The sequence below is a fragment of the Roseococcus sp. genome (genome assembly GCF_965227005.1).
GTDB lineage: Bacteria > Pseudomonadota > Alphaproteobacteria > Acetobacterales > Acetobacteraceae > Roseococcus.
In genome coordinates, this window is sequence record NZ_CBDDFJ010000018.1 from 1 (window position 1) to 110494 (window position 110494).

Annotated in this window: 112 protein-coding genes, 4 pseudogenes and 2 riboswitches (1 of these 118 cut by a window edge); of the genes and pseudogenes, 42 read left to right on the forward strand and 74 right to left on the reverse strand. The window is 70.0% G+C overall.

The annotated features are described in order from the left end of the window. Positions 1–55: 55 nt before the first annotated feature. Positions 56–625, reverse strand: a complete 570-nt coding sequence (locus tag ACO057_RS08570; protein ID WP_421990632.1) for a Crp/Fnr family transcriptional regulator — start codon at positions 623–625, stop codon at positions 56–58. A gap of 65 nt (positions 626–690) precedes the next feature. On the opposite strand from ACO057_RS08570, the gene ACO057_RS08575 reads away from it, so the two are divergent. After that, entirely contained in the window at positions 691–1245 is a 555-nt protein-coding gene (locus tag ACO057_RS08575) for a hypothetical protein (RefSeq protein ID WP_421990634.1), read from the forward strand. A gap of 49 nt (positions 1246–1294) precedes the next feature. Here ACO057_RS08575 and ACO057_RS08580 read toward each other — a convergent pair whose 3' ends face one another. Further along, the gene (locus ACO057_RS08580) at positions 1295–1687 is read right to left on the reverse strand and encodes a hypothetical protein (RefSeq protein WP_421990636.1); all 393 of its coding nucleotides are present in this window, start codon (positions 1685–1687) and stop codon (positions 1295–1297) included. 61 nt (positions 1688–1748) lie between these two features. Continuing rightward, the gene (locus ACO057_RS08585) at positions 1749–2702 is read right to left on the reverse strand and encodes a Bug family tripartite tricarboxylate transporter substrate binding protein (RefSeq protein WP_421990638.1); all 954 of its coding nucleotides are present in this window, start codon (positions 2700–2702) and stop codon (positions 1749–1751) included. 55 nt (positions 2703–2757) lie between these two features. Between ACO057_RS08585 and ACO057_RS08590 the strand changes: the two genes are divergently transcribed. Together ACO057_RS08590 and ACO057_RS08595 are read left to right on the forward strand one after the other, a co-directional pair. Further along, positions 2758–4377, forward strand: coding sequence for a gamma-glutamyltransferase family protein (locus ACO057_RS08590; RefSeq protein ID WP_421990640.1), 1620 nt, complete (start codon positions 2758–2760; stop codon positions 4375–4377). A 68-nt stretch (positions 4378–4445) separates the two neighbouring features. After that, positions 4446–4559: riboswitch (TPP riboswitch) on the forward strand. A gap of 41 nt (positions 4560–4600) precedes the next feature. Beyond that, a complete protein-coding gene (locus tag ACO057_RS08595; protein ID WP_421990642.1) occupies positions 4601–6166 on the forward strand; it encodes an ABC transporter substrate-binding protein in 1566 nt (521 codons plus the stop codon). 43 nt (positions 6167–6209) lie between these two features. On the opposite strand, the gene ACO057_RS08600 is transcribed toward ACO057_RS08595, so the two are convergent. Next, the gene (locus ACO057_RS08600) at positions 6210–6632 is read right to left on the reverse strand and encodes a phasin family protein (protein WP_421990644.1); all 423 of its coding nucleotides are present in this window, start codon (positions 6630–6632) and stop codon (positions 6210–6212) included. Between the two features lie 120 nt (positions 6633–6752). Then, positions 6753–7382 carry a TetR family transcriptional regulator gene (locus ACO057_RS08605; RefSeq protein ID WP_421990646.1) on the reverse strand — a complete coding sequence of 210 codons (630 nt, stop codon included), beginning with the start codon at positions 7380–7382 and terminating at the stop codon, positions 6753–6755. Between the two features lie 77 nt (positions 7383–7459). On the opposite strand from ACO057_RS08605, the gene ACO057_RS08610 reads away from it, so the two are divergent. Beyond that, complete coding sequence (locus tag ACO057_RS08610) at positions 7460–8278, forward strand: aminoglycoside phosphotransferase family protein (RefSeq protein ID WP_421990648.1); 819 nt, start codon at positions 7460–7462, stop codon at positions 8276–8278. Here ACO057_RS08610 and ACO057_RS08615 read toward each other — a convergent pair. Next, positions 8275–9267 carry a Bug family tripartite tricarboxylate transporter substrate binding protein gene (locus ACO057_RS08615; RefSeq protein WP_421990650.1) on the reverse strand — a complete coding sequence of 331 codons (993 nt, stop codon included), beginning with the start codon at positions 9265–9267 and terminating at the stop codon, positions 8275–8277. The genes ACO057_RS08610 and ACO057_RS08615 overlap by 4 nt on opposite strands. Positions 9268–9345: 78 nt before the next feature. Between ACO057_RS08615 and ACO057_RS08620 the strand changes: the two genes are divergently transcribed. Next, on the forward strand, positions 9346–10587 hold the full coding sequence (locus ACO057_RS08620; protein WP_421990652.1) for an amidohydrolase family protein: 1242 nt from the start codon (positions 9346–9348) through the stop codon (positions 10585–10587). Between the two features lie 31 nt (positions 10588–10618). Here ACO057_RS08620 and ACO057_RS08625 read toward each other — a convergent pair whose 3' ends face one another. The 9 genes and pseudogenes from ACO057_RS08625 to ACO057_RS08665 all read right to left on the reverse strand — a co-directional run. Continuing rightward, positions 10619–11893, reverse strand: coding sequence for an aspartate aminotransferase family protein (locus tag ACO057_RS08625; protein ID WP_421990654.1), 1275 nt, complete (start codon positions 11891–11893; stop codon positions 10619–10621). A 14-nt stretch (positions 11894–11907) separates the two neighbouring features. Further along, positions 11908–12927 carry a phosphotransferase gene (locus tag ACO057_RS08630; protein ID WP_421990656.1) on the reverse strand — a complete coding sequence of 340 codons (1020 nt, stop codon included), beginning with the start codon at positions 12925–12927 and terminating at the stop codon, positions 11908–11910. Between the two features lie 79 nt (positions 12928–13006). Then, positions 13007–14401, reverse strand: a complete 1395-nt coding sequence (locus ACO057_RS08635) for a capsule biosynthesis protein (protein WP_421990658.1) — start codon at positions 14399–14401, stop codon at positions 13007–13009. Beyond that, a complete protein-coding gene (locus ACO057_RS08640; protein WP_421990660.1) occupies positions 14389–14982 on the reverse strand; it encodes a GNAT family N-acetyltransferase in 594 nt (197 codons plus the stop codon). The genes ACO057_RS08635 and ACO057_RS08640 overlap by 13 nt, the downstream gene beginning before the upstream one ends. Positions 14983–15102: 120 nt before the next feature. Continuing rightward, positions 15103–16404, reverse strand: a complete 1302-nt coding sequence (locus tag ACO057_RS08645; protein ID WP_421991158.1) for an aminotransferase class I/II-fold pyridoxal phosphate-dependent enzyme — start codon at positions 16402–16404, stop codon at positions 15103–15105. Next, positions 16401–17468 (reverse strand): SDR family NAD(P)-dependent oxidoreductase, encoded by a 1068-nt coding sequence (locus tag ACO057_RS08650; RefSeq protein ID WP_421991160.1) that lies wholly within the window; start codon positions 17466–17468, stop codon positions 16401–16403. The genes ACO057_RS08645 and ACO057_RS08650 overlap by 4 nt, the downstream gene beginning before the upstream one ends. Positions 17469–17538: 70 nt before the next feature. Further along, positions 17539–22800, reverse strand: a pseudogene (locus ACO057_RS08655) (acyltransferase domain-containing protein); the annotation flags it as partial. After that, entirely contained in the window at positions 22719–23540 is an 822-nt protein-coding gene (locus ACO057_RS08660; protein ID WP_421990662.1) for a polyketide synthase, read from the reverse strand. The gene ACO057_RS08660 and the pseudogene ACO057_RS08655, both read right to left, overlap by 82 nt. A 263-nt stretch (positions 23541–23803) precedes the next feature. Beyond that, positions 23804–24388: pseudogene (locus ACO057_RS08665) on the reverse strand (glycosyltransferase); the annotation flags it as partial. Between the two features lie 82 nt (positions 24389–24470). On the opposite strand from ACO057_RS08665, the gene ACO057_RS08670 reads away from it, so the two are divergent. The 3 genes from ACO057_RS08670 to ACO057_RS08680 all read left to right on the forward strand — a co-directional run bounded on the left by ACO057_RS08670 (position 24471) and on the right by ACO057_RS08680 (position 26716). Further along, positions 24471–25091, forward strand: coding sequence for a hypothetical protein (locus tag ACO057_RS08670; protein ID WP_421990664.1), 621 nt, complete (start codon positions 24471–24473; stop codon positions 25089–25091). A gap of 177 nt (positions 25092–25268) precedes the next feature. Continuing rightward, entirely contained in the window at positions 25269–25703 is a 435-nt protein-coding gene (locus tag ACO057_RS08675) for a PaaI family thioesterase (RefSeq protein WP_421990666.1), read from the forward strand. Further along, positions 25700–26716 (forward strand): asparaginase, encoded by a 1017-nt coding sequence (locus ACO057_RS08680; protein ID WP_421990668.1) that lies wholly within the window; start codon positions 25700–25702, stop codon positions 26714–26716. The genes ACO057_RS08675 and ACO057_RS08680 overlap by 4 nt, the downstream gene beginning before the upstream one ends. A gap of 109 nt (positions 26717–26825) precedes the next feature. Here the strand turns inward: ACO057_RS08680 and ACO057_RS08685 are convergent, their stop codons facing one another. From ACO057_RS08685 to ACO057_RS08780, 20 genes are all read right to left on the reverse strand, one after another. Further along, positions 26826–26987, reverse strand: a complete 162-nt coding sequence (locus ACO057_RS08685) for a hypothetical protein (protein ID WP_421990670.1) — start codon at positions 26985–26987, stop codon at positions 26826–26828. Between the two features lie 64 nt (positions 26988–27051). Beyond that, positions 27052–27462 (reverse strand): acyl-CoA thioesterase, encoded by a 411-nt coding sequence (locus ACO057_RS08690; RefSeq protein WP_421990672.1) that lies wholly within the window; start codon positions 27460–27462, stop codon positions 27052–27054. A 10-nt stretch (positions 27463–27472) separates the two neighbouring features. Continuing rightward, positions 27473–27853, reverse strand: a complete 381-nt coding sequence (locus ACO057_RS08695; RefSeq protein ID WP_421990674.1) for a hypothetical protein — start codon at positions 27851–27853, stop codon at positions 27473–27475. Between the two features lie 75 nt (positions 27854–27928). Then, the gene (locus ACO057_RS08700) at positions 27929–28321 is read right to left on the reverse strand and encodes a hypothetical protein (protein ID WP_421990676.1); all 393 of its coding nucleotides are present in this window, start codon (positions 28319–28321) and stop codon (positions 27929–27931) included. 130 nt (positions 28322–28451) lie between these two features. After that, positions 28452–29168: a ribonuclease activity regulator RraA gene (locus ACO057_RS08705; RefSeq protein ID WP_421990678.1), complete on the reverse strand. Its 717-nt coding sequence runs from the start codon at positions 29166–29168 to the stop codon at positions 28452–28454. Positions 29169–29230: 62 nt separating this feature from the next. Then, on the reverse strand, positions 29231–29722 hold the full coding sequence (locus ACO057_RS08710; RefSeq protein ID WP_421990680.1) for a gluconokinase: 492 nt from the start codon (positions 29720–29722) through the stop codon (positions 29231–29233). Further along, on the reverse strand, positions 29719–30672 hold the full coding sequence (gene gnd, locus ACO057_RS08715; protein WP_421990682.1) for a phosphogluconate dehydrogenase (NAD(+)-dependent, decarboxylating): 954 nt from the start codon (positions 30670–30672) through the stop codon (positions 29719–29721). The genes ACO057_RS08710 and gnd overlap by 4 nt, the downstream gene beginning before the upstream one ends. Positions 30673–30750: 78 nt before the next feature. After that, positions 30751–32235, reverse strand: a complete 1485-nt coding sequence (locus ACO057_RS08720) for a carboxypeptidase M32 (RefSeq protein WP_421990684.1) — start codon at positions 32233–32235, stop codon at positions 30751–30753. Continuing rightward, complete coding sequence (locus tag ACO057_RS08725; protein WP_421990686.1) at positions 32232–32975, reverse strand: SURF1 family protein; 744 nt, start codon at positions 32973–32975, stop codon at positions 32232–32234. The genes ACO057_RS08720 and ACO057_RS08725 overlap by 4 nt, the downstream gene beginning before the upstream one ends. A 91-nt stretch (positions 32976–33066) precedes the next feature. Further along, on the reverse strand, positions 33067–33903 hold the full coding sequence (locus ACO057_RS08730; protein ID WP_421990688.1) for a cytochrome c oxidase subunit 3: 837 nt from the start codon (positions 33901–33903) through the stop codon (positions 33067–33069). A 156-nt stretch (positions 33904–34059) separates the two neighbouring features. After that, positions 34060–34686, reverse strand: coding sequence for a cytochrome c oxidase assembly protein (locus ACO057_RS08735; RefSeq protein WP_421990690.1), 627 nt, complete (start codon positions 34684–34686; stop codon positions 34060–34062). Then, positions 34683–34808, reverse strand: coding sequence for a hypothetical protein (locus ACO057_RS08740; protein ID WP_421990692.1), 126 nt, complete (start codon positions 34806–34808; stop codon positions 34683–34685). The genes ACO057_RS08735 and ACO057_RS08740 overlap by 4 nt, the downstream gene beginning before the upstream one ends. Next, on the reverse strand, positions 34805–35761 hold the full coding sequence (locus ACO057_RS08745) for a heme o synthase (protein WP_421990694.1): 957 nt from the start codon (positions 35759–35761) through the stop codon (positions 34805–34807). Before ACO057_RS08745 ends, ACO057_RS08740 begins: the two co-directional genes overlap by 4 nt. Positions 35762–35885: 124 nt before the next feature. Continuing rightward, complete coding sequence (gene ctaD, locus ACO057_RS08750; RefSeq protein ID WP_421991162.1) at positions 35886–37487, reverse strand: cytochrome c oxidase subunit I; 1602 nt, start codon at positions 37485–37487, stop codon at positions 35886–35888. 88 nt (positions 37488–37575) lie between these two features. After that, positions 37576–38442, reverse strand: a complete 867-nt coding sequence (gene coxB / locus ACO057_RS08755; protein WP_421990696.1) for a cytochrome c oxidase subunit II — start codon at positions 38440–38442, stop codon at positions 37576–37578. Positions 38443–38691: 249 nt separating this feature from the next. Further along, positions 38692–39051 carry an ArsR/SmtB family transcription factor gene (locus tag ACO057_RS08760; protein ID WP_421990698.1) on the reverse strand — a complete coding sequence of 120 codons (360 nt, stop codon included), beginning with the start codon at positions 39049–39051 and terminating at the stop codon, positions 38692–38694. 194 nt (positions 39052–39245) lie between these two features. Further along, on the reverse strand, positions 39246–39779 hold the full coding sequence (locus ACO057_RS08765; protein ID WP_421990700.1) for a class I SAM-dependent methyltransferase: 534 nt from the start codon (positions 39777–39779) through the stop codon (positions 39246–39248). 213 nt (positions 39780–39992) lie between these two features. Continuing rightward, on the reverse strand, positions 39993–40871 hold the full coding sequence (locus ACO057_RS08770) for a DMT family transporter (protein WP_421990702.1): 879 nt from the start codon (positions 40869–40871) through the stop codon (positions 39993–39995). A 106-nt stretch (positions 40872–40977) separates the two neighbouring features. Further along, positions 40978–41472: a GcrA family cell cycle regulator gene (locus tag ACO057_RS08775; protein WP_421990704.1), complete on the reverse strand. Its 495-nt coding sequence runs from the start codon at positions 41470–41472 to the stop codon at positions 40978–40980. Between the two features lie 219 nt (positions 41473–41691). Next, positions 41692–42840 (reverse strand): energy transducer TonB, encoded by a 1149-nt coding sequence (locus tag ACO057_RS08780; protein WP_421990706.1) that lies wholly within the window; start codon positions 42838–42840, stop codon positions 41692–41694. A 161-nt stretch (positions 42841–43001) separates the two neighbouring features. Here ACO057_RS08780 and ACO057_RS08785 point away from each other — a divergent pair, with 161 nt between their 5' ends. Continuing rightward, positions 43002–44150, forward strand: a complete 1149-nt coding sequence (locus ACO057_RS08785) for a PQQ-dependent sugar dehydrogenase (RefSeq protein WP_421990708.1) — start codon at positions 43002–43004, stop codon at positions 44148–44150. Here the strand turns inward: ACO057_RS08785 and ACO057_RS08790 are convergent, their stop codons facing one another. Continuing rightward, positions 44151–44555, reverse strand: a complete 405-nt coding sequence (locus ACO057_RS08790) for a GFA family protein (protein ID WP_421990710.1) — start codon at positions 44553–44555, stop codon at positions 44151–44153. Positions 44556–44647: 92 nt separating this feature from the next. Here ACO057_RS08790 and ACO057_RS08795 point away from each other — a divergent pair, with 92 nt between their 5' ends. Continuing rightward, positions 44648–45262, forward strand: a complete 615-nt coding sequence (locus ACO057_RS08795) for a flavin reductase family protein (RefSeq protein WP_421990712.1) — start codon at positions 44648–44650, stop codon at positions 45260–45262. A 109-nt stretch (positions 45263–45371) separates the two neighbouring features. Here ACO057_RS08795 and ACO057_RS08800 read toward each other — a convergent pair whose 3' ends face one another. The 7 genes from ACO057_RS08800 to ACO057_RS08830 form a co-directional block, all read right to left on the reverse strand. After that, on the reverse strand, positions 45372–46208 hold the full coding sequence (locus tag ACO057_RS08800; RefSeq protein ID WP_421990714.1) for a DMT family transporter: 837 nt from the start codon (positions 46206–46208) through the stop codon (positions 45372–45374). A gap of 18 nt (positions 46209–46226) precedes the next feature. After that, complete coding sequence (locus tag ACO057_RS08805) at positions 46227–46859, reverse strand: YciI family protein (protein ID WP_421990716.1); 633 nt, start codon at positions 46857–46859, stop codon at positions 46227–46229. Positions 46860–46916: 57 nt separating this feature from the next. Beyond that, positions 46917–47735: an ABC transporter ATP-binding protein gene (locus tag ACO057_RS08810; RefSeq protein ID WP_421990718.1), complete on the reverse strand. Its 819-nt coding sequence runs from the start codon at positions 47733–47735 to the stop codon at positions 46917–46919. Then, entirely contained in the window at positions 47732–48517 is a 786-nt protein-coding gene (locus ACO057_RS08815; RefSeq protein ID WP_421990720.1) for an MlaE family ABC transporter permease, read from the reverse strand. The genes ACO057_RS08810 and ACO057_RS08815 overlap by 4 nt, the downstream gene beginning before the upstream one ends. Beyond that, complete coding sequence (gene alr / locus ACO057_RS08820; RefSeq protein ID WP_421990722.1) at positions 48514–49554, reverse strand: alanine racemase; 1041 nt, start codon at positions 49552–49554, stop codon at positions 48514–48516. The genes ACO057_RS08815 and alr overlap by 4 nt, the downstream gene beginning before the upstream one ends. Further along, a complete protein-coding gene (locus ACO057_RS08825) occupies positions 49555–51057 on the reverse strand; it encodes a replicative DNA helicase (RefSeq protein ID WP_421990724.1) in 1503 nt (500 codons plus the stop codon). It abuts the gene before it with no gap. A gap of 229 nt (positions 51058–51286) precedes the next feature. Beyond that, positions 51287–52348, reverse strand: a complete 1062-nt coding sequence (locus tag ACO057_RS08830) for a hypothetical protein (protein WP_421990726.1) — start codon at positions 52346–52348, stop codon at positions 51287–51289. 134 nt (positions 52349–52482) lie between these two features. Here ACO057_RS08830 and ACO057_RS08835 point away from each other — a divergent pair, with 134 nt between their 5' ends. Then, complete coding sequence (locus ACO057_RS08835; RefSeq protein ID WP_421990728.1) at positions 52483–53040, forward strand: hypothetical protein; 558 nt, start codon at positions 52483–52485, stop codon at positions 53038–53040. Positions 53041–53055: 15 nt separating this feature from the next. Here ACO057_RS08835 and ACO057_RS08840 read toward each other — a convergent pair whose 3' ends face one another. Further along, complete coding sequence (locus ACO057_RS08840; protein ID WP_421990730.1) at positions 53056–54174, reverse strand: MFS transporter; 1119 nt, start codon at positions 54172–54174, stop codon at positions 53056–53058. An 86-nt stretch (positions 54175–54260) separates the two neighbouring features. Here ACO057_RS08840 and ACO057_RS08845 point away from each other — a divergent pair, with 86 nt between their 5' ends. The 3 genes from ACO057_RS08845 (at position 54261) to fdxA (ending at position 57934) form a co-directional block, all read left to right on the forward strand. Further along, a complete protein-coding gene (locus tag ACO057_RS08845; RefSeq protein ID WP_421990732.1) occupies positions 54261–57185 on the forward strand; it encodes a helicase-related protein in 2925 nt (974 codons plus the stop codon). Between the two features lie 62 nt (positions 57186–57247). Next, positions 57248–57529, forward strand: coding sequence for an RNA-binding S4 domain-containing protein (locus ACO057_RS08850; protein WP_421990734.1), 282 nt, complete (start codon positions 57248–57250; stop codon positions 57527–57529). 72 nt (positions 57530–57601) lie between these two features. Next, positions 57602–57934: a ferredoxin FdxA gene (fdxA, locus tag ACO057_RS08855; protein ID WP_421990736.1), complete on the forward strand. Its 333-nt coding sequence runs from the start codon at positions 57602–57604 to the stop codon at positions 57932–57934. 128 nt (positions 57935–58062) lie between these two features. Here fdxA and ACO057_RS08860 read toward each other — a convergent pair whose 3' ends face one another. Next, entirely contained in the window at positions 58063–58617 is a 555-nt protein-coding gene (locus ACO057_RS08860; RefSeq protein WP_421990738.1) for a hypothetical protein, read from the reverse strand. 145 nt (positions 58618–58762) lie between these two features. Here ACO057_RS08860 and ACO057_RS08865 point away from each other — a divergent pair, with 145 nt between their 5' ends. From ACO057_RS08865 to ACO057_RS08885, 5 genes are read left to right on the forward strand one after another with little or no spacing between them, the layout of a single operon-like run. Beyond that, positions 58763–59554: a CarD family transcriptional regulator gene (locus tag ACO057_RS08865; protein WP_421990740.1), complete on the forward strand. Its 792-nt coding sequence runs from the start codon at positions 58763–58765 to the stop codon at positions 59552–59554. Positions 59555–59562: 8 nt separating this feature from the next. Then, entirely contained in the window at positions 59563–59988 is a 426-nt protein-coding gene (locus tag ACO057_RS08870; RefSeq protein WP_421990742.1) for a SufE family protein, read from the forward strand. Then, on the forward strand, positions 59985–60656 hold the full coding sequence (locus ACO057_RS08875) for an NAD-dependent epimerase/dehydratase family protein (protein ID WP_421990744.1): 672 nt from the start codon (positions 59985–59987) through the stop codon (positions 60654–60656). Before ACO057_RS08870 ends, ACO057_RS08875 begins: the two co-directional genes overlap by 4 nt. Then, positions 60653–61210 (forward strand): DNA-3-methyladenine glycosylase I, encoded by a 558-nt coding sequence (locus ACO057_RS08880; RefSeq protein WP_421990746.1) that lies wholly within the window; start codon positions 60653–60655, stop codon positions 61208–61210. The genes ACO057_RS08875 and ACO057_RS08880 overlap by 4 nt, the downstream gene beginning before the upstream one ends. Before the next feature lie 39 nt (positions 61211–61249). Next, positions 61250–61738 carry a GNAT family N-acetyltransferase gene (locus ACO057_RS08885; RefSeq protein WP_421990748.1) on the forward strand — a complete coding sequence of 163 codons (489 nt, stop codon included), beginning with the start codon at positions 61250–61252 and terminating at the stop codon, positions 61736–61738. 42 nt (positions 61739–61780) lie between these two features. Here the strand turns inward: ACO057_RS08885 and ACO057_RS08890 are convergent, their stop codons facing one another. Together ACO057_RS08890 and ACO057_RS08895 are read right to left on the reverse strand one after the other, a co-directional pair. Next, positions 61781–63178: an MATE family efflux transporter gene (locus tag ACO057_RS08890; RefSeq protein ID WP_421990750.1), complete on the reverse strand. Its 1398-nt coding sequence runs from the start codon at positions 63176–63178 to the stop codon at positions 61781–61783. 5 nt (positions 63179–63183) lie between these two features. Beyond that, positions 63184–63963 (reverse strand): SDR family oxidoreductase, encoded by a 780-nt coding sequence (locus tag ACO057_RS08895; RefSeq protein WP_421990752.1) that lies wholly within the window; start codon positions 63961–63963, stop codon positions 63184–63186. A gap of 197 nt (positions 63964–64160) precedes the next feature. Here ACO057_RS08895 and ACO057_RS08900 point away from each other — a divergent pair, with 197 nt between their 5' ends. Next, a complete protein-coding gene (locus ACO057_RS08900) occupies positions 64161–64733 on the forward strand; it encodes a TetR/AcrR family transcriptional regulator (protein ID WP_421990754.1) in 573 nt (190 codons plus the stop codon). A gap of 56 nt (positions 64734–64789) precedes the next feature. Here ACO057_RS08900 and ACO057_RS08905 read toward each other — a convergent pair whose 3' ends face one another. The 5 genes from ACO057_RS08905 to ACO057_RS08925 form a co-directional block, all read right to left on the reverse strand. Continuing rightward, the gene (locus ACO057_RS08905; protein WP_421990756.1) at positions 64790–66589 is read right to left on the reverse strand and encodes a chloride channel protein; all 1800 of its coding nucleotides are present in this window, start codon (positions 66587–66589) and stop codon (positions 64790–64792) included. A gap of 81 nt (positions 66590–66670) precedes the next feature. Further along, entirely contained in the window at positions 66671–67591 is a 921-nt protein-coding gene (locus tag ACO057_RS08910; protein ID WP_421990758.1) for a homoserine O-succinyltransferase, read from the reverse strand. Between the two features lie 43 nt (positions 67592–67634). After that, positions 67635–67741, reverse strand: a riboswitch (SAM-I-IV-variant riboswitch). 40 nt (positions 67742–67781) lie between these two features. Then, complete coding sequence (locus ACO057_RS08915; RefSeq protein WP_421990760.1) at positions 67782–68780, reverse strand: glycosyltransferase family 4 protein; 999 nt, start codon at positions 68778–68780, stop codon at positions 67782–67784. Beyond that, entirely contained in the window at positions 68780–69550 is a 771-nt protein-coding gene (locus ACO057_RS08920; RefSeq protein WP_421990762.1) for a UDP-2,3-diacylglucosamine diphosphatase, read from the reverse strand. The genes ACO057_RS08915 and ACO057_RS08920 overlap by 1 nt, the downstream gene beginning before the upstream one ends. A gap of 220 nt (positions 69551–69770) precedes the next feature. Then, complete coding sequence (locus ACO057_RS08925; RefSeq protein ID WP_421990764.1) at positions 69771–69899, reverse strand: hypothetical protein; 129 nt, start codon at positions 69897–69899, stop codon at positions 69771–69773. 115 nt (positions 69900–70014) lie between these two features. On the opposite strand from ACO057_RS08925, the gene ACO057_RS08930 reads away from it, so the two are divergent. The 4 genes from ACO057_RS08930 to ACO057_RS08945 all read left to right on the forward strand — a co-directional run bounded on the left by ACO057_RS08930 (position 70015) and on the right by ACO057_RS08945 (position 73227). Beyond that, positions 70015–70383: a PepSY domain-containing protein gene (locus ACO057_RS08930; RefSeq protein WP_421990766.1), complete on the forward strand. Its 369-nt coding sequence runs from the start codon at positions 70015–70017 to the stop codon at positions 70381–70383. After that, entirely contained in the window at positions 70384–71076 is a 693-nt protein-coding gene (locus tag ACO057_RS08935; RefSeq protein WP_421990768.1) for a response regulator transcription factor, read from the forward strand. Positions 71077–71086: 10 nt separating this feature from the next. Continuing rightward, complete coding sequence (locus ACO057_RS08940) at positions 71087–72484, forward strand: ATP-binding protein (RefSeq protein ID WP_421990770.1); 1398 nt, start codon at positions 71087–71089, stop codon at positions 72482–72484. Between the two features lie 68 nt (positions 72485–72552). Further along, positions 72553–73227 (forward strand): RraA family protein, encoded by a 675-nt coding sequence (locus ACO057_RS08945; protein WP_421990772.1) that lies wholly within the window; start codon positions 72553–72555, stop codon positions 73225–73227. Positions 73228–73264: 37 nt separating this feature from the next. Here the strand turns inward: ACO057_RS08945 and ACO057_RS08950 are convergent, their stop codons facing one another. The 5 genes from ACO057_RS08950 to groES form a co-directional block, all read right to left on the reverse strand. Further along, the gene (locus tag ACO057_RS08950; RefSeq protein ID WP_421990774.1) at positions 73265–73771 is read right to left on the reverse strand and encodes an RES family NAD+ phosphorylase; all 507 of its coding nucleotides are present in this window, start codon (positions 73769–73771) and stop codon (positions 73265–73267) included. Next, positions 73768–74163: an antitoxin Xre/MbcA/ParS toxin-binding domain-containing protein gene (locus ACO057_RS08955; protein WP_421990776.1), complete on the reverse strand. Its 396-nt coding sequence runs from the start codon at positions 74161–74163 to the stop codon at positions 73768–73770. Before ACO057_RS08955 ends, ACO057_RS08950 begins: the two co-directional genes overlap by 4 nt. 149 nt (positions 74164–74312) lie before the next feature. Continuing rightward, positions 74313–74513, reverse strand: a complete 201-nt coding sequence (locus tag ACO057_RS08960; RefSeq protein ID WP_421991164.1) for a cold-shock protein — start codon at positions 74511–74513, stop codon at positions 74313–74315. Positions 74514–74784: 271 nt separating this feature from the next. Further along, positions 74785–76428 (reverse strand): chaperonin GroEL, encoded by a 1644-nt coding sequence (groL, locus tag ACO057_RS08965; protein WP_421990778.1) that lies wholly within the window; start codon positions 76426–76428, stop codon positions 74785–74787. Between the two features lie 49 nt (positions 76429–76477). Next, complete coding sequence (gene groES / locus ACO057_RS08970) at positions 76478–76765, reverse strand: co-chaperone GroES (RefSeq protein WP_421990780.1); 288 nt, start codon at positions 76763–76765, stop codon at positions 76478–76480. A gap of 254 nt (positions 76766–77019) precedes the next feature. Here groES and ACO057_RS08975 point away from each other — a divergent pair, with 254 nt between their 5' ends. Next, the gene (locus ACO057_RS08975; RefSeq protein WP_421990782.1) at positions 77020–77292 is read left to right on the forward strand and encodes an usg protein; all 273 of its coding nucleotides are present in this window, start codon (positions 77020–77022) and stop codon (positions 77290–77292) included. Between the two features lie 42 nt (positions 77293–77334). Here ACO057_RS08975 and ACO057_RS08980 read toward each other — a convergent pair whose 3' ends face one another. From ACO057_RS08980 to ACO057_RS08990, 3 genes are read right to left on the reverse strand one after another with little or no spacing between them, the layout of a single operon-like run. Then, positions 77335–78309 (reverse strand): Bug family tripartite tricarboxylate transporter substrate binding protein, encoded by a 975-nt coding sequence (locus tag ACO057_RS08980; protein WP_421990784.1) that lies wholly within the window; start codon positions 78307–78309, stop codon positions 77335–77337. Positions 78310–78360: 51 nt separating this feature from the next. Continuing rightward, positions 78361–79047: a TVP38/TMEM64 family protein gene (locus ACO057_RS08985; RefSeq protein ID WP_421990786.1), complete on the reverse strand. Its 687-nt coding sequence runs from the start codon at positions 79045–79047 to the stop codon at positions 78361–78363. 10 nt (positions 79048–79057) lie between these two features. Continuing rightward, positions 79058–79783 (reverse strand): glycosyltransferase family 2 protein, encoded by a 726-nt coding sequence (locus ACO057_RS08990; protein WP_421990788.1) that lies wholly within the window; start codon positions 79781–79783, stop codon positions 79058–79060. A gap of 198 nt (positions 79784–79981) precedes the next feature. Between ACO057_RS08990 and ACO057_RS08995 the strand changes: the two genes are divergently transcribed. The 3 genes from ACO057_RS08995 to tldD all read left to right on the forward strand — a co-directional run bounded on the left by ACO057_RS08995 (position 79982) and on the right by tldD (position 87500). Then, the gene (locus ACO057_RS08995; protein WP_421990790.1) at positions 79982–81016 is read left to right on the forward strand and encodes a COX15/CtaA family protein; all 1035 of its coding nucleotides are present in this window, start codon (positions 79982–79984) and stop codon (positions 81014–81016) included. After that, on the forward strand, positions 81013–85932 hold the full coding sequence (locus ACO057_RS09000; protein WP_421990792.1) for a PAS-domain containing protein: 4920 nt from the start codon (positions 81013–81015) through the stop codon (positions 85930–85932). Before ACO057_RS08995 ends, ACO057_RS09000 begins: the two co-directional genes overlap by 4 nt. 131 nt (positions 85933–86063) lie before the next feature. Beyond that, positions 86064–87500, forward strand: a complete 1437-nt coding sequence (gene tldD / locus ACO057_RS09005) for a metalloprotease TldD (protein ID WP_421990794.1) — start codon at positions 86064–86066, stop codon at positions 87498–87500. A 55-nt stretch (positions 87501–87555) separates the two neighbouring features. Here tldD and ACO057_RS09010 read toward each other — a convergent pair whose 3' ends face one another. Continuing rightward, the gene (locus tag ACO057_RS09010) at positions 87556–88272 is read right to left on the reverse strand and encodes an SDR family oxidoreductase (RefSeq protein ID WP_421990796.1); all 717 of its coding nucleotides are present in this window, start codon (positions 88270–88272) and stop codon (positions 87556–87558) included. A 143-nt stretch (positions 88273–88415) separates the two neighbouring features. On the opposite strand from ACO057_RS09010, the gene ACO057_RS09015 reads away from it, so the two are divergent. The 5 genes from ACO057_RS09015 (at position 88416) to ACO057_RS09035 (ending at position 92518) form a co-directional block, all read left to right on the forward strand. Further along, positions 88416–89099, forward strand: a complete 684-nt coding sequence (locus tag ACO057_RS09015) for a lysophospholipid acyltransferase family protein (RefSeq protein ID WP_421990798.1) — start codon at positions 88416–88418, stop codon at positions 89097–89099. Further along, positions 89096–90361 (forward strand): 3-deoxy-D-manno-octulosonic acid transferase, encoded by a 1266-nt coding sequence (locus ACO057_RS09020; RefSeq protein WP_421990800.1) that lies wholly within the window; start codon positions 89096–89098, stop codon positions 90359–90361. The genes ACO057_RS09015 and ACO057_RS09020 overlap by 4 nt, the downstream gene beginning before the upstream one ends. 66 nt (positions 90362–90427) lie before the next feature. After that, on the forward strand, positions 90428–91375 hold the full coding sequence (gene lpxK, locus ACO057_RS09025; RefSeq protein WP_421990802.1) for a tetraacyldisaccharide 4'-kinase: 948 nt from the start codon (positions 90428–90430) through the stop codon (positions 91373–91375). A gap of 60 nt (positions 91376–91435) precedes the next feature. After that, positions 91436–92311, forward strand: coding sequence for a DMT family transporter (locus tag ACO057_RS09030; protein WP_421990804.1), 876 nt, complete (start codon positions 91436–91438; stop codon positions 92309–92311). 33 nt (positions 92312–92344) lie between these two features. After that, entirely contained in the window at positions 92345–92518 is a 174-nt protein-coding gene (locus tag ACO057_RS09035) for a hypothetical protein (RefSeq protein ID WP_421990806.1), read from the forward strand. 83 nt (positions 92519–92601) lie between these two features. Here the strand turns inward: ACO057_RS09035 and ACO057_RS09040 are convergent, their stop codons facing one another. Together ACO057_RS09040 and ACO057_RS09045 are read right to left on the reverse strand one after the other, a co-directional pair. Next, the gene (locus ACO057_RS09040) at positions 92602–92988 is read right to left on the reverse strand and encodes a hypothetical protein (RefSeq protein WP_421990808.1); all 387 of its coding nucleotides are present in this window, start codon (positions 92986–92988) and stop codon (positions 92602–92604) included. A gap of 62 nt (positions 92989–93050) precedes the next feature. After that, positions 93051–94229 carry a GAF domain-containing sensor histidine kinase gene (locus tag ACO057_RS09045; protein ID WP_421990810.1) on the reverse strand — a complete coding sequence of 393 codons (1179 nt, stop codon included), beginning with the start codon at positions 94227–94229 and terminating at the stop codon, positions 93051–93053. Positions 94230–94352: 123 nt separating this feature from the next. On the opposite strand from ACO057_RS09045, the gene ACO057_RS09050 reads away from it, so the two are divergent. From ACO057_RS09050 to ACO057_RS09065, 4 genes are read left to right on the forward strand one after another with little or no spacing between them, the layout of a single operon-like run. Beyond that, a complete protein-coding gene (locus ACO057_RS09050; RefSeq protein ID WP_421990812.1) occupies positions 94353–94925 on the forward strand; it encodes a TetR/AcrR family transcriptional regulator in 573 nt (190 codons plus the stop codon). Beyond that, a complete protein-coding gene (locus tag ACO057_RS09055; protein WP_421990814.1) occupies positions 94922–95974 on the forward strand; it encodes an efflux RND transporter periplasmic adaptor subunit in 1053 nt (350 codons plus the stop codon). Before ACO057_RS09050 ends, ACO057_RS09055 begins: the two co-directional genes overlap by 4 nt. After that, complete coding sequence (gene devC, locus ACO057_RS09060) at positions 95971–97230, forward strand: ABC transporter permease DevC (RefSeq protein ID WP_421990816.1); 1260 nt, start codon at positions 95971–95973, stop codon at positions 97228–97230. Before ACO057_RS09055 ends, devC begins: the two co-directional genes overlap by 4 nt. Next, the gene (locus ACO057_RS09065) at positions 97230–97928 is read left to right on the forward strand and encodes an ATP-binding cassette domain-containing protein (protein ID WP_421990818.1); all 699 of its coding nucleotides are present in this window, start codon (positions 97230–97232) and stop codon (positions 97926–97928) included. The genes devC and ACO057_RS09065 overlap by 1 nt, the downstream gene beginning before the upstream one ends. Here the strand turns inward: ACO057_RS09065 and ACO057_RS09070 are convergent. Continuing rightward, positions 97922–99085 carry a mandelate racemase/muconate lactonizing enzyme family protein gene (locus ACO057_RS09070; protein WP_421990820.1) on the reverse strand — a complete coding sequence of 388 codons (1164 nt, stop codon included), beginning with the start codon at positions 99083–99085 and terminating at the stop codon, positions 97922–97924. The genes ACO057_RS09065 and ACO057_RS09070 overlap by 7 nt on opposite strands. Positions 99086–99229: 144 nt before the next feature. Between ACO057_RS09070 and ACO057_RS09075 the strand changes: the two genes are divergently transcribed. The 3 genes from ACO057_RS09075 to ACO057_RS09085 all read left to right on the forward strand — a co-directional run bounded on the left by ACO057_RS09075 (position 99230) and on the right by ACO057_RS09085 (position 102646). Beyond that, positions 99230–100270 carry an amino acid ABC transporter substrate-binding protein gene (locus ACO057_RS09075; RefSeq protein WP_421990822.1) on the forward strand — a complete coding sequence of 347 codons (1041 nt, stop codon included), beginning with the start codon at positions 99230–99232 and terminating at the stop codon, positions 100268–100270. 170 nt (positions 100271–100440) lie between these two features. Beyond that, positions 100441–101469 carry an amino acid ABC transporter substrate-binding protein gene (locus ACO057_RS09080; RefSeq protein WP_421990824.1) on the forward strand — a complete coding sequence of 343 codons (1029 nt, stop codon included), beginning with the start codon at positions 100441–100443 and terminating at the stop codon, positions 101467–101469. Between the two features lie 148 nt (positions 101470–101617). Further along, complete coding sequence (locus ACO057_RS09085) at positions 101618–102646, forward strand: amino acid ABC transporter substrate-binding protein (protein ID WP_421990826.1); 1029 nt, start codon at positions 101618–101620, stop codon at positions 102644–102646. Positions 102647–102694: 48 nt separating this feature from the next. On the opposite strand, the gene ACO057_RS09090 is transcribed toward ACO057_RS09085, so the two are convergent. The 7 genes and pseudogenes from ACO057_RS09090 to ACO057_RS09120 all read right to left on the reverse strand — a co-directional run bounded on the left by ACO057_RS09090 (position 102695) and on the right by ACO057_RS09120 (position 107338). After that, entirely contained in the window at positions 102695–103648 is a 954-nt protein-coding gene (locus tag ACO057_RS09090) for an acetamidase/formamidase family protein (RefSeq protein ID WP_421990828.1), read from the reverse strand. Positions 103649–103726: 78 nt separating this feature from the next. Further along, on the reverse strand, positions 103727–104611 hold the full coding sequence (locus ACO057_RS09095; protein WP_421990830.1) for a magnesium transporter CorA family protein: 885 nt from the start codon (positions 104609–104611) through the stop codon (positions 103727–103729). 90 nt (positions 104612–104701) lie between these two features. Then, the gene (gene mtnC, locus ACO057_RS09100) at positions 104702–105436 is read right to left on the reverse strand and encodes an acireductone synthase (RefSeq protein WP_421990832.1); all 735 of its coding nucleotides are present in this window, start codon (positions 105434–105436) and stop codon (positions 104702–104704) included. A 1-nt stretch (position 105437) separates the two neighbouring features. Further along, the gene (locus ACO057_RS09105) at positions 105438–105977 is read right to left on the reverse strand and encodes a 1,2-dihydroxy-3-keto-5-methylthiopentene dioxygenase (protein WP_421990834.1); all 540 of its coding nucleotides are present in this window, start codon (positions 105975–105977) and stop codon (positions 105438–105440) included. Beyond that, positions 105974–106591, reverse strand: a complete 618-nt coding sequence (locus tag ACO057_RS09110; RefSeq protein ID WP_421990836.1) for a methylthioribulose 1-phosphate dehydratase — start codon at positions 106589–106591, stop codon at positions 105974–105976. Before ACO057_RS09110 ends, ACO057_RS09105 begins: the two co-directional genes overlap by 4 nt. Before the next feature lie 36 nt (positions 106592–106627). Beyond that, positions 106628–106892: pseudogene (locus tag ACO057_RS09115) on the reverse strand (twin-arginine translocase TatA/TatE family subunit). A 218-nt stretch (positions 106893–107110) separates the two neighbouring features. After that, positions 107111–107338, reverse strand: a complete 228-nt coding sequence (locus tag ACO057_RS09120) for a hypothetical protein (RefSeq protein WP_421990838.1) — start codon at positions 107336–107338, stop codon at positions 107111–107113. Between the two features lie 318 nt (positions 107339–107656). Between ACO057_RS09120 and ACO057_RS09125 the strand changes: the two genes are divergently transcribed. Next, positions 107657–107854 (forward strand): hypothetical protein, encoded by a 198-nt coding sequence (locus tag ACO057_RS09125; protein WP_421990840.1) that lies wholly within the window; start codon positions 107657–107659, stop codon positions 107852–107854. Between the two features lie 101 nt (positions 107855–107955). Here ACO057_RS09125 and ACO057_RS09130 read toward each other — a convergent pair whose 3' ends face one another. From ACO057_RS09130 to ACO057_RS09140, 3 genes and pseudogenes are all read right to left on the reverse strand, one after another. Next, complete coding sequence (locus tag ACO057_RS09130; protein ID WP_421990842.1) at positions 107956–108333, reverse strand: Bug family tripartite tricarboxylate transporter substrate binding protein; 378 nt, start codon at positions 108331–108333, stop codon at positions 107956–107958. A gap of 16 nt (positions 108334–108349) precedes the next feature. Then, positions 108350–108868: pseudogene (locus tag ACO057_RS09135) on the reverse strand (Bug family tripartite tricarboxylate transporter substrate binding protein); the annotation flags it as partial. Positions 108869–108936: 68 nt separating this feature from the next. Continuing rightward, on the reverse strand, positions 108937–109434 hold the full coding sequence (locus ACO057_RS09140) for a CHAP domain-containing protein (protein WP_421990844.1): 498 nt from the start codon (positions 109432–109434) through the stop codon (positions 108937–108939). A 480-nt stretch (positions 109435–109914) separates the two neighbouring features. Here ACO057_RS09140 and ACO057_RS09145 point away from each other — a divergent pair, with 480 nt between their 5' ends. After that, a protein-coding gene (locus ACO057_RS09145) for a response regulator transcription factor (protein ID WP_421990846.1) crosses the window boundary here: on the forward strand, positions 109915–110494 show its 5' portion. Its footprint extends 131 nt past the window's final position; 580 of the gene's 711 nt are visible here — the first part of the coding sequence; the start codon lies at positions 109915–109917; the stop codon falls past the right edge of the window.

Sequence of the window (110494 nt, forward strand, 5' to 3'; positions counted from 1 at the left end):
CGTCGGGAGAGGCATCGAGCCCCGTATAATGCGCGACAGTGGGTGCGCTCGAAAATTAATGTGGGCGACGCATTCTTCGATGTAAATAATTCTCATCAAATCCAGCTATTTTCGCTAAATTTATCGGGTCCATGATAATGAGTTGCCCACGCTCCAGCCTCATTATCTCCTGTTGGCGAAATTCTTTTAGAATTCGATTAAGATGAACCGGTGTCATTCCTAACGCATCTGCCAGCAATATCTGCGACAGTGGAAGTGAAATCTCCGAATTATTCGTCTGACATATATTATTGGCTCTGAGATAGAGATCGCACATCAGATGTGCGACGCGCTCGGCGCTGGTTCGCCGCCCCATACTTGTAATCCAGGCCCGCATCGTGCCCGCATCTACAAGCTGGGCCGTATACATGGCGCGGGCCACCCCGCGATGATTATCCATCATCGCTTCCATCTCCGCTTTTTCGATCGTCACGACATCGGATGGAATGAGCGTCTGAATGCTGTGATCCATTTCGGCTAGCAGGCCGACATGGAGATCGCAGGCATCTCCTGGCATGAGGAAAGCGAGGATCTGCCTCGTACCGTTCGGCAGAATCTTGTACCGACAAGCCCAACCTTCCAGCATCACAAGACCGGACCAGGCCGATCCCCCTCGCGAATGAGGTCCGTCTTTTTGGGGACGTGACGCGGATGCGCTGTCGCGCCAACGAGTACCCTGACGTCATCGTCGCTGAGATCCGCAAAGCCGCGCAGCTTGGCGATGAAGGGATTGATCATCTTTTATTGTCCCACGAATTCTCATCGGAAGACATTGTTGAATGTTATAGGTCAAAGTTAATCTACTTGGTGGTTTTGTCGGCGCTCACGCCCTATCTTGCGACGATCGTCGGCCCCGAATCAGGCTCCGGCGGCAGAGGGACCGAGTGCCCTCGCCTGGCCGGGGTAACTGTCATGGATGACGATACCAGCAACACCAAAGCTATCGGCGTCGAAACCCAGTGGCAGGAGCCTGATGCACACGGTCATGCAGCGCTTCTGCTGGTGGAAAGCCTGATCCACCTCTTGGTCGAGCGATCGGGCATCACGTTAACTGAGGCGGTTGAGGTTGTAGATGTGGCGGAAGATGTAAGCAGGGAAATCATCGCCGATAGGGGAGGTCAGGTCCCGACCATGGCCAGATCGGCAGCGCTGCTTGCAACAATCAGCTCAAGCCTCAAAACCGATTTCCCCAACGACCAAGGATGACCGCCTGCTCTGGCCGCCAATATGCGCAGCCCAAAGCTTGCGGACCCACTCATCCGACGCGGTGATCCTCCTGCCCTGACGCGATGATGATCAACGCCTCGTCGAGACCGACCCGGCGCCGCTCCATCGTCTCCCGCAAGGTGCGCGGCAGGAGCATCGGGTCCGCGACCACGGAGTATCGGCCACGGACCGAGGAAAACGCCTCGCGGTAGCGGCTGTCCTTGCGGAGCTGACCGAGCTTCTTCCACTCCGTTTCACCGAAGGGCCGGGTCAGCAGGATCGGCGAAGGCGGCGCGCTTTTCCGCTGCCGGGCCTCCTCGCGGTCCACGGCACGGATGACCGACATCAGGTCGTCCTTCCGGCCGCGCTTCTTGATCAGCATGGTTGCCGAGACAATCACGACGAGCGCCGCCAAGGCAATCAGCAGCTTCTCGATGTCCATGTGCCCCCCCGTTTTCCGGAAGGTTAGAGCCTGGCGGCGCGGATCGGCCAGCCGGAAGGAATCACCCGCCTCTCGCGCCGGTCGCGGCCAGGATCGGCGCCCAGCGCGCCGTCTCCGCCGCCAGGAACTCCGCGAGGGCCACGGGCCCGCCGGGCATGCCCTGCAGGCCCGAATCCGCCAGCCGCCGCTGTGTCGCCGGCTGGGCCAGGGCCGTCGCGCAGGCCTCGGCCAGCCGCGCGATCGCCGGGGCCGGCGTGTTCGCGGGCGCATAGAGCGCCTGCCAGGAGGAGGAGGTGAAGCCCGGCACCGCCGAGGCGAGGGTCGGCAGTTCCGGCAGCATCGCCGAACGATCCGCCGTGGTCACGGCGAGGCCGAAGACCTGCCCGTCGCGCGCCAGGGGCGCCAGCAGGGTCTGGCTGTCGATCATGAAGTCCACGCGGCCGGCCGTGAGGTCCGTCACCGCCTGGGGCGTGCCGCGATAGGGCACCACGGTGAAGTCTACCCCCGCGAGCTTCTTCAGCAGCTCGCCCGCCAGATGCGAGGCGGCGCCGATGCCCGTCGTCGCGAAGGTCGCCTTGTCGCCGCGCGTGCGGAGCCAGGCGAGGAAGCCGGCCAGGTCGCGCGCGGGCACCGAGGGGTGGACGGCCAGCAGGAAGGGCTGCTGCGAGATCAGCGTGACGGGGGCGAAATCCCGCGCGGGATCGGGCGCGTCGGGATAGAGTGCCTGCATCACCGAATGCGCGGCCCCGCTCACCAGCAACGTCAGCCCGTCCGGCGCGGCGCGGGCCACGGTGCGCGCGCCGATGAGCGCGCCGGCGCCGGGCTGGTTCTCGATCACGATGGTCTGGCCGAGCGCCTGGGCCATCGGCTCGGACAGGATGCGCGCCGCGACGTCGATGATGCCGCCGGCCGCGAAGGGCACCACGATGCGGATGGACCGCGATTGGGCGAGCGCCGGCTTCGCCAAAGCGGGCGCGGCGAGGAGGGGGGCGGCGAGGAGGGCGCGGCGATGCATGACAGGCTCCGGCATTTGGGATCATCGTGGCGCACAAGCCAGAGTCGAGGAAGCCATGCGCGCGCTGTTGCTGCTCATCCTTATAATGCCTGGACTGGCGCAGGCCGAGCCCTCGCGCGCGACGCGCCAGATGGTCGCGACCGCCAATCCCCTCGCTTCGGAAGCGGGGCGCGCGATGCTGCGCGCGGGCGGCAGCGCGATCGACGCCGCCGTCGCCGCCCAGGCCGTGCTGAGCGTGGTCGAGCCGCATGCCTCCGGCCTGCTCGCCGGCGGCGTCATGCTGCTGTGGGATCCCGCCGAGCGGCGGCTGCGGCATTGGGAGGGCGTGGGCGCCGCGCCGATGGCCGCCACCGCCGCGCTCGACGTCGACACGGACGGCTCGCGCCTGCCGCGCGAGGTCGTCCGCACCGGGCGCGCCTTCGCCGTTCCGGGCAGCATCGCGGTGCTGGCGGCCGCGCATGCCGGACATGGCCGGCTGCCCTGGGCCGATCTCTTCGCGCCGGCCATCCGCCTCGCGCAGGAGGGCTTCCCCATGCCGCCCTATCTGCATGCGATTCTGCTCCAGCAAAGGACCGTGCTCGCCGCGCGCGAGGATTTCCGCGCGATCTTCTTCGACGCGGATGGGCAGCCCATCCCGGTCCAGGGGCTCGTGAGGAATCCCGCCCATGCCGAGGCCCTGCGCCTTGTCGCGGCGCGCGGTGTGGACGCCCTGCGCGATGGTCCCTTCGCCGAGGCGATCCTGGCGGCGGCCCGCGGCGGGCCCTTGCCCTCATTGATCACGGCCGAGGATCTGCGCGACTTTCGCCCCATCGAGCGCGACGCGCTCTGCGGCCAGGCCTTCGCGCATTGGATCTGCACCACCCCGGCGCCCTCCCTGGGCGGGCTGTCGGTGCTGCAGCAGCTCGGCCTGCTGGAGCGCGCGGGTTTCGCCCGGGTTGAGCCCGGCAGCGCCGAGGCCGCGCATCTGCTCATCGAGGCCGGGCGTCTGGCCCGCGCAGACCGGCGGCTCTGGGGCGGCGACCCGCGCTTCGTAACCGTGCCCGAGGCCGCGCTGATCTCGCCCCGCTACCTGGACCGCCGGGTCGCGCTGATCGAGCCCGGCCGCGCAATGGCGGGCCCCGTGGCCGGCGATCCGGAGGCGGGGCCGCTGACGACGCATGTCGCCGTCCTCGACGCCTTCGGCGGCGCGGTCTCCTTCACCACGACGAACAGCTTCAATTTCGGCGCGCAGCTGCTGGCGATGGGCGTGGTGCTGAACAACGGCCTCTCCAATTTCGCGCGCACGGGGGCGAACCGCATGCAGGGCGGCAAGCGACCCGCGACCACCATGGCGCCCAGCTTCGTCTTCGACGCATCCGGTGCGGTGGAGATCGTGATCGGCGCGGGTGGCGGCTCGTGGATTCCCGATGCGGTGGCGGGCGGCCTCGCGGAGATGCTCGCCTGGCGGCGCGACGCCTGGGAGGGCACGGCGCGCCCGCGCCTGGGCGCGCAGGCCGGGCGCGTCGAGCTGGAGGAGGGCACGCCCGCGGCCGCGCTGGCGCCCGCTCTGCGCGCCATGGGCCACGAGCCGCATGTGATCCGCATCAACACCGGCATGCAGATCCTGCGGCGCATCCCCGGCGGCATCGAGGGCGCGGCCGATCCGCGCCGCGACGGGGTCGCGCTGGGCGATTAGCCCGGCCGGGGGGGCGGTCCTGCGCCCCCATCCATCTGGACAGGAATCGCGCCCCGGCGCATCTCTCCCTCGTCACCTGGGTGAGCGCCTATTCGCGGGCGCTGAGAGGCGGGACGTCATCCCGCGAGCCCTGGAACCTGATCCGGTTCGGACCGGCGAAGGGATGGGTGCGCATCCTCGATGCCGTCCGTCCCCGCGCCTCCGCGCCGAATGGAGGAAATGGATGGACCGCCGTAGCCTGTTGATGTCCCCTGCGCTGCTCGCCGCGCCGGCCTATGCCCAAGGCGCGCGCGCGCGAACGCTGCGCTTCATGCCGCAGGCCGGGCTCTCGGCGCTCGACCCGATCTTCAACCCGACGACCATCGTCACCACCCACGGCTTCTGCGTCTTCGACACGCTCTATGGCGCCGACCGGGCGCTGCGCCCGCATCCGCAGATGGCGGCCGGCCACGAGGTCTCGGCCGACGCGCTCACCTGGCGCATCACCCTGCGCGAGGGCCTGCGCTTCCATGACGGCGACCCCGTCCGCGCCCGCGATTGCGTGGCGAGCATCCGCCGCTGGGCCGTCCGCGACGGCTTCGGCCAGGTGCTGATGCAGGCCACGGCCGAGCTTTCCGCGGCGGACGACAGGACCATCGTCTTCCGCTTGCGCCGGCCCTTCCCGGCGCTGCTCGACGCGCTCGCCAAGCCGGGCTCCTCGCCCTGCTTCATGATGCCCGAGCGCCTGGCGAGCCAGCCCGCCGACCGGCCCATCACCGAGGCGGTGGGCAGCGGCCCGTGGAAGTTCCTGCCCGGCGAATTCGTCCCCGGCGCGAGTGCCGCCTATCTCCGCAACGAGCGCTACATCCCGCGCGACGAGCCGGCCGAGGCGGCGGCCGGCGGCAAGCGCGTGCATTTCGACCGGCTGGAGCTCACCTGGATCCCCGACGGCGGCACGGCGGCCGCCGCGCTGCGTACCGGCGAGATCGACTGGATCGAATACCCGCTGCCCGACCTGGTTCCCGTGCTCGATCGCGACCGCAACACGAAGACGCAGATCTACGACCCCAACGGCTTCCTCGGCTTCCTGCGCTTCAACTGCCTGTATCCGCCCTTCAACGATGTGCGCCTCCGCCGCGCCATTCGCGACGTGATCGTCCAGCCCGATTTCATGCAGGCCGTGGCCCTGCCGCAGGACTGGCAGGAATGCCACGCGATGTTCCCCTGCGGCCTGCCCAACGTCGTCGAATCCACCCCGGCCACGCGGGGCGTGGCGGCCATGGACCGCGCCCGCGCCGCCCTGCGCGAGGCGGGCTACAGGGGCGAGCCCATCGTCCACATCAACCCGAGCGACTTCCCCGCCGTCACCCAGCAGGGCCGTCTCACGGTGGATCTGATGCGGCGGCTCGGCGTGAACATGGAAGTGGTGGAGAGCGACTGGGCCACTATCATCGCGCGCCGCGCCAATCGCGCCCCGCCGGCCCAGGGCGGGTGGAACCTGCACAACACCAACGGCCCGGCGGCGACCATCGCCAACCCGGCCGTGAGCTGGGCGATCCGCATGCACGGCGCGGCGGCCTGGCCGGGCTGGCCGGAGGATGCGGGGGTGGAGGAGCAGGTCGCGGCCTGGGTCCAGGCGCCGGACGTGGCGGCGCAGGAGGCGGCGATGAAGAAGCTGCAGGAATTGCTCTGGGAAGCGGTGCCGATCGCGCCCACAGGGCTGTTCCGGCTGCGGACGGCCTTCCGCGCGGATCTCACGGGCGTGCTGCAGGCGCCCAACCCGATGCTGTGGAACCTGCGGCGGAGCTGAGGGAGAGGGGCGCCGCCCCTCTCAAGCCTGGTGCGGCAGGGCCTCAGCCCTTGTGCATCAGGCCCTTCACCTCTTCGACGGCCTCGCCGAAGCGGCGGTTCAGCACGCCCACGGCCTCGCCATTGGACTTCTGAATGAGCTCGGCGATCTCCTGCATATTCGCCACCGCGCGCTCATAGGCGGCCTTCATCATCTCGGCCTGCTTGGCGGCCTTGTCCTGCGGCGAACCGTCGGCGGTGGCGAGGCTCTGCACGGCCTGGGACATCTCGCCCATCGCCTGCTGCACGATCTCCATGTTGCGCTTGGCCACGGCCTGCGCGCCCTCCATGGCCAGCTTGTTGGCGGTGGTCAGCGCGTCGAGGTTGCGCTTCTGCGCTTCGGCGAAGGCCTGGAAGTCCGGCACGTTCGGCATCTTCATCGATCCGAACATCTTCATGATTTCGTCAGTATTGAAGGGGCTCGACATCAGTGACCTCCTGAGAAACCCAGGGACCCCGGAGGTCCACGGGCGAGATGGGTTTCAGTCCCGCCGGAAGCCTACACCCGTCGCGACGGGGAAAGTAGACGACGCGCTGGTCTCAACGTCTCAAATCGATTCCGGCCCGGCCAAGGCTATCGCCGGTTCAGGCTGCGTGACCCGTGATGTCTCCGTGAAACCCAGCATGCGCGCAAGACGATCGGCGCGGTCCAGCGCGCGGTCCAGCGCGGCCATGGTGGATGAGAGATCGGCGCTGTCATCCTTCTCCCAGGCGCGAAGGGCCGCGAGCCACACCCCGCCGAGGCCCTTGGCCCGCAGCAGCCCCGAAGGTCCGCTCGCATCGAGGCCCACGGCCTCCAGCATCCAGGCCATGGAGGGCAGCATCCGCGTCGACAGCCAGAGCGCCAGCAGCGGCGACATCGGCAGGTCGTGCATCAGCCGGACCACGCCGGGGCGGTCGGGCTGCAGCGCGTCCAGGCGGCGCATCAGCACGTCGAAGAGCTTGTCGCGCACGCTGGCGCCGGGGTCGTCGATCGTGCCTTCCAGCACGGCGGCGTCCACGGCGCGTCCATGCGCCTCCAGGATCGCGTGCGGGCTATCGAAGGTCCGCCGCAGCTCGGCGAGGGAGAGGCCGGATTCGGCGGCGATGCCGCGCATGGTGAGGCCGCGCCAGCCGCCTTCGGCCAGGACGCGCCAGAAGGCGGAGATGATCGCATCGGGGGAAACGGAGCCGGTCATGCCCGCAAGATCGTGCCGCAGCCCGCCCGACGCAAGCTCCAAGGCCGCGCGGGACGGTCTGTGATACATCGGACCGCATGTTCGATGTCTATCTGCGCCGCTGGGATCTCCTGCCGGACGGCCCGCCCATCCTGACCCGCGCGGCGCACCTGCTGCCGGTGCGGCACCGGGGCGAGCCGGCCATGCTGCGGCTGGAAGAGGGCCGGAGCGGCGCGTTGATCCGGAGCGGCACGTTGATGGCGTGGTGGGCCGGCGACGGCGCCGCCCGCGTGCTGGCCCAGGCCGAGGATGCGCTGCTGCTGGAACGGGCCACCGGGCCGCGCTCCCTGGCGGATATGGCCCGCGACGGTCAGGACGACGAGGTCTGCGCCATCCTCTGCGCCGTCGCGGCCCGCCTGCACCGGCCTCGCGGCGCGCCGCCGCCCGATCTGATTTCGCTCGAAGACGGGTTCGCCGAACTGTGGCCCGCGGCGTCGGCGCAGGGTGGCATCCTGGCGCGCTGCGCGGCCACCGCCCGCGAATTGCTGGCACAGCCGCGCGAGGTGGTGAGCCTGCATGGCGATCTCCATCACGACAACGTGCTCGACTTCGGGGCGCGCGGCTGGCTGGCCATCGATCCGGCGGGCATGCTTGGCGAGCGGGGCTTCGATTTCGCCAATATCTTCACCAATCCCGACCTCACCGATCCGACCCGGCCGGTCGCGACGCGGCCCGGGCGATTCGCCCGGCGGGTCGAGGTGGTGGCGCAGTCGGCCGGGCTGGAGCGCCGGCGGCTGTTGTGCTGGATCCTGGCCTGGGCCGGGCTCTCGGCGGCCTGGTTTCTCGGCGACGGCGATCCGGCGGCGATCGACCTCGAGATCGCCGCCCTGGCCGCGGCCGAGCTGGACCGCGCTTAATCGACCACGATGTTGCCCAGGCGGATCACCTCCCGCCAGCGATCGAGCTCGCCGCGGATCAGGGCGGTGTATTCCGCCGGCCCCATCGTCCCCGGCACCACGCCGATCGCCGCGAAACGCTCGATGACGCCCGGATCGGTCAAAGCCGCGCCGATCTCGCTGTTCCAGCGCGCCACGATCTCTGCCGGAACCCCGGCCGGGGCCGAGAAGCCGAACCAGTTGGTCGCGGTCACGCCGGGCAGTCCGGCCTCGATGAAGGTCGGTACGTCGGCCAGCGAGGCGGGGCGCGTGGCCTCGCTCGTCGCCAGGGGGCGCAGGCGCCCGCCGCGCAGATGCGGCAGCGCGATGGGCAGGCTTTCCATGATGGCCGGGATCTGGCCGCTGATGGTGTCCGTCAGCGCCGCCGCCGAGCCGCGATAGGGCACATGGGTCAGCTCGATGCCCGCCTCGCGCGCCAGCACCTGGCCGATCAGGTGGTTCAGCGTGCCGTTGCCGCCCGAGCCGTAGGTGACCTGGCCGGGCCGCGCCTTCGCCAAGGCGACGAATTCGGCGAGATTGCGCGCGGGGAAATCGAGATTGACCGCCAGCACGCTGGGGAAGGTGCCGACGAGGCGGATATGGGTGAAGTCGCGCAGCGCGTCATAGGGCGTGTTGCGGTAGAGCACCGGGCCGATGCCGTGCGAGGCCGCGCTCGACATCATCACGACGTGCCGGTCGCCCGGCGCCTTGGCCAGGATGTCCGCGCCCAGCGCGCCGCCGGCGCCTGGCCGGTTCTCGACCACCACCGGCTGGCCGAGCCTGTTGCCGATATGGGCGGCCAGGATGCGCGACAGGGTGTCGGCCGCGCCGCCGGGCGGAAAGTTGACGATCCAGCGGATGGGCCGGTCGGGCCAGCCGGCCTGAGCGATCGCCGAAGGGGCGAGCGCGGGCGCGGCCAGGAACGCGGCCGCGCCGGTCAGCAAGGCGCGTCGCGAAGGGGGGAGGAGCATCGAAGCCTCTTGTCCATGGGGTTCCATCAGGCGGTGAATCGAGCAAACCTCGTGCCACCTTACCGGAGTGGTCCTCATATGGAATTCGATCTGCTGCTGCGCCGCGCGCGTCTCGCCGATACTACCGCCGATGCGCTGGTCGATATCGGGGTGAAGGACGGCCTGATTGCCGCCATCGCGCCCGATCTGGGGCATCATGCGCGCGAAGTGCTCGATGTCGCGGGCAGCTTCGTCTCTCCCGGCTTCGTCGAGACGCATATCCACCTCGATAAGAGCTGCATCATCGACCGCTGCGGCTGCGCGCCCGGCCGCAACCCGCACCGCGCCATGGAGCGCGTCGCCGCCGTGAAGAGCACCTTCACCGTGGAGGACGTGAACGCCCGCGCCCGCTCCACCCTGGAGCGCGCGATCAGCCACGGCACCACCGTCATGCGCACGCATTGCGAGGTCGATCCCGGCGTGGGCCTGCGCGGCTTCCATGGCGTGAAGGCGCTGGTGGACGCCTATAAATGGGCCATCGACATCCAGATCTGCGTGATGCCGCAGGAGGGCCTGCTCGATAATCCCGGCACCGAGGAGCTGATGGTCGAGGCGCTGCGGACCGGCGCCACCGTGATCGGCGCCGCGCCCAATTACGACCGCGACCGCGCGGGCCAGATCCGCCGCGTCTTCGAGCTCGCGCGCGAGTTCGACATCGACATCGACATGCATCTGGACAGCGGCACCGACCCCAACGACCTCGACCTGACGCTGGTCTGCGAGCTGACGGAGAAAATGGGCTGGCAGGGGCGCGTCGCCTTCGGCCATGGCACCAAGATCGCCTCCGCCACGCCTGAGCAGCAGGACCGCATCGGCAAGCGCATGGCCGATTGCGGCGTCGCGCTCGCGGTTTTGCCCGCGACCGACCTCTTCCTGATGGGGCGCGACCAGGACCACAACATCCGCCGCGGCGTGGTTGATGCGCACCGGCTGATGGCGCAGGGCGCGCTCTGCAATATCTCCACCAACAACGTGCAGAATCCCTTCACGCCCTTCGGCGACGCGCAGCTGATCCGCATGGCGAACCTCTATTGCAACGTGATCCAGCGCGGCGACGCGCCTGAGCTGCGCCAGGCCTGGGACATGTTCACGGCCAATTCGGCCAAGGTGCTGCGGCGCAAGGACTACGGGATCGCGGTCGGCAATCCGGCGGATCTCGTGGTGGTGGATGCGCCGACGCCCGTGGATGCGATCCGCGGCATCTCACCCGTGCTGGCGGGCTTCAAGCGGGGGCGCCGGAGCTTCACGCGGCAGCGCGCCGAGCTTCATCCGCCGGCCTGAGGCGAAGGGAAGGGGGCGGCGCCCCCTTCCTTCACTGCGCCGCCAGCACCGCGTCGAAGGCCTCGAGAAACGCCTCGGCATGCTCCTGGCGGAACACCAAGGGCGGGCGGAACTTCAGCACGTTGCGGAAGATGCCGGCATTGCTGGTGAGGAAGCCCCGGTCCTTCAGCGCATCGACGATGGCGACCGTCCGCTCCACGTCGGGCGTCTTCGCGCCGTCGTCGCGGATGATCTCGACGCCCAGGAACAGCCCGACCCCGCGCACGTCGCCGATGAAGCCATGGCCGGCCTTGCGCGTGGTCAGCGCCGCCTTCAGGCCCGCACCCACCGTGGCGACGTTCGCGGCGAGGTTCTCCCGTTCGATGTATTCGATCACGGCCAGTCCCACCGCCGCCTGAAGCGGGCTGGAGGCGAAGGTGTTGAAGTAGCGCGTGCGCGCGCGGAACTCGTCCACCAGCGCCTTGCTCGCAGCGGTCGCGGCCATGGGCAGGCCATTGCCCATCGGCTTGCCGGTGACGACGATATCGGGCGTGAAGCCGCTCACCGTGTAGCCCCACCAGGTTCCGGTGCGGCAATAGCCGGCCTGCACCTCGTCCGCGATCACGAGGCCGCCCGCCGCGCGCGTCATCGCGGCCGCCCGCGCCATGAAGCCGGCGGGAATGTCCGGCAGGCCCTCATTGGCCAGGATCGAGCACAGGATCAGCCCGGCGAAGCCCTCGGGACTGGCCTGGAGGCTGCGGATCGCCTCCTCCAGCCGCGCGAGATAGGCGTCGCAGAGCTCGGCCTCGGTCGCGCCTTCGAGGATGGGCCGGTAGGTCTCGGGGAAGGGGATGGAGCGGACATCCGCGCTGGCATTCTGGCTGAGAGAGAGCCGCGTGAGCTTGCTCACCGCCTCGCTGTTGCCGTGATAGGTGGCATTGGTGCAGATGATGCCCTGCCGGCCGGTGGCGAATTTCGCCATCCGCAGCGCGACCTCGATGGCCTCGGTGCCCGAGCAGCTGACGATCACGCTCTCGATCTGCGGGCCATGCAGCCCGGTGAGGCGCTCGGCGAAGTCCAGGATGCCCTCGTGCAGGTAGCGGCTGTGGACGTTCAGCGTGCCCTGCTGGCGCGCCATCGCCTCCACGACGTCCGGGTTGGCGTGCCCGATGCAGGGGACGTTGTTGTACATGTCCACATAGCGACGGCCGTCGGGGTCGTAGAGATAGACGCCCTCGCCGCGCACCAGGTGCAGCGGCGTCGTGTAGAACAGCGGCGCGCCCGTTCCGAGCAGCGTGTCGCGGCGGGCCAGAAGTTCGGCGGTCATCGGGGAATCTCTCCTCAGGCGGGATGGCGGCAGGCGGCGTGCAGGGCGCGCACGACGTCCGGCGCGCGCAGCTCGATGATCCGCGCGACGCGGCGGCGCAGATCCTCCGCCGTCACGCTGTAATGGTCGTTATCGGGCTGCGCGTGGCGATGATAGCAGGCGAGGGTGGCGCTGGTCGCGGCACGGGTGGCCATCAGCAGCGGCAGGATCTCGATCTCCTCCTCCCGCAGCGGGCTCATCGCGCAGTAACGGCGCAGCAGATGCCCCGCGGCCTCGGCGATCGGCATGTCGTCCCCGAAGTGGCAATAGGCGGCGATCGCCGCGTCGAAGACGATGGCCGTTTCTGCCATGTCGCCGAAATCGATGACGCCGGCGATGCGGTCGTGATCCGCGGCATCGACCATCACATTGGCCTGGTTGAGGTCGTTGTGGAGCACCTGCCGGCGAAGCCCGCCCTGGATCGGCGTCACTTTCGCCTCGAAATCGTCGAGGATCGGCAGCAGCGCCGCGCGCAGCTCGGCGGGCAGCACGTCGGCCACCTCGCGCAAGGCGAGGGCATGCGCCAGGTCCCAGATGATGGGCGTGGCCGTCGCCGCATGCGCGAAGCCGGCGAGCGCGGCCTGGAGCCGCGCCAGGATCGTGCCGGCGGCGTCACGCTGCGCGGCGCTGCGGCGGGACATGCCCAGCGGCAGCCCCTCGATCCAGGACAGCAGCCGAACCTGATAGGCGACGCCCGAGGCATCGGTGACCCGCGCCTCCGTCGCCCCGTCCGGCAGGGCGATCACGCGCGGCACCTCCAGCTCCGGCGCCTTGCGCTCGATATGGCGGAGCGCGCCGAGCTGCATGTCGCGATAGCGCGCATCCTCGGCCGGATTGGCGAATTTCAGGACGTATTGCCGGCCATCCTCGGCGCGCAGGCGGAAATTCGCGTCGCGCTCGCCGCGCAGGGGACGCGGCTGTGCCTCGATCCCCCAAAGCGCGCGCGCGACGTCGCGCGCGGTCCCGAGCGCGATGGTCGGCGGGCGGATCGTCATCACATCGAATATGGCGGAGGGAGCCGTCATGTTTCAGTCCCGGATTGCGCGCGCAATCGAACACGCCGGGGGCGCCGCTTCAAGGCGCGGGGGCGAGGCCGTCGGGCCGGAAGATGTCCAGCGGCCGCTCCGGGGCGAGGGTGACGGCCTGGCCGTCCTCCGGGCGCCGGAGCAACGAGAAATCCGCCAGGCCGGTTTCCAGCCGCTCCGCCGTGGCCTTCACGGCCGCGGCGATACCATCGGCGGAATAGAAGCCGCCGCGCACATGCAGGTAATGGGCGATGGCGCGCAGGAAGGCGTCGGTCAGCGCGACGTCCGGCAGACGGGCCTCGGTCCAGAAGCTGTCCAGCCCCTTCTCATGCGTCAGGTCCGGCACCCGGTACAGCGCGTCGCCCATCGCGATCACGGGTTTGCCGAGCTGCAAGGCACGGATCCCCGCGGTGCTGTTCACCGTCACGACCCCCGCCGCGCGCAGGATGAGCGGGTCGAGCGGGATCGCGTCCACCAGATGGACCCGCCCCGAAATCCCCGCCTGCCGCGCCATGCGCGCGAGCCGCGATGGCCAGCGCTTCATGCCCGGATCGAGCGGATGCACCTTCACCGCCAGATGCGCGTCCGGCGGCGCGTGGCGGGCGAAGCTGCGCACCGCCTCGCGCAGCGCCGTGTCCATGTCCGGATAGGGTGAATAGGCGCGGATGGAATAGTCGTTCTCCATCTGCATGGCGAAGAGGAAGAAGGGCGCCTCCTCCGGCAGGTCCGCGATCAGCGCCTCGGCCCGCCGCCGCGTCCGCCCGCGCAGGATCAGCCGCAGGGCCGTGCCCAGATAGGCCGGGATGACCGGATGCAGCTGGAAGCCCTGGAAATGCCGGAAGCGCCAGAAGTCGAGGTTGGCGAGGTGGAACAGCACGTCCCATCGCGCCTGGACCGGGAAATGATCCGCGAAGTGCTTGGATTCATCGACTGGCGGCAGGCCCTCGGCCAAGGCGTGGATGGCGTCCGGGTCGCGCGGGAAATGCGACAGGGCGTTGTGGCCGTCACGCTCGACGATGATCCAGTCCGGCCGGATATAGCCGAAATCGATGGCCGTGACGGCGACGCCGCGCCCCTTCGCGGCCGCGATGGCGATGCGGTGATAGGGCCGCTGCTCGCCCAGCAGGACGAGGTCGGTCACGCCGCGGGCCTGCAGCGCCTGATCGACATGGGCGCGCCACTCGCTGAGCCGGCCGTGGAAATCCTCGGCCGACACGCCTTCGGGGAAAAAGCCGCGCCACTGGGGCTGGGGCCAGAACCAGCCCTTCCAGAGCAGCTGGTCGCCCAGGCTGACGTTGATGCGATGCACGGTATGCCCGCGCGCCTTCAGCATCGCGGCGAGGGCGGGAAAGAAGGGGCTGATCGGGCCCTGCAGGAAGAGAAAGCTGCGCTTGCCCGGCGCCGGCCCGCGCGCTTTGCCGGACGCCGCCGTCACGTCGCGCATGCGCGCTGGAGCCGCGTGGGCCGGGCGAGGAACTGCACGTCGAGCCGGCTGGCCGGAACCGTGAGGCGGCCCTGCAGGGCGAAGCCCATTCGGCGGTAGAATTTGGCGGCCTGCGGATTCTCGGTCTTCAGGACGCAGAGGTCGAAATCACCGGCCATGGCCCCCAGCGCGTCATCCAGGATGTCGCGCCCCAGGCCCCGCCGGCGCCCCTCCGGCGTCACGCCGAGCAGCCAGAGATAGGCGAAGCGGCGTTTGCCGAAGCGGGCGCGGATGGCGGCCTCGCAGGCGGCCTCGTGGCGCAGCAGGCGCAGCAGGCCGGCCGGCGGCAGCATCAGCGGAAGACGGGCGAAGCCGGCCCGCAGCCGGGCGCCCCAGGGCAGTGGAACCAGCGAGCCCGGCAGCCAGGCGGCGGCCGCCTCCTCGCGCACGAGCAGGCCCCCATGGCGGCGGCAGGCCTCCAGCACCGGGTCGAAGAGCCGTGCCAGGGCCTCGGCCCCCACCTGACCAGGGCCGAAGGCGTGGACCATCAGCGGATCCGCCACGAAGGCCGCGCCGAGGACATCCCGCGCGCGCGCGATCATGAAGTCCCCATGGCCCATGGAGCGCCGGGAAGTGGAGGCATCGGGGCGTCGGGGAGGTGGGCAGGCTGCGCACCGATCGGGCTGAAGCCGCGATCCCGCCGGAAAAACGAAGTCATGGAATCAGGCTGCCTCGCGCGCCACCCGGGACAGGGCCGAGATGGTCTCGTCGATGTCGCTCTCATTGTGCTCGGCACTGAGGAAGAAGCGCAAGCGGGCCTGACCTTCCGGCACCACCGGGAAGACAATCGGCTGCACGTTGATACGCATGTCCAGCAGGCGTTCGGCGGCGCGGGCGGTGGCCACGCTCTCGCCGAGGATGACGGGGACGATGGCGCGCCCCACCGAGCCCCCCGTGTCGAAGCCGGCGGCGCGGGCCTGGTCGCGAAAGCGCCGGGCGGCGGCATGCAGCCGCGCCACGCGCCAGGGCTCGGCGCGCATGAGGCCCAGCGCGCTTTCGGCCGCGGCGGCCAGCGGCGGCGCCATGCCGACCGAATAGACGAAGCCCGGCGCGGTGTGCCGCAGCAGGTCCACCAGCGCGTGGCTGCCCGCGATATAGCCGCCGCAGGAGGAGAGCGTCTTGGACAGCGTCCCCATCCAGATGTCGACGAGCCCCGGATCGACGCCCTGCGCCTCGAAGAGGCCGCGCCCGGTCGCCCCCAGGACGCCGAGCGAATGCGCCTCGTCCACCATGAGCCAGGCGTCATGGTTCCGCGCGACCTCCGCGAAGCGCGCGAGCTCGGGCACGGTGCCGTCCATCGAGTAATGGCCCTCGATCAGCACGAGGGCGCGGCCGTGGCGATGGCGCTCGGCGGCGAGGATCGCGCTTGCGGCCTCCCAGTCGTTATTGGGGAAGGCGAGGCGCCGCGCGCGGGAGAGGCGCACGCCCTCGGTCGCGCTGTTGTGGACCAGCGCGTCGTGCACCACGAGGTCCTCGGGGCCCAGCAGGTGGCCGATGACCGAGACGTTGGTCGCATGGCCCGAGACCATGACGATCGCGTCCTCGGCCGCGTAATTGGCGGCCAGCGCGGCCTCCAGCGTGCCATGCACCGGCCGCTCGCCCGAGACGAAGCGCGAGGCGGAGGCCGAGACGCCGTGCCGCGCGATGGCCTGCCGCGCCGCCTCGGCGACGCGCGGATCGCCGTTCAGCCCGAGGTAGTTGTAGGAGGAGAAATTCACGTATTCGGCATTGCCGATGACCGTGCGCGCGCCCGCGATGCCCTCATGCGGGCGGAAGAAGGGGTTGGACAGGCCCATCTGTCGGCCGAGCGCGCGCGTCGCCGCGACCTCGCGCGCGGCGGGCAAGGTGGCGAAGTCGCGCGCCGAGCTGGGCGCGAGGCGGGGCGCGGCCGGGGCGGCGCGGCCCGAGAGCCGGCGCAGCAGCGCGGCGCGGTCGGCCTCGGAAAGTCCCCGGCTGGCCGTCATTGGGCGGCCTCCCGCGCCGTCGGCACCTGCGCCAGGATGGCGCGGGCCAGGGCGTTCACCGTCAGCTCCTCGGTCACGGCCTGGAGCGGGATCGCGACGGAGAAGCGGCGCTCCAGCCCGGCCCGCAGCTCGATGCTGCCCAGGCTGTCGAGCCCGAGGCGCGGCAGCGGCATGTCGGCCGCCACGGCGCCGGGCGGCAGGCGCAGGATGCGCGCCACCTCGCGTGCCACCAGCCGGCGGGCGATCTCCAGCCCGGCCTCGGGGCCGGCCTCGGCGATGGCGCGCAGCGAATCCTCCTCGCCGGCCTCGGCGGCGAAGGCGCCGGTGAGCGGGGCGAAGGCCGGCTCGGCCAGCAGGCGCAGGCTGCGATGCGCGGCCCCCCAATCGACCCGCGCGAGGCCGATGACGGGCAGGCCGCTGGCCAGCAGCGCGGGCAGGGCTGCCAGGGCCTCGGCCGCGCCCATCGCCGTCGCGCCGAGACGCTGCGAGAGGGCGGCGGCATGGGGCGCGTCGCCCGCCAGCACGCCGGCATCGGCGATCGGGCCCCATTGCACGGCCAGCGCCGGCCAGCCGGCGGCGTGGCGGCGGCGGGCGAGCGCGTCCATCGCGGCATTGGCCGCGACATAGGCGGCCTGGCCCGGACTGCCGATGGGAACCGTCGCCGAGGAGAAAAGCAGGAAGAGCCGCAGCGCGTCGTCGCGGGTCAGCCGGTCGAGGTTCTGGGCCACTTCGACCTTGGCGGCCCAGACGGCGGCGACCGAGGCCGGATCCAGCCGGGCCGCGACGCCGTCGCCCCAGACGGCCGCGGCATGCACCACGCCCTCGATGGGCGGCATGCCGGCGCGGATGCCGTCCAGGGCGGCGGCGAGGGCGGCGGGGTCGGCGGCATCGGCGGCGATGAGCCGGGCCTCGGCGCCCAGCAGCGCGAGCCGCCGCACCGCCTCGGCCGCGCCCGGCGTGGCGGGGCCGCGACGCGAGACGAGGGCAAGATGGCGGATGCCCTGGCCGGCCAGCCACAGCGCCGCCTCCAGCCCAAAGCCGGCGGCGCCGCCGACCACGACCACGCTGCCCTTGGGCCGCCAGTCCTGCGACGTGGCCTCGGCGAGCTCGGCCGGCGGGGGTGATGACCAGCTTGCCGATATGCCCGCCCGCCTGGAGCTGCCGGAAGGCTTCCTCGGCCTGGTGGGATTCGTAGACGCGGGTCGGCAGCGGGCGGATCGCGCCCTCCTCCAGCCGCGTGGCGAGCGAGGCGAGCATGCGCGAGGCCAGGGTGGGCCGATGCCGCGCCACCTCGTCCAGATCCATCGCGAACCAGGCGACGTTGCGCCGCATGGGCCTCAGCGACACCCGCCGCGACTCGGCGAAGTCGCGCTTGCCGAGTTCCAGGAAACGGCCGAAGGGCGCCATCAGCCCGAGGCTGCGCTCCATCGCCTCGCCGGAGAGCGAGTTCAGGCAGACATCGACGCAGCCCTCGCCCGGCGGGGCGGGCCAGACGGCGCGCAGCTGCCCGGCGAAGCTGCCATCGCGGCTGTTGAGCGCGACCTCGGCCCCGGCCGCGCGGAGAAAGGCGCGCCGCGCCTCGGTGCCGGCCGTGACGGCGACGCGCGCGCCCGCGGCCAGGGCGATCTGCAGCGCGGCGAGGCCGAGGGCGCCGGCGCCGCCATGGATCAGCACGCGCTCGCCGGGCTGGAGCCGCGCCAGCCCCTCCAGCGCATGGATGGCCGTGAGGAAGGCGACCGGCAGGCTGGCGGCTTCCTCCATGGACAGGCCGTGCGGCAGCGGCGCGAGCGCGGCGGCCTGGGTGACGGCGCGGCTGGCCAAAGCGCGCGGCGCGAAGCCGAAGACCGGCTGGCCGGGACGCAGGGCCACGCCCTCGCCCACGGCCTCGACCACGCCCGCCGCCTCCATGCCCAGGCCAGGGCCGGCGAAGCCGGGCTGCAGCGCCTCCTCGGGCAGCAGGCCCTGGGCCCACATCACGTCGCGGAAGTTGAGGCCGGCGGCGGCGATGCGCAGCAGCACCTCGCCCGGCGCGAGCGGGGCGCGCAGCTCCGGCGCGGCCTCCCAGACGAGACTGCCGAGCTGGCCGGGGGCCGCGACTTCCAGCCGGCGGGGGCCGGCGGGCGGCGCGCACTTCGGCAGGTGGGCGGCGAGGCGCGGCACCAGACGGCCCGAGGCGGTGAGGCGCTGCTCGGCCTCGGCATCGGCGGAATTCAGCAGGGCGGCGACCAGCCGGCTGGCGGCCTCGGCCGGCGGCAGCTCGGGCGCGACGTCGTGGCGCTGCGGCTTGAGGCCGGGCATCTCATTGGCCAGCACGCGGGCCAGGGCCAATTGGCCGGCCGCCGCCAGCCCGCGCCCGCCGCCGCGCGCGATCACGTGGAACTGCGCCGCGACGCCGTCGGAGGCGGCGGCGAGATGGGCGAGCGGCACGAGGCTCTCGGCATCGGGCGCGGGCAAGGCGAGGACGGCGGCGCCCCGCAGCAGGCGCGGCGGCGGATCGGCCGGCAGATGCGCGACCTGCGCGCCGGCGGCGGCGAGCGCCTCGGCCAGGGCCTCGGCCAGCAGGCGCTGCGAGCCGCTGGCCCAGAGGGCGAAGCGCCGGGCGGGGGCGGCATGCAGCAGCTGCCCTCCCGCGGGCTTCGCGGCGGTGACGAGGGCGGCCGCCCAGGGCAAGGCCGGCAGCGGCAGGAGGCGCGGTCGCGGCCAGCCGCCGGCCGTCATCACCCCCACCCATCCCTCCGCATCGCGCAGCCGGGGCGCGGACCACCAGCCGGGCGCGAGGCCCTCGGTGAGATCCCAGAAGAGGTCCGGCAGGGGCTCGGCCAGGAGCAGCGCGCCGCCCGGCGCCGTCGCGGCGCGCAGCGCCTCGGCCAGGAGATGCGTGGTGGGGCGGCGCAGCGAGAGGGCGAGGCCGAGCACGAGATCCGCCTCGGCCGGCGGCGCCCCGCCCTCGAGGGCATCCCAGACGGCGAAATCGACGCCGCCCTCCTCGCCCGGCGGCAGGGAGGGCGGGCGGACGCCGGGCAGGTGGGTGACGGTCAGCCGCAGCGCGGCCCCGAGCGGCGCGAGGGCCTGGCGCAGGGCCGGAAGCAGCGGCCCCTCCTCCGCGCCGACCACCAGCACGCGGCAGGGCCGGTCCGCGGGCCAGTCGCGCAGCAGCCCGGCCGCGGCTTCACTCAGCGCGGCGGCCAGGCGGCGCAGGCTTTCCGCGCCGGCGGGCAGGAGGGCGGGCGCGGTGGGCCGGCCGGCCAGGGCGCCCGGAAGGGCCTCGGCGGCCTCGGCCAGCACCGCCAGCTCCTGGGCCAGGATGGGCTGCTCGAAGAGGACCTGCTGCCAGATGGCGGTCGGCGCGGGCAGCGCGTCGAATTCCAGCGCCAAGGTCGCCGCCCGCGCGCGCAGCGCCTCGGCGAGCGGGCCTTCGGCGGTCTGCGCCCCGGCCGCGAGGCTGGACGCCACGCCATAGGCGGCCAGCAGCATGGCCGCATCGTCCAGCGCCGGTATCGGCGTCCGGGGCAGGTGCAGCGCGCCAAGGTCGAGCACCGGCGGCGGCACGGGCCAGGCGGCGGGCAGCGGCGCGGGGCGCCATTCGGTGTGGAAGGCGGGGGCCTCGCCAGACTGGGCGGGGCGGGGCAGGCGCTGGAAAAGCGCGCCGGTCGCCACGGCCATCGCCGCGCCCGTCGCATCGCGCAGCACGATGGCGGCGGTCGCGCCGCGGCGGCCCGCATGCTCCAGCACGAGATCGGCCGAGACCGCCAGCGCCGCGCCGCGCCGCACGGCGACCCGGCCGAAGCGCACCGGCACGAAGCCGCCAGGCGTCGCGCCGCCTTGCAGCCCGAGGAAGCCCTGCATCGCGCCGTCCAGCCGCACCGGATGCAGATGGAAGCCGGCATCGGCGGGCGCCGTCTGAGGCAGCTCCAGCCGGACCTCGACACGGCCGGTCGCGGCATCGGCGCGCCAATGGGCGATGGGCCGGAAGGCGGGGCCGTAGGAAAGGCCCTCGCGCGCGGCGCGCGCGCTCAGCTCCGAGGGGTCGCGCCAGGGGGCCGCGATCTCGCTGGCCGGGCTCTCGGGCAGGACCGCGAGCGGCGTCACGCGGCCCGTCGCGTGCAGGGTCCAGGCCTCGTCGGAGAGGCGGCGGCGGGCCTCCAGCGTGAAGCTCCCCTCCGCATCCAGCCGGGCGCGCGTCTCGCGCGCGACATCCTCGGCGAGCGGCAGGGCGCGCAGGATGACGAAATCCGCGATCTCCAGCGCCGGGGCGGCGCGGTGGCGCAGAAAGCCGGCCTCCAGCGCCATCTCCAGCATGGCGGCGGCCGGCAGGACCGGCTGGCCGCCCAGCGCGTGATCGGCCAGCCAGGGTTCCTCCAGCGTGTCGAGCGTGCGGCGCCATTCCTCGCCGGCCTCGGCGCCGACATGGCGGAAGCCGATCAGCCGCCCCTCGGCGAGGGCCTCGACCATGCCCTGGCTCTCCACGCTGCGCGCGAACCAATGCGGGCGCAGGGCGAAGGGGGCCGGCGGCAGGTCGCGCGTGGTGAGGCCGGCGAAGGCGGGAGCGCCGCGCGGGTCGGCACCGTGGGCGATGGCCTGGTCGGCGATGGCGGGAAAGGGATCGGCCGTTGCGGTCGCGCCGCGCCGCAGGCTGGGCAGGATCGCCGCCTCCTGGCCCGAGGCGCGCAGGCTGGCGCGCAGATAGCCTTGCAGCACCCCATGCGCGCCGATCTCCAGGAAGACCGCCGGGCGCAGCGCCGCCGCCGCGCGCACCGCCGCCTCGAAGCGCACCGGCTCGCGCAGGTTGCGCCACCAATAGGCGGGCAGGCAGGACGTCCGATCGAGCATCGCGCCGGTGACGGTGGAGATCATCGGCACCCGGCCCTCGCCGGCGCGCAGGCCGCGCAGGCCCTTCACCAGGGTCTCGCGAACGGGGTCCATGGCGGCCGAGTGGAAGGCATAGTCGAGGTCGAGCGGGATCCAGGTGAGGCGGCGGGCCTCGGCGGCCTCGCCCAGCCGCGCCAGGGCCGCCTGCGGGCCGGCGATGGTGAGCGAGCCGGGCGCGTTCAGCGCGGCGATCTCCAGTGGCGTCTCGCCGGGGCGGGCGCAGGCGGCGATCAGCGCCTCGGCCTCGGCGACGGTGGCGCCCAGCGCGGCCATCCGCCCGTTTCCGCGCGTCGTGGCCTGGGCCCGGCTGCGGGCGACGATGAGCCGCGCGGACTGAGCCAGGCTGAGCAGTCCGGCGGCCTGGGCGGCTGCGACCTCGCCGACGGAATGGCCGAGGCAGAGCGCGGGCGTGATCCCTTCGGCGGCCAGCGCGGCCACGATGCCGTATTGAATGGCGAAGAGCAGCGGCTGCGCGACCTCGGTGGCGTTCAGCGCCTCGGCGCTCACCGGCTCGCGCAGGGCGGCGGCGGCGGACCAGCCGAGATGGGGCAGGAGCGCGGCATCGGCGCGCGCGATGGCCTCGCGGAAGGGGCGGCTGCCGCGCATCTCGGCGGCGGCCATGCCGGCCCATTGCGCGCCATTGCCCGAGAAGACGAAGGCGACGCCGCGCCCGGGGCCCGCCACGCCCGAAGTGACGGCCGATGCGCCCTCGCCGCGCCGATGGGCGGCCAGCCGCCCAGACCATTCGTCGCCGTCGCCACTGCCGCGCAGCACGAGCCGATGCGGCAGGAGGTCGCGATGGCGGGCCTGGCCGCGGATCAGAGCGAGCGCGCCGGGGGCGGACAGGCCGCGCAGGCGCTCCTCCCAGGCTTCGGCGAGGGTAGCGAGCTGTCCGACGCTCGGCGCGGAAAGCACCAGCGGCGGCGTCCCGCGCGCGCTGGACCGCGCAACTTGCGTCGCCTCCTCCCCGCGCCCCAGCGCGACGCAGGCATTCGTGCCCCCGAAGCCGAAGCTGTTCACCGCGACGGCCCGGCCCCGGAAGGGCATGGCCGTCGTGGCGAGCACAAGGCCGTGCGCCTCGAAGGGGATCGCGGGATTGGGCGTCGCGGCATGCAGGGTGGCGGGGATGCGCCCGCTTTCCAGCACGTGCAGCGCCTTCAGCAGCCCGACCAGGCCGGAGGCGGCTTCGGTATGGCCGATATTGCTCTTGGCCGAGCCCAGCGGCAGCGGCGCGCTGCGCCCGGCGGCCGCCGCGCGGGCGATGGCCGCGGCCTCGATCGGATCGCCGGCCGGGGTGCCGGTGCCGTGCGCCTCGAAATAGCCAAGCTCGTCCGGGCCAACCTCTGCGCGCGTCAGAACCTCGGCGATCAGCGTGGATTGCGCCTCGCCATTGGGCAGCGAGATGCCAGCGGTGCGCCCGGCCGCGTTCACGCCGCTGGCGAGAATCACGCCGCGGATGCGGTCGCCGTCGCGCCTCGCATCGGCGAGGGGCTTGAGCAGCAGCACCACGCCGCCCTCGGCGCGCACATAGCCGTCCGCCCCCCCGCGCCGAAGGCCTGGCAGCGGCCGCGCTTCGACAGCATCCCCGCCCGCCAGAAGCCGAGAAAGGGATAGGGCGAGAGCAGGAGATTCACCCCGCCGACGACCGCGGCCGTGGCTTGCCCCGCCCGCAGCGCCTCGCAGGCGGCGTTGAGCGCGACCAGGCCCGAGGAGCAGGCGGTGTCCAGCGTCATCGCCGGGCCGCGCAGGTCGAAGACATGGCCGAGCCGGTTGGCGGCGATGGAGAGGGCGCCGCCGGTCATGATGTAGCGGTCGGCGCTGCCGTTATCCTGCTGGCGGATATCGGCATAATCCGTGGTGGAGGCGCCCACATAGACGCCGATCCGGCGGCCGGCGGCCTGTGCCTCGGGCCAGCCGGCATCCTCGAAGGCGCGGCGGGCGAGCATCAGCAGCAGGCGCTGCTGGGGGTCCATCTCGTCGGCCTCGCGCGGAGAGAGGCCAAAGCCCGTCGCATCGAAGCCCGCCACGTCGCCGATGGTGCCGGCGCGGAAATGCAGCGCGCGGCCGACCTCGCCGGGACGGGGGTGCAGGAAGCGCGCCTGGGTGAAGCGGTCGGCCGGCACCTCGGTGACGGCGTCGCGCCCCTCGTCGAGGAGGCGGGCGAAGCCGGCGAGGTCGGGCGCGCCGGGAAGGCGGCAGGCGGCGCCGACGATGGCGATGGGCGCCGAGCCGTCGATCTCCCCCGCATTTGCCAGGCGTCTGCTCATGCCCATCCGTTCGCTAAGCTTCCTACAGCGTCTCACTTCAATGCTTCGTAATGCAACGACCGGACAAGGCCACGCATAGTTTCGCCGATCGGGGCGACTCGGCCTTGCTCGCCTGCTTTGTGTTTGCCGCCGATGAAGGCCGCGGATGTGCGGCGCAAGCCTTACAATCCCGCGAAGTTATATTCCATACTGTGAAATCACTTTTCATGTAATCCAAGCGGGCGAAACTTGTCTCTTGATATGAGATTTCAGGGAAAAATTGCTCAGGCACGTTGAAAAGAGTTGGCGGCGGTAACGGGCGCGGCCGCGAGAGGCTCCAGGAAGTTCTCCGCCGCGGCGAAATGCTGGCTCCAGCTCGGCGGGGTCCACTTTGCGAGACGGTCAAGCTGGGCGGCGCGGCGGGGATGTGCCGGGTCCGCCATTTCCAGGATGACCTGGCGCCAGGCGATGAAGTCGAGCGGATGCAGGTGCTCCGGCACGCCGCCACCGACCTCCCGCGCCGCGGGAATGTCGGAGGCGATGACCGGAGTGCCGAGCGCCATCGCTTCGGCCAAGGGCAGGCCGAAGCCCTCCACGAAGCTCGGGCAAAGCAGCGCCGTCGCGCCCTGGACGAGCTGCGCGACCTCCTGGTCCCGCAGGCGGCCGCATTCCTCGACGAGTCCGCCGAATTCCGCGCGGTCCAGCAGGCGGAAGACCTGCTCGTTCTCCCAGCCGCGGCGGCCGATGATCAGCAGGCGCGGTGCGCCGGCCAGGCCCTGCTGCGCGAAGTCCCGCCAGATCTGCAACGCGAGGAGATGGTTCTTGCGCGGCTCGATGGTGCCGAGCATCACGAAATAGGGATGCGCGGCGGGGCGGGCCGGGCGTGCGGGCCGGTAGGTCGAGCCCCAGGCTCATCACCCCCAGGGGCGGCATCGTCTGCTGCAGGATCAGATGGGGGCGCAGGCTCTCGGCCACAGCCTCCGTCGTCACCATCACCCCGGCCGCGCGGCGGGCGACCATGTCGAGCTTGGCCAGGTGCTGACGGGTCGCGGCGGGGCGGGTGTATTCAGGATGGGTCAGCGGAATGAGGTCGTGCACCAGGGGCACGAAGCGCGCCCCGAGCGCGATCATGCCGCCGGTGGCGCGCTCGTGGTGCAAGGCGCGATGCGACACGATCAGGAAGAGGCTGTCCTTGCGCGACGAGATCCGGCGGGCGAGCTCGCCGCGGCCCATGCCCCAGAATTTGAAGGACATCGCCGCGGCCGCCATCGTGCGGAAGCGCGTGAGCATCCCCTCCTTGCCCGGAAAGACGGCGCGGTCGGCCTCTCGCAGGAGGGCATGGGCGAGGCTGTCCGGCAGGGCGGCGAACCAGCCCCAGGGCGATTGCGCGACGAAGGTGACATCCTTGGCGGGAAGGCCGCGCCAATGGCGGGCATGCGCGAATTCGACTCGATCGATGCCGCTGGGCTGGCCGGACCAGGCCAGGCCGAGAAGGCGGGAGATGTCGAGCACAATATGCACGCCGTCACGCTCCTGGGCTCATGGCCGGATGGGGGAAGAAGTTCCCGATGATCTTCGTCGATCCCGGCGTCAAGGCTGGAACCTGCCTGACTAATCGCAATCCAGGGCCATCTCCCGCGCGGCGCCTTCGGGCGCCATTCGAAAGAATCAGGAGCCGTGCCCTCCATTGACACGCGCCCCTATTAAATCACGCTTAATGCTGCACCGCGGCGACAAAAAGGCGAGCCCATGAGCATCTGGCGTCAACCCACCACGCCCCAGGAGATCCAGGCCCGGAGGGGCGAGAGCGTGAACGCGCTCCTGGACATCGAGATCACCGAGATCGGCCCGGACTTCATCAAGGGCGAGATGCCGATCGACGGGCGCCACATCCAGCCCTTCGGCATCATCCATGGCGGCGTCTCCGTCGTGCTGGCCGAGACGCTGGGCAGCCTGGCCTCGATGCTGGCCTGCGAGCCGGGCTTCCAGGCCGTCGGGCTGGAGGTGAACGCCAATCACCTCCGCCCCAATCCCAAGGGTGGCCGGGCCTATGGCCTTTGCACCCCCGTGCGGATCGGGCGGAGCGTGCATGTCTGGAATATCGAGCTGCGCCGCGACGACGGCGAGCTTTTCTGCGTCTCCCGCCTGACCACGGCGATCATCGAGAGGAAGAAAACCGCATGAGCAGCCATCCGACGACTGGCCGCCCGAAGATCGCCGTCATCGGCACCGGCGGGACGATCAGCTCTATGGGCCGCGGTCCCTTCGACATCGCGGACTACGCCACGCTCGGACAGGTCATGACCTCCGCGCAGCTGCTGGAGTTCTGGCCCCAGGTGCAGGAGGTCGCCGAAGCCTTCGCCGTGCCCTACAAGGCGGTGGCCTCCACGGCCCTCGGCCCGGTGGAGTGGCTGGAGCTGGTGAAGCTCTGCGACGAGACGGTCGCCAGGCACCCCGACATCGACGGCATCGTCATCACCCACGGCACGGCGACGCTGGAGGAGACGGCCTATTTCCTGTCGCTGACCGTGAAGGTGGAGGTGCCGGTGGTCGTCGTCGGCGCGCAGCGGCCCTCGACCGGGCTGTCCTCCGATGCGGGCATGAACCTCGCCAATGCCTGCCGCGTGGCGGGCGATCCGCGCGCACGCGGCCTCGGCGCGCTGGTGCTGCTGAACGACGAGATCCACGCCGCGCGCGAGGTCACCAAGACCAGCACGAGCCGGCTGCAGACCTTCCGCACGCCCGATTTCGGCGTCCTCGGCCATGTCGATGCCGATGCCGTCGCCTGGTATCGCAAGCCGCTGCGCAAGCTCGGCCGCGAGACGGAGTTCGACGTGCGCGGGCTGTCGAGCCTGCCGCGCGTGGACATCGTCTATTGCTATGCCGGCGCGGATGGCGCGGCGGTGCAGGCCTTCGTGGCGGCAGGCGCGCAAGGGCTCGTTTCGGCTGGCTTCGCGCCGAGCTTCGTGACGCCGGCCATGGGCGAGACGATGATCGCGGCGATCGCCGCGGGGACGCCCATCGCGGCCAGCACGCGCGCCGGCTCGGGGCGGATGTTCTACACGACGCGGATGCGGGAGGCCGGCTTCGTGAACGCCGACAACCTCAACCCGCAGAAGGCGCGCATCCTGCTCATGCTGGCGCTGACGGTCACGACGAATCACACGGAGCTGAACCGCATCTTCGCGGAATACTGAGCCGGCAAGAGCATCATCCGACCAGACGGAATCGTTTGGTCGGATAAAGATGCTCGTAAAAACAAATGGCTAGAGCTTGCGCAGTGAGCCCTTGCGAACGGAGAAGGCTCTAATGCGGCGTCACGCCCTCGGGGGTGACGCCGGCCAGCCGCACGACCGCGCTTCGATGCTCCGGCGCGGCTTCGGCGAGGGCCCAGGGCAGCAGCAGCGCCAGCGCCATGGCGAGGGTGGCGGCGAGGAAGGGCAGGTCGGCGAGGCACGGACGGGACATCGTGGCGAGGCTCCGGAGCGGGTCCGGAAGCTGAACACCCGCCATCCCCGAAGGTTGCCGAGTGTCAGGCCTCGACGGGCGCCAGCCGCTCCGCCGCGGCGCGCCAGATGTCGAGCATCGGCGCGGGGCGGCGCGTCGTTCGGTCCATGAAGACGATTACGCTCTCGGCCGTCGCGAAGCGCAGCTCGCCGAGGAAGAGCTCCTGATGGATGGTGATGGAGGTGTTGCCCACGCGCGAGATGGCGCTGCCGATACGCACGCGCCCCGGATAGTGAACCTCGGCCAGGTAATCGATGATCACGCGGCGCAGCGCCGTCGCCAGCGGGCGGGAGCGCGGCTCGCCCGCCACCGAGGAGATGATCTCGCCGCGGCCCGCCTCGCAGAGGGCCGCGATCGAGGCGTTGTTCACGTGCCCATTGAGGTCCGTGTCCTGGATGCGGAGCTTTTCCTCCGTCCAGAAGGGGAACTCCCTCATGGGCACGCGCTCATCGGGCGCTGATGCCCCGGTTGGTGACGATGATCTGGCTCGCGACGCAGACATTGATCTGGCGGATCTCGGTGGCGCGGCCGTTGTTCCACACCACGCGGAAATCGTAATTGCCTGGATTGGTTAGGCGGTAGCTCATGGAGCGCCCGGGATAGATGACGTTGGCGCCAAGCTGATCCGCGCCCCAGCTACCGAGGGAGGAATGGCTGAAGTACAGCTCACGCACGATCGCGTTGGATTCGTTGATCACGCGGATGCTGGTGTCGCAGACCCGCTGGACCGGGGTGACCATCACGGGCTGCACATAGGGCTGCGGCGGCACGCAGGCGGCAAGCAGGGTCGCGCTGGCCAGGGCCGCGATCGCGGTCAGTTTCTTCATGGGCGATATCTCCCTTGGATGCATGTAATGGACCCAAATTAATCGAGGGGCGCGGCACCGCAAGCGGATTGCGGATCAGCGCGCCTCGATGCCGAAATTGGTGATGACGATCTGCGTGTTGGTGCAGATGTTCGCGCGCCGTAGGTCCGAGGTCGAGCGGTCGGCGCGCACGATGCGGAAGTCATGCGCGCCCGGGCTGTCGGCGCGGAAGTCGCGCGACTGGCCGGCGCCGAGGATGCCCTGGCCCAGCCGGTCCCGGCCGAAGGAGGAGAGGGCCGAATCGGCGAAGAAGACCTGGTGCACCTCGCGGGTGCTGCTGTTGGTCACGCGCAGCGTCCCGTCGCAGGCCGCTCCGCGGGCGGCCGCACTGGGGCCGCCCGCCGGCCGTGCCGGGGCATCGTCCGGCGGTTCGGAGGAGCAGGCGGCCAGCGCGACAGCGCCGGCCAGGGCCAGAAACCACTTGGTCATGGGATTGCTCCTCCTAGAGCAGATCCCGATCAGGCCGCTCCGCCTGATCGGGTGAAGATGCCCGGAAAACAACAGGCCAGAGCTTTTGACGTGAGCCTCTTCGATCGGCAAAGGCTCTGGAATTCACGCCTCAGGCGCGGCCGGCGGCCTTGTCGGCTTCGTACTTCGCCTTGTTCTCGGCATTGGCCGGATAGAGGCCGGGCAGGGCCACGCCGGCTTCGACCTGCGTCATGATCCAGGCTTCCAGGCGCTCCTGCTCCACGCTCTCCTCGGTCACGACATCCACGATGTCCTTGGGGATGAGCACGCAGCCATCCGCATCGGCCACGATCACGTCGCCCGGGAAGACGGCCACGCCGCCGCAGCCGATCGGCTCCTGCCAGCTCACGAAGGTGAGGGCCGCGACCGACGGGGGAGCCGCGCCGCCATTGCACCAGACGGGCAGGCCCGTGCCGTTCACGCCGGCCACGTCGCGCACCGCGCCGTCGGTGACCAGGGCGACCACGCCGCGCTTGGCGAGGCGGGCGCAGAGGATGTCGCCGAAGATGCCGGCGTCGGTGATGCCCATGGCGTCGGCGACGGCGATGCAGCCTTCGGGCATCGCCTCGATGGCGGCGCGGGTGCTGATCGGGCTCGACCAGCTGGCCGGGGTCGCGAGATCCTCACGGGCGGGGACGAAGCGCAGCGTGAAGGCCTCGCCCACCAGGCGCACGCCCTGGGCGGAAGGCGAGAACGGCGCCGCGCCGCGCATCCACACGTTGCGGAGGCCCTTCTTCAGCAGCACCGTCGTCAGCGTGGCGGTGGTGATCTTCTCGAGCTTGGCTTTGGTGGCGGCGGACAAGGACATCTGAATTCTCCGAAAGCGTTCCTTGCCTGTTATGCCGCGACCCGCACGGGGTCAACGCAACCTCAGCCCCGCAGGCGGCGCGCCGCCTCCGCCGCGACGGCTCCCGCCTCCATCGCGATGTCGAGGATGAGCGCCGCCTCGTCGGGCCCGGGCGGCTCCAGCGTGGCGAACTGGCTGGCCATCAGGCTCGGCGGCATGAAATGGCCCTCGCGCGCGCCCTGCCGCGCGGCGATCAGCTCCGGCGGGCCAGCGAGATGCACGAGCTGGAGATCCGGCACCCAGCCCCGCAGCCGATCGCGATAGGCGCGCTTCAGGGCCGAGCAGGCGATGACGCCGCCCTGGCCCTCCGCCGCCAGCCAGGCGCCGAGCGAGTCCAGCCAGGGCCAGCGATCGGCATCGGCGAGGGGAATTCCAGCCGACATCTTCGCGACGTTGGCGGGCGGGTGGAAGGCATCGGCATCGGCGAAGGGCAGGCCCAGCGCCGTGGCGATCCTCGCGCCGATGGTCGACTTGCCGCAGCCGGAGACGCCCATCACCAGGATGTGGTGCCTCATCCCTTCTTCGGTTCCAGATGTCCCCCGAAGCCCTTGCGCATGGCGCTCAGCGCCTTGTCGGCGAAGCTCGCCTCCTGGCGCGAGCGGAAGCGCGCGAAGAGCGCGGCGGCCAGGACGGGCACGGGCACCGCCTGCTCGACGGCCGTGTCGACCGTCCAGCGGCCCTCGCCGCTGTCGCTCACATGGCCGGAATATTCCGCGAGCTCGGGATCGTAGGCGAGCGCCTGGGCGGTGAGGTCCAGTAGCCAGGAGGAGACGACGGAGCCGCGCCGCCAGGCCTCGGTGATGTCGGGCAGGTCGAGCGCGAAGGGGGCGGCGCGCATGAGGTCCAGGCCCTCGGCCATGGCCTGCATCATCCCGTATTCGATGCCGTTATGGACCATCTTGGCGTAGTGCCCCGCGCCGTTCGGGCCGCAATGCACATAGCCTTTCGCGGGCCGCGCATCGCGCGCCTCTCGCCCCGCGGTGGGCAGGGCGGTGCCCTCGCCGGGCACGAGCGCGGCGAGGATGGGGTCGAGCCGCTGCACCACCTGCGCCTCGCCGCCGATCATCAGGCAATAGCCGCGCTCGAGGCCCCAGACGCCGCCGGAAGTGCCGATGTCCAGATAATGGAGGCCATGCGCGGCGGCCTCGGCGCCCCGGCGCGCGGAATCCTTCCAGAAGGAATTGCCGCCTTCGATGAGGATGTCGCCCTCGCGCAGCAGACCATGCAACTCGCGCAGCGTGGCCTCGGTCGCCTCGCCGGCGGGGAGCATCACCCAGACGGCGCGCGGCGCGCTGAGGCTGGCGACGAGATCCGCGAGCGAGGCCGCACCCCGCGCGCCCTCCGCGACCAAGGTGGCGACGGCGTCCTCGTCGCGGTCATAGGCGACGCCGACATGCCCCGCCTTCATCACGCGGCGCAGGATATTGGCGCCCATCCGGCCCAGGCCGATCATGCCGAGCTGCATTGGTGATCCTCCCCGATTTAGGAGATTTTACACGGCGCGGCGCCGGATGTGAGAGGGCTTCGTGACCCGATTCAGGCCTCAGGTCAGGTATCGCGCCGTCAGGTGGTCCTGGAAATCCATCGGATCGAGCGGCTTGCCCGTGGCCGCGCGCATCAGGTCCTGGAAGCCGAGGCGCGAGCCCTGGGAATGGACGTTCTTCCGCAGCCAGCCCAGCAGCGGCGCCATGTCGCCCTGGGTCAGCGCGGCGTCGAGGCCCGGCGTCGCCGCGCGGGCGGCCTTCATCAGCTGGGCCGCGGCCATCGCGCCGAGGGTGTAGCTCGGGAAGTAGCCGAAGCCTCCGTCGTACCAGTGGATGTCCTGCAGGCAGCCTTGCGCGTCGTCGGGCGGGGTGATTCCGAGCAGGGAGTGCAGCCCCTCGGCCCAGGCGCCGGGCAGGTCGGCGATGGCGAGGCGGCCCTCGATCATCGCGCGCTCCAGCCGGAAGCGCAGGATGACATGGGCGGGATAGGTCAGCTCGTCGGCATCCACGCGGATGAAGCCGCGCGAGACATGCCGCCAGAGGCCGGCGAGGTTCTTTGCCGCGTAGGCGGCGGAATCGCCGCCATAGGCGGCCTGCAGCTGCGGGCCGAGGAACGACAGAAAGGCGTCGGAGCGGCTTGCCTGCATCTCGACGATCAGGCTCTGCGACTCGTGCGCGGCCATGCCGGCGGCCTCGCCCACGGGCTGGCGGGCATGGGCCTCGGGCAGGCCGCGCTCGTAGAGCGCATGGCCGGTCTCGTGCAGCACGCCAAGCAGCGCCTTGGCCGGGTCGGCCTCGCTGTAGAAGGTGGTGATGCGGACGTCGGAGGGGATGCCGCCGCAGAAGGGATGCACGCTTTCGTCGAGGCGCGAGTGGTCGGCCTCTAGCCCGATTCGCAGCGACAGGCTGCGGCACAGCTCGCGCTGCGTGGCGACGGGAAAGGGGCCGGGCAGGGGGATGGGCTTGCCGCGGCGGGCCTGGATCTCCTCCGCGCGAGGCAGCGCGTCGCGGAGAAACACCTCGTAGGCGTCGAAGACGGGCTCGACCTCGGCGGCGGTGACCCCGCGCTGGTAGCCCTCCATCAGCGAATCGTAAGCGGAAAGGCCGGTGACGGCGGAGAGCGCCTGCGCCGTCTCGCGCTGGAGGCGCAACACCTCCTCCAGATAGGGGCGGACCATCGCGAAGTCGGACTTCGCCTTGGCCTCGCGCCAGACCCTCTCGCAGGCGGAGTTGGCCCGCGCGCTGGCCTCGACGAGCTCGGTGGAGAGCGCGGAAGAACGGGCGTGGCTGCTGCGGATCAGTTCCAGATTGGCCGCCGCCCAGGGTTCCTCGGCCGAGGCCTCGGCGAGGTCGGCCGCCATTTCGGGCGCGGTGAAGAGCTCGTGCGAGAGGCCGGCCAGCGTCGCCAGCTGCTCGCCGCGCGCCGCGCCGCCGCCGCTCGGCATCATGGCGCTGGCGTCCCAATGCAGCATGGCCGAGGCCTCGCCCAGCGCGCCGAGGCGCGACATGCGGTGGGTCAGGCGTTGATAGGCGGCGTTGCTCATGTCTCGCTCAATCGCTTGCGGGCCCAGAGGGCGAAGATCGCCACCCAGGCGGCGGCGAGGCCGAACCAGGTGATCGCATAACCCAGATGGGGATTGTTCGGCTCGGGGAAGCCCGCGGCCGGGTCCGGCAGCGCCCCATGCCAGGCGGCCGGGGTGGAGCCGAGGCCCGAGGGAGCCGGCGCGCTGGAGCGGGGCTCGACGACGGTGAGGGCGTATTCGAGCGCATAGGGGGCGCCCAGCGCCGCGGCCATGTCGCGCACCGCGAAGGTGTAATAGCGCTTGGCGACCGGGTCGTCGCTGGCGGAGATCAGGCCGTGGCGCTCGCTGGGGCGGGCATAGCCGCTGACGGTGACCTCGCCTTCCGGGCGCCGCACGTCCCCGCCTTCGAGCGGGATCCAGCCGCGCTCGACCAGCAGCGGCGGCTGGCCCTCGCGGTCCAGCACGGCGATCAGGCTGCCGCCCAGCACGATGCCGCGCACTTCCAGGCCGTAGATCGCCTCTGCCCCGGGGCGGAAGCGGCCGGTGGCGGTGATGCGGGCGAAGGGGGCGGTGTCGCCGGCGGCCTGGACGGGCGGGCGGGCGCTTGCGGCCTGGAGCTCGGCGAGGACGCCTTGTTTCCAGTTCAGCCGCTGGATCTGCCAGGAGCCGAGGCCGAGCAGCACGGCCAGGATCGGAAGGGCGATGAAGCTCGGCAGGATGATGCGCTGCCAGGGGGTGGGCGAGTGGGTGGGCCGGCTCAAGAAACGGTGCCCTTCGAAGATTCGTCCGGCCGGAATGGGGGAGAACTGGGCCGGAAAAAATTCGGGCCGGCAGAGCCGGCCCGAAGGATCGTCAATGGACGGCGATCTCGCCCGCGCCCCACCAGTAGATGGAGACGAAGAGGAAGAGCCAGACCACGTCCACGAAATGCCAGTACCAGGCGGCCGCCTCGAGGCCGAAATGGCGCTCCTTCGACATGCCGCCGCCCATCGCGCGGAACATGCAGACCGCGAGGAAGATGGTGCCGACGATCACATGGAAGCCGTGGAAGCCCGTCGCCAGGAAGAAGGTCGAGGAATAGACGCCGCCGCCATGGAAGGCGAAGGGCGCGTCCGCGTATTCCCAGGCCTGGAGCGCCGTGAAGGACATGCCCAGCAGCACCGTGATGACGAGCCCCTGCACCAGGCCCTTGCGGTCACCCTCGAGCAGGGCGTGGTGCGCCCAGGTCACCGTGCAGCCCGAGAGCAGCAGGATCATGGTGTTGAGGAAGGGCAGGCCGAAGGGGTCGAAGGTGAGGGTGCCGGCGGGCGGCCAGATGTTGGCCGTCGAATTCAGCACGTGCTCCGGATAGAGCGCGAAGTGGAAATAGGCCCAGAAGAAGGCCACGAAGAACATCACCTCGGAGGCGATGAACAGCAGCATGCCGTAGCGCAGGCCCAGGCGAACGACCGGCGTGTGGAAGAAGGGGTTCTTGCTCTCCTTCAGCACGTCCCGCCACCAGCCGAACATGCAGGCGAGCAGCGCCATGAAGCCCAGGCCCAGGACCCAATGGACGTTGTTGTGCGCGAAGAGCACGACGCCGAAGAGCGTGGCTCCCGCCGAGAAGGCGGAAAGCAGCGGCCAGGGGGAAGGATCCACCAGGTGATAGGGATGCTTATACGGGGCGTGCCCCTCGGCGGTGCTGGCCATGCTCAATCCTGCGCAGAGTCCCTCCGGCGCATGTCAGCACCGGCCAATTGCGTCGCACCTTCCATGGAAACGCGCGGAGAATCAAGGTGCAGGGGCGCCGATAAGCGCTCGGAAACGGGGGCTTAGCGCGCTTTCGACCGCGCCCGGCCGCCGGAATCAGCGCTGCAGGCGCGGGTTGGCGCCGACATGCTCGCCCGCATTGGCCAGCGCGCCGGCCCGTTCCGCATCGTTCAGGCTGCGGAAGAAGGTGTAGTTGATCGTGATCGTGCGGACATCGCGCGCCTGGGGATCGTCCATGATCTTCGGATCGACCCAGAAGGCGAGCGGCATGTCGACGCGCTGATTCGGCTCCAGCACCTGCTCCTCGAAGCAGAAGCAGGCCGTCTTGTGGAAATACCGCCCCACGATCTCGGGCGTGACGTTGTAGGTCGAGACGCCGCTCACGGTCTGGCCGGTCAGGTTGCGGGCCTCGTAGAAGGCCATGCCCTCCTCGCCGAGGCGCAGCTGCATCGAGCCCTGCTGCGGGGAGAAGTGCCAGGGCAGGCCGGGGCTCGTATTGGCGTTGAAGCGGATGGTGACGCTGCGCGCCTCGGCGGTCGCGCCGGGGGCGGGCGTGCCCAGCATCGGCGTGCCGCCATAGCCGGTCAGCTGGCAGAACATGGTGTAGAGCGGCACCGCGGCGAAGGAGACGCCGACCATGAAGGTGACGAAGCCTGCGGCCGCCAGCCCCACGCGCTTGTTGCGCTTCGCGAGCAAGGCGGGGTCGGGGCGGGTGGGTGTCATCGGACCAGACGAACCATGGAGATGAGGTAGAACAATCCCGAGAGCGCGGCGAGCGCGCCCAGGATGGCCCAGTTCCGGCCGCGGCGGCGGCGCTCGAAATTCTTCTTTTCGTCGGGGGTCATGAGAGGATCAACCGATCGGCCGCAAGGACCCCGAAGAGGACGAAGAGGTAGACGATGCTGAACTTGAAGCACTTCCGCGCGGGGGCGTCGTTGGTCAGGGACACGCCCGTGGCGTCCTGCGCGTCGCGCCAGACAAGCCAGGCATGGCGCAGGAAATTCGCGCCCAGCAGGGCCGCGATGGCGCCGTAGACGACCGTGTTGAAGCCCATCAGCCAGGGCGCCAGCGTCAGCGGCACCAGCAGGATCGTGTAGATCACCACCTGGCGGCGCGTCTCGCGCGCACCGGAGATGACCGGCAGCATGGGCACTCCGGCGCGCTGGTAGTCCTGGTGCGCCCAAAGCGACAGGGCCCAGAAATGCGGCGGGGTCCACATGAAGATCATGGCGAAGAGGACGAGCGGCACGGCGTCGATCTGCCCCGTCACCGCGACCCAGCCGATCAGCGGCGGGAAGGCGCCGGCGGCGCCGCCGATGACGATGTTCTGCGGCGTGCGGCGCTTCAGCCACATCGTGTAGATGAAGACGTAGAAGCCGACCGATCCGGCCAGCACCGCGGCGGCGAGCCAGTTGGTGGCCAGGCCCATCAGGATGATCGAGCCCAGGGCCAGGATGACGCCATAGGCCAGCGCCGCGTCGGCGCCGATTCGCCCCATGGGAATGGGCCGCTTCTGCGTGCGGCGCATCACCGCGTCGATATCGCGGTCGTACCACATGTTGATGGCGCCCGCGGCGCCGGCGGCGATGGTGATGCAGAGGATGGCCGCCACGGCCAGGACGGGATGCAGATGGCCGGGCGCGACCGCCAGGCCGATGACACCGGTGAAGACGACGAGGCTGAGGACGCGCGGCTTCAGCAGCGTGAACCAGTCCCGCACCTCCGATCCGCCCAAATCGGCGGAAGCAACGTAAGGGGCTGGCACCCCACCTCCACCGTTTGCCGTCATGTCGCTCATATCGGTTTCCGTGACCCGCCCTGCAATCGGGCGTCATGTAAAACAGGCCTTTAAAACAGAACGCCCCCGGCGGGAACCGCCGGGGGCGCTAAGCAGCCCTTTTGAAAGCCGTCCGTCCGAGGAACTACCGGATGCGGGGCAGCTCGTTGAAGGTGTGGAAGGGCGGCGGGCTGCTCACCTGCCACTCCAGCGTCGTCGCGCCCTCGCCCCAATAGTTGGCGCCAGCGGGAACCTTCCGGCGGAAGGTGTCGTAGATGACGTAGAAGAAGAACAGGAAGGCCGCGACGGAGATGTAGGCGCCGAACGAGGCGACCAGGTTCCAGCCCCAAAAAGCGTCAGGATAGTCGGGGTAGCGGCGCGGCATGCCCTGGTTGCCCAGGAAGTGCATCGGGAAGAACGTCAGGTTCACGCCGATGAAGGTCATCCAGAAGTGGATCTTGCCCAGCTTCTCGGAGTACTGGTAGCCGCTCATCTTGCCGATCCAGTAATAGATGCCGGCATAGATGCCGAACACCGCGCCCAGGCTCAGCACGTAATGGAAGTGCGCCACCACGTAATAGGTGTTGTGCAGGATCTGCGTCACGCCAGCATTGGCCAGAACCACGCCCGTGACGCCGCCCACCGTGAAGAGGAAGATGAAGCCGACGGCCCAGAGCATGGGCGTGTCCAGCTTGATGGAGCCGCCCCACATGGTCGCGATCCAGGAGAAGATCTTCACGCCCGTGGGGACGGCGATGACCATCGTCGCGGCCATGAAGTAGGCGCGCGTGTCGACGTCGATGCCCGACTGGTACATGTGGTGCGCCCAGACGACGAAGCCGACGACGCCGATGGCGACCATGGCATAGGCCATGCCGAGATAGCCGAAGACCGGCTTCTTCGAGAAGGTCGAGATCACGTGGCTGACGATGCCGAAGGCCGGCAGGATCATGATGTACACTTCGGGGTGGCCGAAGAACCAGAAGAGGTGCTGGAACAGCAGCGGGTCACCACCGCCCTCGGGCTTGAAGAAGGCCGTGCCGAAGTTGCGGTCCGTGATGAGCATGGTGATCGCGCCGCCGAGGACGGGCACCGCCAGCAGCAGCAGGAAGGCCGTCACCAGCATCGACCAGACGAAGAGCGGCATCTTGTGCAGCGTCATGCCCGGGGCGCGCATGTTCAGGATGGTCGTGATGAAGTTGGCCGCACCCAGGATCGACGAGGCGCCGGCGAGGTGGAGCGCGAAGAGCGCCATGTCCATCGACATGCCCGGCTGGTACTGGTCGTCGGAGAGCGGGGTGTAGATCGTCCAGCCCGCACCGGCGCCCTGGCCCACGAACATCGAGCCGGCGAGCAGCAGGAGGGCGGGGACGAGCAGCCAGAAGCTGATGTTGTTCAGGCGCGGGAAGGCCATGTCCGGCGCGCCGATCATGATCGGCACGAACCAGTTGCCGAAGCCACCGATCAGCGCCGGCATGATCACGAAGAACACCATGATCAGGCCGTGGGCGGAGACGTAGACGTTCCACATCTGCCCGTCGGTGAAGATCTGCATCCCCGGCTGCTGCAGCTCAAGGCGCATCAGGAAGGAGAGCCCGATGCCGATGATCGCCGCGAAGAGCGAGAAGATGATGTAGAGCGTTCCGATGTCCTTGTGGTTCGTCGAGAAGAACCAGCGGCTCACGAAACCAGGTGTGTGGTGGTCGTGGTGGTCATCATGCCCATGCGCATCGGCGGAACTGGCCATGTCGAGGGTCACCTTTCCTGTTCAGTAGACCGTCCGCGGACGGGCGAATGTGTTCAAAGCAAGCGGATCGAGGCCCGAAGGCCGCGCGTCACTGACGCGCGGCGAGCTGGACCGGAGCATTGGCGGCGGGGAGGGCGGCCACGGCCGGGGCCCCGCCATTGTCGGCGAAGCGCGTGCGGGCGCTGGCCACCCAGGCGTCAAACTCGGCCTGGGGAACCGCACGGATCACGATCGGCATATAGGCGTGGTTGACGCCGCAGATCTGATTGCACTGGCCGTAGAACGTGCCCACGTGGTCGGCCTGCATCCAGGTCTCGATCGTGCGGCCGGGAATGCTGTAGCGCTGCACGCCGAGCGAGGGGACGAAGAAGCTGTGGATCACGTCCTGGCCATGGGTCATGACGCGGACCGAGCGGCCCACGGGGATCACCAGGGGCTCGTCCACCGTGAGGTTGCGCAGATCGCCCGGCTTCAGATCGGCCTCGGCGACGATGCGGCTGTCGAAGTTGAAGCCGCCGGTGCCGTTCTCGCCGGGGAAGGCGTAGTTCCAGTACCACTGGCGGCCGGTCACGTTGATCGTGAGATCGGGGTCGCGGGCGCGATCTTCGTAATAGATCAGCCGGAAGGACGGGATCGCGATCACCAGCAGGATCAGCACGGGGATGACCGTCCAGGCGATCTCCAGGCCGGTGTGGTGGCTCGTCTGCGAGGCGACCGGGTTGCGCTTGCGGTCGAACTTCCACAGGCAATAGGCGAGAAGCCCGGCCACGAAGATCGTGATGATGACGATGATCCACAGCAGCAAATCATTGAAGTCGTGGATGCGCTCCTTGATCGGCCCGCCCGCGGTCTGGAGACCGAGGCCCCAGGCATGCGGTGCGCCGACCATGTCATCGGCGCGTGCCGAGCCCATGCTGACGGCCGATGCAAAGCCCGCTGCCGCGAGCATCGCCATTCCGAGAATTCTTTTGATACGCCCGATCACGCCGTCGCACCCTGCCCTACAACTGGAGGCGACGCCCGGTCGGGGGGTCGCCCGGCAACCCCATCGGCCGCCATTTTCAAGCGTATCGCGTCCTTCCGCTCCACGGAAATCCGGGAGGAGAGCCAAGGGCGAATGGAGCGCGCCGCGCCCGGACCATAGAAGCTGGAAAAAGCCGCCACAAGCCTCGCTGCAGCGCGGGAGCATTGTATTTCCGCGAATTCAGCCCGCTTCAATGAGCTCGCTCTCGCCGCCTTCGGCGACGTGGTCGACCATATCGGTCAGCATGGAGCGGATATGCGGATCGCCGACCATGTAGAAGACCTGCCTTCCCCGCCGGTCGGCCTGGAGCAGGCGGGCGGCGCGCAGCAGGCGCAGGTGATGCGAGACCAGGCTGGGCGAGATGGAGAGCATTTCGGCCGTGGCGCCGACCGAGACGGGCTGATCGAGGCAGGCGAGGATGATCTTGAGGCGCGTGGGATCGCTCATCAGGCGGAACATCTCCGCGAGCTCCACCACTTCGTCTTCGTCGATGCGCACGCCTGTGGCCATGGAGACAGCTTCGTCCGTGCTGCGGCGCATTACAAGCCTCATTACAACAAAGGCTTGATTTCATTGAAAATATGAAGAAATGAACAGCTGTTCAGTATTTGGCCTCTCCGCGACCGGCGGAGGAGGGGCGTGGCGTTTCTGTGAAGCCTGGAAGAAATCGATCGAAACGATCGAGTCGGGCTCGATCCCGGCCCGGGACCCCGCGCGGCATCAGATCGAGGCGATCAGCCCGGATTCTTCACCTGGACAAGCGTGAAGAGCGACAGCGGCGGGCAGGATTCCATCTGCTCGATGGTCACCTCGGCGCGGTCGAGCAGGTCGCTCAGCATGAAGTCGGGGTGCCAGCCGAGAATGCGGGCCAGCGGCGCCGTGCTGCGCTCCAGCCACCAGCGGAAGCCGGAATCGGCGGCGAAGTGGTTCATGAACAGCAGATGCCCGCCGGGGCGCACGACGCGGGACATCTCGGCGAAGAGCTTCTTCGCGTCCGGCACGACGGAGGCGGTGAACATCGCCACCGCGATATCGAAGCTGTCATCGGCGAAGGCCGTGTTCTCCGCGTCCATTTCCAGCAGCCCGTGAACGGCCGAAAGGCGCTCCTGCGTCACGCGCTCCTGCGCCTTCAGCAGCATTTCGCGGGAGAGATCGATGCCCACCACGTCCAGGTCGCGCCGATAATGCGGCAGGGCCAGACCGGTGCCCACGCCCACTTCCAGCACGCGATTGCCCGAAACCTGGGAAAGACGGTTGACCGCGGCCACGGCGCTCCGCCGGCCGAAAGCCGAAACTCCCCCGAAAACAATGTCGTAGACGCCTGCCCAACGGCGATAGGCGTCGCGCACGGAGGCTGCGTCCAGCGATGCGCGGGGGTGGGCCCGTTCACCCTCCGAAAGGCCGGTAATGGAAATGTGACTAGTCCCTCTGGTCCGCGGGTGCGTCCGGGTTACTCCTCGCCCCCAGGACACGCAACCGCTTTATGATGACGAAGTTTCCCCGCGCGCCTTGGTTCGTTGCGGCAGCGCCGTGAGCAGGCCGCCCGCCGCGATGATCGCCGCGCCCAGCAGCGTCACGCCGTCCGGCCAGTCCTGGAAGACGATCACGCCGGCAAAACTCGCCCAGATCAATTGGGTATAGGACAGCGGCGCCAGCAGGCTCGCCGGGGCGCGGGCATAGGCGAGCACCAGCAGCCCATGGCTGATCCCGCCCAGCACGCCGACCGCGATCAGCGCCGTCCATTCCCAGGCGCTTGGCGCGACGAAGACGAAAGGCTGCATCAGCGAGGTCGCGATCGCGGCCGCGACGCCGGTGTGCAGGATGGTGACGCGGCTGTCGTCCAGCGCGGCCAGCTTGCGGGTGAGGATCTGGTAGAAGCCGAACATCGTCGCGGTGCCCAGCGGCAGGAGGTAGGCCCAGTGCAGCGGCGCGCCGGTCAGGAAGGGCGGGCGCAGCGCCACCATCACGCCCAGGAAGCCCAGCGCCACCCCGCACCAGCGCCGGGCCGAGACGGGTTCGCGCAGGATGAGGGCCGCCAGGGCCACGGTGATGAGCGGCGAGGCGAAGCCCACCGCGGTCGCATCGACCAGCGGGATATGCGACAGCGCCCAGGTGAAGATGAGGCTGCAGCCCATCAGCAGCAGCGAGCGCAGCGCCTGCAGCCCGGGCGCGCGCGACCGCCAGGGCAACCGGCCCGAGGTGATGCGCATCAGCGCGGCGACGGTGAGGAAGGAGAAGAAGAAGCGCGCCCAGATGATCTGCACGACGGAGAATTCGGACGTCAGCAGCTTCAGCGTGGTGTCCATCACCACGAAGATCATCAGGGCGCAAAGCTGGAGAAGCACGCCCTGGAGCGTCATGGCTGATTTTTCGGGCGCAGGCCGCCGCCTTCACGTCAGGAGAGGGCGACCGTACCAAGAGAGGAGGGAGGCGCGAAGACGCCTCCCGCCCTCCGAGGGTGGGAAATTACGCGGCGTCCTCGCGGCGATCCTTCACGCGGACATAGGCCAGCGAGGCATGCTCGGAGCAATAGGGCTTGCCCGCGATCGCGCCCGCGCAGCAGAAGTGGAAGCCCTCGGTGCCCGGCTCGCCCAGCGGCCAGCAGCAGGTCTTGGTGCTGACGCGCGGGAAGGCGCGCACCACCGCGACCGGCTTGGGCGCCGGCGGCGGCACCGCGACCGGGGCGGCGGCGACAACGATCCGCGGCTGCTCCTCGCGGCGGGGCACGGACGGCATGGCTGCGCGCAGCGGCGGCAGGGTCGGCCGGCGGCCGGTGGCGACGGGCCGCGGCGCGGCCGGGTCGCGCCGGATCGGGCTCGGCCGGGCCGGCAGCTGCAGCCGGTGCGCCTTGCCGACCACGGCATTCTTCGAGACGCCCATGCGGCGCCCGATCTCAGCGGTCGAATGTCCTTCGGCCCAAAGGGCACGGAGGCGGTCGATTGATTCCGTCGTCCAATCCATTTTGCCTAGATCCCGCTCGCCTGATACCACATAGAGTAGCGAAACCGGGGCTTGACACACAAGCCCTGGATTATCCCGAGTCGCCAGAAACTTGTGGAAAAGCCTTGGCTCAGCGCTTTCGAATGAGCGCCAAAGGAATTGCGCGGCTTATGAATCACTTAACGCCCGCCGGCCAGTCTTGACGGGCGCGAAGTCGCTCGGTGGAGGCCGCCGGATGGGCTAGCGACCGCCCCGCAGCAGCACGTAGTTCACCGTCAGGTCGATGGTGACGTTGGGATCGGAGCCGGGCGGGAAGGCCGGCAAACGCGCGCCGTTAAAGGGATAAGTCGTCCCGAAGTTCAGCGAGGGCGAGGTCGAAGGCCCCGTCAGCTGCACACCGCGCACCGTTCCATCCGGCGCGGCCATGATCCGCACGCGCACCTGACCATCTTCGCCGCGCATGATCGCCTGCTGCGAGTAGTGGATGTTCTGGTCCAGCCAGCGGCGGAAGGCCGCGCGCCAGTCCGCGCCGACATTGGCCCCCGAGACTCGCACCGAGGGATCGCGCGACGGCCGGCCCTCGGTCAGGCGCGGATCCACCGTCAGATCCAGCCCGCGCGCCTGGCGTCGTCCCGCCGGGGGCGTCGGCGGCTGACCGAGCTGCACACCGCCCGGCGCCCAGATGCCGGGAAGATTCGGCCGCGGCGGCTGGGCCTGCTGGCTGGGCGGCCGCTGCTGCGTCTGGGGCGGGGCCGGCGGCGGAGGGGGAGGCGGCGGTGGCAGGCTTTCGGACAGGCGGTCGGGCAGGCGCAGCGCGGTCGGCGGCGCGAAGAGGTCGATCGTGCCCTCCATGCGCGGCGCGGGCTCGGCCTGCTGGACCGGCGGCGTGGGCGGGGGCACCGGCGGCGGCGGGAGCGGCAGGGCCTGCTGGACCGGAGGCATCGGCATGGGCGGCGCCGGCACCGGGCTCGGCGGCGGAGGGGCCGGGGGCTGCGGGAGGGTCTGCTGCGCGGGCGGCGGGGGAGGCGGCAGGCCGGGCTGCGGCGGGGCCTCGGGCGGCGGCGGCTCCTCGGCCATGGAGGGGGGCTCGGGCGGCTGCGGCTCGCTCGGTTCGCCCTCGGTGGGCTCGGCCTCGGATTGCTGGGGCTGGCCGCCTTCGAAGACGATGTCGAAGGTGGGCGGCGGCAGGGTCTCCTGCGGCTTGCGCGGGTCGGGCCAGAAATAGAGCGCCAGGCCGAGCAGCAGATGGGCGAGCACCGAACCCAGGATGGCGGCCTGGAAGCCCAGGCGGCGGCGCTCCGGCGGCGACGAGCGCCAGCGCGGCCGGGTCGTGGCCGGACGCCAGGCCGGGGGCAGCGGCTCCAGCCGCGCGACCGTGCGACGCCGCACGCCCAAGCGGGTGCGTGGCCGAAGACGGGGCGGGCTGTGGTTGGGGCGCGTCACGCCGCGGGGCCAGACATCTGCCCCGCAATATCGCAAATCCGCCCCGCTGCGAATCAGTGGCAGGTGACGAAATGTGCCCATGTCCGTTGTGTCACCGGAGAACCCGCATGCCGCTACGCCGCCGAAGCCTGCTCGCCGCCGCCCTGCCTCTGCCCTTGGCCCTGGCCGTTCCTGCCGTCGCGCGGGCGCAGGGCACCGAGACCGTCCCGTCCCAGCGCGGTCCCCTGCGGCTGCGCACCTTCGCGACGGGGCTGGAGCATCCCTGGGGCGGCGGCTTCCTGCCCGATGGCCGCCTGCTGATCAGCGAGCGCCCGGGCCGTGCGCGGCTGATTTCCCGCGACGGCCAGGTCTCCGCGTCATTGGCCGGACTGCCGGAGGTGGAGGCCAGCGGCCAGGGCGGGCTGCTGGACCTGCGGCCCGCGCCGGATTTCGCCGCGACGTCGGAGGTCTTCTTCGCCGCAGCGACGCTGGTGCAGGGCGGGGCGCTGACGCGCCTCTATCGCGCCCGCCTCGGCCCGGATGGCTTCACGGAGGTCCGCGCCGTGGTGGATGCGGCGCCGGCCCAGTCGCGCGGGCGCAATCACTACGGCGGGCGCATCGCCTTCAGCCCGGATGGCGCGCATGTCTTCCTGACCTGCGGCGACCGGTACAACGAACGCGAGCGCGCCCAGCGGCTGGACGACCTGGCCGGCAAGGTCCTGCGCCTCACCCGCGACGGGCGCATCCCGCGCGACAACCCCTTCGTCGGGATGGCGGGACATCGCGGCGAGATCTGGACCTATGGCCATCGCAACCCGCAGGGCATCGCCTTCAACCCCGCGACGGGCAGCCTCTTCGCGGCCGAATTCGGGCCGCTGGGCGGCGACGAGCTCAACCTCCTGCGCCCCGGCCAGAATTACGGCTGGCCGGAGGTTTCCTATGGGCGTGAATATTCCGGCCGGCCGATCGCGAACGGCCGCACCTCGGGCCCCGGCATCGCCGAGCCGGTGAAGTACTGGGTGCCCGCCGTCAGCCCCTCGGGCCTGGCCTTCGCCCCGGCGGATGCGCCGCCGGCCTGGCGCGGCGGCCTCTTCATGGCCTGCCTCAACCCGGCCGGCCTGATCCGGATGGAGATGGAGGGCGACCGCGTCGTCGCCGAGGAGCGCCTGCTCTGGGGCCAGGCGCGGCTGCGCCAGGTGATCTTCGCGCCCGATGGCGGTCTGCTCCTCCTCACCGACGAGGCGCGCGGGCGGATCCTGCGCCTGGACGCGGCCTGATCAGTCCCTGGGGTGGCCGGGCAGGGCCGAAACGCCATCGATCCAGGGGAGGGCCGAACTGCACCATATCTGTCGCCTCGGTGGCAGTTCCGCGCGCTGGCGGATGCTGCCCCAGCGGAGGCCCCATTCGGCGGCGTCCTCACCTTCGCCAGTGGTGAAGAGGGGCGTGCCGCATTCAGGACAGAAGTATTGCAGCCGGCGGCGTCCGTTCTCGCCGGTCTTCGCGTAGAGCTTCGGCGGCTGGGCGGTGAGGCGCAGCCGCTCGCGCGGCACCAGCACGGTGACGCGATACGGGGATCCCGTCAGCGTCTGGCAATCCGTGCAATGGCAGACCGAAACCAGATCGGGATCGATCTCGGCCTCATAGGTCACATGGCCGCAATGGCACGCCCCGTCGATCTTCATCCGCATCCTCCGCCGCCTGCTGCCGGGCCACCCCTTCCTGTCGCCGGGGGAGTGGGCAAGAATTAAAACATCATCTCCGCAGGAAACGCCCCTTGTCCGACACCCATTTCTACGACCCGCGCCAAGGCCACGGCCTGCCGCACGACCCCTTCAAGGCCATCGTCGCGCCGCGCCCGATCGGCTGGATCACGACGGTGGACAAGGCGGGCCGCGTGAACCTCGCGCCCTACAGCTTCTTCAACGCCTTCAGCGGCCGCCCGCCGATCATCGCCTTCGCGAGCGAGAGCCTCAAGGACAGCGTGCGCAACGTCGAGGAAACGGGGGAATTCGTCTGCAGCTTCGTCACGCGCGAGCTGGCCGAGGCGATGAACGAGACCTGCCGCGGCGTACCGCATGGCGTGAACGAGATGGAGCTCGCCGCGCTCGACGCCGCGCCTTCCACCAGCGTGAAGCCGCCCCGCGTGGCCGCCGCGCCGGCGGCGCTGGAATGCAAGCTGCTGCAGGTCCTTCGCCTGAAGGATCTCGATGGGAAGCAGCTCGAAAGCTATGTGGTCATCGGCCAGGTCACCGGCGTGCACATCCAGCGCGCCTTCCTCAAGGATGGCATCTTCGACACCGCCGGCGCGCGGCCCATCGCGCGCTGCGGCTATCGTGGCGACTACACCGAGGTGAGCAGCCTCTTCGAGATGATCCGCCCGGCAGATTAGAGCATCATCCGTTCAAACGGAATCGTTTGGGCGGATAAAGATGCTCGAAAAACAACATGCTAGAGCGGGTGCAGTGAGCCCTTGCGAACGTACCCGCTCTGGGCGCGGGCTACTTCGCCGTCGCCGCGAGCCAGCCGCCGCCCGTGACCAGGACGAGGGCGGCGGCGACGCTCCAGCTCAGCGCGCCGTGGCCGGCCGTGATCAGCAACAGCGTGGAGGCCACCGGCACCGCATAGGCCAGCGTGCCGAGCAGCCGCGGGTCGCCGCGCTTCATGCCGATATCCCACAGGAAGAAGGCCGCGCCGACCGGCCCGAGCCCCAGCAGCAGCGCGGCGAGCCCCTGCCGCGCATCGGGGAGGACGGTCGGCTCGAAGGCAAGATGCACGGCGCCCGCCAGCACGGCCGAGGCCGCGCAGAAGCCGGCCACCGCCTCGGTCGGCACGGCGGCGAGGCGCCTGGCCGTCACCGAATAGACGGACCAGGTGAGTGCGCAGGCCACCGCGCAGAGAAAGCCGAACCAGGCCCCGGCCGGAAACTGCGCGCCGCTGCCGAGCAGCGCCACGGTGCCGAGAAAGCCGAGCCCCACCCCCACCAGCCGCCGAGGCCCCAGCCGCAGTCCCAGGATCGGCGCGGAGAGCAGCACGATCAGCAGCGGCCAGAGATAGTTGAGCAGATTGGCCTCGACCGCCGGCGCATAGGCCAGGGCCGCGAAATAGAGCGCGTGATAGCCGAAGAGCCCGCCCACCCCGTGCAGCCACACGATCGGCGGCTGGCGCAGCACGCCGAGCTGCCCGCGCAGCGCCAGCATGACGAGGCCGAGCCCGCCTGCGACGCAAAAGCTCATCGCGGTGAGCTGCAGCGGCGGCACCCCCGCGGCCAGACGCGACAGCAGCGCCAGGAAGGCCCAGAGGACGAGAGCGCCGATGCCGGCGAGCGTGGCGCTCAAGAAATCATTCCGGACGGGTCATTCAGGACGGGGCAAAGGCTTGTAGGGCAGCGGCGCGAAGCGCGTGGTGAAGTACTGCATCTTCTGCCAGACGCCCTCCTTCACATAGGGGTCCTCCGCCCAGAAGGCGCGCGCCTCCTCTTCCGTCGGATGCTTCGTGATGGCGATGGAGCCGACCATCTCGCCCTTCGCATTGAGCAGCGCGCCGCCCAGCAGGAGCGTGCCGTCCTTCGCCAGCCCCGAGACGCGCTCGAAATGCGCGCCGCGCACGGCGAGGCGCTTGGCCAGCACGCCCTCGCCATCCTCGGCGATCACGACGGTGTGGGTGGGCTTGCTGGGCGTCGGGCCGCTCGGCAGCGGCTGGTATTCCAGCGGCGCGATGCGGAAGGGACGGGCCTCGTAGCTCTGCCAGACGCCTTCGCGCGCGAAGGGCTCGTCGGAGAGATATTCCTTCGCGCCGACCTCGTCCTCGTCGAGGAACATGATGGAGCCGGCGATGGAGCCATCGGGCCGGAAGGTCGGGAAGCCGAGGTTCATCCGCCCCTCCTTCGCCCAGCGCGTGATGACCTCGAGGTGCCGGTCGCGCACGGCCATGCGCCGGTCCAGCGCCTCCTTGTCCGTGCCGTCCCAGGCGATGATGACGTAGCCCATGGTAGCCTCCCTCCGCGTGGTATTTGCGCGCATCCTGCACCGGGGTGCAGGGGAGGGCTACTTCCGCAATTCCATCTGGATCGGTCCCTCGCGCTCGCCGCGCGCGAACTGGTCCACCATCGCATTGCCCGTATCGCCGAGCGCATTGGCCGGCCCGGTCCAGACGATCCTGCCCTTGTGGATCATCGCCGCGTCGTCGCCGATGCGGCGCGCGCTCGCCATGTCATGGGTGATGGAGAAGGCGGTGGCGCCCAGCTTCTTCACGCAATCCACGATCAGCCCGTCGATCACCGCGCCCATGATGGGGTCGAGCCCCGTGGTCGGTTCGTCGAAGAAGATGATGTCGGGCTGGGCGGCGATGGCGCGCGCCAGGGCCACGCGCTTCTGCATGCCGCCCGAGAGCTCGGAGGGCGAGAGGTCGCCCACGCTGGCGGCGAGGCCGACCTGTGCCAGCACCTCGGCCGCCTTGTCGCGCGCGGCGTTGCGCGTGATGCGCTTCTGCGCCAGCAGCTTGAAGCAGACGTTTTCCCAGACCGGCAGGCTGTCGAAGAGCGCGCCATTCTGGAAGAGCATGCCGGTGCGGTCGAGGATCTGCGCGCGCTCGTCGCGCGAGAGCTTCGACACGTCGCGCCCGTCGATCTCGATGAGGCCCGAATCCGGTTCGATCAGCCCGAGGATGCACTTGATCGTGACCGACTTGCCCGAGCCCGAGCCGCCCAGGATCACCATCGATCGGCCCGCATGCACGTCGAGGTCCACGCCGTCGAGCACGACCTTGCCGCCGAAGGCCTTGCGCAGGCCGCGCAGCCGGATCTTGGGGATGCCCTCGCCCTGCCGATTCACGCTGTCCCGTTCTCCGAGGTCACGAGGGGTCATCGGCTGAAGAACGCCTCGGTGACCACGTAGTCCAGCGCCAGGATCAGGATGGAGGAGGCCACCACCGCCCGCGTCGTCGCCTGGCCCACGCCCTGCGCGCCGCCCTTGCTGTTATAGCCGCACCAGGAGCCCATCAGCGCGATGACGAAGCCGAAGACGGCGGCCTTCGCCAGGCCGCTCATCACATCCATGGTCTGCAGCACGTCGAAGGTGCGGATCAGATAGAGCTGCGGCAGAAAGCCCAGCTTCACCGTGCCGATCAGGAAGCCGCCGAAGACGCCGAGGATATCGGCCACCACCACCAGCAGCGGCATGGCCAGCGTCGCCGCCAGCAGCCGCGGCGCGACGAGATACTTCATCGGATCGGTGCTGAGCGTGGTCAGCGCATCGATCTGGTCGGTCACGCGCATGGTGCCGATCTCGGCCGCCATGGCCGCGCCGATGCGCCCGGCCACCATCAGCCCCGCCAGCACGGGCCCGAGCTCGCGTGTGACGGAAAGGGCCACGACGGAGGCGATCGCGCTCTCGGCATTGAAGCGCGAGAAGCCGGTGAAGCTTTGCAGTGCCAGCACCATGCCGGTGAAGAGCGCCGTCAGCGCCACCACCGGCAGCGAGAAATAGGCGATCTCGACGAAATGCTGCCAGAACTGCCGGAAGGGAAAGCGCGGACGCACCACATGGGACACGCCCGCCAGCGCGAAGAGCGAGACGTTGCCCAGGGTATGGCAGGTCGAAATCAGCGCGCGCCCGATCAGCGCGAGGAAGTCCAGGAACCGGGTCATGCCGAAACGTACCGGCGCCGGTAGCGGTTGCCCAGCGAGGTCAGGACCTCATAGCCGATCGTCCCCTCGATATCCGCCAGGCAATCCGCGTCCTGCGAGGGGCCGAGCACCTCGATGAGGTCGCCGGGCTGGGCCTCGGGCACCTCGGTCACGTCGAAGGTGATGAGGTCCATGGACACGCGTCCCACCATGGGAACCATGCGGCCGCGGAGCATGCCATGCCCCTTGCCGCTGATCGCGCGATGCAGCCCGTCGGCATAGCCGGCCGGAATGGTCGCGATGCGCGAGGGGCGCGAAGCCATCCAGCTGCCGCCATAGCCCACCGTCGCCCCGGCCGGGATGCTGCGCAGCTGCAGCACCGGCACGTCCAGCCGCAGGACCGGCTCCATGGGATTGGGCTGTCCCGGCGTGGGGTTGATGCCGTAGAGCGCGCAGCCGGGCCGGGCGAGGTCGCTCGCATAGCGCCCGCCGAGGAAGATGCCGGAGGAATTGGCGAAGCTGCGCCTCGCACGGGGCAGCTTCAGGCAGATCTCGGCGAAGCGATCGGCCTGCACCGCGTTGAGCGGGTGGTCCGGCTCGTCCGCCGCCGCCAGATGCGTCATCACATAGAGCAGCTCCACCCCCTCGAAGGGCGTGGGATCGCGGGCCAGGGCGTCCAGCTCCGAGGCATCGAGCCCCAGGCGCGACATGCCCGTATCCACCTGGAGGATGGCCGGCCCCTGATAGGCGCGCAGATCCGCCAAGCTGTTGAGCACCGGGGTGACGTCGAACTCCGCTGCCTGGGCGAAGCCGCCCAGCACGGCGATCATCGGCCCGGGGCCGAGGGCCTTGCGCAGGCTGATGGCCTCGTTCGGCTGGGCCACGAAGAAATGCCGGCAGCCGGCATCGCGCAGCGCCGTGGCGACGCGGTTGGCGCCCAGCCCATAGGCGTTGGCCTTCACCACCCCCGCGACCGCGCCTGTCGCGTGGATCGCGCAGAGCTTGCGCCAGTTGCGCACGATGGCGCCGAGATCGATGGTCAGCAGGCCCTGCGACATTCAGTCGCCATAGCTTTGCACATGCTCGGTGTCGAGGTCGCCGAAGCGGGTGAACTCGGCCTCGAAGAACAGCGGGATGGTCCCGGTGGGGCCGTGGCGCTGTTTGGCGATGATGAGATCGGCCTTGTTGTGCGCCCGCTCCATGTCCTGCTGCCAGCGCGTCATCGCGTCCTGGAACTTGGAGTCGTCGGGGAAGTTGGTGATCTTGGGCTCGCGTTGCTTGAGGTAATACTCGTCGCGATAGACGAACATCACGCTGTCGGCGTCCTGCTCGATCGAGCCGGATTCACGCAGATCCGACAGCTGGGGCCGCTTGTCCTCGCGCTGCTCGACGGCGCGCGAGAGCTGGGACAGCGCGATGACCGGCAAAGAAAGCTCCTTGGCGATCGCCTTCAGGCCCTGGGTGATCATGCTGATTTCCAGCACGCGCGACTCGGGCCGAGTGCCGGCGGCGGGCCGCATGAGCTGGAGGTAGTCCACCACCACCAGCCGCAGGCCGCGCGTGCGCTGGATGCGGCGGCAGCGCGTGCGGAGCGCCGAGAGGGTGATGGCCGGCGTGTCGTCGATCAGCAGCGGCAGCTGCGAGAGCTCGCGGCTCACGCCGACGAAATGGTCGAACTCGCGCTGGCTGATCTCGCCGCGGCGGATGCGGTCGCCCTGGATGCGGCTGGCCTCGGACAGCAGGCGGTTGGCGAGCTGGTCGGCGCTCATTTCCAGCGAGAAGATGGCGACCTGGCCGGTGCGCTGGCCGGTCTCCTGGGCTTCCTTCAGCAGGGCCTGGGCCGCGCCATAGGCGATCTTGGTGACGAGCGCGGTCTTGCCCATGGCGGGGCGGCCGGCGAGGATCATGAGATCCGAATTGTGCAGCCCGCCCATCTTGGCGTCGAAGTCGCGCAGGCCTGAGGCGAGGCCCGAGACGCCGCCGCCATTCTCCTTGGCCTTGGCCGCGATCTCGACCGCGCGCGTCAGCGCCTTCTCGAAGGTGATGGCACCGCCCTCGGCGGCCTTCTCGGTCGCGAGGTCGAAGAGGAGCTGTTCGGCCGCCTCGATCTGCTCCTTGCCCTCCAGCTCGGGCTCCGAGCCGAAGGCGCGGTTCACCACCGTCTCGCCCAGGTCGATGAGCTGGCGGCGGATGTAGCAGTCGTGAATCAGCCGGCCGTATTCGCCGGCATTGACGATGCCGACCATGGCCGAGAGCAGCTGCGCCAGATAGGCGGGGCCGCCCACCTCGGTCAGGTCGCCGGTGTGCTCGAACTCGCGGCGCAGCGTGACGGCGTCGGCGAGCTGGCCGTTTTCCACGCGGCGGCGGATGGCGGTGTAGATGCGGCCGTGGATGGCGTCCGCGAAATGCTCGGCCTCGAGGAATTCGCTGACCCGCTCATAGGCCTTGTTGTTGGCCAGCAGTGCGCCCAGCAGCGCCTGCTCCGCCTCGAGGCTCGCGGGCGGCAGGCGCGTGCCGAGGCCGAAGAGGGCCTGGCCGTCAGAAGGTGGGATGCTGTTCATGTGAGGTCATTTTATCCCGGTCGGGGGGCCGCCGCCATGGCTGACCGGTTGTGGATCACGGGGGCAGATTGGCCGGCAACCGCCATTCCGCTCCTTTTGCATGGGTGCCTCGCGATGCGGAAAAGGGCACGCCCTTGTTCCCGTAGGGAAGATTCGGTCCGGGACGGCGGTATCTCTCCCTCTTCGGCGCGGGCCGCCGGCAAGAAAAATTTACCCCCGATCGCGCCTTTCATCCCAGCGATCTTTGCAGCGCCTCCCAGGATGCCGTTCCGGCGGCGTCATAGATGACCGCCAGGTGCTTCTTGAGCGCCTCCTTGCTGACGCCGAGGGCCATGCTGCACTCCTTGCGGCTGCCGCCCAGCGCGGCATAGGCCGCGATCCTCTGTTGCAGGGGGGAGAGGGTGAGCCCCATCACGCGGCGCAGCGCGCTCAGCTGGGAGGGAACCTCCAGCTCCAGGGTGACGAGGACCTGCTCCGCCGGTGCGGGCACGCTGGGCGGCATCGAGGGGCGCATCAGGCTGCAGCGCGCCACGAGCCGGCCCGCCGGCACCTGGAGGACGCAACCCGCCTGCGGAACCAAAGCGAGCTGCGCGCAGAGATCCTGCACGAAACGCGGCGGCTGCTCCGCCGGCCCGGAAATCCGCAGGCCCTGCCCCATGAGGTTGCTGTCGCGGAGCAGGAGTTCGGCCTCCGTGCTCACCAGGAGCAGGCGCCGCCCCGTCCGGTCGACCAGCATATGGCCGGAGACCGCCGCGCGATTCCAGCGGAGCTCGCCCCGTTCCGGACGGGCCGCCTCACGCAGATGAGGCGCGGCGGATTGCAGGATGGCGGCATCCGCCTGCTCGAAGGGCGAGGATTGCTCGCGGAACAGCAGGACGACGAAGCGCGTGCGGCCGTCGATGTCGATGCGCATGTCCAGCGTGTGGTGATGCCCGCTTGCGCGCACCAGGAGATTGAAGGTGTTGGAGCGGTAGTACCCGGCATCGGGCCGCGCCAGATTGCCCAGGCTGATCGAGCCGCGCTGCGCCAGCAGGAAGACATTGATCTCCCCCGGTCCGACGAAGAGCCGCCCGAATTCATTGGCGAAGAGCTCCCGGGCGGAGGCGGGCGAGTTCTCGTGGAAGAAGCCGAGCGGCATGCCCTCCGCGTCCAGCCAGAAGAGGGCCGCCGCCTCGCATCCCACGAGGGCGCGGAGCAGCCGGCAGACCTCGGGGGCGATGAGCTCGATGCCCAGCCCGGCCTGGCAGAGCAGCGTCAGCTCCTGCCGGAGGCGGCGCGTCCTGGCTGTCACTCGTCGCGCTCCCGCTCGGCGTCGGACGGAAGGCCCATCCCCAGGAGGGGAATAGTGCGGGCACCTTCCGTCGCGGACAAGCTTGCCGACACCGGCGATGCCCCGAGGGGGCAGGCCGTCGAAGAGGAGGCACAATGGGCAAAGTGACGGTCGACCAGACCATGGCGGGCTTCATCCTGAGATATAAGGCGAGCACCTCCACCCCCTCCGAGAACCTCGGGCATGTCGATGCGGTCCTGCCCGGCGGGGCGCCCTTCGGATTCTACGCCTCCGGCCGCGATGGCCTGCTTCGGAGCATCGTCTCGACCGAGGGCGTCGTCATGGATTATCCGCTCCTCTCGGCCCGCCGACCGGAATACGTCGACATGAAGAGCGCCCGGGCCAAGCCCTGCCGCTCCGTGCTGGCCGTCTTCGATGTCAGCCCCGCCGCCGCCCGGAGCCTCTGGTCCTTCTGGGGATATCTGCGCTCGCGCGCCCCGGTGTACCGCGCGGCCGGCAGCAACTGCGCGAGCTACATCGCCGAGGCGCTGGACGAGGCGGGGATCCTCAAGGGGGGCGTCGACGGGATCGATACGCCCGACCACCTGCTGGACACGGTGCTGCGCTCGAAACTCAAGGTGTTCCTGCTGGAGGGCTTCGTGTCCTTCACGCCCAGGCCGAAGGGCGAGTTCCTGGTCGAGCTGGAGACATAGGCGGGGGAGGGCGCTTCAGCCCGCTTTCCGGATCCCGAGCCCCAGGGCGAACCCCAGCGCGCAAAGCCCGGCCATCGCGAAGAAGGCGTGCCCGCCCGTCGCGGCGTAGAGGAGGCCGCTGCCCCACATGAGCGCCCCCGAGGTGGCGCTCACCGCCGAGGCGACCAGGGTCTGCGCCCGCGCACCCACGGTCGCCGGCAGGCCGAGCAGGGCCTGCATGGTCGCCAGATGCATGGCCCCGAAGGTCGCCCCATGCAGGATCTGCACGGGGAGGAGCACCGTCGGCTCGGTGGTGACGGCGAAGACGCACCAGCGCAGCACCCCCGCCGCCGCCGCCAGCATCACCAGGCCCCGCACGCCCAGCCGCAGCACGAAACCGCGCCCATAAAGGAAGAGCAGCACCTCCGACACCACGGCGAAGCCCCAGAGCGCGCCGATCAGGCCCGTCCCCAGTCCGGCCCGCTGCCAATGGATGGTCGAGAAGGCATAATAGAGCGCGTGGCTCCCCTGGATCAGCGCGGTGATGACCAGAATCCGCACGAAGCCCGGCTCGCGCAGCGGCGCCCAGAGCGAGCCCTTCGCCTTGGCCCCCGGCCGCCGCCCGTCCGGCAGGCGCAGCGCCAGCCCGGCCGTCGCGATCAGGGCCGCCGCCAGGATCCAGGCCGCCATGCGCGGCCCGCCCAGGGCCACGGCCTGCCCCGCGAGCACGGCGCCGATAATATAGGTGATCGAGCCCGACGCGCGGACGCGCGCATAGTCGAAGCCGTGGTTCCGCACCGCGCCCACCGCCAGGGCATCCGTCAGCGGCACCACCGGGGCGACGGCGATGGCATGCACCACCTGCACGGCCAGCAGCAAAGCGAGCCCGGCCACGAGCCCGAAGCCCATCGCCGCCGCGGCCGCCACCACCGCCGCGATCGCCAGGATGACGCGCACGTCGCCCGCGCCATCGGCGATCCGCCCGCCCGCCGGGGCGGCCATCAGCTTCATGACGGAGCCCGCCGCCATCACCCCGCCCACCTGTCCGGCGGTCAGCCCGCCCTCGGCGAGGATGGCCGGCAGGAAGGGCGTCATGGCGCCGATGCCCAGGAACTGGGCGCCGTAGATCAGGGCGAAGCTGCGGGGAGGAGACACCGGCGGCAATCTCCATCGCGGGGCGCTAAGTTGCAATCACGCGTGCATGGTCCATAAGGCTCCCGACTTTTGCTGGAATAACGGTCATGTTCGACGCTCGCGTGAAGGCCATTCTCGGCCCGACCAACACCGGAAAAACCCATCTCGCGATGGAGCGCATGCTCGCGCATTCCTCCGGGATCATCGGTTTCCCGCTGCGCCTCCTGGCGCGGGAGAACTATGACCGCATGGTCGCCCAGAAGGGCGAGGCCCATGTCGCGCTCATCACCGGCGAGGAGAAGATCATCCCGCCCGGCGCGAAGTGGTTCGCCTGCACGGTCGAGGCCATGCCGCTGGATCGCAAGGTGGAATTCCTCGCGGTCGACGAGATCCAGCTCTGCGCCGACCCCGATCGCGGCCATATCTTCACCGACCGCCTGCTGCACGCGCGCGGCCTGGTCGAGACGATGTTCATGGGCGCGGAGACCATCCGCCCGCTGATGCAGCGCCTGGTGCCGCAGGTCGAGATCGAGACGCGCCCGCGCCTCTCCAACCTGACCTATGCCGGCCCGGTGAAGCTGACGCGCCTGCCGGCCCGCAGCGCCGTCGTCGCCTTCTCCGCCCAGGAGGTCTATGCGATCGCCGAGGCCATCCGCCGCCGCCGTGGCGGCTGCGCGGTCGTGATGGGGCGCCTGTCCCCGCGCACGCGAAACGCCCAGGTGAAGATGTACCAGGATCGCGAGGTTGATTTCCTCGTGGCCACCGACGCCATTGGAATGGGCCTGAACATGGACGTCGACCACGTCGCCTTCGCGAGCCTGCAGAAGTTCGACGGCAATTCGCCGCGCGCCCTTTCCGCGCAGGAGGCCGCGCAGATCGCCGGCCGCGCCGGCCGCGGCATGCGCGACGGCACCTTCGGCACCACCGCCGAATGCCCGGCCCTGTCCGACGAGATGGTCGCCAAGATCGAGGGGCATCATTTCGAGCCGCTGCAGTCGCTCGTCTGGCGCAACAGCGACCTCGACTTCTCCAGCATCGACGCCCTGCTCGACAGCCTGAGCGCGCCCTCACCGCAGCCCGGCCTGACCAAGGGCAATGACGCGACCGACCACATCGTGCTGAGCCATCTCGGCCGCGAGGAGCCGATCCGCGCCCTCGCCTCGTCGCGCGCCCGGGTGCAGCTGCTGTGGGAAGCCTGCCAGATCCCCGATTTCCGCAAGCTGGCCGACGACACCCACACCCGGCTCTGCGCCCGCGTCTTCACCAATCTGGCCGAGGACGGCACCCTGCCGTCCGACTGGATCGCCGCGCAGATCGCCTCTTGCACCAGCACCGAGGGCGACCTCGACACGCTGATGGCGCGCCTCTCGGCCATTCGCGTCTGGGCCTATATCGCCGCCCGCGCCGACTGGGTGCGCGATGCCGAGGTCCAGCAGGAAGCCGCCCGCGCCGCCGAGGATGCCGTTTCCGACGCGCTGCACGAGCGCCTGACGGCCCGCTTCGTGGACCGTCGCGCCGCGCATCTGATCCGCAGCCTCGACAGCACCGAGGACGAGCTGCTTTCCGCCGTCACCCGCCAGGGCGAAGTGGTGGTCGAGGGCCATAAGGTCGGCCACGTGGTCGGCTTCGACTTCGTGCCCGAGCATGGCGAGGGCGGCGAGGAGGAGAAGAAGCTCATCCTCCGTGCCGCGCGCCGCGCCCTGGTGCAGGAGATCCCACGCCGCCTGGCCGCGCTGGACACCGCCAAGATCGATGGTCTGGCCCTGACCTCCGAGCACCGCATCACCTGGGACGGCGCGGAGATCGCCCGCCTCAAGATGGGCAGCGAGCCGGGCAAGCCGCTGATCGAGGTGAATGCCTCCGAATTCCTGGACGGGCCGCAGCGCGAGCGCATCCGCACCCGCCTGGCCGGCTGGATCGAGGGCGTCCTCTCCAAGGACCTCGCGGCCATCGCGGCCATTGAGGCCAAGGCCGCCGAGGACAACACGCTGCGCGGCCCGGCCTTCCAACTGCGCGAGACGCTCGGCCTCAAGCCGGGCGACACGCGCAACAACATCGGCCATGAGCTGCGGGCCAAGCTGAAGGCGATCGGCATCCGCGCCGGCCGCTTCGCGCTCTATGTGCCCGAGGCGCTGAAGCCGCGGCCCATGGCGCTGCGCGCGCAGCTCTGGGCGCTGAGCTTCGACCTGCCGACCCCGCCGCTGCCCGCGCCGGGCCTGGTCTCCATCCCGACCGACGGCGTGATGGCGCTCTCCTGGCCCGAGGGCTTCTCGGCCATCATGGGCTGGGTCTCCGCCGGGCCGGTGCTGCTGCGCCTGGACGTCGCGGAGCGCGTGGCGGCCGAACTCGGCTACCTCACCCGCCGCGCGCCCGCGCCCCTGCCGCCCGAAATCCTGGGCCGCTTCGGCATCAAGGGCGACATGCTGGAGCCGGTGCTGACCGCGCTCGGCTTCCGCCTCATCCCCTCCGAGGTCCTGGCCGAGGACATGCAGGGCCCGGTGCTGCCGGCGATGGTGGCCTGGGCGCGCCCCGCCGCGCCGCCGCGCCGCCAGAACCAGCCCAATCGCGGCCGTGGTCCCAACCCGAACGCCCGCCGCGACCAGGCGCCGGCCGAGGGCGCGCCTGCCGCCGAGGGCGCCGCGCCGGCCGAAGGGGCCGAGGCCCCGCGCCGCAACGACGGCCCGCGCCGCGACCGCAATCGCGGTCCCTTCCCCGGCAAGGGCGCCCCGCGTCATGGCCAGGGTCAGGGCGCGCCGCGTCCCGATGGCGCGCCGGCCGAGACGCCGCGTCCGGAAGGCGCTCGCCAGGATGGGCCGCGCAATGATGGGCCCCGCCGCGACGGCAATCGCGGCAACTTCCCGAGCAAGGGCGCCCCTCGCCGTGACGACCGCCGCGACGATCGCCGGGGCGGCCCCCCGCGCGACCGCGACCGCTCGGGCGGTCCGGAGACGCGGACCTTCCATGAGGACCGCCCCTCCACGAGCGTCGAGGACAGCCCCTTCGCCGCGCTCATGAAGCTCAAGCTGAAGTAGCGCGTCAGAGCCCCATGCGCCGGAGGACCACGCCGCTGCTTCCAGACGTGATTCCCTGACGGATGGGGACGGGGGCGGATTTCCTGCGCCTCGATACCTGGCTCTGGCACACGCGCCTGGCCAAGACCAAACCCGCCTGTGGCGCGCTGATCGAGGCAGGCGGGTTCCGCCTCAACCGCCAGCCCGTCACCAAGGACCACGCCCGGATTCGCGTCGGCGACCTGCTCACGTTTTTCTGGGCTGGCGAGGTCCGGGTCTGGCGGGTTCTGGCGCTCGGCGAGCGCCGGGGACCGCCGGAAGAAGCCCGTTTGCTGTATGAGGAAGTGGGTGAAGGGCTGCCCTGACGCCCTTGCGCTTGTCAACGCAACGCTGGGGCGTCATTTCTACCGCGACTGCGAAGATCAGGAGCCGCTTTCGTGACTTATGTCGTCACCGAAAATTGCATTAAGTGCAAGTTCATGGATTGTGTCGAGGTGTGCCCGGTCGACTGTTTCTACGTCGGCGAGAACTTCCTGGTGATCCATCCGGATGAGTGCATCGACTGCGGCGTCTGCGAGCCGGAATGCCCCGCCGAGGCCATTCTGCCCGATAGCGACGATCAGGCCACGCCCTGGCTCGAGATCAACCGCAACTACGCCAAGACCTGGCCGAACATCACCCGCAAGGGCGAGCCGCCGGCCGATGCGGAGGAGTGGAAGGACAAGCCTGGGAAGGCGGAGATGCTGAGCCCGGAACCGGGCAAGCCCTGAGACCGACTGCCGTGGCTCGCGCGCGGGAGGCAATGCCTCTCCGTGCGTGACAGGGGTGCATTTTTGTGCTATATCATTACGACGGAAGCGTCCTCTCCACGGCCAGAAATCGAAAGCTGCCAAGGGGTTCAGCGCGTTCGGCTCCCTCCTTCCTGGGTTGCAGGAGTCTCGTCGCACATGGTCACGTCGCCTCGGAGTAAGTCCTCGCCCGCGCGTGCCAAAAAGGCCCCCATCCCCGTCAAAAAACCGGCCGCCAAGGCCGGGTCCGTGAAGGTCGCCGCCAAGGCAGCCTCTCGCCCCGCGCCCAAGCCGGCCCCTAAGCCGGTGAAGGCGAAGCCCGCGGCCAAGTCCGGAACTTCAAAGTCTGGGACTTCAAAGTCTGGGACGCCAAAGGTTGCGGCGCGAAAGGTTGTGGCGCCGAAGGCGGCAGCTTCGAAGGTCGCGGCTTCAAAGGCGCGGCTGCCCAAGCCCGCGGCTCCGAAGGCCTCGGCGTCGAAAGCCGCGGTGACCAAGACCGCGGTGACCAAGGCCGCGGGATCGAAAGCCGCGGTGTCCAAGGCTGCGGTGTCCAAGACGGCGACCAAGGCTGCGGCCCCGAAGATGGTCGCCAAGCCGGCGCACAAACCAGCGGCGAAGCCCGCTCCGAAAGCCGCGACGAAGACGGCACCGGCCCCGATGCCCATTCAGGCGGTGGTGAAGAAGCCAGCGCCAAAACCGGCCCCCCCGCCCGCCCCCCAGGCGGACGCGAAGCCGGATCCGACGACTGAACCGGCAGCCAAGACGGCTGCCATGCCCGAAGCCACTCTTACCAAGGCAGCAACCCGTCCAGTGACCAGCAGCAAGGCCCCCTCGGCCAAGTCCCCTCCCAAATCCGCTTCCGAGAAGCCGGCCGCCGTCGCCCCGACCGTTGCCGTGGCGCCCGTGGCCGAGCCGCCGGCGGCGCCTGTCGCGCCGCGCCCCAACATCATCGTCGCCGCCCCTCCGAACATGCCGATGCGCGGCGGCGGCAATCCCATGTCGCCGCGCCCGCCCATGGGCCGGCCCAACATGCCGCCGTCCTTCGCCGTCCGCAGCCCCGGCCGCCCCGGCTTCAACGAGCCGCAATCCGGCCCGCCGCGTCCGCCGGCCGCCAAGATCGAGCTGAAGGCGGGCGACCATGTCGTCTACCCGACCCATGGCGTCGGCACCGTGCAGGGCATCGAGATCATCGAGGCGGCGGGCATGGAAATGCACATGATCGTCGTCACCTTTGAGGAGAACCGCATGACCCTGCGCGTTCCCGTCAACAAGGTGCCCACGGCCGGCCTGCGGAAGCTCTTCACCCAGAAGGAGTTCGAGGCCGCGATCGACACCCTCAAGGGCCGCGCCCGCATCAAGCGCACCATGTGGTCGCGCCGCGCGCAGGAATACGAGGCCAAGATCAACAGCGGCGATCCCATCCAGATCGCCGAGGTCGTGCGCGACCTGCAGCGCAATGCCGGCCAGCCCGACCAGTCCTTCAGCGAGCGCCAGATCTATGAACAGGCGCTGGAGCGCCTGGCGGCGGAATACGCGGCCATCGAGAAGATCGACAAGCTGACCGCCAGCGACCAGCTCGTCGCCTTCGCCAAGGCCAGCTGAGCGGTATCATGACCGTGGACGCGCCCTCCTTCACCATCGAGGAGGTGATCACCGATCTCGAGGAAGGGTTCTCCCTCTTCGACGATTGGGAGGACCGCTACCGCTACCTCATGGACATGGGCCGGGAACTGCCCGTGCTCACGGCCGAGGAGAAGGTGGAGGCGAATCTCGTTCCCGGCTGCCAGTCGCGCGTGTGGTTCGTGCCGCGCCGCGAAGGGGAGCGGCTGTATTTCCGCATCAACAGCGACGCCGCCATCGTCCAGGGGCTGATGGCGCTGGTGCTGCGCGTCTTCAACGGCCGCACGGTGGAGGAGATTCGCGCAGCCGATCCGAACTTCCTGACGCGGCTGGGGCTGGGCGAGCATATCAGCCTCTCGCGCCGCAACGGCGTGTCCGCGGTGCTGGCGCGCATCCAAAGCGCGGCGCGCGCTTGAAGGTCCTCGTCTTCGGCGCCACCGGCATGGTGGGGCAGGGGGTGCTGCGGGAATGCCTGCGCGCGGCGGATGTGACGCAGGTGGTGACCCTCGGGCGCAGCGCGACGGGGATCGACCACCCGAAGCTGCGCGAGATCGTCCATCCAGATCTCTTCGACTATGCCGGGCTGGAGGAGGAACTCGCGGGCTTCGACGCCTGTTTCTTCTGTCTCGGCGTCTCCTCCCTCGGCATGGCGGAGGCCGATTACCGGCGCGTGACCCATGACCTCACGCTGGCCGCCGCGCGGGCGCTGGCGCCGCGCAATCCGGCGATGACCTTCGTCTATGTCACCGGCGCGGGCAGCGACAGTGCGAGCCGGACCATGTGGGCGCGGGTGAAGGGCGAGACCGAGAACGCGCTGCAATTCCTCCCCTTCAAGGCGGTCTATCTCTTCCGGCCGGGCATCATCCAGCCGCTGAACGGGGCACGGCCGAAGGTCGCGTGGATCCAGGCCATCTATCTTCTGCTGAGCCCGGTCTTCAGCCTCGCGCGCCGGCTCCTGCCGCGCTGGGTGCTGACGACCGAGGTGATCGGCCAGGCCATGCTGAACGTCGCGCGGCATGGCGCGCCGCAGCCGGTGCTGGAGATGGCGGATATCGACGCCGCCGCGAAGGAAGCCGCCGCATGACCGAGCCGCATCGCTGCAGATGGTGTGAATCCGACCCCCTGCTGCGCGCCTATCACGACGCGGAATGGGGCGTGGAGGAACGCGATTCCCGCGCGCTCTGGGAGTCGCTGAACCTGGAGGGCGCGCAGGCCGGGCTCGCCTGGATCACGGTGCTGCGCAAGCGCGAGGGCTATCGCCGCGCCTTCGCGAATTTCGATCCCGAGAAGGTCGCGGCCTTCGGTCCGGCGGATGTCGAGCGGCTGATGGGCGATGCCGGCATCATCCGCGCGCGGGCGAAGATCGAGGCGACCATCGGCAATGCGCGCGCCTATCTGGCGATGCGGGCGGCGGGCGAGGATTTTTCGGAATTCGCCTGGGGCATGGTGGGCGGGAAGACGATCCGGGGCGATGGCGAAACCGTCCACGCCAAGACCGAGCTGTCCGAGGCGATGTCGAAGGCGCTGAAGAAGAAGGGCTTCAAGTTCGTGGGGCCGGTGATCGTCCAGTCGTGGATGCAGGCGGCGGGAATGGTGAACGATCACGCGAAGGCTTGTTTTCGGAGGGGGATCGCTTAGGGCGGTCCCGGCTTCGGACAATTTCGGGGAGAGCGTGGGGTGGAAAAAGACGGGCATGTCGCGTTCAGGCCGGCGAGGGCCGGCGACGGCGAGGCGGTGTTCGAGGTCACCCGCGCCTCGGTGGCCGGGCTGGCCCGGCATCACTACTCCGGCCAGCAGATCGCCGGATGGATGGGTGATCGCACGCCGGCCTATTACGAAGGCCTCATCGGCCTGGGAAACATGGTGGTCGCGGAATGCGAGGGCGACATCGTCGGTTTCGTGGATGCGGAACCCGGCGAAGTCACGCGGCTGTTCGTTCTGCCCGGGGCATCGGGGACCGGCCTGGGGAGACGCCTCCTGGAGGTCGGCATCGCCCGGGCGCGATCGGGCCATTCGGGGCCCATCCGGCTCGAATCGACCGTCAACGCCGAAGCCTTCTATCGGCGCCACGGCTTCGAACGGGTCGGGACGGGTATCTTCTCCCACGGCCTGGGCGGGGACGCGATCGAGATCGTCCATATGGAACTGAATCCGGTCGCCGTCTGACGTCGTGCCGAGGCGCTGGCGCACCGCGCGGGATGCGGGCGATTACCTCGCCCACACCGTCTTCGACACCATCACCACGCAGCACAACGCCGCATAGACCACGAAGGAGCCGGCCACGATCGACGCCAGCGTCGCGATATCGGCGCCGAAGACGCTGACCGCGACCCAGCCCAGCCCCGCCGCGATCGCCAGCCGCCCCGTGACGCCCAGGAAGGGCCACAGCATGTGCCCCGCGCCCTGGCCCGCGAAGGACACGACGAAGCCCAGCCCGAAGAACGCATAGAAGGGCGCCACGATGCTCAGATAGGCCGTCGCCGGCGCCAGCACGTCGGCCTCGTCGGTGAAGAGATTCAGCCACAGCCCCGGCCAGAGGGCGATCACCAGCCCGATCGCGCCGGTGAAGGCCGCGCCCACCAGCCCGCCCGTCCAGGCGATCTCCCGTGCCCGCGGCCGCCGGCCGGCGCCGATGTTCACGCCCACCATGGTGAGCACCGCCGAGGACAGCCCGAACAGCACGGGGATCAGCAGGTAGTCCAGCCGCGAGGCGATGCCGTAGCCCGCCAGGGCATGCGTCCCGAAGAGCCCGACCGCGCCCGTCACCAGGATCACGGTGAGGTTGGTCAGCACGGTGCTGAGCGCCGTCGGCAGCCCGACCTTCAGGATATCGGCGAAGAGCCGCCATTCCAGCGGCGCCCAGCGCAGGGCGAGCCCGGAGCGGCCGGAGGCCATGTAGTGCAGCAGCACCAGCGACGCGCCGCCGAAATACAGCGCGAAGGCCAGCCCGCCGCCGGCGATGCCCATCCGCGGAATGGGCCCGAAGCCGAAGATCAGTGCCGGCGAGGCCGGGATCAGCACCAGCGCGCCGCCCAGCGTCACCAGGGCCGGCACCTTCACATTGCCCGAGCCACGCAGCGCGGCGGAGAGCAGGTTCACCACCCAGATCGCGATGGAGCCGGCGAAGATCCAGTTGGAGTAGAGCAGCGCCGCCTCCAGCGCCCCGTCGCGCCCGCCCAGCGTGCGGTAGAGCCAGGGGCCGCCCTGGATGGTCGCGAAGGTGAAGGCCGCGCCGACGACCACCGCCAGCACGATGGCGTGCAGCACCAGCGCATCGGCGTCGTGCTGCCGGCCGCCGCCGATCGCCCGCGCCACGGAAGAGGCCACGCCGCTGCCGAGCCCGCCGCCCGACATCATCATCATGAGCATGTAGACGGGGAAGACGAGCGCCACGCCCGCCAGCGCGTCGGTGCCGAGCAGGCCGACATAATAGCCCTCGGCCACGTTCACCGCCGTCTGCGCGATGAGCACGGAGATGGTGGGCAGCGCCAGGCGCAGCAGCGTGGCGAGGATGGGGCCGTCGAGCATCGCCGCGCGCGCCATGGCCTTGCGGTCCACGGCCGGCGCGGCGGTGGGAGGAGCGGCGGCGAGCGTGGCCTGGCTCATGGCGGTCAGGCTGCGGCGCGGTAGACGGGCGCGCCGGCGGGCGCGCCGGTGTGGCCGCCATCGACGACGATCTCGGCGCCCGTGACGTGCTTCGCGTCGTCCGAGGCGAGGTACAGCACGGCCTTCGCGATATCGTCCGCCTCGCCCATCTTGCCGAGCGGGATGGCGAGGGAGAGCTGGGCGTCCAACACGTCCATGGCCGCTTCCGTCGGCGCGGCGAAGGACCAGATCGGCGTGCGCGTGCCGCCCGGCACCACGAGGTTCACGCGGATGCCCTGCGCCGCCAGCTCCGAGGCCAGCACGCGCGACATGGCGCGCAGGCCCGCCTTGGCCGCCGCATAGGCCGACCATCCGGCCACGCCCAGCACCGCGTGCACCGAGCCGTTGAGGATCACCGCGGCGCCCCGGCCCAGATGCGGCAGTGCCGCCTGCACGGTGAGGAAGCTGCCGTCCAGGTTGTTGCGGACGATGTGGGAAAAGGCCTCGGCCGTGGTGCCGCCGAGCGGCGTGGCACCGCCGATGCCGGCATTGGCGAAGACGATGTCGATCTTGCCGAAGCGCGCGATGCCCTCGGCGACGGCGCGCTCGGCCGCGCCTTCCTCGGTGGCATCGGCCTGCACGGCCAGCGCGCGATCGCCGAGTTCGCGTTGCGTGGCGTCGAGGGTCTGCCGGTTGCGCCCGGTGACGACGACCTCGGCGCCCTCGGCGAGGAAGAGCTTCGCGGTGGCGAGGCCGATGCCGCTGGTGCCGCCCGTGATGAGCGCCGTCTTGCCTTGGAGACGCATGGTGGAAGTCCTTGTCCGGAAGGGCCGAACGGGCTTGAAGCCCGGGCCGCGGGTTGTTAGATTACAATCATAATGATTAATTACGATCGTAATGCAATGGCGGCCATCGAAGATGGACGCAATGTTATGCCGGCGGATCGCCGCGGCCCGGGACCGGCTGGGGGCGTGAATCCGTCGGCCCCGATGCGGAGCGGGCCATGAGATACGCGAAGGGCCACAAGGACGGGACGCGCCAGCACATCGTCGAGGTCGCCGCGAAGAAGTTCCGGGAGGAGGGCGTGGCGGCGGCGGGCATCGCCGGCCTTATGGCCGAGGCCGGGCTGACCAACGGCGCCTTCTACAACCACTTCGAATCCAAGGAGCATCTCGTCCAGGAGGCGATGGCGCACGCGCTTGGCAAGCGCGAGGCGGCCCTCCGCGAGGCCGGCCCCGGCGCCGGCGAGGGCTTCATCCGCAGCTATCTCAGCCCCGGCCATCGCGACGGCCCGGGGCAGGGCTGCTTCACGGCGGCGCTCGCGGCGGAGATCGCGCGCCATCCCGCGCCCACCCGCGAGGCCTTCCAGGGCGCGGTGCGCAGGACGCTCGGGCATATCGGCGCCGAGCTGCCCGAGGAGCTGTCGGCGGAAGAGCGCGAGCGCAGGGCGGCCGCGATCTACGGGCTGATGATCGGCACGCTGCAGCTGGCCCGCGCCGTGACGGACCGCGAACTGTCCGACAACATCCTGGCCGGCGGGCTGGAATCCGCGCTGGAGCTCGCCGGGAAAGGCTAGAGCTTTTTCCGATCATCTTCACCCGATCAGGCAAAGCAGCCTGATCGGGATCTGCTCTAACTCAGCCCGACCTCTTCCTGGCGCCGCTTGTCGATCTCCTCGCCGTAGCGGCGCAGCACGTGGCTCGCGGTCAGCGAGCCGATGACCTTGCGGCTCTCCGCGCCGTCCAGCACCGCCAGCGCCTCGACCTCCACGCTGTCGAAGACCGCCATGGCCTCCTTCGCGTTCATCGCCGGCAGCAGCGCCACGTCCTTCAGCTTGAGCAGCGGGACGATCGTCTCGGCGGTCGTCTCGGGCGCATGGGCCTCGATGACCAGCACCACGCCGGCGTAGCGCCCGGCCTCGTCCAGCGCGATCACGCGCTCGGTCGAGCCCAGCGGGAAATCGCGCCGGAAGGAGGCCAGCTTGGTGTCGAAGCGCACCGTCCGCACGTCGCGCCGCATCAGCTTGCCGACGGTCAGGTCGCGCAGCCATCCCACGTCGTGGGCGGAGCGGATGGTCTCGCCGCGCAGGTGGAAGCGCCAGGTGGCGAAGGAGTAGCCGAAGGTCCGGCGCACCACGAGGCCGGAAACCGCTACCGCCGTCAGCACCGCGCCGGCCACCGCGAAATTGCCGGTGCTCTCGAGCGCGAGGAAGGTCATGGCCAGGGGCGCGCCGATCACCGCCGTGCCGAAGGCGCTCATGCCCACGACGGCGAGGAAGAGCGGATCGACCGCATGCAGCCCGATCTCGGGCGGCAGCGCGGCGAAGATCTTGCCCAGCAGCGCACCCATCAGCAGCGAGGCGAAGAACAACCCGCCGCGGAAGCCGGCGCCCAGCGAGAGCGCCGAGGCCGCCGCCTTCACCACCAGCAGCAGCAGCGCGGCCCTGAGCGGCCCTTCCGTGCTGAAGGCGTAGTGCAACGCCCCGTGCCCCGCCGAGAGCGCACCCGGGGAAAGCAGCGCCAGCACCCCCACGCCGAGCCCGCCGACGGCCGGCCGCAGGGGCGCCCATGGCACGCCGGTCTTGAAGGCGTTCTCGATCATGGTGACGCCGCGCATCAGCGCGATCGCCGCCAGGGCGCAGAGCACGCCGAGCGCCAGGGCCAGCAGGTAGCCGTCCCAGGCGGGCGAGGGCACGCCGCCGGGCTGCACGAGATAGGTCTGTCCGCTCAGCAGCCGCGTCGTCAGGATGGCCGCGACGGCCGAGGCCACCACGGGCGCCAGCGAGGCGATGGCATAGGTGCCGATCACCAGCTCGAAGGCGTAGAAGGCCCCGGTCAGCGGGGCGTCGAAGGCCGCCGCGATGGCGCCCGCCGCGCCGCAGCCCACCAGCACGCGCAGGTCGCCGCGCCGCAGCCCCAGCTTGCGCCCCAGCCGCGAGGCGACGCCGCCGCCGACCTGGGTATAGCCCGCCTCCAGCCCGACCGAGGCGCCGAAGCCGTTGGAGATGATGTTCTGCACGGCCACCACCGCGCCGTCCCAGAGCGACATGCGTCCGCCGAACAGCGCATTCGCCTCGATGGGATCCACCGGCTGGCGCGGCCGCCAGCGCGCGATCCCCATGTTCACGACGCCGAGCAGGAGGCCGCCCAGGGCCGGGATCAGCAGGAGCTGGAGCGGGTCCACGCCGCGGGCGAGGCTTACCCCATGCGCCACGCCCTGGCCGAAAAGCAGCAGGTGCAGGCCTCGCGCCGCGGCGCTCATGGCGGTGGCGAGCAGCCCCGCCGCGATGCCGGTGATCACCGCGAGGAAGACCAGCCCCAGCTCGCCGCCGCGGATCCAGGCGCGAAACGCGGCAACCCGGCCGATGGGCGCCGTCGACGCCTCGGAGAGGGGGGTGGGCTCGGGCGGCGGGGAAGAATCGGGTGGCGTCACGGGCGGGATGACCAGGGAGTATCCGCAGCTTAGAACCTGCGATGGGGCAAATCTGCGGCAAGCATCGGCAGGGCCGCGGCTTCAATTCCGTCCGATATCCGCCAGGTCGAAGGGGGTGGACTGGTAGAGCTGGTTGATCCAGTTGCCGAAGAGCAGATGCGCATGGCTGCGCCAGCGATTGCCGGGCGGGCGCGTGGGGTCGTCGCCGGGAAAGTAGTCGAGCGGCATGGCGATCGTCTTTCCCGCGGCGACGTCGCGGAAATACTCCTCGGCCAGCGAGCTGGAATCATATTCGATGTGGTTGAACATGTGCAGCGCGCGATGCGCCGGGTCCTCCAGCAGGCAGAGCCCCGCCTCCTCGGATTCCATCAGCACGCGCAGGCCGCTCGCGGGCGGGATGTCCTCGCGGCGGACCTCCGTCCAGCGCGAGACGGGGATGGCGAAATCATCGGAGAACCCGCGCAGATAGGGCGAGGCGGGCGCGAGATTGAGGTGCCGGTGCACGCCGAAGGCCTTCTCCGCCAAAGCGTGCTTGGGCATGCCGTGGAAGTGGTGCACCGCCGCCTGCGCGCCCCAGCAGATGTTGAAGAGCCCGTGCACATGGGTCTGCGTCCAGTCGAAGATCCGGCGCAGCTCGTCCCAATAGGTCACCTGCTCGAAGGCCATGGTCTCGACGGGCGCGCCGGTGACGATGAAGCCGTCGAAGCGCTCGGCGCGGACGTCCTCCCAGTCGCGGTAGAAGGACAGGATGTGCTCGCCCGAGGTGTTGCGCGCGACGTGGTTGGTCATCTTCACCAGCGTGAGCTGGACCTGCAGCGGGGTTGCGCCCAGCAGCCGCGCGAACTGCGTCTCGGTGCGCACCTTGTCGGGCATGAGGTTGAGCAGGCCGATCCGCATCGGGCGAATGTCCTGGCGCAGGGCATCGGTGTCGCGCATGACCATGACGCCCTCGGCCTCCAGCGTGGCGCGGGCGGGCAGGTCGTCGGGAATCCTGATCGGCAAGGGCGTCCTCCGTATCGTCGGAGCGGAACGGACGCTGTGTGGCTTTGACCCGTTTGGTTGCCGGTCCGGCCACATCCTCCCTTGCGGGAGCGCCACCTTGCCCGGGAGGCAGGTTGGCGTCGGGCGTCCGCCCAACTCCTGATGTGCCGGCATGCCTAATCGGCGCGCCGCGGATTGGCAACAGGGCCGCTCAGCCCTGTAACGTCACGAGCTGTTCGCGGAAGCTCGCCGCGCAGGCCGGCCAGGAGAAGCGCTCGGCCTGGCGGCGGGCCTGGGCGCGCGGCACGTCCAGCGCGGCCAGGCAGGCCCGCTGCAGGTTCTCGTCCAGCACGCCGCCGGGGCCCACCACGTCGCGCGGGCCCATCACGGGAAAGGCGGCGACCGGCGTGCCGCAGGCCATGGCCTCGAGCAGCACCAGGCCGAAGGTGTCGGTGCGCGAGGGGAAGGCCATCACATCGGCGCCGCGATAGGCCTGGGCGAGGTCCTCGCCATGCCGCCACCCGGCGAAATGGACCGCCGGATAGCGCGCCTGCAGGGCCGCGCGCTGCGGCCCGTCCCCCACGACGACCTTCGTCCCCGGCAGGTCCAGCTCCAGGAAGGCGGCGATGTTCTTCTCGACGGCGACGCGGCCGACATAGAGGAAGATGGGACCCGGCAGGCCGGCCCAGGCGTTGCGCGCGCCCTCGTGGAAAAGCGCCAGGTCCACGCCACGGGTCCAGGGCCGCACGTGCCGGAAGCCGTGCCGCACCAGCTCCTCCTGCAGGGTCGGCGTCGCGGCGAAGGTGCCGACGCCGGCATTGTGGAAGCGGCGCAGCAGCGCCCAGGTGATGCCCGGCGGAATGCCGGTGCGCACCGAGAGGTATTCGGCGAAGCGGGTGTGGAAGCTCGTGGTGAAGCGCCAGCCGCGCTCGTGGCAGATGGCGCGCATGGCCAGGCCCAGCGGCCCCTCGGTCGCGATGTGCAGCGCGTCGGGGCGGGCCGCGTCCAGCATCCTGCGCAGCGTCGCCCGCGGCCGGAAGGCGAGGCGGATGTCGCGATAGCCGGGCAGGGCGAAGTTGCGGAACCGATCGGGCCCGATCACCTGGACCTCGTCGCCGCGGGCCGCGAGCTCGCTCGCGACGCGCTCCAGCGTGCGCACCACGCCGTTCACCTGCGGCTGCCAGGCATCGGAGACGATGGTGAGATGCATCAGGCCGGGACCACCTCGCGCACCTGCTGCGGCGCGCGCTGCCGCGCGGCCCAGTCGAGCAGTTCGAAGCGGCCGTCCTCATGCTCGACGAGGGCCGTGCAGCTCTCCACCCAGTCGCCGTCGTTCATGTACATGACGCCGTTCACGACGCGCATCTCGGCATGGTGGATGTGGCCGCAGATCACGCCGTCCAGCCCGCGGCGCCGCGCCTCGCCGGCCAGCGCTTCCTCGAAGCGGTCGATGGCCTTCACGGCCTCCTTCACCTGGCGCTTCAGCCATTGCGACAGCGACCAGTAGGGATAGCCGAATTTCCGCCGCGCCAGGTTGAACCAGCGGTTCAGCACCAGCGCCGTGTCGTAGGCCCAGTCGCCGAGATAGGCGAGGAACTTGGCGTAGCGGATGACGCCGTCGAACTCGTCGCCGTGGATGACCAGGAAGCGGCGGCCGTCGGCGCCGTGATGCACCGCCTCGCGCATCAGCTTCACGCCGGCGACCTCGAGGCCGAGCCACTCGCGGAACATCTCGTCGTGGTTGCCGGGGATGTAGGTGACCTTGGTGCCGGCCTGGGCGAGGTCGAGCACGCTGCGGATCACCTGATCGAACTCGTCGTGCCAATACCAGGATTTGCGCAGGCGCCAGCCGTCGATCACGTCGCCGACCAGATAGAGCTGCTCGCATTCGACCTGGGCCAGGAAGTCGAGCAGCATGTCCGCGCGTGCGCCGCGCGTGCCCAGATGCATGTCGGAGATGAAGATGCTGCGGACGCGCATCGCGCCGTTGTCTCGAGGGTCATCCTGGAAGAGGCCACATGGTGCCATCGCGCCAGCTCCGTCTGTGAATGACGCTGGCAATGCGGGCGATGCCCCGGGTTTGCACGTGAATCTTCGATGACCTCCGCGCGGGATGCATGTCTCCGGGCGGCCTTGAAATATTCGCCGGACCGTCGCTGTCCGGGTGTTAAACTTGGCGTGGGATTCGCCAGTCGGCTCGCTAGACGGCCCGACGGAAGCGCGGCATCGCGCTCTTGGGCGAGGACAGCGCCAGCAGGCCGGGCACGACCCCCAGCGCCACCATCAGCGCCGCCAGAAAGAGCATCTGTCCATCGATCGCACCAAACATTCCAAACCTCCTATCGCCGATCTCGGCGTGGGATGTTTATGAAGAGGTTGACCTGAACCAGCTGTGACCTTGTCGTTCATCTTGAGTTTAGGGGAGGCGGCCTATGGCGATGGACATGAAGCGACGCGACCTGCTCGAAAAGAGCCTCCTCCTCTCCGCTCTCGGGCTGGTGCTGACCGGCGAGACGATGGGCTCCGCCCGGGCGGATGACGACGATGATGACGACCGGGAGTCGAACCGTCGCCGGGCCGCGCGCCTCGCCCGCGAATCGGGCCAGATCATGGGACTCGCCGAGCTCATGGGGCAGGTGGAGCGGCGCTATATCGGCCGCATCGTGAAGGTCGAACTCGACCGCGAGGACGGCCGCTGGGTCTATGAGTTCCGCATCCTGCCGCCCGATGGGCGGATGTTCGAAGTGGAGCTCTTCGCCGAGAACGGGCAGCTTCGCCGCACCAAGGGACGCGTCCAGGAAAGGGCGAACTGAATGCGTGCGCTCCTCGTCGAGGACAATATTGCGCTTGCCACCAAGATCCGCGCCGCCTTGCTGGAGGCGCGCTTCGTGGTGGACCAGGCGAGCGATGGCGAGGAGGCGCTCTTCCTGGGCGAGAACGAGCCCTATGACGTGGTCGTGCTCGACCTCGGCCTGCCGCGCCTCGACGGGCTGAGCGTGCTGCGCCGCTGGCGCGCCGCCGGGCGATCCATGCCCGTCCTCGTGCTTACCGCGCGCGGCGCCTGGACCGAGAAGGTGGAGGGGCTGAACGCCGGCGCCGACGACTACATGGCCAAGCCCTTCGCGACCGGCGAACTGGTGGCGCGGATGCAGGCGCTGATCCGCCGCGCGCGCGGCGTCACTCGCCCGGAGATCAGCCTCGGCCAGGGCGGCGAGGTGACGCTCGACACCGTGGCCGCGACGGTCAGCCTCAACGGGACCTCGGTGCGCCTGACCGGGCTGGAATTCCGCCTCCTGACCTATATGGCGCAGTGCGGCGCGCGGCCCATCTCGAAGACGGAACTGACCGAGCATCTCTACGACCAGGATTTCGACCGGGATTCCAACACCATCGAGGTCGTGATCGGGCGCATCCGCCGCAAGCTGGGCAGCGGGATCATCGAGACCGAGCGCGGACTGGGCTATCGCATCGCGCTGCCCGCGGGGAAGGCCAGCCCGGCCCCATGAACCAACCCCCATGAACCAACCCTTGCGCTCGCTCACGCTGCGCCTTGCGCTGATTTCGGCGATCTGGGTGGGCGGGGGGCTCTCGCTGGCGGGATGGCTGGCCTTCGCCGTGCTGACGCGCCAGGTGGAGGCGGCCTTCGACAGCCGGCTCGCGGCGCAGCTCGACGCCCTGGTGGCGGGGCTCTCCATCGGCACCGACGGGCGGCCGCGCGTCGCGTCGCGCGCCCTGTCCGATCCGGAATTCCAGCGCCCGCTCTCGGGCCATTACTGGCAGGTGACCTCGGCCGACGGGCGGATGGTCGCCTCGCCCTCGCTCTGGGACGCCCGGCTGCCGCCCTCGCCGGCGGCCCCGCCGGGCCGGGCGCAGGCCTATTCCGCGCCGGGCCCGCGTGACGAGGCGATGCGGGTGCTGGCGCGCCTGGTCACGACGAGCGAGGAGACGCGCTCCTCCCTGGCCGGCGCGGGGCCGATACTGGTGCAGGTCGCCGCCTCGACCGCCGAGGCGCGGGACGACATCGCCAACACGCGCACGCTGCTGACGACCGTCTTCACCGTCCTCGGCTTTGGCCTGGTGGCCGGCGCGACGGGGCAGGTGCTCTGGGCGCTCATGCCGCTGCGCCGCGTGCGCCGCGCCCTGGCCGAGGTGCGCGACGGCTCGCGCGAGACCTTGCAGCCCCTGCAGGCGCCCTCCGAGGTCGCGCCGCTGGTGGTGGAGATCGACGAGCTGGTGGCGCAGAACCGCGCGACCGTCGAGCGCGCGCGCACCCATGTCGGCAACCTCGCCCATGCGCTGAAGACGCCCATCGCCGTGCTGCGCGTCTCGCTGCAGGAGGCCGAGCCGGACATCGAGGGCGCGTTGCAGGAGGCCTCCGCGATGGAGCGGCTGGTGGACCACCACCTCGCCCGCGCCCGCGTCGGCGCGCTGGCGGGATCGGCGGCGGTGGACACGCCCGTCCTGGCGGTGGCGGAGGAGATCGCGAACGCCATGTCGCGCCTTCCCGCCGCGGCCGAGCTCGACATCGAGGCGGTGGGGGACGCGGTGGCCATGGCCCGGGTGGACCGGCAGGACCTGGCCGAGATGATCGGCAATCTCACCGAGAACGCCTGCAAATGGGCGCGCTCGCGCGTGCGGATCGCCGTGACGGCGGGGCGCGAGGCGGAAAATCGGCCCATCGTCACCATCGCCGTTGAGGATGACGGGGTGGGAATGCCCGCCGACCAGCGCGAGGCCGCGATCAATCGTGGCACCAAGCTGGACGAGGCGGTGCAGGGCTCAGGCCTGGGCCTGTCCATCGTCGCGGATCTGGCCGAGCTGGTGGGCGGGCGGCTGTCGCTCGGCGTCAGCGCGATGGGCGGGCTCGCCGCGCGGCTGGAACTGCCGGCGCGCGGGCGGGGAAAGGTGGTTTAGCGCAGGCCGGGTCTTCCGGATTTGGCCCGCCCGTGGTGGCATGCGGCTGATTTCTGGAGGGATTTCCCATGACTGTCGGCTTTCGCATCCGCCCAATCACCACGCGCGTCGACCCCGCGCTCGTCGCCCGTGCCGCCAAGCTGCCCGTCGCCAATATCGGCGATGTGATGAACCGGCTGCAGGCGCTGTCGGGCACCTTCCATTCCTTCGGCGGCAAGAAGCGGCTCTGCGGCCCGGCCTTCACCGTGAAGGCGCGCTCGGGCGACAACCTGATGCTGCATCACGCGGTGGATGCGGCCCTGCCGGGCGACATCATCGTGGCCGACGGCAATGGCGACCTGACGGTCGGGCTGATGGGCGACCTGATGCTGGGTCATGCGACGAAGCGGCGGATCGGCGGCGTGATCGTGGACGGCGCCGTGCGCGACATCCCGCAGCTCGCGAAGATGGACCTCGGCGTCTGGGCGCGCGGGCACACGCCGGCGGGGCCCTTCAAGGATGGCCCGGGCGAGATCGGCTATGCGGTCTCCTGCGGCGGCCAGGTGGTGATGCCGGGCGACCTCATCTGCTGCGACGAGGACGGCGTGGTGGTGGTGCCGATGGCCGATGCGGAGCGGGTGATCGCGGATGCGGAGAAGCATCAGGCCAAGGAGATCCAGGCCGAGAAGGAGATCCAGGCCGGGACCTGGCCGCGCGAATGGGTGCTCGCGAGCCTGAAGGACAAGGGCTGCGAGGGCGCGTAACCCGCCCTTGCGTTGAGGGGGCGGCGCCCCTCTCAGCTCAGCTTTTCCAGGACAGATCGTTCCGGGGCAGCCGCCCCGAGGGGTCGTGCACCGTCACCTTGCGCGGCGGTTGCGGCCCCCATCGCCACAGCACCAGATTCGCCATCCCCGGCCGCGCATGATTCGCGAAGGACGGCACCAGGATGCCCGAGACCCCCTCCGCGATCAGCCGCTGCGCGATCGCCCATGAGGCCGGCTTGCGCCCCTCGGCGCGGTCCAGCGCCCAGGGGCAGCCCATCGCCGCCAGATCCGCCCCGGATGCGTCGCGCAGGTCGGTGATGCCGTCCACATCGACCTCATAGGCGCAGACCGTCAGCGGATCGAGGCGATGGGCGAAGCCGTGGCCCATCTCGATCCACATTCCCTCGATGCTCAGGGCCAGATAGAGCGCGGGCACGCCGGCGGGATTGAAGCGCCCGCCCTTGAGGGCGGCGCCCTCACCCGAGAGCGGCGCCCAGGACCATCGCGGATGATGCGCGCGCCAGGCCGTGCCCTGCCATCTCAAGCGAATCCGCCGGTGGCGATGTGGTCCAGCCAGTCGCGCAGGGCGGCGGCCTTGCCTTCCTTCACCAGCGCCTCGGCGGTGCGGTCGCCGAAGGCGGGGAGGGGCTCGGCGCGATACCAGGCCATGGCCTGCCGTTCGCCGCCCGCCCATTCGGTGACGCGGTAGAGGATCTCCATCACCTCGCGGGCGCGGGCCTGGGTCTTGGGCGCGTTGAGGCGCGAGGCGCGGTGCACGGCCTCGGGCGTGAGGCCGGCGGTCTCGGCGAATTGCGCGCCCGAGACGCCGAAGGCCTCGGCCAGGCGCGGGATCGCGACATGGCCCATGGGATCGAGGTAGCGGGAGGGCCCCGCCGCCAGGAAGGGATGCTGGGCCTCAGAGAACCCGGTGGTCATGAGCCTTGCTCCATATGACGCATGAAATGACGCATTGCTATGCGAATTCATATGGCAATATCGGAGGCCGGTCAATAAAAAAGCCCCCCGCGGAATCCGCGGGAGGCTTTTCCATAGCTTAGCAAGGGGAGGCGAACCTCCCCCGTGCCTCAGACCTTGAGGTTGACGGCGGCAGCCTTGCCGCGCTCCTCGGTGACGTCGAAGGACACCGACTGTCCGTCATTGAGGCCCTGAAGGCCCGCAGCCTGGACGGCCGTGATGTGGACGAAAACGTCCTTGCCGCCGCCAGCCGGCGTGATGAAGCCGAAGCCCTTGGTGGCGTTGAACCATTTAACGGTGCCAGTGGCCATCCGCTTTCTCCTATCGATGCGTTCGGAGAGTTCCGACGCGAAACGCCTTCCAAGGCCGGACAAACAGGTGGCGTCCAGCAGGCTTAGGAGAGCGTCTGGGTCGGCACGGCGGAGGAAGGCCCGCATAGAAGCGCAGAACGGCGGGGCGAAGTCAAACATGAATATCGGCCATAAGGCCAAATCGCGCCGAAACCCGCGGAAATCCGGGCAAAAAGAAAGGCGGCCCGCGAAGGCCGCCTTTCCCGTCGTGGTAGGCTTTGGAGACCTGGACTTAGAAGTCCATGTCGCCCATGCCGCCCATGCCGCCGCCACCGCCCTGCGGGGGCGAGGACTTGGCCGGACGCTCGGCGACCATGGCTTCCGTGGTGATCAGCAGCGAGGCGACCGAGGCCGCATCCTGCAGCGCCGTGCGAACGACCTTGGTCGGGTCGATGATGCCGGCGGCCACGAGGTCCTTGTACTCGTCGAGCTGCGCGTCGTAGCCGAACACCCACTCGTTGCTGCGGAGCACTTCGCCCGCGATCACGGCGCCGTCCTTGCCGGCGTTCTGGGCGATCTGCTTCAGCGGCGCCTGGATCGCCTTGCGGACGATCTCGATGCCGACCTGCTCGTCGCTGTTCAGGCCCTTGACGCTGCCCAGGTTGGTCGAGGCGCGCAGAAGCGCCGTGCCACCACCGGGAACAATGCCTTCCTGAACGGCGGCGCGCGTCGCGTGCAGCGCGTCGTCCACGCGATCCTTGCGCTCCTTCACTTCCACTTCGGTGCTGCCACCGACGCGGATGACGGCCACGCCACCGGCGAGCTTCGCCAGGCGCTCCTGCAGCTTCTCACGGTCGTAGTCCGAGGTGGTCTCCTCGATCTGCGCCTTGATCTGCTCGCAACGGCCCTCGATCTCGCTCTTCTCGCCAGCGCCATCGACGATCGTGGTGTTTTCCTTCTCGATGCGGATGGTCTTGGCCTTGCCAAGCATCGCAAGCGTGACGGTCTCGAGCTTGATGCCGAGGTCCTCGGAGATCAGCTGACCGCCGGTCAGGATCGCGATGTCCTCAAGCATCGCCTTGCGGCGATCGCCGAAGCCCGGAGCCTTCACGGCCGCGATCTTCAGGCCGCCACGCAGCTTGTTGACCACGAGCGTCGCCAGGGCCTCGCCCTCCACGTCCTCGGCGATGATGACGAGCGGACGGCCGCTCTGCACCACGGCCTCGAGCAGCGGCAGCATCGGCTGGAGCTGGGAGAGCTTCTTCTCGAAGATCAGGACGTAGGGCTGGTCCATCTCCGCGATCATCTTCTCCGCATTCGTGATGAAATACGGGGAGACGTAGCCACGGTCGAACTGCATGCCCTCGACGACGTCGAGCTCGGTCTGGATGGACTTGGCTTCCTCGACGGTGATGACACCCTCGTTGCCAACCTTCTCCATGGCGCGCGCGATCATCTCGCCGATCTCGGTCTCGCCATTGGCCGACAGCGTGCCGACCTGGGCAACCTCGGCGGAGGTCGTGATCTTCTTCGTCTTGGACTCGAGCTCCGCGACGACCACGGCCACGGCCTTGTCGATGCCGCGCTTGAGGTCCATCGGGTTCATGCCGGCGGCCACGGCCTTGGCGCCCTCGCGGACGATGGCCTGGGCCAGAACGGTCGCCGTCGTCGTGCCGTCGCCGGCCGTGTCGTTGGTCTTCGAGGCCACTTCGCGCACCATCTGGGCGCCCATGTTCTCGAACTTGTCGGCCAGCTCGATTTCCTTGGCGACCGTCACGCCGTCCTTCGTGATGCGCGGAGCGCCGAAGGACTTGTCGATCACCACGTTGCGGCCCTTGGGGCCCAGCGTCACCTTCACGGCGTCGGCCAGGATGTCCACGCCACGAATCATACGTTCACGCGCCGAAGCGCCGAACTTCACGTCCTTAGCAGCCATTGTGTCACCTCAATAAATGTTTTGGGAACGAAGAAGGGCGGGCGCCTGATTAGGCGACGATGCCCATCACGTCCGATTCCTTCATGATCAGCAGCTCTTCGCCGTCGATCTTGACTTCCGTGCCGGACCACTTGCCGAACAGGATGCGGTCGCCCGCCTTGACGTCGAGCGGACGGACATCGCCCTTCTCGGAAATCGTGCCGGCGCCGACGGCGAGGACTTCGCCTTCCTGCGGCTTTTCCTTGGCATTGTCGGGGATGATGATGCCGCCCGCGCTCTTCTCTTCGGCCGCGATGCGGCGGACGAGGACGCGGTCGTGCAAGGGACGGAACTTCATGGGGCTCTTTTCCTCCTGACAGATCAGGGCTGGGTCGCTCCCTCCGCCGGGTAATGGCACTCGGCGTCGGGGAGTGCCAGCGATCTAAGCGGAGCCCCGCATCGAGTCAAGGAAAGAAGCAGCACTCTCAGGTATAGAGTGCCAATCGACTGTAATAACTGGAAATTTCTGGCGCGATGCAACGCGCGCGTGTCACCCTGCCTTTATGGAAGGGCCCAGCCAGGGCGAGATCGCCACCCGAGGAGAACAGCTTCATGCTCGACGCTTTGGTGCCCATGGTTCGTCAGCCCGACTGGCGGCTGATGACCGCCGAGATCCTCTACCGCATGCCCGACCATCCGGCCGTGCTGCAGAGCTTCGTCTGGCAGAAGCATGATCTCGCGCCGCAATTCCCGGAATTGACGCGCTTCCTGGAGTTCTGGCGCCGCGAGATCGAGGGGCCGCTGCATTCGGTCCGAGTCGCCAGCGAGTCCCTCATCAAGCCGGCGGAGCTGCGCTACTCGAACGGGGTCTTCCGGCTGCACTGAGGCTTGCGGCCTGATCGGGGTCCGCTCCAGGCGCGAGCCCGGCTAGCTCACCGAGATCCCGGCCGTCTCGGCCAGGCCCTTCCACTTCGTCAGCTCCTCGGCCACGAATTGCCCGAAGCTCGGCCCGTCCTGCACCATGGGATCGGAGCCGACGCTGGTGATGCGGGCGCGCATCGCCGCTTCGCCGACCAGGGCGACGAGGGAGGCCGAGAGCATCGCCACGATCTCCGGCGGCGTGGCGGCAGGGGCGAAGACGCCCATCCATCCGGTGGCTTCGTAACCAGGTACCGCCTCGGCCAGCGCCGGCACCTCCGGCAACTGGCTGGCGCGGCGGGGGCCGCAGACGGCCAGGGGAATGGCATTCCCGTCCTGGATCATCCGCAACACGGCCGAGAGGCTGTCCACCATCAGTGGAATGCGGCCTGCGGTGAGATCCGCCTGGGCGAGCCCCCCGCCGCGATAGGGCACATGGTTCAGCCGCAGCCCCGCCTTGGCCACCAGCAGCGCGCCGGACAGATGCTGGGTGGAGCCAATATCGCCCCCGGCATAGTCGAGGACGTCGCCCGGGGCGCGGCTCCGCTCCAGGAGGTCGGAAAGGGTCCGCAATCCCGAATCGCGCGAGGCGAGGAAGACCAGCGGGAAGTCGGCGATGCGCGCCACGGGCCGCAGATCGCGCAGCGGATCATAGGTCAGCCGCGGATGGACGGCCGGCAGGATGGCGATGGGGCCGCTGCTGCCCAGCAGCAGCGTGTGGCCGTCGGCCGGGGCGCGGACCGCCGCCTCCACGCCGATGGCGCCGCCCGCGCCGGGGCGATTCTCCACGACCACGGGCACGCCCCAGGCAGGAGCGGCGCGCTCGGCGATCAGCCGCGCCAGAATGTCGGGCACGCTGCCGGCCGGCACCGGGACGAGGATGCGGACGGCGCGCTGCGGGAAGGGGGCCGCCGAAGTCGGGACTGGTAAAGCGGGGACGGCGGAGGTCGCCGCGGCGAGGAGGGTGCTGCGGCGGGAGATCATGCGGGCGGCATTACGCCACGCTTTGACGCCGGCGAAAACCGGGGATTCCGCCTAAGGCCCTTTGAAGCTGGCCTGCCCGCCCACCGCGCGGCCTGCGCGGTGCCGGCGCATGAGCCACACCCCGAGGCCAATGCTTGCCGCCAGCAGCACCCCCGAAAGGGCCAGCTGCCACACGCCGTCCACCCGCACGCCCTTGCCGAGCAGCGCGAAGATCACGGTCTGGGGCACATAGCCCAGCAGCGAGGCGCCGAGGAAGGCGGCCGCCGGGATGGCGGACATCCCCGCCAGGAGGTTCAGCGCGAGGTTGTTGCCCACCGGCAGCAGCCGCAGCGCCAGCGTCGCCCCGAAGGGATTGTCGCGCAGCAGTGCCACGATCGGCCGGAGCTGCGGGCCGAAGCGCCCGGCCAGCCGACGCTCGGCCCAGCCGCGCCCGACCGCGCCCGCCCAGAAGAAGGCCATCGCGCAACCCAGGATCTGCGCCAGGAGTGCCAGGCCCACGCCCATGACCGTCCCGAAGGCATAGCCGCCCAGGAAGGCCACCGCCTGGCGCGGCACGCCCGCGGCCAGCGCCGCCGCGCCGATGATCAGGTAGAGGCTCTCGCCCAGGATTCCCTGGTCGCGGATATAGAGGTCGACCCACTCGGTGCCCGGCGCGGCGCCGAGCAGCCGCAGCAGCAGCCCTCCGAGAGCGAGGCCGACCGCCATCAGCAGGAAGCGGCCGAGGGCGCCCCAACTCATGTGGGGGCGCTCACGACTGGTCCTCGATCTCCGCCCGCTTGCCCCGGCGCTGCAGCCAGGCCACGCCGATCAGGTCGAGCAGGCTCACCGCCAGCCGGTCCAGCGTGCCGTAGTTGGAGACGCCGCGCACGCGCGGGCGATGGTTCACCGGCTCGCTCACCACGCTCGCCCCGGCGCGCAGCGCCAGGGCCGGCAGGTAGCGGTGCATGTGGTCGAAATGGGGGAAGCCCAGGAAGAGCGCGCGGGGAAAAAGCTTCAGCCCGCAGCCGGTGTCCGGCGTCGCGTCGCGCAGCAGGCGCGAGCGGATGCCGTTGGCGATGCGCGAGGAGCGGCGCTTCACCCAGGTGTCCTTGCGATTCACCCGGTGCCCGGCGACCAGGAGGTTGCCGGTGCCGTCGCGCTCGGCGCGGGCCAGCAGCCTGGGGATATCGGCCGGGTCGTTCTGGCCGTCGCCGTCCAGCGTCGCGATCCAGGTGCCGCGCGCCGCCTTCACGCCGGTGACGATCGCGGCCGACTGGCCGCAGCTCGCGCGATGCCGCAGCCAGCGCAGCGGCGTCCCGCTGGCGGCGATCCCGGCCAGCACGCGCGGCGTGTCGTCGGTGGAGCCGTCATCCACATAGACGATCTCATGGGCCACCCCCGCGAGGGCGGCCTCGATCTCGGCGACGAGGGGGGAGATGTTGGGGGCCTCGTTCCGCACGGGAATGACGACCGAGACAAGCGGTGCGGCGGACATCGGCGCGCGTTACCAGCGTGGCGCTGGAGCTACAAGCCCGATCTATGCAACCTGAGCGCGTATTTACCCTTCTCTTCGCTAGAAGCTCGGGCTGCCAAGAAGAAGGATCGCGATTATATGGGTTCCATGCTTTCTGACGCCCGTAGCCAGTCCGGTCTTCCGCTTGCCGCCCACGGCAGGGCAACCCAACCGCGGGCCGTGGCCTATTGGCTGCTGGCGGTCGCCGCCGCGATCTGGGTCATGGTGGCGCTGGGCGGGGCCACGCGGCTGACCGGCTCGGGGCTGTCGATCATGGAATGGGCGCCCTTGCGCGGCATCCTGCCCCCGCTCTCCGAGGCCGAGTGGCGCCGCCTCTACGATCTCTACCGCACCATCCCGCAATACGAGCTGGTCAATTCCGGCTTCGGCCTCGAAGGATTCCAGCGGATCTTCTGGCTGGAATGGATTCATCGCTTCTGGGGGCGGATGCTCGGCGTCGCCTATCTGCTGCCCTTCCTGTGGTTCTGGTGGCGTGGCGCCATTCCGCGCGGGATGATGCCGCGCCTCGGCCTGCTTTTCCTGCTGGGCGGAATGCAGGGCGCGATCGGCTGGTTCATGGTGGCCTCGGGCTTCGAGGCGGACCGCACGGCGGTCTCGCCCTACCGGCTGGTCGTGCATCTGACGCTGGCGCTGCTGCTCTTCGCCGCCGTCCTCTGGACCGCGCTCGACCTGCTGCGCGGCCGCCCCGCCGCGGCGGTTCCCGCCCAAGGCAAGGTGCGCCGCCAGGTGCTGGCCGCCTTCTGGCTCGCCGCGCTGACCATGCTGGCGGGCGGCTTCGTGGCGGGCATCAAGGCCGGCTTCACCTACAACACCTTCCCGCTGATGGATGGGCGGCTGGTGCCGGCGGGCTATCTCGCGCTCGAGCCCTTCTGGCGCAACCTCACCCTCAATATCGCGGCGGTGCAGTTCAACCATCGCCTGCTGGCCACGCTGACCGGCCTCGCGATGATCGGCGCGGCCATCGCCGCCTGGCGCCGCCTGCCGGATGGCTTCGCGCGGCGCGCGGTGCTGGTCATGGCGGGGGCCGTCGCCGCCCAATACGCGCTCGGCATCGTCACGCTGCTGAACGTCGTGCCGCCGGCGCTGGGCACCGCGCATCAGGCCCTGGCGGCGGGCGTGCTCGCCGCCGGGCTCTGCGCCTGGCACGCGTTGCGCGAGCCGGCGCCCTCGTCGCCGGCTGAGCCGCGCGCATGAGCGCGAGCGAGACCGACAGTCCGGGGGCCGATGCGCTGGCCGCCCTGCCGGTCGCGCTCATGGGTTTCTCCGAGGACGGCAAGCTCGCTTTCCTCAACGCCGAGATGCGCAGGCTGCTGCGCATGGACGAGGCCGGCGTTCCGATCGGCGCCACGGAGCGCGATGTCCTGCGCCGGCTGGCCTTCCAGGGCATCCTCGGGCCCGGCGATGCGGAGCAGCGGCTGCGCGACGTGCTGGCGCTCGATCCCGCGCAGGCGCACCGCCGCCTGCTGCGCGACGCGGAAGGCCGCGGGCTGGAGCTGCGCCTGGCCCCCCTGCCAGGCGGCGGGCGCGTGCTGACCATCGCCGACCTCACCGAATATGTTCAGGCGCGCGAGGCGGCCGAGCTGCAGGCCCGCGCCACCGCCCAGGTGGTGGAGCGGCTGGGCACGGGCGTCGCGCAATACGACGCCGATCACCGGCTGGCTCTGAGCAACCCGGCCTATGCCAGGCTTATCGGCCTCGATCCGCAAGTCCTGCACGAGGGCATGACCCTGCCCGAGATCATCCGGCGCCAGCAGGAGGCCGGCGAGTTCGACACCGAGACGGCGCAGCTGCTGACCTCGCGCATGGCCGCCTATCCCAAGGGCCTCACCTGGCGGGCGGAGCGCACGCGGCCCAATGGCCGCACGCTGCGCTTCGACAACCAGGTCATGCCCGATGGCGGCTGGCTGTCCGAGATCACCGATATCAGCGAGAAGCACGCGACCGAGCAGGACGCCCGCCGCCGCATCGCGCTGCACGACACGCTGCTGCAGGCACTGCCCGTCGGCGTCGCCGTCTATGCGGCCGACCGCACCTGCACCCTGGTGAACCCGGCCTATAACCGGATCATGTCGCACAGCCCCATCCAGGTGGGCGAGAACCTGCGCGAGATCCTGACGCGCCGCGCGATGGACGGCCAGTTCGGCCCGCTCGCGGACATCGAGGCGGAGGTGCGCCGCCGCCTCACCCTCGTCGCCGCGCCCTATAGCTTCGAGCAGCGGGTGGCGGGCGTCTCGACCGCGCATCGCAGCGTGCCGCTGCCCGATGGCGGCCATGCCATGGTGGTGGCCGACGTCACCGCGCTGCAGGCCGCCCAGGCGGAGCTGCGCGAGCGCGCCGAGCTGTTCCGGACGATGATCGAGAGCACGCGCCACGGCATCGCGATGTTCGATGCCTCCAACCGCGTCATCGCCGTCAACCGCCTGGCCGCGCGGCTCTGCGGCGTGCCCATGGAGCAGTTCCGCCCCGGCATGACTCTCGAGGATCTGCGAGAGCTGCAGATCGCCCACGGGGCCCATGGCGGCCGCGAAGCGACGGCCAGCTTCCTCGCCACCCGGCGCGGGCGCGAACTGAAGGGCCCCGACCGCTATCGCCGCCGCGGCCAGGACGGCACGACGATCGAGGTCGTCACCGACGAACTCGCCGAGGGCGGTTTCGTGCGCAGCTACACCGACGTCACGGCGCAGGTCGCGGCCGAGGCGGAGGCGATGACCCGCGCCGCCACCCTGCAGACCGTGCTCGACAACATGCGCCACGGCATCGTGCTCTATGACGATGACGGCAGGCTGCTTGTCTGCAACGAACTCACCGCGCAGCTCACCGGCCTGCCGGCGGAATGCCTGACGCCCGGCGCCCATGTCGCCGAGCTGCTGCGCCAGCAGATGGTGCGCGGGGAGCTCGGCGCCACGGAGGAGGTCGATTCCTTCATGGCGAGGGTGGGCGAGGATTTCTGGCACTCTGCCGGACACTACACGCGCCGCCGTCCGGACGGCACGATCGTGGAGGTCCGCACCGATGCGGTCCCCGGCGGCGGCTGGATCCGCAGCTTCACCGACATCACCGCGCTCACCCTCGCGCAGGACGAGGCCGCCGCCCGCGCCGCGATGATGAAGGCGATGCTGGACAATATGCGCCATGGCATCGCGCTCTTCGACGAGAATCAGCGCCTGCTGGCGGCCAACGCGCTGTGCGGCGAGCTGATGGGCATCGGCGACGCGCTGCGCCCGGGGCTGTCGCATAAGCAGATGCTGGCCATCCAGGCTGCGACCGGCGAATTCGGCACGCCGGAGGAGACCGAGCGCTACGTCCGTGATTCACGGCCCGCCGACAGCACCGCGATGCGCCATCGCCGCCGGCGCCGCCCGGACGGGACCGAGCTGGAGGTGGTGACGAGCCCCGTCCCCGGCGGCGGCTTCGTCCTCACCTTGACCGACATCACCGCCCGCGTCCTCGCCGAAGGCGAGGCGGAGCGCCGCGCGGACGTGCTGGCCACCACGCTGAACGCCACGCGGCAGGGCATCACGCTCTATGATGCGAAGGGCGTCATCGTCGCCGCCAACGACATCGCGGCGCGGATGGCGGGCCTGCCCGACGGGATGTCCATGATCGGCCGGCGGCATGTCGATATCGTCGCGGGCCAGAGCGCGATCGAGGGCCCGGCGCTGGAAACGCACGAGGAGCGTCTGGCGCGCTTCCATGCGCTCGATCGCAGCCGGCGCCTGCGCTACCAGCGCCGCCGCCCCGACGGCACCGTGCTCGACGTCATCTCCGACCCCACGACCGACGGCGGCTACGTCATCGCGACCTCGGACGTGACGGAGCTGGTGCTGGCGCGCGAGCGGGCCCAGGCCCAGGCCGCCGCGCTGACCGCGACGCTCGACGCCTCGCGCCACACCATCCTCCTCTACGGTCCCGACCACCGCGTCGTCGCCACCAACCGCATCAACCTGCAGCTCACCGGCTTTGCCTCCGTCGAGGAGATGATCGGCAAGACCTATGAGGAGGTCATCCGCCACCAGGGGCGCAAGGACTTCGGCGACGATAGCGAAGGCTTCGTTCAAGAGATGCTGGCCATCGATCGCCGCCGGCCTCTGCGCTACCAGCGCCGCCTCGCGGATGGGCGCGTGCGCGACATCGCCTCCGACCCGACGCCCGACGGCGGCTTCGTGATCTCCGTCTCGGACGTGACGGAGCTGGTGGATGCGCGCGAGGAGGCGCAGCGGCGCGCCGGCATCCTGCAGGTGATGCTGGACAACAACCGCCAGGGCATCGTGCTCTACGATGCCGATCATAGGCTGGTCGCCGCCAACAAGCTGGCCGGAGAGCTGATGGGCGTGCCGGACCTGCTGGTCCCGGGCGCGAAGCAGGACGAGATCCTGATGGAGCAGCACGCGCGCGGCCTCTTTGCCGCCTCCGCCGCCGCATCGGAGGCATGGGCGCGGTATTTCATCGAGATGGACCGCAGCGTGTCGCATCGCACGCAGCGCGACCTGCCCGACGGCCGCCGTCTCGACATCGCCTCCGACCCCACGCCCGGCGGCGGCCACGTGGTCTCCCTCGCGGACGTCACGCAGCTGGTCCGCGCCGAGCAGGCGGCCGAGCACCGTGCCGGCGTGCTCAAGACCATGCTGGAGAACAACACCTCGGGCATCATGCTCTACGACGCCGACCACAGGCTCGTGTCCTTCAATCCGCTGGCCGCCTCGTTGAGCGAGATCGCCGACATCGAGGCGTGTGTCGGCCGCACGCTGGAGGAGAACCTCGCGGTCCAGGCGGAAAATGGCAGCTTCGGCCATGGCGAGGAGCGTCAGCGCAACCTCGCGCGCATGCTCGGGTTGGACCGGCGTGTCTCGCATCGCAACCAGCGACTGGCGGCCGATGGCCGCGTCCTCATCGTCAATTCCGATCCGACGCCCGATGGCGGCTTCGTGCTCTCGCTGACCGACGTCACGGCGGTCGTGCGCGCCGAGGCGGAGGCGCAGCGCCGCGCCGAGATCCTCGGCGTCATGCTGGGCAATATCCGCCACGGCATCGTGCTCTTCGACCGCAGCGGCCATGTCGTCGCCTCCAACGCCAAGCTGCACGAGATGCTGGACCTGCCGGAGAGCCTGCTGCTGTCGGGCATGCACCACACGGCGATGGTGGACATGCTGCACCAGCGCGGCGAATACGGCCTCGACGAGGGGGCGCATGCGCGCGTCGGGCGGATCCGCGAGCAGGACCGCAGCGTGTCGGTGCGCTCGGTCCGCACGCGGCCGAACGGCGCCATCATGGAGGTCGTGTCCGACCCCACGCCCGATGGCGGCTGGGTCGTCACCTATACCGACGTCACCGAGGATCGCCGTGTGCGTACGGAGCTGGAGAATGCCCGCATCCAGGCCGAGGCGGCCAGCCGGGCCAAATCGCGCTTTCTCGCCACCATGAGCCATGAGCTGCGCACGCCGCTGAACGCCGTCATCGGCTTCTCCGAGGTGCTGAACGCGCAGACCGGCCCGGCGCAGGTGGAGGAATTCGCCGCCGCGATCCAGGAGGCGGGGCGGCACCTGCTCGCCTTGATCGACGACATCCTCGACATCACCCGCGCGGAAAGCGGCAGCCTGCCCGTCGTGCAGGAGACGGTCACGCTCGGCCCCTTGCTGGAGGGCGCCTCGCGCATGATCAGCGCGGCGGCGGCGAGCGCGAAGCTTCTCCTGGCCACCGACCTCCCGCCGGCCCTCCCGCGCCTGCGCGCCGACGAGCGGCGGCTGCGCCAGGTGCTGCTGAATCTCCTGAGCAACGCCACCAAGTTCACGCCGGCGGGCGGCGAGATCGTCCTGCGCGCGCGCGTCGAGACCACCGGCCTCGTCATCGAGGTGCGCGACACGGGCATCGGTATCGAGGCCAAGGACCTGGAGCGCGTCTTCGAGCCCTTCACCCAGATCGACAGCGCCCTGGCGCGTCGCTTCCCCGGCTCGGGCCTCGGGCTGCACCTGTGCCGCGCGCTGATCGAGGCGCAGGGCGGTACGCTGGAGCTGGAGAGCAGTCCGGGTATCGGCACGACGGCGCGGCTGAGCTTCCCCCTGGAGCGGATCGTGGAGGCCGATCGGGCGATGCTGGCCGGATCTTCCGCGTGACGGCCCTTGCGTGACGGCGCCTCGCTGAACACCTATCCTGGGCCAACCCCCCTGCGTTTATCCCCTTGCGGTCATCCCCCCGCGTTCATCCCCCTGGCGCTCACCCCATGCGTCGTGTGATCGGAACTCCCATGCCGCTCGACACCCCTCTCGCCGTCACCGACCGTCTCTTCTACGCGGAGCTCGATCCCGAGGCCGCCAAGCGGCGCCTGCGCGACGCCACCCAGGGCGCCGAGGATGGCGAGCTCTTCTTCGAATACCGCGAGAGCGAGGCGATCAGCCTGGAGGACGGGCGCATCCGTTCCGCCAGCTACGACACCGCGCGCGGCTTCGGCCTGCGCGCCGTGCAGGGCGAGGCGGCGGGCTACGCGCATTCGGGCGAGATCTCCGACGCCGCGCTGGCCCGCGCGGCCGCGACCGTGGGCGCCGTGCGGCAGGGGCGCAGCGGCACGCTGGATGTGGGGCCGCGGGCGACCAACACGCAGCTCTATGAAGCGTCCAATCCGCTGAACGCCATGGGCTTCGCGGAGAAGACCGCGCTGCTGCTGGAGCTCGACGCCTATGCCCGCGCGCTGGATCCGCGCGTCACGCAGGTGATGGCCTCGCTCATGGGCGAGTGGCAGGCCGTGCAGATCCTCCGTCCCGACGGGCTGCGCGTGGCCGATCTGCGGCCGTTGATCCGCTTCAATGTCAGCCTCGTGGTCGAGAAGGATGGCCGGCGCGAGACCGGCAGCTTCGGCACCGGCGGGCGCTTCGCCTATGCGCGCGTGCTGGACGATGGCGGCTGGCAGCGCGGCGTGCAGGAGGCGCTGCGCCAGGCGCTGGTGAACCTCGACAGCGTGGCCAGCCCGGCCGGCGAGACCGAGGTGGTGCTTGGCCCGGGCTGGCCCGGCATCCTGCTGCACGAGGCGATCGGCCATGGCTTGGAGGGCGACTTCAACCGCAAGAAGACCTCGGCCTTCGCGGGCCTTCTGGGCCAGCGTATCGCGGCGCCCGGCGTGACCGTGGTGGATGACGGCACCATCGCCGACCGCCGCGGCAGCCTCACCGTGGACGACGAGGGCACGCCCTCCGGCCGCACCGTGATGATCGAGGACGGCATCCTGCGCGGCTTCATCCAGGACCGTCAGAACGCGCGGCTGATGGGCGTGGCGCCCACCGGCAACGGCCGCCGCCAGAGCTACGCGCACAGCCCCATGCCGCGCATGACGAACACGATCATGCTGGGGGGCGAGGCCTCGCCCGAGGAGATCATCCGCAGCGTCAGGAAGGGCGTCTACGCCGTGAATTTCGGCGGCGGGCAGGTGGACATCACCTCGGGCAAGTTCGTCTTCTCGATGAGCGAGGCCTATATCATCGAGGACGGGAAGATCGGCGCGCCGGTGAAGGGCGCGACGCTGATCGGCAACGGCCCGGATGCGATGACCAAGGTGTCCATGATCGGCAATGACAGCGCCATGGACCCCGGCATCGGCACCTGCGGGAAGAACGGGCAGGGCGTGCCGGTGGGCGTTGGCCAGCCCACGCTCAAGATGACGGGGCTGACCGTGGGCGGGACGAAGATCTGAGGGCATTTCCAGGTCGGGCGGAAACGCCTGACCTGGAAAATGCGCTTCCGACGCCTCAGACCGATCGCGTGATGCCGCCGTCCACGCGGAGATTCTGCCCCGTGATATAGCCGCCGCCTTCGGAGAGCAGGAAGGCGATGGTGGCGGCGATCTCCGCGCTGTGGCCGTAGCGTCCCATGGGGATGCGACCGCGGAACTCCGCCTTTTCCGGCAGGCTGTCGATGAAGCCGGGCAGCACGTTGTTCATGCGGATATTCTCGGCCGCGTAGCGGTCCGCGAAGAGCTTGGTATAGGCCGCGAGCCCCGCGCGGAACACGCCCGAGGTCGGGAAGACCGGGTCCGGCTCGAAGGCCGCGAAGGTCGAGATATTCACGATCGCGCCCGATTTCTGCGCCTGCATGATGGGCGTGACCAGCCGCGTGGGCCGCACCGCGCTGAGGAAATAGACATCCATCCCGCGATGCCAGTCCTCGTCGGTGAGCTCCAGCACCGGCGCGCGCGGGCCGTGCCCGGCGCTGTTCACCAGCGCGTCGATCCGCCCCCAGCGCGCCATGGTCAGGTCCACGAGCCGCTTCAGGTCGTCGTTGGACTGGTTGGAGCCGGTGATGCCGAGGCCGCCCAGCTCGGCCGCCAGGGCCTCGCCCTTGCCGGAGGAGGACAGGATCGCCACGCGATATCCGTCCGCCGCCAGCCGCCTGGCCGTGGCGGCGCCCATGCCGCTGCCGCCCGCCGTCACGATCGCCACCTTCTCGGTCGCCAACTCTTCGGTCATTGGAATTCTCCCTCTTTCCAGCAACCTCGCAGCCGGAAAGCCGCGCGGCAAGCGCCGGCGCGCATCTCCCCCGCGACGGCCCGCACTTGCATCCCGCGCCCCGCTGTGCGACCGCGCAAAGTGAAAATGCCCGACCGATCCGCATGCTGCGCCGGCTGACGCGCCATCCCACCTTCCAGGCCTGCGCTGCGCATCTGCTGGGGCTCTACCTCGCCCTGGTCTATCGCACGACGCGCTGGACGCTGGTCGGCGGCGAGCACATCGATGCCGCCTTCGCCGCGCATGGCACGGTGATCGCCGCCTTCTGGCACGAGAATCTTCCCATCATGCCGAAGCTCTGGAAGCTCGGCCAGGCGCGGGCGAGGCTCGGCACCGGGCATGTCCTGGTCTCGCGCCACCGCGACGGACGCTTCATCGGCGCGGTGGTGAACCGCTTCGACCTGACGATGGTGCATGCCTCTTCCTCCAAGGGCGGAGCGGCGGGGATGCTCGCGCTGATGCGCCTGCTGCGCGGCGGGGCCTTCGTCGGCATCACGCCCGACGGCCCGCGCGGCCCGCGCCGCCAGGCCGCGCCGGGCGTGGCGCAGCTCGCGGCCATGAGCGGCAAGCCGGTGCTTCCCGTCGCCGGCCGCACCTCGCGCGGCATCCCGCTGCGCAGCTGGGACCGCATGGTGATCCCGCTGCCCTTCGCCCGCGGCGTGCTGGTGGTCGGCGCCCCCATCCTCGTCGCACGCGACGGCACTGAAGCTTCCCTGGCCGGCATCTCCGCCGCCCTGGATGCCGCCTGCGACGCCGCCGACGCCGCCATCGGACTGCCGCGCGCATGAGCCGGATCTGGCGCGCGGCCGCGACTCTGGCCGCCCCGCTGCTGCGCTGGAACCTCCAGCGCCGGGTGCGGCGGGGCAAGGAGGAGGCCGGCCGCCTGCCCGAGCGCGAGGGCTTCGGCGCCGCGCGGCCCGAGGGCCGCCTGCTCTGGCTGCATGCCGCCAGCGTGGGCGAGACCCTGGCCATCCTGCCCTTGCTCGACGCGCTGGTGGCCCGCGATCCCGCGCTGAACCTCCTCGTCACCACCGGCACCCTGACCTCGGCGCAGCTGCTGCCGCAGCGGCTCTCGCCCGAGCTCGCCGCCCGGGTGATCCACCGCTACGTCCCGCTCGACGTGCCGGCCTGGATCGACCGTTTCCTGGAGGGCTGGCGTCCCGACGCCGTCTGCCTGGTGGAGAGCGAGCTCTGGCCCAACCTGCTCGGCGCCTGCGCCGCGCGGGGCATCCCGATGGCGCTGCTCAATGCGCGCATCTCGGCGCAGTCCTTTCGGCGCTGGCGGAATTTCGGGCCGCGGCTGATCCGCCAGCTGCTGGGCCGCTTCGCGATGATCGTGCCGCGTTCGGCCGAGGATGCGGCGCGGCTGATGGCCCTCGGCGCCCCGCGCCTCGCCCCCGTGGGCGACCTGAAGCTGGCCGCCGCGCCCCTGCCGGCCGATCCCGCGAAGCTGGCCGAGCTGCGGGCGGCCATCGGCCGGCGCCCGGTGCTGTTCGCCGCCAGCACCCATCCGGGCGAGGATGCGATCATCCTTGCCGCCGCGCGCCAACTGGCGCCGCGCTTCCCGCAACTGCTGACCATCATCGCCCCCCGCCACCCCGATCGCGGCGCCGAGATCGCGGCGATGGCGCAAGCGCCCCGGCGCGGCGAGGGCGCGCTCCCCGGCCCCGGCGCGGCTTACATCGCGGACACGATCGGCGAGCTGGGGCTGTTCTACCGGCTGGCCTCGATGGCGGTCATCGGCGGCAGCCTGGTGCGGCATGGCGGCCAGAATCCGCTGGAGGCCGCGCGGCTGGGCTGCCCCGTGATCCTCGGGCCGAACATGCAGAACTTCACCGACACCACCGCCGCGCTGCTGGCCACCGGGGGGGCGCTTCAGCTCCCCGATGCGGCCGCGCTGGCGGGGGCCGTTTCCGATATGCTATCCCATCCGGAGAGGGCTGCCGGCCTCGTGGCCGGCGCGTCCCGTGTTGTTTCCGCCGCCACCGACCTGCCGGGCCGGATGGCGGTCGCGCTTCTGGGCCTGCTGTCGGGTCGGACAGCCGGATAGCTGAGAGAAGAGGACGCCAGCATCAGTATCAAAGCGCCCGATTTCTGGGGACGCCAGGGGGGAATCATGCCCCTGTTGCTGTCGCCCGTGGCCGCGATCTATGCGGGCGCGACCGCGCGCCGCATGGCCCGCCCCGGCTTTGCCGCGCCGATCCCGGTGATCTGCTGCGGCTCCGTCACGGCCGGCGGCGCCGGCAAGACGACGCTGACCATCGACCTCGGCCGGCGCCTGGCGGCCCGTGGCGTCGCGAGCCATTTCCTGCTGCGCGGCTATGGCGGCAGTGTGAAGGGCCCCGTGCGCGTCGAGCCCGGCAAGCATGGCAGCGAGGCGGTGGGCGACGAGGCCCTGCTGCTCGCGGCCCTCGCCCCGACCTGGGTGAGCGCCGACCGCGCCGAGGGCGCGAAATGCGCGGTGGAGGCCGGCGCCGGCGCGATTGTCATGGATGACGGGCTGCAGAACCCGACGCTGCGCAAGACCATCTCGCTGCTGACGATCGACGGCAGCACCGGCTTCGGCAATGGCCGCGTGATCCCGGCTGGTCCGCTGCGCGAGAGCGTCGCCACGGCCGCCGCGCGCTGCGGCGCGGCCGTGCTCATCGGCCAGGACGACACCGGCGCGCTCGCCATGCTGCCGCGGGATCTGCCCGTGCTGCGCGCCGCCCTGGTCTCCGGCCCCGAGATGGCGGAGCTGTCCGGCCAGAACGTCTTCGCCTTCTGCGGCATCGCGAACCCGCGCAAGTTCTTCACCACGCTGCGCCTCGGCGGGGCGGTGGTGGCGGGCAGCGAGGCCTTCGCCGACCACTATCCCTTCGATGCGGGCGACATGAGCGCGCTGCTGGCCCAGGCCGAGCGGCTGGGCGCCATCCCGGTGACGACGCGCAAGGACTGGGTGCGCATCCCGCCCGAGTTCCAGACCAGGGTCCGCGTGGTGAGCGTCACGCTGCAATGGGAAGATCCGAGCCAGATCGACGCGCTGCTGGACCGCGCGATGGCCTCCGAGGTCGTGGACGCCTGATCGCGGATTGCGGAGCAAGTTCCGGATTGTCCGTGGCGTGATCGCCTGTAATCAGGCCCCATGACGACACCCACGATGAATTCCCGCGCCTGGGCGATGCTGCTGGCGCTGGCCCTGCTCTGGGGCGGCTCCTTCTTCTTCGTGGGCGTGGCGGTGCGCGAATGGCCGCCGGTCGCGATCGTGCTGGCGCGGGTGGGGTTGGCGGCGGCGGCCCTGTGGGTCGTCGTGGCCGTCATGGCCCTGCCGGTGCGGCGCGACGGCGTGGCGCTGCGGGCGCATCTCGGCATGGGCGTGCTGAACAATGGCATCCCCTTTCTGCTGATCGTCTGGGCGCAGGGAAGCCTGCCCTCGGGCGCGGCCTCGATCCTGAATGCCACCACGCCGCTCTGGGGCGTCGCCGTCGCGCATGTCTCGGGGGTCGAGCGCGCGAGCTGGAACCGGGCGGCCGGCGTGGCGGTGGGCTTCCTGGGCGTGGCCTGGATGGTGGGGGCGGATCTGCTGGCTTCGCCGCTGCCGGCGGTGCTGGCGATGCTCGCGGCGACCTTCAGCTACGCGCTGGCGGGGCTGTGGGGGCGGCGGTTCCGGGCGCTGGAGATTCCGCCGCTGGTGGCCTCGGCGGGGCAGACCACGTCTTCGACGCTGCTGCTGTTGCCGGCGCTGTTCTGGGTATCGGCGCCGATGCCGGGGACGGGGACGATCCTGGCCCTGGTCGGGCTGGCGCTGCTGTCCACGGCACTGGCCTATGTTCTCTACTTTCGGCTGCTTGCTTTGGCCGGGCCGGTGAACCTGCTGCTGGTGACGCTGGTCATCCCGGCCTTCGCGATCCTGCTCGGCGCGGCCGCGCTGGGCGAGCGGCTGGGCACCCAGCATCTGGTCGGGATGGGGATGATCGCGGCGGGGCTGGCCTTGATCGACGGGCGCCTGCTCCGGAGGTGATCACCGATCGAGGTTCACAGGACGGGGGCGCCTGTGCATCCCGATTCCGAAGCGCAGAGCCGCGTGGGTCCGGATGTCCGCGACCGACCGCCGGAATTCGGCGCGATGGCCGGGATGCGCACGCGGATGATCGATCGGGCGGTGTGGCTCTGGGTCATGAACCCGCTTGCCATATCCCCGCGCGTGACGGGCTTCGTGCAGGCGTAGAGACGGGTGCAGGACCTGACGAGGGTCCGCATGGAGTAGCCGGAGAACGGGAGCGGGGGGCAACTCCCCCCGCTCGCCCGCGCCTATCGCGTCAGGCGCTGCGCCGCCATCGGCAGCACGACATTGCCGTCCGTGCAGGCATTCACCCGCCGCCGCTCCTCGGCCACGCCGCCCTGATAGACCACGCGCACGTCATACATGCAGTCGCCGGGGGGAAGCTGGAACTCGCGATTGCCGCCGGCCTGGATCACCTCGTTCGCGCCCAGGCGGTCCTGGCCCCAGCTATTCTGCGAGGTCAGCGAGGCGAAGACGTTGTTCACGATGTTGGAGGTGCTGTTCTCCAGGCGGATCGTCGGATTGCCGCCCGGCGCGGGGGCGGGCCCGCCGGGGGCGTTCTTCTGGGCGAAGGCCGGCGCGGTGGTGGCCAGGGCCAGGCCCAGGATCATCAGGGTGGCGGTACGACGGATCATGTGGCTCTCCTCATGGAAATATTTTCCGAAGCATACAAAGACTCCGATCCCGCGCAAAGTTGCTAGGGAAGAAATTGGGCGGGCATGCGGAAGGTGAAGACGGTCTCTTCGGCGCTCGACCGCGCCTCGATCGTGCCGTCATGCGCGCGGGCGATCTCGGCGGCGATGTAGAGGCCCAGGCCCAGGCCCTTCTCGTTGGTGTCGCCGCGGGAGAAGGGCTGGAACAGCCGTTCCAGCTTCTCCGCGGGAATCTCAAGGCCCGCATTGGCCACGGAGATTTCCAGCTGGTCCTGGGCGATGCGCGCAAGGGCGCGGACCGGGCCGTCCTGGGCGCCGTGGCTCAGCGCATTGCCGAGCAGGTTCGAGAAGAGCTGCGCGACGCGCCGCGTGTCGCAGCGCAGGCCCTCGGGAAGATCGATGGTCGCGCTGATCTCGCGCTCCGGCTCGGCCGTCCGCAATTCGGCGACCACCTGGTTCAGCAGCGGCGCCAGCGGCTCGGCGGGCTGCGGCGCGAGGGAAATGCCGCCCGAAAGCCGGCCGCGGGCGAAGTCCAGCACATTATCGATCAGCCCGGTCATTCGCGTGATGCTGGATTGCATCATGTCGATGATCTGGACGGAGACGGCATCCGGTTCGCGACTCAGCAGCAGCCGCGAGCCGGAGGCGATGGCGGCGAGCGGATTGCGCAGGTCATGGCCGAGGACGGCGATGAACTCCTCGCGCTCCTGCGCCGTTTCGCGCTCGTCGGCCAGGGCGGCGGCGGTCTCGGCCACGCGGCGATGGGCATCGAGATGGAAGGCGATCAGCTCGGCGAAGAGCTTGAACATCCCGATCACCTCCGGTGTCTTCAGCCGGTTCGGGCGCGGGTCGATCGCGCAGAGCGTGCCGAAGAAGGTCCCGTCGGCCAGGGTGATCGGCATCGAGATATAGCTCTGGAAGCCGTAGAGGCGGGGCGTGTGGTGATCCCGGTAGTCCGGATCCTCGGCCACATGGTCGATGACCACGGCCTCGGGCAGGGCGCGAATCTCGCTGCAGATGGTGGTTCCGACCGACAGCTCGCCGCCGACCCCCAGGCCGAAGGCGATGTCGTCGCGCACGGCGCAGGCGATCCACCGATCCTCCGTGACCCGCGCGACAGCGGCAAAGCCCATCCCGGTTGTGCGACAGACCACGTCCAGAAGCGTTGGAACCGCGGGGATCGCAACGACAGAGGCGATATCCCGTTCGAAATCATAAAGCATGGGGAAGAGTTAGGCGCGGCCCGGGCGGGTGTCACCTTTTCCGTGGTCAGACGGAATCTCTCCAACCGTCCAGCCGGTACAGCAAATCTTGAAAAAACCGTCCGGACGGTATAGTTGAGGGGCATGCCCGACACCGTACCTCCCGTCGTCGCCGACGCCCGCACCCGCATCCTCGACGCCGCCGAGCACATCGTGCAGGCCAAGGGCGTCGCCGGCCTGACGCTGGACGCCGCCGCGCGGCAGGCCGGGGTTTCCAAGGGCGGGCTGCTCTATCACTTCGCCTCCAAGCAGGCGCTGCTGATCGGGCTGCTGACGCGGCTCTCCGATTCGATCGAGGCCGATTTCCAGGGCGTGCTGGCGCTGCAGCCGCCGGGCAGGGGGCGCATCGCCCGCGCCATGCTGGCCTGGACCTTCGACCATCCCGAATCTGTCTGCGAGCAGCATGAGCGCGCCGCCGGCATCTTCCTCGCCGCCTTCCACCAGGATCGGGCGCTGCTCGACCCCATCCGCCGCGTCTTCGACCGGGTCCGCAGCGGCATGCACGCGGAGGGGCTCCCGCCCGGCCATGCCCTGGCGGTCTCGGCGGCCTGCGACGGGCTCTTCATGTCGCGCGTCTTCGAGATGTACGAGCTCTCCGCCGACGAACTGAAGGCGCTGCGCGCCGCGCTCGAGACCCTCATCGGAGACGTCGCATGAAGCGCTGGATCCTGGGCATCGCCGCGCTGGCCGTGGTGGGCGCCGGCGGATGGATCGTGTGGCACGACAAGGCGCCGCCGCCCGCCCCCGTTGCTACCGTGCCCGCGCCGCCGCCGGGCGTGGGGGCGCTGGGCCGCATCGAGCCCGCCTCGCGCGTGCGCAAGCTGAACCAGCCCGGCGGCATGGCCGTGACGCGGCTGGAGCGGCTGCTGGTCCAGGAGGGCGACGAGGTGCGCGCCGGCCAGGTGCTCGCCGAATTCGCCGATGCCACGATGAAGGACGCGACCGTCGCGCAGAACCGCGCGACCGTGGCCGAGCAGCGCAGCGCGCTTCAACGCACGCGCGAGGCCGGGCGCGCCAGCGAGATCGACGCGCAGCGCGCCCGCATCGCGGGCCTCGTCGCGCAGGAGGAGATCGCCCGGCGCGACGCCAGCCGCACGAACCGCCTGGTGCCCTCGGGCGCGGGCTCCGAGGCCGTGGCCGAGCGCAACCGCTTCATGGTCACGCGTCTTTCCGCCGAGCGCGAGCAGGCGGAGGCCGATCTCGTCACGCTCTCCACCGCGCGGGTGGAGGACGTGCAGCTGGCCGAGGCGCGCCTTGCCGCGGCCGAGGCCGCCCTGGCCAAGGCCGAGGCGGATGCCCGGCTCTCGCGCGTCGTGGCGCCCGTGGATGGCACCATCCTCACCATCTATGCGCGCCCCGGCGATCAGGTGGGCAGCGACGGGCTGATGGAGATGGCCGACCTCACGCGGCTCGACGTGGTGGCCGATGTCTTCGAGACCGACCTGTCGCGGTTGCGCCCCGGCGCGCTGGCCGAGGTGGTGATCCCTGGCGAGAACCGGCGCGTCCGCGCGACCCTGCGCGAGATCGGCTGGCAGGTGCGGCGCACGACGCAGGCCGGCACCGATCCCATCGCCGCGGTGGACAGCCGCACGGTGGAGGTGCGGCTGACGCTCTCCGACGAGGGCGTGGCGCTGCTGCGACGGCGCACGAACATGCAGGTGCAGGTCGCGATCCGCGTCGGCGACGTGCCGGTGGCCGGGCGATGAACGAGCTCGCCGCCGCCCCCAAGCTCCTGCCCTGGGCGCCCGAGCACAATGGCGAGCCCGCGCCGCCCGCGGTCAGGCCCAAGCCCTCGCTGGTGGAGCTGATCCGCCTGCCGCTGCGCCTGGCCTGGCGGCAGCTTCGCGCCGAGAAATCGCGGCTGCTCGCGGCGATGGCCGGCGTGATGTTCGCCTGCGTGCTGGTCTTCATGCAGCTCGGCTTCCGCGGCGCGCTCTTCGACAGCGCGACGAATCTTCTCGGCGCCATGCGCGCGGATATCTTCCTCGTGCATCCCATGACGGATGCGAGCTTCCGGCCCGAGCCGATGCCGCGCGCGCGCGCCTATCAGACACTCGCCGATCCCGATGTGGAGATCGCGGTGCCGGTCTATCTCTCGCAGAGCACCTGGCGGAATCCCGAGACGGGGCGGCGGCGCGCGGTGCAGCTGATCGGCCTGGATGCGGGCGCGGGCGCGGTGAGTTTTCCGGGGCTGGGCGCGGGGCTCATGGAGGCCTTGCAGCGGCCGGATACGGTGGCCTTCGACAGCCGCTCGCGGCCCGAGTTCGGCCCGGTCGGGCGGCTCTTCGCCGAGCGCGGGAATTTCGACGTGCAGCTCGGCACGCGGCGGATGGAGCTCGTCGGCATCGTCGAGATCGGGCCGAGCTTCGGCGCCGACGGCAATGTGGTGATGAGCGAGACGAACTTCCGGCGCATCACGCAGCGGGCCGCCTCGAACACCGACCTCGTCGCGCTGAAGCTGCGCGAGGGCGCGGACCCCATCGCCGTGCGCGCCCGGCTGCAGGCGCTGCTGCCGGCCGACGTGATGGTGATGACGCATGCCCAGCTCGTCGCGCATGAGCGCGCCTATTGGGAGAACGGCACGCCCATCGGCTTCATCTTCGTCTTCGGCAGCCTGATGGGCCTCGTGGTCGGGATGGTGATCGTCTACCAGATCCTCTTCTCCGACATCGCGAGCCACATCGCGGAATACGCGACGCTGAAGGCGATGGGCTATTCCAACGGCTATCTCGCGCGGGTGGTGATGAGCTCGGCGCTGATCCTCGCCGTCATCGGATTCATTCCCGGATTCGGGCTGTCCTGGTTCCTCTACGACCTGGTGGGCAAGGCGACCTTCCTGCCGCTCGACATGAGTCCGCAGCGCGCGCTGACGGTGTTCGGCATGATCTTCGGCATGTGCGCGATCGCGGGCATCCTGGCGGTGCGCAAGCTGCGCGACGCCAATCCGGCGGATATGTTCTGATGCAGAAGATGCCCGTCGAACTGAAGGACATCACCTTCGCCTATGGCGCGGGCGAGCTGCGCCGCACGGTGCTGCGCGAGGTGGACCTCTCCATCGCGCCCGGCGAGATCGTGCTGCTCACCGGCCCCTCCGGCTCGGGCAAGACGACGCTGCTCACCCTCATCGGCGCGCTGCGCTCCATGCAGGAGGGATCGGCGCGGGTGTTGGGGCAGGAGCTGTCGGGCGCGTCGGAAAGCGAGCGCGTGCGGCTGCGCCGGCGCATCGGCTTCATCTTCCAGAACCACAACCTGCTGGGCTTCCTCACCGCGCGGCAGAATGTCGCCATGTCGATGGAGCTCGACAGCGGGATGACCGAGGCGCAGCGCATGACGCGCGCGGGCGAGATGCTCGACGCCGTGGGCCTCGGCGGCCATGCGGAGAAGCCGCCGGCGCAGCTCTCGGGCGGGCAGCGGCAGCGCGTGGCCGTCGCGCGCGCTCTGGCGGGCGATCCGGGCCTGATCCTCGCGGACGAGCCGACCGCCGCGCTCGACAGGGTGAGCGGGCAGGAGGTGGTGCATCTGCTGCGCGACCTCGCCAAGGGACGCGGCGTGCCGATCCTGCTGGTGACGCATGATCCGCGCATCCTGGACATCGCCGACCGGATCGTGGCGATGGAGGATGGGCGGATCGTGCAAGCGGTGTCCGAGGCCGCTCACTGATCCACGATGAAGCCGTCGAAATGCGGCCGCATGCTGATCGGCTTCACCACGGGCGGGCGAATCTTCTGCGCGTCCGGCAGCAGCGCCATGCCGAGGCCGGGGCGCGAGGGAATGTCCACGAAACCGTTCTTCGCCTCGGGCACCTCATCCACCACGTCGTGGCCGAGATGCTTCATGGTGGATTGGAACTGGCCGGATTCGAAGCCCGTCGCGTATTCCTGGATCGCGAAATTCGGGATCGCCGCGGCGAGCTGAAGGCACGCCGCCAGGCCGATCGGCGAGAGCGGGTTGTGCGGCACCACCATCACCTGATGCGCCTCGGCGATCGCCGCGACCTTCTTCCCGCCCGTGATGCCGCCGCAGAGGCAGAGGTCCACCCGTGCATACTCCACGCCGCCGCGCGCCATCAGCGCCTGGAATTCGTAGATGGTCGAGAAGCGTTCGCCCGTCGCGATGGGCACATGCGTCTTCTCCGCGACGCGCGCCATCGCGTCCGGGCCTTCGGGGCGGATGGGATCCTCGATGAACATCGGGTGGAATTCCTCGATGCCGCGCGAGAAGACGATGGCCTCGGCCACGGTCAGCCGGCGATGCACCTCGATGAGCAGGTCCACGCGATCGCCGACGACCTCGCGCATGCGGCGCGTGTTGTCGATCGCGTCGCGCATCTTCTTCACATGCGTCTTGAAGTAGATCTGGTCGTTGCCCTCGTCGAGGAAGGGATTGAGGTGGCCGAAGGCGTTGAAGCCGGCCTCCATCTTGCGCTGGCATTCCTCCAGCATGCGCTCGATCGTCTTCTCGTAGATGTGCCCGTAGATGCGCGCCTTCTTGCGCGCGGCGCCGCCGAGCAGGTCGTAGATCGGCACGCCCAGCGCCTGGCCCTTGATGTCCCATAGCGCGATGTCGATGGCCGAGATCGCCGCGTTGATCGCGAGGCCCTGGAAGTAGCTGAAGCGATGCATGACGTTCCAGTGATGCTCGATGTCGCCGGCCTCCTTGCCGACGAGATACTCGCCGAAGCGGCTGATCGCCGTCGCCGCCGCCTGGATATGCCCCCAGATGCCGGCTTCGCCGACGCCGACGAGGCCCTGGTCCGTCTCGATCTGCACATACATGAACTGGCCGACGTGCAGCGGCTCGACCCGGGTGATCTTCATGACCTTCTCCTCCATGCGTTTTGCCTATTGCTGGAGCAGATCGGCCGCCCTGGCGAGTCCCCGCGTCATTCCGTGCTTGATTCGACCTTGGGCACCGGCGCAGCCTTCCGGCACGGAAATTCCGGAACTGGGAGACGAACCGACATGCTGAAAACCTGGCTGCGCGCGCCACTGGTGGCGCTCGCGCTGTGTACCGCCTCGATGGGGGCCATGGCGCAGTCCAACCCGGCCTCGCCGACGATGAACGCGATCCGCTCGCGCGGCACGCTGGTCTGCGGCGTGAATGCCAATACGCCGGGCTTCACCACCATCGACAGCCGCGGCGAATATCGCGGCATGGTGGCCGACCTGTGCCGAGGCCTGGCCGCCGCCATCTTCGCCGACGCCACCAAGGTGCGCTTCGTGCCGCTCTCCTTCGCGACGCGCTTCACCGCGCTCAGCGCCGGCGAGGTGGACCTGCTCTTCCTCACCAGCACCATGACGGTGATGCGCGACACCACGCTCGGCCTGCGTTTCGTCGAGGCCTATTTCTATGACGGCCACGGCTTCATGGCGCGGCGCGACGCCAATGTGCAGAACGCACGCGGCCTCGCCGGCGCGACCATCTGCCTCAATCCCGGCACGACCAACGAGCAGATCACCGCCGAGTATTTCCGCAGCCAGAACCTGCAATTCACGCCCGTCCTGCTGGAGCAGAACGAGCAGGTGCTGGCCGCGCTCTCGGCCGGGCGTTGCGACGCCTTCGGCTTCGACGCCTCGGGCCTTGCCGCCATGCGCTCCTCCCTGCCCAATCCGAACGACTGGGTGATCCTGCCCGAGCGCTTCAGCAAGGAGCCCTATACGGCCGTGGTCCGCCGTGGCGACGAAAGCTGGTTCGAGATCCTGCGCTGGTTCACCTATGCGCTCATCGAAGCGGAGGAGCAGGGCGTGACGGCGGCCAATGCCGAGGAGATGCGCCGCACCTCGCAGGATGCCAATGTCCGCCGCCTGCTGGGCGCCGTGCCGGAGGTCGGCCAGGCGCTGCGGCTGGATCCGGCCTGGGCCTATAACGCGATCCGCGCCATCGGCAATTACGGCGAGCTGTACAACCGCAGCCTGGGGCCGAACACGCCGCTGGCCATGCCGCGCGCGCAGAACGAGATCTGGACGCGCGGCGGCCTGCTCTACGCGCCGCCCTTCCGTTAAGGGCGTCTGCCCAAAATCGCGGCGCGCGGCTTGTCCCGCGCGCAGAAAATCGCCGCGCCCCGCAAGGGGCGCGGCTTTTCATTTGGGGGCTGCATCAAGCTTTCGTTGACTTGTGACGGTCCTGCAATTGACCATCGCCGGTACGAAAACAGGGATTGGGATTGTTAAGCATGAAGTGGCATAAGCCCGTTCGCGCCGCCTTGGCCGCGGCCTTCGTCGCCCTGGCCGGAACCGCCGCCCAGGCCGGACCGATCATGGATCAGATCCGCGCGCGCGGCGCGCTGAACTGCGGCATCAACACCGGCGTCGCCGGCTTCGCGCTGCCGGATGCCCGTGGCGTGTGGCAGGGCCTGGACGTCGATCTCTGCCGTGGCCTCGCCGCCGCCATCTTCAACGACGTCTCGAAGGTGCGTTTCATCCCGCTCTCCTCCTCCACGCGCTTCACCGCGCTGGGCTCGGGCGAGGTGGACGTGCTGTTCCGGACGAGCACGCAGACCATGCTGCGCGACACCACGCTCGGCCTGCGCCACACCGTCACCTACTTCTACGACGGCCACGGCTTCATCGTCCGCAACAGCCTGGGCGTGCAGCGCGTGCGCGACATGGCCGGCGCCACGATCTGCCTGATCCAGGGCACGACGAACGAGCAGGTCACGGCCGACTACTTCCGCAGCGTGAACGTGCAGTTCCGCCCGGTGGTCTTCGAGCGGACCGACCAGGCGGCCGCCGCGCTGCAGGCCGGCCGTTGCGACAGCTTCGGTACCGACGCCTCCCAGCTCGCCGCCGTGCGCTCCACCATGCAGACGCCGTCCGACTGGACCATCCTTCCGGAGCGCTTCAGCAAGGAGCCCTATGCCGGCTATATCCGCCGTGGCGACGACGAATGGTTCGATGTGGTGCGCTGGTACACCACCGCGATCATCGAGGCCGAGGAGCTGGGCGTGACCTCGGCCAATGCCGAGGAGATGCGCCGCACCAGCACCAATGCGAACGTCCGCCGCCTGCTGGGCGCGACGCCGGAACTGGGCCAGTCGCTGAAGCTGGATGCGGCCTGGGCCTATAACGCGATCCGCGCCATCGGCAATTACGGCGAGCTCTACGAGCGCACCATGGGCGAGCGCACGCCCGTCGCGCTGCCGCGTGGTCCGAACCGGCTCTGGACCGACGGCGGCCTGCTCTACGCGCTGCCGATGCGCTGAGCCTCCGGGTCGTGGATCACCCCTCGGCGCATCTGCCGAGGGGTTTTCCATGCCCTTGCCCTTTGCGTTGCAGCACGTCCGACGATTGACTTCGCCGGTGCCGGCGCGGACCATCCGGACCGCTATCACAGGGACCAGGACGTCTGCCATGAAATGGAAAATCACCCTCCGCGCCACCTTGGCCGCGGCGCTCTTCAGCGTGGTCGGCACTGCCGCGCAGGCCGGCCCCACGCTCGATCAGGTGCGCCAGCGCGGCACGCTCGCCTGCGGCGTGCACACCGGCAATGCCGGCATGTCGCTGCCCGACAGCCGCGGCGTCTATCAGGGCCTCGAGGCCGATCTCTGCCGTGGCCTGGCGGCGGCGATCTTCAACGACGCCACCAAGGTGCGCTTCATCCCGCTGACGGCCTCCACGCGCTTCACCGCGCTCGGCTCGGGTGAGATCGACGTGCTCATCCGTGGCAGCACGCAGACCATGCTGCGCGACACCACGCTCGGCCTGCGCCACACCGTCACCTACTTCTATGACGGCCATGGCTTCATGGTGCGCAAGAGCCTCAACGTGCAGCGCGTGCGCGACCTGGCGGGCGCCACGATCTGCCTGATCCAGGGCACGACCAACGAGCAGGTCACGGCGGACTACTTCCGCAGCGTGAACGTGCCCTTCACGCCCGTCGTCTTCGAGCGCACGGACCAGGCGGCCGCCGCGCTGCAGGCCGGCCGTTGCGACGCCTTCGGCACGGACGCCTCGCAGCTCGCCGCCACGCGCTCCACCATGCAGACGCCCGCCGATTGGGTCGTGCTGCCGGAGCGCTTCAGCAAGGAGCCCTATGCGGCTTATATCCGCCGTGGCGACGACGAGTGGTTCGACCTCGTGCGCTGGTACACCTACGCGCTCATCGAGGCGGAAGAGCTGGGCGTGACCTCGCAGAACGCCGAGGAGCTGCGCCGCACCAGCACCAATGCGAGCGTCCGCCGCCTGCTGGGCGTGCTGCCCGAGCTCGGCCAGTCGCTCAAGCTCGATCCAGCCTGGGTCTATAACGCGGTGCGCGCCATCGGCAATTACGGCGAGCTCTACGAGCGCACCATGGGTGAGCGCACGCCGGTTGGCCTGCCGCGCGCGCAGAACAACCTCTGGACCAATGGCGGGCTGATGTACGCCCTGCCGCTGCGCTGAGGTCCTGAAAGGGCGCCGGCCGCTGATCGCGGCCGGCGCCCGAGGGGCTTAGAACAGCAAGCCCTTCTTCAGCAGCCCGTGCACGCCCTTCTCGCCGTTCACGGTCTGCGTCACGTGGAAGTCCACGGCCAGCGAGCAGAGCTGGTAGGCGTCCGCCGCGCTGAGATTCGTCCGGCTGGTGATGAAGCCGATCATCTCGCGCAGCGACTTCTTCATCGCCTCGTCGAGATCCTCGTGCATGCCCATGGTGATGTAGTGCGTCGACGTCTCGGCGCGCGGATAGGCGAGCTTCTCGCCCTTCAGCAGGGTGAAGCGGAAATGGCCGGTGAGGCACATCTCCAGCGCGTTGATGCAGACCTCGCCATCGCCCTGCACGCCATGCCCGTCGCCGGCAGAGAAGTTGCCGCCCGGCACATGAACCGGCAGGAAGAGCGTCGCGCCCTCGCCGATCTCCTTGTTGTCGAGATTGCCGCCATGCGCGCGCGGCTCCTTGGTGGAGATGCCGCCCCATTCCGCCGGCGGCGCCACGCCCATCACGCCGAAGAAGGGCGAGAGCGGCAAGGTGATGCCCGGGCCGATCGGCACGTGCCCGGTGCGCTTCTCGGCGTCCACGGGGATGTGCAGCATGCGCCGGTAGGGGAAGTCCTCGGGCAGCGTGCCGCCCAGCGGGCGGAAGCCGCAATAGCCCCACTCCGCGCCCAGATCGATCTTCTCGATGTCCACGCGCAGCGTGTCGCCCGGCATGGCGCCCTTCACGGCGACCGGCCCGGTGAGCATGTGCGGGCCCAGGCGTGGCGGCTTGCTGGCGTGATAGGCGGCCAGCTCGGGGCGGATGTTGAGGCCGAGCTCCCGCGCCTCGGCGAGAACGTCAGGCGGGCCGGAGATGCATTGCATCACCACCAGGTCGCCGCTCTGCACCTCGATCACGGGCTTGAAGCTGGCGTCGAAGGTGCCCCAGTGGATGGTGTCGGGCGTCGCGGCGACGTGATGGGTGGCGGCCATGGGGTTCTCCTGCTGAGAGCCCGATGAAGCCGGGGGATGTTTCGCCGGTCAAGGCGGGTTCTGCGCCGAAAGCGCGCGCTACAGCCAACCCTTGCGCTTGAACCACCAGACCGGCACGACCGCGGTCGCCACCATCAGCAGCAGCGCGACCGGATAGCCGATGACCGATTCCAGCTCGGGCATGTGCTGGAAGTTCATGCCGTAGATGCTGGCGATCAGCGTGGGCGGCATCAGCGCCACGCTCACCACGGTGAAGGTCTTGATGATGTTCGTCTGCTCGACATTGATGATGCCGAGCACGGCGTCCAGCAGGAAGGTCGCCTTGTTGTTGAGGAAGTTCGCGTGCTCGACCAGCGAGCGCACGTCGCGCACCAGCGTCTTGATCGCGCCCTGGTTCTCCTTGCGGATCGCCATGCCCTTCTCCGCGCCGACGAAGGTCAGGATGCGGTTGAGGCCGAGCAGCGTCTCCGAAGCGCGCGTCGTCACCTCGCCGACCTGGCCGAGGGTCAGCAGCACTTCCTTCAGGTCGTTCTGGCCCAGCGTGACCTCGCCGGGCTTGCCGCGGCGGAAGGCGCCCTGGCTCGCGCGGTCCATGTCGGCGCCGATGCGCTCGAGGATGTCGGCGAGGCGGTCCACGATCTGTTCGAACAGGTGCAGCATCACCGCATCGCCGCTCATCAGCAGCGCCGGCGACTTGGCGCAGCGCGCGGCGAAGACCGGGAAGGCCTTGGGCGTCGCGTAGCGCACCGTGACCAGCGAATTGCCGGAGAGCACGAAGGAGATGGGGGTGGAGCTGAACTCCCCCGTCTCGACGCCGTAGAGGAAGTTGGCGGTGAGGACGAGCGTCTCCTCCTCGCGATAGAGGCGCGAGGAGCTCTCGATCTCCTGCATCTCCTCGCGGGTCGGGATCTCGATGTGCAGCGCGTCCTGGACCGCGCGCTCCTCCTCGCGGGAGGGCTGCATCAGGTCGATCCAGACGGCGTGGCGCAGGCCCTCGGGGGTCGCGCACGCCCTCGCGCATCGCGAGATGGCCGTTCTCGACGGTATAGGTCGTCAGCATGTCCGGCTCTCCGCGGTGGCGGTGGGATTGGTTCTAACGGCGCAGCAAGGCCCTGTCACGCCGACAGCAGCGATGTCACATCCCCAAAATCGGCGGCCTGCGGATGGCGGCCGGAGGGCTTGGTGCCGTCCTCGGCAGCGAACGAGCTGGCAGGTGGCCAGGCCGGCCTGACGGGCCGCATCCAGCTCCTCCGCGATGTCGGAGAGGAAGAGGATGGCCGCGGGCTCGGCGCCCCAGGCACGGGCGATGTTCGTGTAGCTCGCGGCCTCGCGCTTCATGCCCATGCGGGTGTCGAAGAAGCCCTCGAAGAGCGGCTCCAGGTCGCCCGCCTCGGAATGGCGGACGAGCAGGCGCTGCGCCTCCTCGCTTCCCGAGGAGTAGATGGCCAGGTGCAGCCCCCGTGCGTGCCAGTCGCGCAGCGCGGGCGCGACGTCGGGCCAGAGATGGCCTTGCAGATCGCCCGCCTTGTAGCCCTCGCGCCAGATGAGGCCCTGCAGGGCCTTTAAGGGCGTGACCTTGGCGTCGGCGGCCATCCAGGCGCGGATCTGCGCGGGCTTGTCCTTGCCCGGCACTTCGGCCAGCACCGCCGCCACCTCCGGCTCGCCGGAATGCCGCGCGAGAAAAGGCTCCAGCGCGGAGGCGGCATAGGGGAAGAGGCTGCGGTGGACGAAGGCGATGGCGGTGGTGGTGCCCTCGATATCTGTGAGGACGTGCGTGAACGCCGCCACGCTAACCGACGACAACCGGGAACTGCGTCGCGAGATCGGTGCCGGTGTAATGCGGCGTCCAGCCCGTGGTGTCGGTGAAGATGCGCAGCGCCGTGACGTGCGGGATCTCGCCGGCGTCGAACCAATGCTTCGTGTTGGCCGGCACCGAGATCAGGTCGCCGCGCGTGCAATGCGCGTCGAAGACCTTGCCGTCGACATGCATGACGAAATTGCCCGCACCCTCGTGGAAGAAGCGGACCTCGTCCTCGGTGTGGATGTGCTCGGAGAGGAACTTCTGGCGGATAGCGTCGCGCTGGGGGTTGTCGGCCGTCAGGCGGATGACGTCGGCGGTGCCGGCCTTGGTCTCCTTCAGGAGGTCGTCGAGATGCGGCTTATAGGCCGCGAGCACCGCATCGGCCTCGGCGCCCTCGGGCAGCGGGGCCACGGGCCAGCGCTCGAAGCGCACGCCGATCGGGCCCAGGGCCTCGGCGATCTTGGCGGGGTCCTCGGTGACGAGGATCTCGGCCTTCGTGGCGGCATCCCAGATGGTCAGGCGGCTCATGGGCGCAGTCTCCGTGTCTCCAGCTCGCAGGCGAGCATGAATTCCAAGGCTTCCAGGCGCAGCAGCGCGCCCGGCATGTCGTCCGCCCAGACATACACGCCGTGGCCGCGGATGAGGTAGCCCGGAGGCGCGGCGGGATCGGCATCCCAGGCCTGCGTCACGCGCGCCTGGAGGCGGCCGATATCCTGATCGTTGTCGAGGACGGGAAGCCGGATCGCCGTCTCATGCGTCGGCAGGCCGGGGAATGCCTTCAACAATTCATATCCGGCGAGGGGGATCGAGGCCCCCGCCAGGCGCGACAGCACCGTCGCCGGCACGGAATGGCCGTGCAGAGCCGCGCCCGCCTTGGGAAAGCGGCGATAGATGCCGCAATGCAGCCCGGTTTCGGCGGAGGGGCGGAGGTTGCTGTCCTCCGCGCGGCCGTCCAGGTCCACGGCCATCACCCCGTCCTCGGGGATGAAACCTTTGTGAAAACCGGACCGCGTGATGGCCACCCGCCCATCGGGCAAGCGGATCGAGATGTTGCCGGCGGTGGCCGGCACCCAGCCAAGCTGGTCCATCCGCCGGCCGGCGGCGCGGATCGCGTCCGTCGCGGTCTGGGGGATGGGAGCCATGGAAGCCGCCGCCGGCGGTGAACCGGCGGCTGTTGCTCAGGCCGCGGGGCGGCCGCTGGTCGTGGAGGCGGCGGTCGGATGCGCCGTGGTGGCGGCCGGGCCGGCGATGGTGCCGGCGGGCGGCGCGCTCTCGGCGGTCATGGAGGCATCACCCTCCTTCTCGTCATCCTTGATGTTCGCCTTGAAGGACTTGATGCCCTTTGCGACGTCACCCATGAGGCCGCTGATCTTGCCGCTTCCGAAGAGCAGCAGGACGACCGCCAAACACGATCAACCAATGCCAGATGCTGAAGGAACCCATTGTCGCGCCTCGATCCCGTGGTGCTTAAGAAGAGTGGGAGCCTAGAGCATGTCGGCGGCAAACCCAAGCCGCCCCGCCCTTCGCGCTCCTATCGGAACGATCCCTGCGTTTCGCCGGATCTTCCCAGGCCATCGCCGCTGAAGGCGGAGGCCACACATCGCATGTGGGGGAGGGCATGGAGGGATCGCAATGCCGGGGCGGCGATCCCTCCACGGAAGTCAGCGGCAGACGCGCTCGGTCACCTGGCGGTGGCGGATGCGGCCGTGCCGGTCGCGATAGCGGACGTTGCGGGTCCGGTTGTAGCAGCGGCGCGAGTTGCGGTGGTGCCGGCCCTGGGCGAGCTGCACGTTGCCGGCGTCCAGATCCTCGCCATTCGCCACCAGCGGCTCGGGGCCGACGGCGGGCAGGGCGGCGCCCCCACGCAGCCCGGACGTGTCGCCGAGCACGGCGGCCTGGGCGGTCGTGGCGGCGGCGAGGCCCAGCGTGGCGGTGAGCGCGCTCGCGAGGCCCCAGGAACATCAGTCGACGGCGTTCCATTATATTTTCTCCTTTTGAAGTTCGTGGCCGCAGCAAGACGTCCAATTCGGGCGCGAGGAAGACCGGTCCGTGGCGGGTCTGCCTTGTGTGAAACACTGAGCAACCGAACGTTTCGAAAGGGTGGGAGTTTCGAGTCTGATTCGCAAAGAATTCATTGCTGTTGCGGTGCAACCCGTCCCGGCAAGCCGAGTTGAACGAGCTATCCCTCACATCCACGGAAGCCTTGAATGAACCGCACTCTCGTCATGATCCCGATGCTGGCGCTGGGCCTTGGCCTCGCTGCCTGCGACGAACGCCCGGCGGGCCCCGCCGAGCAGGCGGGCCGTCAGCTCGACCGCGCTGGCCAGAGCGTCCGCGACGCGGTGGACCCGCCGCGCGGGCCGGTGGAGCGGGCGGGCCGTGCGATCGACCGCGCGGTGAACTGACGCGATCCGCCAGGCGGCAACCGACGGCGCCGCCTTTTAGCTCTCCGGGCGGATCCCGAGCCGCTGCACGATCGGCCCCCAATGCGCGACCTCGTCGCGGATCAGGGGCGGTCAGCACGGCGGGGGGGCGTGCCCAGCGGCTCGAAGCCGGCCGCTTCGAGCGCGCGGCCCGTCTCGGGCTTCGACAGCGCGCGGCCGGCTTCCATCCCGAGCCGGGCCACGCGCTCGGGCGGGGTGCCGGGGGGCGCGAAAAGGCCGATCCAGGCATAGACGCCCGCCGTCGGCTCGCCCTGGTCCTTCAGCAGCGGCGCCTCGGGCATCTGGGCCATGCGCGCATCGCCCGAGATGCCGAGCGCCCGCACCTGGCCGGCGCGCACCTGGCCCAGCACCGAGCCGGCGGCCGCGGCCATGAGCTGGATGCGCCCGGCCACGATCTCCGTCACAGATTGCGGCACCGAGCGGAAGGGGATGTGCGTCATCTCCCAGTCCATGTCGCGCCGCCATCTCGGCCACCATCAGATGCCCGGTGCTGCCCGCGCCGACCGAGCCGTAGTTCAGCTTGCCCGGATTGGCTTTCGCATGGGCGATGAGCTCGGCCAGGCTGTTCACCGGAACCTCGGGATTCACCGCCAGCACCAGCGGCATGCGTGCCAGCAGCGAGATGGGGATGAGGTCCGTCACCGGATCATAGGCCAGCTGCGGGTTCAGGATCTTCGCGATGGAGCCGGGGCCGCCGATCGTCACCCCGAGGGTATGGCCGTCCGTGGCCTTGGCGGTCGCGTCGGCGCCGATGGTGCCGCCGCCGCCGGCGCGGTTGTCGATGACGAAGGGCTGGCCGAAGACCTGGCTGAAATGCTGCGAGACCGCCCGCGCCGCGATGTCGGGCGTGGAGCCGCCGGGAAAGCTCACGACCACGCGCACGGGGCGGTCGGGCCAGGCCGGCTGGGCCATGGCCGGGAGAGGGGCGGTCGCAAGGGCAGGGAGCGCCAGGAGGGCGCGGCGGGTGGCAGACATGACGATCCTCCGTCGTTGGACGGACTTAGGACTCAAGGGGGCGGTTTGAGAAGGGTCGCCGCGTTTTTCTAGCGTCCGGCGATATCGAGGCGGGGCGTGATGAAGCCATGCGCGGCGAAGACGGTGTTGCCGTAGTCGCCGGCCGCGGGGAACCAGATGCGCACCTGGGTCCAGTCGTTGCGGGGCGAGACATCGAGCACGGGCTGGTCGCGCGCGACCCGGCCGCGTCCCGAGCCGCTGGCCCAATTGGCATGGTCCACGCGGATCTCGCGCGGCGAGACCAGGCGCGACACGACGGCGACATGGCCGGAAGGCAGGCGCGAGGTGCGGGCGAGGACGATCACGCTGCCGGGCGCGGGCCTTACGCCCCGGATATAGCGGCCCTCGGCGGCGCTCCACCATTGCCAGGCGTCGCCGCGCAGCTCGATGCCGGAGCGCGCGCGGGCATAGGGCACGCAGGAAAGGTCGAGGCTGGCGCCGGGATTGGGGACGCCGGCGATGGTGGGCGCGCGCCGGGGCGCGCCGCCGCAGCCCGCGAGCGTCGAGATCAGGATGCAAAGAAGCACGCCCCGCCGGAACGGGAAGCACGCTTTCGCCACGGAAATGAGCCCCCAACGCGCTTCCCCCGAAGCGCGACGGAGCCAGGATTACAGGAGATCCTGCGGCCATGCGAGCGTCTTTCCGCGGACTCGGAAGCCTCCGGCAGGGTTCAGGCCCACATGGGCGGCCGGCAACGCGCGAGGCCGCGGGGCGTTGAGTGGTGCAATTCCGAATGCGGGGAAGTTTCGGAGACGTCAGGCGGCGCCGATATCCGCCGACTGTCCGGACCGAGCCGCCCGGCGATGTCTGTTTCTATGCGTGCGCAATAAGAATAATTTCACCTATGCAGTGAAAATTCAGTCTAGGCTAGATCGTAATTCACCTGTTTCATGGGGATCTAATTTTCCTGACCATTGAGTGGTATAGGATTTTTTAGATACTGTTTTCATGATTCGGTGCGTGCCCTCTCCGTGCCGATTTCCAAAATTTGGGAGGATGGATAGGCAATGATGGATAAGGGTGCGGCGTCGAATATTTCGGTTCTGGTCATTGAGGATGATGAAGCCTTCGCGACGGAACTCGCCGACGCGCTGACGCAATATGATATCCCGACAGGGATCGCCCTGGACTGGGAGGCCGGCATGCGGGCGGTAGAGCGGCTCAGGCCGCGCCTCATCCTGCTCGACCAGCGGCTGGGCCGGGTGGATTCCGTGGCGCGGTTGCACGAGCTCCGCGCCCTCACGAATGCGCCCGTCGTCATGCTGAGCGGCCAGTTGAACGAGGCGGACCGAATCGTGGCGCTGGAGCTCGGCGCGGATGACTACCTCTCCAAGCCGGTCTCCACCCGCGAGATGCTGGCCCGGGTGCGGGCCCATCTGCGGCGAAGCTCCGCGCTGGGGCAGCGCTCCGACCTTCACCGCTGGCGGATCGCACCGCGGGAGCGGCGGCTCTATCGCCCCGATGGCACCGCCGTGGCTTTGACCGGCGCGGAATTCGACATGCTGGTCTGCCTGACCCAATCGCCGGGCGACCCCGTCACCCGGGAGGCGCTGAGCCAACAGGTCCTGAATCGCGACTATCGCGCCG

Coding starts and splice junctions, on each gene's coding strand:
- ACO057_RS08570 (WP_421990632.1), bottom strand. CDS start 625: ATGCTGGAAGGTTGGGCTTGTCGGTACAAGATTCTGCCGAACGGTACG.
- ACO057_RS08575 (WP_421990634.1), top strand. CDS start 691: ATGCGCTGTCGCGCCAACGAGTACCCTGACGTCATCGTCGCTGAGATC.
- ACO057_RS08580 (WP_421990636.1), bottom strand. CDS start 1,687: ATGGACATCGAGAAGCTGCTGATTGCCTTGGCGGCGCTCGTCGTGATT.
- ACO057_RS08585 (WP_421990638.1), bottom strand. CDS start 2,702: ATGCATCGCCGCGCCCTCCTCGCCGCCCCCCTCCTCGCCGCGCCCGCT.
- ACO057_RS08590 (WP_421990640.1), top strand. CDS start 2,758: ATGCGCGCGCTGTTGCTGCTCATCCTTATAATGCCTGGACTGGCGCAG.
- ACO057_RS08595 (WP_421990642.1), top strand. CDS start 4,601: ATGGACCGCCGTAGCCTGTTGATGTCCCCTGCGCTGCTCGCCGCGCCG.
- ACO057_RS08600 (WP_421990644.1), bottom strand. CDS start 6,632: ATGTCGAGCCCCTTCAATACTGACGAAATCATGAAGATGTTCGGATCG.
- ACO057_RS08605 (WP_421990646.1), bottom strand. CDS start 7,382: ATGACCGGCTCCGTTTCCCCCGATGCGATCATCTCCGCCTTCTGGCGC.
- ACO057_RS08610 (WP_421990648.1), top strand. CDS start 7,460: ATGTTCGATGTCTATCTGCGCCGCTGGGATCTCCTGCCGGACGGCCCG.
- ACO057_RS08615 (WP_421990650.1), bottom strand. CDS start 9,267: ATGCTCCTCCCCCCTTCGCGACGCGCCTTGCTGACCGGCGCGGCCGCG.
- ACO057_RS08620 (WP_421990652.1), top strand. CDS start 9,346: ATGGAATTCGATCTGCTGCTGCGCCGCGCGCGTCTCGCCGATACTACC.
- ACO057_RS08625 (WP_421990654.1), bottom strand. CDS start 11,893: ATGACCGCCGAACTTCTGGCCCGCCGCGACACGCTGCTCGGAACGGGC.
- ACO057_RS08630 (WP_421990656.1), bottom strand. CDS start 12,927: ATGACGATCCGCCCGCCGACCATCGCGCTCGGGACCGCGCGCGACGTC.
- ACO057_RS08635 (WP_421990658.1), bottom strand. CDS start 14,401: ATGCGCGACGTGACGGCGGCGTCCGGCAAAGCGCGCGGGCCGGCGCCG.
- ACO057_RS08640 (WP_421990660.1), bottom strand. CDS start 14,982: ATGATCGCGCGCGCGCGGGATGTCCTCGGCGCGGCCTTCGTGGCGGAT.
- ACO057_RS08645 (WP_421991158.1), bottom strand. CDS start 16,404: ATGACGGCCAGCCGGGGACTTTCCGAGGCCGACCGCGCCGCGCTGCTG.
- ACO057_RS08660 (WP_421990662.1), bottom strand. CDS start 23,540: ATGAGCAGACGCCTGGCAAATGCGGGGGAGATCGACGGCTCGGCGCCC.
- ACO057_RS08670 (WP_421990664.1), top strand. CDS start 24,471: ATGGGGGCGCAGGCTCTCGGCCACAGCCTCCGTCGTCACCATCACCCC.
- ACO057_RS08675 (WP_421990666.1), top strand. CDS start 25,269: ATGAGCATCTGGCGTCAACCCACCACGCCCCAGGAGATCCAGGCCCGG.
- ACO057_RS08680 (WP_421990668.1), top strand. CDS start 25,700: ATGAGCAGCCATCCGACGACTGGCCGCCCGAAGATCGCCGTCATCGGC.
- ACO057_RS08685 (WP_421990670.1), bottom strand. CDS start 26,987: ATGTCCCGTCCGTGCCTCGCCGACCTGCCCTTCCTCGCCGCCACCCTC.
- ACO057_RS08690 (WP_421990672.1), bottom strand. CDS start 27,462: ATGAGGGAGTTCCCCTTCTGGACGGAGGAAAAGCTCCGCATCCAGGAC.
- ACO057_RS08695 (WP_421990674.1), bottom strand. CDS start 27,853: ATGAAGAAACTGACCGCGATCGCGGCCCTGGCCAGCGCGACCCTGCTT.
- ACO057_RS08700 (WP_421990676.1), bottom strand. CDS start 28,321: ATGACCAAGTGGTTTCTGGCCCTGGCCGGCGCTGTCGCGCTGGCCGCC.
- ACO057_RS08705 (WP_421990678.1), bottom strand. CDS start 29,168: ATGTCCTTGTCCGCCGCCACCAAAGCCAAGCTCGAGAAGATCACCACC.
- ACO057_RS08710 (WP_421990680.1), bottom strand. CDS start 29,722: ATGAGGCACCACATCCTGGTGATGGGCGTCTCCGGCTGCGGCAAGTCG.
- gnd (WP_421990682.1), bottom strand. CDS start 30,672: ATGCAGCTCGGCATGATCGGCCTGGGCCGGATGGGCGCCAATATCCTG.
- ACO057_RS08720 (WP_421990684.1), bottom strand. CDS start 32,235: ATGAGCAACGCCGCCTATCAACGCCTGACCCACCGCATGTCGCGCCTC.
- ACO057_RS08730 (WP_421990688.1), bottom strand. CDS start 33,903: ATGGCCAGCACCGCCGAGGGGCACGCCCCGTATAAGCATCCCTATCAC.
- ACO057_RS08735 (WP_421990690.1), bottom strand. CDS start 34,686: ATGACACCCACCCGCCCCGACCCCGCCTTGCTCGCGAAGCGCAACAAG.
- ACO057_RS08740 (WP_421990692.1), bottom strand. CDS start 34,808: ATGACCCCCGACGAAAAGAAGAATTTCGAGCGCCGCCGCCGCGGCCGG.
- ACO057_RS08745 (WP_421990694.1), bottom strand. CDS start 35,761: ATGAGCGACATGACGGCAAACGGTGGAGGTGGGGTGCCAGCCCCTTAC.
- ctaD (WP_421991162.1), bottom strand. CDS start 37,487: ATGGCCAGTTCCGCCGATGCGCATGGGCATGATGACCACCACGACCAC.
- coxB (WP_421990696.1), bottom strand. CDS start 38,442: ATGGCGATGCTCGCGGCAGCGGGCTTTGCATCGGCCGTCAGCATGGGC.
- ACO057_RS08760 (WP_421990698.1), bottom strand. CDS start 39,051: ATGCGCCGCAGCACGGACGAAGCTGTCTCCATGGCCACAGGCGTGCGC.
- ACO057_RS08770 (WP_421990702.1), bottom strand. CDS start 40,871: ATGACGCTCCAGGGCGTGCTTCTCCAGCTTTGCGCCCTGATGATCTTC.
- ACO057_RS08775 (WP_421990704.1), bottom strand. CDS start 41,472: ATGGATTGGACGACGGAATCAATCGACCGCCTCCGTGCCCTTTGGGCC.
- ACO057_RS08785 (WP_421990708.1), top strand. CDS start 43,002: ATGCCGCTACGCCGCCGAAGCCTGCTCGCCGCCGCCCTGCCTCTGCCC.
- ACO057_RS08790 (WP_421990710.1), bottom strand. CDS start 44,555: ATGAAGATCGACGGGGCGTGCCATTGCGGCCATGTGACCTATGAGGCC.
- ACO057_RS08805 (WP_421990716.1), bottom strand. CDS start 46,859: ATGGGCTACGTCATCATCGCCTGGGACGGCACGGACAAGGAGGCGCTG.
- ACO057_RS08810 (WP_421990718.1), bottom strand. CDS start 47,735: ATGACCCCTCGTGACCTCGGAGAACGGGACAGCGTGAATCGGCAGGGC.
- ACO057_RS08815 (WP_421990720.1), bottom strand. CDS start 48,517: ATGACCCGGTTCCTGGACTTCCTCGCGCTGATCGGGCGCGCGCTGATT.
- alr (WP_421990722.1), bottom strand. CDS start 49,554: ATGTCGCAGGGCCTGCTGACCATCGATCTCGGCGCCATCGTGCGCAAC.
- ACO057_RS08825 (WP_421990724.1), bottom strand. CDS start 51,057: ATGAACAGCATCCCACCTTCTGACGGCCAGGCCCTCTTCGGCCTCGGC.
- ACO057_RS08835 (WP_421990728.1), top strand. CDS start 52,483: ATGGGCAAAGTGACGGTCGACCAGACCATGGCGGGCTTCATCCTGAGA.
- ACO057_RS08845 (WP_421990732.1), top strand. CDS start 54,261: ATGTTCGACGCTCGCGTGAAGGCCATTCTCGGCCCGACCAACACCGGA.
- ACO057_RS08850 (WP_421990734.1), top strand. CDS start 57,248: ATGGGGACGGGGGCGGATTTCCTGCGCCTCGATACCTGGCTCTGGCAC.
- ACO057_RS08860 (WP_421990738.1), bottom strand. CDS start 58,617: ATGGGCATCGGGGCCGGTGCCGTCTTCGTCGCGGCTTTCGGAGCGGGC.
- ACO057_RS08870 (WP_421990742.1), top strand. CDS start 59,563: ATGACCGTGGACGCGCCCTCCTTCACCATCGAGGAGGTGATCACCGAT.
- ACO057_RS08880 (WP_421990746.1), top strand. CDS start 60,653: ATGACCGAGCCGCATCGCTGCAGATGGTGTGAATCCGACCCCCTGCTG.
- ACO057_RS08890 (WP_421990750.1), bottom strand. CDS start 63,178: ATGAGCCAGGCCACGCTCGCCGCCGCTCCTCCCACCGCCGCGCCGGCC.
- ACO057_RS08895 (WP_421990752.1), bottom strand. CDS start 63,963: ATGCGTCTCCAAGGCAAGACGGCGCTCATCACGGGCGGCACCAGCGGC.
- ACO057_RS08900 (WP_421990754.1), top strand. CDS start 64,161: ATGAGATACGCGAAGGGCCACAAGGACGGGACGCGCCAGCACATCGTC.
- ACO057_RS08915 (WP_421990760.1), bottom strand. CDS start 68,780: ATGCATCTCACCATCGTCTCCGATGCCTGGCAGCCGCAGGTGAACGGC.
- ACO057_RS08920 (WP_421990762.1), bottom strand. CDS start 69,550: ATGCGCGTCCGCAGCATCTTCATCTCCGACATGCATCTGGGCACGCGC.
- ACO057_RS08925 (WP_421990764.1), bottom strand. CDS start 69,899: ATGTTTGGTGCGATCGATGGACAGATGCTCTTTCTGGCGGCGCTGATG.
- ACO057_RS08930 (WP_421990766.1), top strand. CDS start 70,015: ATGAAGCGACGCGACCTGCTCGAAAAGAGCCTCCTCCTCTCCGCTCTC.
- ACO057_RS08935 (WP_421990768.1), top strand. CDS start 70,384: ATGCGTGCGCTCCTCGTCGAGGACAATATTGCGCTTGCCACCAAGATC.
- ACO057_RS08940 (WP_421990770.1), top strand. CDS start 71,087: ATGAACCAACCCTTGCGCTCGCTCACGCTGCGCCTTGCGCTGATTTCG.
- ACO057_RS08945 (WP_421990772.1), top strand. CDS start 72,553: ATGACTGTCGGCTTTCGCATCCGCCCAATCACCACGCGCGTCGACCCC.
- ACO057_RS08955 (WP_421990776.1), bottom strand. CDS start 74,163: ATGACCACCGGGTTCTCTGAGGCCCAGCATCCCTTCCTGGCGGCGGGG.
- ACO057_RS08960 (WP_421991164.1), bottom strand. CDS start 74,513: ATGGCCACTGGCACCGTTAAATGGTTCAACGCCACCAAGGGCTTCGGC.
- groL (WP_421990778.1), bottom strand. CDS start 76,428: ATGGCTGCTAAGGACGTGAAGTTCGGCGCTTCGGCGCGTGAACGTATG.
- groES (WP_421990780.1), bottom strand. CDS start 76,765: ATGAAGTTCCGTCCCTTGCACGACCGCGTCCTCGTCCGCCGCATCGCG.
- ACO057_RS08975 (WP_421990782.1), top strand. CDS start 77,020: ATGCTCGACGCTTTGGTGCCCATGGTTCGTCAGCCCGACTGGCGGCTG.
- ACO057_RS08980 (WP_421990784.1), bottom strand. CDS start 78,309: ATGATCTCCCGCCGCAGCACCCTCCTCGCCGCGGCGACCTCCGCCGTC.
- ACO057_RS08985 (WP_421990786.1), bottom strand. CDS start 79,047: ATGAGTTGGGGCGCCCTCGGCCGCTTCCTGCTGATGGCGGTCGGCCTC.
- ACO057_RS08990 (WP_421990788.1), bottom strand. CDS start 79,783: ATGTCCGCCGCACCGCTTGTCTCGGTCGTCATTCCCGTGCGGAACGAG.
- ACO057_RS09000 (WP_421990792.1), top strand. CDS start 81,013: ATGAGCGCGAGCGAGACCGACAGTCCGGGGGCCGATGCGCTGGCCGCC.
- tldD (WP_421990794.1), top strand. CDS start 86,064: ATGCCGCTCGACACCCCTCTCGCCGTCACCGACCGTCTCTTCTACGCG.
- ACO057_RS09010 (WP_421990796.1), bottom strand. CDS start 88,272: ATGACCGAAGAGTTGGCGACCGAGAAGGTGGCGATCGTGACGGCGGGC.
- ACO057_RS09015 (WP_421990798.1), top strand. CDS start 88,416: ATGCTGCGCCGGCTGACGCGCCATCCCACCTTCCAGGCCTGCGCTGCG.
- ACO057_RS09020 (WP_421990800.1), top strand. CDS start 89,096: ATGAGCCGGATCTGGCGCGCGGCCGCGACTCTGGCCGCCCCGCTGCTG.
- lpxK (WP_421990802.1), top strand. CDS start 90,428: ATGCCCCTGTTGCTGTCGCCCGTGGCCGCGATCTATGCGGGCGCGACC.
- ACO057_RS09030 (WP_421990804.1), top strand. CDS start 91,436: ATGACGACACCCACGATGAATTCCCGCGCCTGGGCGATGCTGCTGGCG.
- ACO057_RS09040 (WP_421990808.1), bottom strand. CDS start 92,988: ATGATCCGTCGTACCGCCACCCTGATGATCCTGGGCCTGGCCCTGGCC.
- ACO057_RS09045 (WP_421990810.1), bottom strand. CDS start 94,229: ATGCTTTATGATTTCGAACGGGATATCGCCTCTGTCGTTGCGATCCCC.
- ACO057_RS09050 (WP_421990812.1), top strand. CDS start 94,353: ATGCCCGACACCGTACCTCCCGTCGTCGCCGACGCCCGCACCCGCATC.
- ACO057_RS09055 (WP_421990814.1), top strand. CDS start 94,922: ATGAAGCGCTGGATCCTGGGCATCGCCGCGCTGGCCGTGGTGGGCGCC.
- devC (WP_421990816.1), top strand. CDS start 95,971: ATGAACGAGCTCGCCGCCGCCCCCAAGCTCCTGCCCTGGGCGCCCGAG.
- ACO057_RS09065 (WP_421990818.1), top strand. CDS start 97,230: ATGCAGAAGATGCCCGTCGAACTGAAGGACATCACCTTCGCCTATGGC.
- ACO057_RS09070 (WP_421990820.1), bottom strand. CDS start 99,085: ATGAAGATCACCCGGGTCGAGCCGCTGCACGTCGGCCAGTTCATGTAT.
- ACO057_RS09075 (WP_421990822.1), top strand. CDS start 99,230: ATGCTGAAAACCTGGCTGCGCGCGCCACTGGTGGCGCTCGCGCTGTGT.
- ACO057_RS09080 (WP_421990824.1), top strand. CDS start 100,441: ATGAAGTGGCATAAGCCCGTTCGCGCCGCCTTGGCCGCGGCCTTCGTC.
- ACO057_RS09085 (WP_421990826.1), top strand. CDS start 101,618: ATGAAATGGAAAATCACCCTCCGCGCCACCTTGGCCGCGGCGCTCTTC.
- ACO057_RS09090 (WP_421990828.1), bottom strand. CDS start 103,648: ATGGCCGCCACCCATCACGTCGCCGCGACGCCCGACACCATCCACTGG.
- ACO057_RS09095 (WP_421990830.1), bottom strand. CDS start 104,611: ATGCAGCCCTCCCGCGAGGAGGAGCGCGCGGTCCAGGACGCGCTGCAC.
- ACO057_RS09105 (WP_421990834.1), bottom strand. CDS start 105,977: ATGAGCCGCCTGACCATCTGGGATGCCGCCACGAAGGCCGAGATCCTC.
- ACO057_RS09110 (WP_421990836.1), bottom strand. CDS start 106,591: ATGGCTCCCATCCCCCAGACCGCGACGGACGCGATCCGCGCCGCCGGC.
- ACO057_RS09125 (WP_421990840.1), top strand. CDS start 107,657: ATGAACCGCACTCTCGTCATGATCCCGATGCTGGCGCTGGGCCTTGGC.
- ACO057_RS09130 (WP_421990842.1), bottom strand. CDS start 108,333: ATGACGCACATCCCCTTCCGCTCGGTGCCGCAATCTGTGACGGAGATC.